Origin of the sequence: Mangrovitalea sediminis (genome assembly GCF_002514725.1) — a bacterium.
Lineage (GTDB): Bacteria > Pseudomonadota > Gammaproteobacteria > Pseudomonadales > Oleiphilaceae > Mangrovitalea > Mangrovitalea sediminis.
Genome location: NZ_NTLB01000007.1, coordinates 115343 through 230685 on the forward strand (window position 1 = coordinate 115343; position 115343 = coordinate 230685).

Annotated in this window: 86 protein-coding genes, 1 tRNA gene and 1 pseudogene (2 of these 88 running past the window's edge); 38 read left to right on the forward strand and 50 right to left on the reverse strand. The window is 57.7% G+C overall.

The features are described 5' to 3' along the window. Positions 1–107: the final stretch of an AraC family transcriptional regulator gene (locus tag CLR77_RS17645; RefSeq protein ID WP_097462031.1), read on the forward strand. 940 nt of this gene lie to the left of the window's left edge; the window shows 107 of its 1047 coding nt (coding positions 941–1047); the start codon falls outside the window, past its left edge; it ends in the stop codon at positions 105–107. Position 108: 1 nt separating this feature from the next. On the opposite strand, the gene CLR77_RS17650 is transcribed toward CLR77_RS17645, so the two are convergent. Together CLR77_RS17650 and CLR77_RS17655 are read right to left on the reverse strand one after the other, a co-directional pair. Next, positions 109–894, reverse strand: coding sequence for a lysophospholipid acyltransferase family protein (locus CLR77_RS17650; protein ID WP_097462032.1), 786 nt, complete (start codon positions 892–894; stop codon positions 109–111). Positions 895–910: 16 nt separating this feature from the next. After that, positions 911–1564, reverse strand: a complete 654-nt coding sequence (locus CLR77_RS17655) for a class I SAM-dependent methyltransferase (RefSeq protein WP_097462033.1) — start codon at positions 1562–1564, stop codon at positions 911–913. Positions 1565–1674: 110 nt separating this feature from the next. Between CLR77_RS17655 and cls the strand changes: the two genes are divergently transcribed. The 3 genes from cls to CLR77_RS20050 all read left to right on the forward strand — a co-directional run bounded on the left by cls (position 1675) and on the right by CLR77_RS20050 (position 4453). After that, positions 1675–3102, forward strand: a complete 1428-nt coding sequence (gene cls / locus CLR77_RS17660; RefSeq protein ID WP_097462034.1) for a cardiolipin synthase — start codon at positions 1675–1677, stop codon at positions 3100–3102. 180 nt (positions 3103–3282) lie between these two features. After that, entirely contained in the window at positions 3283–3966 is a 684-nt protein-coding gene (locus tag CLR77_RS17665; protein ID WP_097462035.1) for a GntR family transcriptional regulator, read from the forward strand. A 196-nt stretch (positions 3967–4162) separates the two neighbouring features. Next, entirely contained in the window at positions 4163–4453 is a 291-nt protein-coding gene (locus CLR77_RS20050; protein ID WP_143269440.1) for a hypothetical protein, read from the forward strand. A gap of 1 nt (position 4454) precedes the next feature. On the opposite strand, the gene CLR77_RS17675 is transcribed toward CLR77_RS20050, so the two are convergent. Then, on the reverse strand, positions 4455–5048 hold the full coding sequence (locus CLR77_RS17675) for a hypothetical protein (RefSeq protein WP_097462037.1): 594 nt from the start codon (positions 5046–5048) through the stop codon (positions 4455–4457). A gap of 111 nt (positions 5049–5159) precedes the next feature. Between CLR77_RS17675 and CLR77_RS17680 the strand changes: the two genes are divergently transcribed. Continuing rightward, the gene (locus CLR77_RS17680) at positions 5160–6050 is read left to right on the forward strand and encodes a translation initiation factor eIF-2B (RefSeq protein ID WP_158227234.1); all 891 of its coding nucleotides are present in this window, start codon (positions 5160–5162) and stop codon (positions 6048–6050) included. Positions 6051–6259: 209 nt separating this feature from the next. Further along, on the forward strand, positions 6260–6622 hold the full coding sequence (locus tag CLR77_RS17685; protein WP_227519991.1) for a hypothetical protein: 363 nt from the start codon (positions 6260–6262) through the stop codon (positions 6620–6622). Between the two features lie 18 nt (positions 6623–6640). Here the strand turns inward: CLR77_RS17685 and CLR77_RS17690 are convergent, their stop codons facing one another. Continuing rightward, a complete protein-coding gene (locus tag CLR77_RS17690; protein ID WP_097462039.1) occupies positions 6641–10021 on the reverse strand; it encodes a transporter substrate-binding domain-containing protein in 3381 nt (1126 codons plus the stop codon). 105 nt (positions 10022–10126) lie between these two features. On the opposite strand from CLR77_RS17690, the gene CLR77_RS17695 reads away from it, so the two are divergent. Then, a complete protein-coding gene (locus CLR77_RS17695) occupies positions 10127–10360 on the forward strand; it encodes a DUF2789 domain-containing protein (protein ID WP_097462040.1) in 234 nt (77 codons plus the stop codon). A 56-nt stretch (positions 10361–10416) separates the two neighbouring features. Here the strand turns inward: CLR77_RS17695 and CLR77_RS17700 are convergent, their stop codons facing one another. From CLR77_RS17700 to CLR77_RS17730, 7 genes and pseudogenes are all read right to left on the reverse strand, one after another. Beyond that, positions 10417–12123, reverse strand: coding sequence for a GGDEF domain-containing protein (locus CLR77_RS17700; protein ID WP_097462041.1), 1707 nt, complete (start codon positions 12121–12123; stop codon positions 10417–10419). A gap of 40 nt (positions 12124–12163) precedes the next feature. Beyond that, positions 12164–13135, reverse strand: coding sequence for a tyrosine recombinase XerC (gene xerC / locus CLR77_RS17705; RefSeq protein WP_097462042.1), 972 nt, complete (start codon positions 13133–13135; stop codon positions 12164–12166). A 21-nt stretch (positions 13136–13156) separates the two neighbouring features. Then, a complete protein-coding gene (locus tag CLR77_RS17710) occupies positions 13157–13897 on the reverse strand; it encodes a DUF484 family protein (protein WP_097462043.1) in 741 nt (246 codons plus the stop codon). A 111-nt stretch (positions 13898–14008) separates the two neighbouring features. Then, on the reverse strand, positions 14009–14932 hold the full coding sequence (gene dapF, locus CLR77_RS17715) for a diaminopimelate epimerase (protein WP_097462044.1): 924 nt from the start codon (positions 14930–14932) through the stop codon (positions 14009–14011). Positions 14933–14942: 10 nt separating this feature from the next. Then, the gene (gene lysA / locus CLR77_RS17720) at positions 14943–16193 is read right to left on the reverse strand and encodes a diaminopimelate decarboxylase (RefSeq protein ID WP_097462045.1); all 1251 of its coding nucleotides are present in this window, start codon (positions 16191–16193) and stop codon (positions 14943–14945) included. A gap of 179 nt (positions 16194–16372) precedes the next feature. Continuing rightward, positions 16373–16459: pseudogene (gene lptM / locus CLR77_RS20595) on the reverse strand (LPS translocon maturation chaperone LptM); the annotation flags it as partial. A gap of 118 nt (positions 16460–16577) precedes the next feature. Continuing rightward, a complete protein-coding gene (locus CLR77_RS17730; protein ID WP_097462047.1) occupies positions 16578–19439 on the reverse strand; it encodes a class I adenylate cyclase in 2862 nt (953 codons plus the stop codon). Between the two features lie 298 nt (positions 19440–19737). On the opposite strand from CLR77_RS17730, the gene CLR77_RS17735 reads away from it, so the two are divergent. Further along, positions 19738–22179: an EAL domain-containing protein gene (locus tag CLR77_RS17735; protein ID WP_097462234.1), complete on the forward strand. Its 2442-nt coding sequence runs from the start codon at positions 19738–19740 to the stop codon at positions 22177–22179. 54 nt (positions 22180–22233) lie between these two features. On the opposite strand, the gene argH is transcribed toward CLR77_RS17735, so the two are convergent. Then, positions 22234–23628 (reverse strand): argininosuccinate lyase, encoded by a 1395-nt coding sequence (argH, locus tag CLR77_RS17740; protein WP_097462048.1) that lies wholly within the window; start codon positions 23626–23628, stop codon positions 22234–22236. Between the two features lie 110 nt (positions 23629–23738). On the opposite strand from argH, the gene CLR77_RS17745 reads away from it, so the two are divergent. The 6 genes from CLR77_RS17745 to CLR77_RS17770 all read left to right on the forward strand — a co-directional run bounded on the left by CLR77_RS17745 (position 23739) and on the right by CLR77_RS17770 (position 29867). Continuing rightward, positions 23739–24797, forward strand: a complete 1059-nt coding sequence (locus CLR77_RS17745) for a sensor histidine kinase (protein WP_097462049.1) — start codon at positions 23739–23741, stop codon at positions 24795–24797. Positions 24798–24822: 25 nt separating this feature from the next. Beyond that, positions 24823–25587 carry a LytR/AlgR family response regulator transcription factor gene (locus tag CLR77_RS17750; RefSeq protein ID WP_097462050.1) on the forward strand — a complete coding sequence of 255 codons (765 nt, stop codon included), beginning with the start codon at positions 24823–24825 and terminating at the stop codon, positions 25585–25587. Between the two features lie 73 nt (positions 25588–25660). Then, positions 25661–26605 carry a hydroxymethylbilane synthase gene (gene hemC / locus CLR77_RS17755; RefSeq protein WP_097462051.1) on the forward strand — a complete coding sequence of 315 codons (945 nt, stop codon included), beginning with the start codon at positions 25661–25663 and terminating at the stop codon, positions 26603–26605. Next, positions 26586–27371, forward strand: a complete 786-nt coding sequence (locus tag CLR77_RS17760) for a uroporphyrinogen-III synthase (RefSeq protein WP_097462052.1) — start codon at positions 26586–26588, stop codon at positions 27369–27371. The genes hemC and CLR77_RS17760 overlap by 20 nt, the downstream gene beginning before the upstream one ends. A 91-nt stretch (positions 27372–27462) precedes the next feature. Then, complete coding sequence (locus tag CLR77_RS17765) at positions 27463–28623, forward strand: uroporphyrinogen-III C-methyltransferase (protein ID WP_097462053.1); 1161 nt, start codon at positions 27463–27465, stop codon at positions 28621–28623. Next, positions 28620–29867 carry a heme biosynthesis HemY N-terminal domain-containing protein gene (locus CLR77_RS17770; RefSeq protein WP_097462054.1) on the forward strand — a complete coding sequence of 416 codons (1248 nt, stop codon included), beginning with the start codon at positions 28620–28622 and terminating at the stop codon, positions 29865–29867. The genes CLR77_RS17765 and CLR77_RS17770 overlap by 4 nt, the downstream gene beginning before the upstream one ends. Positions 29868–29945: 78 nt before the next feature. Here CLR77_RS17770 and CLR77_RS17775 read toward each other — a convergent pair whose 3' ends face one another. The 3 genes from CLR77_RS17775 to rho form a co-directional block, all read right to left on the reverse strand. After that, positions 29946–30947 carry a 2Fe-2S iron-sulfur cluster-binding protein gene (locus CLR77_RS17775; protein ID WP_097462055.1) on the reverse strand — a complete coding sequence of 334 codons (1002 nt, stop codon included), beginning with the start codon at positions 30945–30947 and terminating at the stop codon, positions 29946–29948. A 6-nt stretch (positions 30948–30953) separates the two neighbouring features. Continuing rightward, entirely contained in the window at positions 30954–32420 is a 1467-nt protein-coding gene (gene ubiD, locus CLR77_RS17780) for a 4-hydroxy-3-polyprenylbenzoate decarboxylase (RefSeq protein ID WP_097462056.1), read from the reverse strand. A gap of 159 nt (positions 32421–32579) precedes the next feature. Beyond that, positions 32580–33842, reverse strand: coding sequence for a transcription termination factor Rho (gene rho, locus CLR77_RS17785; protein WP_097462057.1), 1263 nt, complete (start codon positions 33840–33842; stop codon positions 32580–32582). 354 nt (positions 33843–34196) lie between these two features. On the opposite strand from rho, the gene moaB reads away from it, so the two are divergent. The 4 genes from moaB to CLR77_RS17805 are packed head-to-tail and all read left to right on the forward strand — an operon-like array spanning position 34197 to position 36719. Then, positions 34197–34766, forward strand: a complete 570-nt coding sequence (gene moaB / locus CLR77_RS17790) for a molybdenum cofactor biosynthesis protein B (RefSeq protein ID WP_097462058.1) — start codon at positions 34197–34199, stop codon at positions 34764–34766. A gap of 15 nt (positions 34767–34781) precedes the next feature. Then, positions 34782–35993: a molybdopterin molybdotransferase MoeA gene (locus tag CLR77_RS17795; RefSeq protein ID WP_097462059.1), complete on the forward strand. Its 1212-nt coding sequence runs from the start codon at positions 34782–34784 to the stop codon at positions 35991–35993. A 2-nt stretch (positions 35994–35995) separates the two neighbouring features. Then, positions 35996–36247, forward strand: coding sequence for a molybdopterin converting factor subunit 1 (moaD, locus tag CLR77_RS17800; protein ID WP_097462060.1), 252 nt, complete (start codon positions 35996–35998; stop codon positions 36245–36247). A gap of 1 nt (position 36248) precedes the next feature. Continuing rightward, entirely contained in the window at positions 36249–36719 is a 471-nt protein-coding gene (locus tag CLR77_RS17805) for a molybdenum cofactor biosynthesis protein MoaE (RefSeq protein WP_097462061.1), read from the forward strand. A gap of 22 nt (positions 36720–36741) precedes the next feature. Here CLR77_RS17805 and CLR77_RS17810 read toward each other — a convergent pair whose 3' ends face one another. After that, complete coding sequence (locus CLR77_RS17810; protein ID WP_097462062.1) at positions 36742–37365, reverse strand: molybdenum cofactor guanylyltransferase; 624 nt, start codon at positions 37363–37365, stop codon at positions 36742–36744. Between the two features lie 128 nt (positions 37366–37493). Continuing rightward, positions 37494–37820 carry a thioredoxin TrxA gene (trxA, locus tag CLR77_RS17815; protein ID WP_097462063.1) on the reverse strand — a complete coding sequence of 109 codons (327 nt, stop codon included), beginning with the start codon at positions 37818–37820 and terminating at the stop codon, positions 37494–37496. Positions 37821–38146: 326 nt separating this feature from the next. Between trxA and ppx the strand changes: the two genes are divergently transcribed. After that, positions 38147–39661, forward strand: coding sequence for an exopolyphosphatase (gene ppx / locus CLR77_RS17820; protein ID WP_264754706.1), 1515 nt, complete (start codon positions 38147–38149; stop codon positions 39659–39661). A gap of 6 nt (positions 39662–39667) precedes the next feature. Here the strand turns inward: ppx and CLR77_RS17825 are convergent, their stop codons facing one another. Next, the gene (locus CLR77_RS17825; RefSeq protein ID WP_097462064.1) at positions 39668–41587 is read right to left on the reverse strand and encodes an ATP-binding cassette domain-containing protein; all 1920 of its coding nucleotides are present in this window, start codon (positions 41585–41587) and stop codon (positions 39668–39670) included. A 49-nt stretch (positions 41588–41636) separates the two neighbouring features. Here CLR77_RS17825 and CLR77_RS17830 point away from each other — a divergent pair, with 49 nt between their 5' ends. From CLR77_RS17830 to CLR77_RS17840, 3 genes are all read left to right on the forward strand, one after another. Further along, complete coding sequence (locus tag CLR77_RS17830) at positions 41637–42287, forward strand: TIGR02444 family protein (protein ID WP_158227235.1); 651 nt, start codon at positions 41637–41639, stop codon at positions 42285–42287. Next, positions 42284–42700 (forward strand): hypothetical protein, encoded by a 417-nt coding sequence (locus tag CLR77_RS17835; protein WP_097462066.1) that lies wholly within the window; start codon positions 42284–42286, stop codon positions 42698–42700. The genes CLR77_RS17830 and CLR77_RS17835 overlap by 4 nt, the downstream gene beginning before the upstream one ends. Positions 42701–42834: 134 nt before the next feature. Then, a complete protein-coding gene (locus tag CLR77_RS17840; protein WP_097462067.1) occupies positions 42835–43575 on the forward strand; it encodes an FKBP-type peptidyl-prolyl cis-trans isomerase in 741 nt (246 codons plus the stop codon). A 74-nt stretch (positions 43576–43649) separates the two neighbouring features. Here CLR77_RS17840 and rsd read toward each other — a convergent pair whose 3' ends face one another. Together rsd and CLR77_RS17850 are read right to left on the reverse strand one after the other, a co-directional pair. After that, on the reverse strand, positions 43650–44123 hold the full coding sequence (gene rsd / locus CLR77_RS17845) for a sigma D regulator (protein WP_097462068.1): 474 nt from the start codon (positions 44121–44123) through the stop codon (positions 43650–43652). Between the two features lie 144 nt (positions 44124–44267). After that, positions 44268–44777, reverse strand: coding sequence for a disulfide bond formation protein B (locus CLR77_RS17850; RefSeq protein ID WP_097462069.1), 510 nt, complete (start codon positions 44775–44777; stop codon positions 44268–44270). Between the two features lie 117 nt (positions 44778–44894). Between CLR77_RS17850 and CLR77_RS17855 the strand changes: the two genes are divergently transcribed. After that, positions 44895–45314 (forward strand): flagellar basal body-associated FliL family protein, encoded by a 420-nt coding sequence (locus CLR77_RS17855; protein ID WP_097462070.1) that lies wholly within the window; start codon positions 44895–44897, stop codon positions 45312–45314. A gap of 43 nt (positions 45315–45357) precedes the next feature. On the opposite strand, the gene rmf is transcribed toward CLR77_RS17855, so the two are convergent. The 4 genes from rmf to CLR77_RS17875 form a co-directional block, all read right to left on the reverse strand. Next, positions 45358–45561, reverse strand: a complete 204-nt coding sequence (rmf, locus tag CLR77_RS17860; protein ID WP_097462071.1) for a ribosome modulation factor — start codon at positions 45559–45561, stop codon at positions 45358–45360. A gap of 316 nt (positions 45562–45877) precedes the next feature. After that, complete coding sequence (gene gshA / locus CLR77_RS17865; RefSeq protein ID WP_097462072.1) at positions 45878–47431, reverse strand: glutamate--cysteine ligase; 1554 nt, start codon at positions 47429–47431, stop codon at positions 45878–45880. A 93-nt stretch (positions 47432–47524) separates the two neighbouring features. Next, positions 47525–49876: a Tex family protein gene (locus tag CLR77_RS17870; RefSeq protein ID WP_097462073.1), complete on the reverse strand. Its 2352-nt coding sequence runs from the start codon at positions 49874–49876 to the stop codon at positions 47525–47527. A 150-nt stretch (positions 49877–50026) separates the two neighbouring features. Beyond that, positions 50027–51772 carry a putative bifunctional diguanylate cyclase/phosphodiesterase gene (locus CLR77_RS17875; protein WP_227519992.1) on the reverse strand — a complete coding sequence of 582 codons (1746 nt, stop codon included), beginning with the start codon at positions 51770–51772 and terminating at the stop codon, positions 50027–50029. A gap of 297 nt (positions 51773–52069) precedes the next feature. Between CLR77_RS17875 and rep the strand changes: the two genes are divergently transcribed. Further along, positions 52070–54088 carry a DNA helicase Rep gene (rep, locus tag CLR77_RS17885; RefSeq protein ID WP_097462075.1) on the forward strand — a complete coding sequence of 673 codons (2019 nt, stop codon included), beginning with the start codon at positions 52070–52072 and terminating at the stop codon, positions 54086–54088. A 54-nt stretch (positions 54089–54142) separates the two neighbouring features. On the opposite strand, the gene CLR77_RS17890 is transcribed toward rep, so the two are convergent. Next, a complete protein-coding gene (locus tag CLR77_RS17890) occupies positions 54143–54577 on the reverse strand; it encodes a c-type cytochrome (protein ID WP_227519993.1) in 435 nt (144 codons plus the stop codon). A 332-nt stretch (positions 54578–54909) separates the two neighbouring features. Between CLR77_RS17890 and CLR77_RS17895 the strand changes: the two genes are divergently transcribed. From CLR77_RS17895 to pbpC, 7 genes are all read left to right on the forward strand, one after another. Beyond that, entirely contained in the window at positions 54910–55287 is a 378-nt protein-coding gene (locus CLR77_RS17895) for a hypothetical protein (RefSeq protein WP_097462076.1), read from the forward strand. Further along, a complete protein-coding gene (locus CLR77_RS17900; protein ID WP_227519994.1) occupies positions 55284–56363 on the forward strand; it encodes a phospholipase A in 1080 nt (359 codons plus the stop codon). Before CLR77_RS17895 ends, CLR77_RS17900 begins: the two co-directional genes overlap by 4 nt. A 238-nt stretch (positions 56364–56601) precedes the next feature. Beyond that, positions 56602–57600, forward strand: a complete 999-nt coding sequence (locus CLR77_RS17905) for an aldo/keto reductase (RefSeq protein ID WP_097462077.1) — start codon at positions 56602–56604, stop codon at positions 57598–57600. Positions 57601–57747: 147 nt separating this feature from the next. Then, positions 57748–59496 (forward strand): thiol reductant ABC exporter subunit CydD, encoded by a 1749-nt coding sequence (gene cydD / locus CLR77_RS17910; RefSeq protein ID WP_198962815.1) that lies wholly within the window; start codon positions 57748–57750, stop codon positions 59494–59496. A gap of 1 nt (position 59497) precedes the next feature. After that, positions 59498–61288, forward strand: a complete 1791-nt coding sequence (gene cydC / locus CLR77_RS17915; protein WP_198962816.1) for a thiol reductant ABC exporter subunit CydC — start codon at positions 59498–59500, stop codon at positions 61286–61288. A 123-nt stretch (positions 61289–61411) separates the two neighbouring features. Further along, positions 61412–66262 carry an alpha-2-macroglobulin family protein gene (locus tag CLR77_RS17920; protein ID WP_097462078.1) on the forward strand — a complete coding sequence of 1617 codons (4851 nt, stop codon included), beginning with the start codon at positions 61412–61414 and terminating at the stop codon, positions 66260–66262. Between the two features lies 1 nt (position 66263). Next, entirely contained in the window at positions 66264–68603 is a 2340-nt protein-coding gene (gene pbpC / locus CLR77_RS17925) for a penicillin-binding protein 1C (RefSeq protein WP_097462079.1), read from the forward strand. Positions 68604–68923: 320 nt separating this feature from the next. Here the strand turns inward: pbpC and CLR77_RS17930 are convergent, their stop codons facing one another. From CLR77_RS17930 to CLR77_RS17955, 6 genes are all read right to left on the reverse strand, one after another. After that, positions 68924–69133 (reverse strand): hypothetical protein, encoded by a 210-nt coding sequence (locus CLR77_RS17930; protein WP_097462080.1) that lies wholly within the window; start codon positions 69131–69133, stop codon positions 68924–68926. Positions 69134–69163: 30 nt separating this feature from the next. Continuing rightward, positions 69164–70297, reverse strand: coding sequence for a cytochrome d ubiquinol oxidase subunit II (gene cydB / locus CLR77_RS17935; protein ID WP_097462081.1), 1134 nt, complete (start codon positions 70295–70297; stop codon positions 69164–69166). A gap of 1 nt (position 70298) precedes the next feature. After that, a complete protein-coding gene (locus tag CLR77_RS17940; RefSeq protein WP_097462082.1) occupies positions 70299–71909 on the reverse strand; it encodes a cytochrome ubiquinol oxidase subunit I in 1611 nt (536 codons plus the stop codon). Between the two features lie 470 nt (positions 71910–72379). After that, positions 72380–73735, reverse strand: coding sequence for a phosphohexomutase domain-containing protein (locus tag CLR77_RS17945; protein ID WP_097462083.1), 1356 nt, complete (start codon positions 73733–73735; stop codon positions 72380–72382). A gap of 95 nt (positions 73736–73830) precedes the next feature. Beyond that, positions 73831–74307, reverse strand: a complete 477-nt coding sequence (bfr, locus tag CLR77_RS17950; RefSeq protein ID WP_097462084.1) for a bacterioferritin — start codon at positions 74305–74307, stop codon at positions 73831–73833. 144 nt (positions 74308–74451) lie between these two features. After that, complete coding sequence (locus CLR77_RS17955) at positions 74452–74658, reverse strand: bacterioferritin-associated ferredoxin (protein ID WP_097462085.1); 207 nt, start codon at positions 74656–74658, stop codon at positions 74452–74454. A 400-nt stretch (positions 74659–75058) separates the two neighbouring features. On the opposite strand from CLR77_RS17955, the gene CLR77_RS17960 reads away from it, so the two are divergent. Beyond that, positions 75059–75135: transfer RNA gene (locus CLR77_RS17960), tRNA-Arg, on the forward strand. Positions 75136–75294: 159 nt separating this feature from the next. On the opposite strand, the gene CLR77_RS17965 is transcribed toward CLR77_RS17960, so the two are convergent. From CLR77_RS17965 to CLR77_RS18040, 15 genes are all read right to left on the reverse strand, one after another. Then, the gene (locus CLR77_RS17965) at positions 75295–75993 is read right to left on the reverse strand and encodes a M48 family metallopeptidase (protein WP_097462086.1); all 699 of its coding nucleotides are present in this window, start codon (positions 75991–75993) and stop codon (positions 75295–75297) included. Continuing rightward, complete coding sequence (locus tag CLR77_RS17970; RefSeq protein WP_097462087.1) at positions 75990–79106, reverse strand: type I restriction endonuclease subunit R; 3117 nt, start codon at positions 79104–79106, stop codon at positions 75990–75992. Before CLR77_RS17970 ends, CLR77_RS17965 begins: the two co-directional genes overlap by 4 nt. Beyond that, on the reverse strand, positions 79099–81486 hold the full coding sequence (locus tag CLR77_RS17975; protein ID WP_158227236.1) for a DUF262 domain-containing protein: 2388 nt from the start codon (positions 81484–81486) through the stop codon (positions 79099–79101). The genes CLR77_RS17970 and CLR77_RS17975 overlap by 8 nt, the downstream gene beginning before the upstream one ends. After that, positions 81483–83267: a DUF262 domain-containing protein gene (locus CLR77_RS17980; RefSeq protein ID WP_097462089.1), complete on the reverse strand. Its 1785-nt coding sequence runs from the start codon at positions 83265–83267 to the stop codon at positions 81483–81485. Before CLR77_RS17980 ends, CLR77_RS17975 begins: the two co-directional genes overlap by 4 nt. Positions 83268–83434: 167 nt before the next feature. After that, entirely contained in the window at positions 83435–84316 is an 882-nt protein-coding gene (locus tag CLR77_RS17985) for a hypothetical protein (RefSeq protein ID WP_097462090.1), read from the reverse strand. Beyond that, positions 84309–84845: a hypothetical protein gene (locus CLR77_RS17990; RefSeq protein ID WP_097462091.1), complete on the reverse strand. Its 537-nt coding sequence runs from the start codon at positions 84843–84845 to the stop codon at positions 84309–84311. The genes CLR77_RS17985 and CLR77_RS17990 overlap by 8 nt, the downstream gene beginning before the upstream one ends. Then, a complete protein-coding gene (locus CLR77_RS20055; RefSeq protein ID WP_143269441.1) occupies positions 84839–86176 on the reverse strand; it encodes a restriction endonuclease subunit S in 1338 nt (445 codons plus the stop codon). The genes CLR77_RS17990 and CLR77_RS20055 overlap by 7 nt, the downstream gene beginning before the upstream one ends. Continuing rightward, on the reverse strand, positions 86167–88626 hold the full coding sequence (locus CLR77_RS18000) for a type I restriction-modification system subunit M (RefSeq protein WP_097462092.1): 2460 nt from the start codon (positions 88624–88626) through the stop codon (positions 86167–86169). Before CLR77_RS18000 ends, CLR77_RS20055 begins: the two co-directional genes overlap by 10 nt. Positions 88627–88798: 172 nt before the next feature. Further along, positions 88799–94285 carry a DUF4011 domain-containing anti-phage protein Hhe gene (gene hhe, locus CLR77_RS18005; RefSeq protein ID WP_097462093.1) on the reverse strand — a complete coding sequence of 1829 codons (5487 nt, stop codon included), beginning with the start codon at positions 94283–94285 and terminating at the stop codon, positions 88799–88801. A 37-nt stretch (positions 94286–94322) separates the two neighbouring features. Next, on the reverse strand, positions 94323–95231 hold the full coding sequence (locus tag CLR77_RS18010) for a hypothetical protein (RefSeq protein WP_097462094.1): 909 nt from the start codon (positions 95229–95231) through the stop codon (positions 94323–94325). Then, a complete protein-coding gene (locus tag CLR77_RS18015) occupies positions 95224–95955 on the reverse strand; it encodes a YaaW family protein (RefSeq protein WP_097462095.1) in 732 nt (243 codons plus the stop codon). The genes CLR77_RS18010 and CLR77_RS18015 overlap by 8 nt, the downstream gene beginning before the upstream one ends. Positions 95956–96093: 138 nt before the next feature. Beyond that, on the reverse strand, positions 96094–98742 hold the full coding sequence (locus CLR77_RS18020; RefSeq protein WP_097462096.1) for an AAA family ATPase: 2649 nt from the start codon (positions 98740–98742) through the stop codon (positions 96094–96096). After that, positions 98739–99872: a metallophosphoesterase family protein gene (locus tag CLR77_RS18025; RefSeq protein WP_097462097.1), complete on the reverse strand. Its 1134-nt coding sequence runs from the start codon at positions 99870–99872 to the stop codon at positions 98739–98741. The genes CLR77_RS18020 and CLR77_RS18025 overlap by 4 nt, the downstream gene beginning before the upstream one ends. A 363-nt stretch (positions 99873–100235) precedes the next feature. Beyond that, positions 100236–102263, reverse strand: coding sequence for a hypothetical protein (locus CLR77_RS18035; RefSeq protein WP_097462099.1), 2028 nt, complete (start codon positions 102261–102263; stop codon positions 100236–100238). Further along, entirely contained in the window at positions 102260–105844 is a 3585-nt protein-coding gene (locus CLR77_RS18040; protein ID WP_097462100.1) for a hypothetical protein, read from the reverse strand. Before CLR77_RS18040 ends, CLR77_RS18035 begins: the two co-directional genes overlap by 4 nt. Positions 105845–105956: 112 nt before the next feature. Here CLR77_RS18040 and CLR77_RS18045 point away from each other — a divergent pair, with 112 nt between their 5' ends. Beyond that, entirely contained in the window at positions 105957–106826 is an 870-nt protein-coding gene (locus tag CLR77_RS18045; protein WP_097462101.1) for a helix-turn-helix transcriptional regulator, read from the forward strand. A 94-nt stretch (positions 106827–106920) separates the two neighbouring features. On the opposite strand, the gene CLR77_RS18050 is transcribed toward CLR77_RS18045, so the two are convergent. Then, positions 106921–107148, reverse strand: coding sequence for a helix-turn-helix domain-containing protein (locus CLR77_RS18050; RefSeq protein ID WP_097462242.1), 228 nt, complete (start codon positions 107146–107148; stop codon positions 106921–106923). A 154-nt stretch (positions 107149–107302) separates the two neighbouring features. On the opposite strand from CLR77_RS18050, the gene CLR77_RS18055 reads away from it, so the two are divergent. The 4 genes from CLR77_RS18055 to CLR77_RS18070 are packed head-to-tail and all read left to right on the forward strand — an operon-like array spanning position 107303 to position 109286. Next, positions 107303–107539 (forward strand): hypothetical protein, encoded by a 237-nt coding sequence (locus tag CLR77_RS18055; RefSeq protein ID WP_097462102.1) that lies wholly within the window; start codon positions 107303–107305, stop codon positions 107537–107539. Further along, positions 107532–108731: an Arm DNA-binding domain-containing protein gene (locus CLR77_RS18060; protein WP_097462103.1), complete on the forward strand. Its 1200-nt coding sequence runs from the start codon at positions 107532–107534 to the stop codon at positions 108729–108731. The genes CLR77_RS18055 and CLR77_RS18060 overlap by 8 nt, the downstream gene beginning before the upstream one ends. Continuing rightward, complete coding sequence (locus CLR77_RS18065; RefSeq protein ID WP_097462104.1) at positions 108721–109014, forward strand: hypothetical protein; 294 nt, start codon at positions 108721–108723, stop codon at positions 109012–109014. The genes CLR77_RS18060 and CLR77_RS18065 overlap by 11 nt, the downstream gene beginning before the upstream one ends. Next, positions 109011–109286 carry a hypothetical protein gene (locus CLR77_RS18070; RefSeq protein WP_097462105.1) on the forward strand — a complete coding sequence of 92 codons (276 nt, stop codon included), beginning with the start codon at positions 109011–109013 and terminating at the stop codon, positions 109284–109286. The genes CLR77_RS18065 and CLR77_RS18070 overlap by 4 nt, the downstream gene beginning before the upstream one ends. Positions 109287–109323: 37 nt before the next feature. Here CLR77_RS18070 and CLR77_RS18075 read toward each other — a convergent pair whose 3' ends face one another. Beyond that, the gene (locus CLR77_RS18075) at positions 109324–111684 is read right to left on the reverse strand and encodes a site-specific integrase (protein ID WP_143269442.1); all 2361 of its coding nucleotides are present in this window, start codon (positions 111682–111684) and stop codon (positions 109324–109326) included. 423 nt (positions 111685–112107) lie between these two features. Between CLR77_RS18075 and CLR77_RS20160 the strand changes: the two genes are divergently transcribed. After that, on the forward strand, positions 112108–112257 hold the full coding sequence (locus CLR77_RS20160; protein WP_158227237.1) for a hypothetical protein: 150 nt from the start codon (positions 112108–112110) through the stop codon (positions 112255–112257). Between the two features lie 380 nt (positions 112258–112637). Here CLR77_RS20160 and CLR77_RS18080 read toward each other — a convergent pair whose 3' ends face one another. Together CLR77_RS18080 and CLR77_RS18085 are read right to left on the reverse strand one after the other, a co-directional pair. Beyond that, positions 112638–115019 (reverse strand): hypothetical protein, encoded by a 2382-nt coding sequence (locus CLR77_RS18080; RefSeq protein ID WP_097462107.1) that lies wholly within the window; start codon positions 115017–115019, stop codon positions 112638–112640. After that, positions 115019–115343, reverse strand: partial view of a hypothetical protein gene (locus tag CLR77_RS18085; protein WP_143269443.1) — the 3' portion only. It continues 236 nt past the right edge of the window; only the last 325 of its 561 coding nucleotides appear in the window; its start codon lies beyond the right edge, outside the window; the stop codon is at positions 115019–115021. The genes CLR77_RS18080 and CLR77_RS18085 overlap by 1 nt, the downstream gene beginning before the upstream one ends.

A 115343-nucleotide genomic window follows, 5' to 3' on the forward strand; every position in this document is an offset into this window, starting at 1 on the left:
TGCTCGGTTTTTCCGAGCTCAGCGCCTTCAGCCGGGCATTCAAGCGATGGACCGGCGAATCGCCCGGGCAGTACCGGGAACGACACCGACAAAACAGTGCCAGCTGACTCAGTCGCCCTCAGCGGCCAGAATCAGCCGATTCACCATCATCTGCAGGCGCGCCCGCAAGCGTCGAGCCTCGCCGTCGATGCGCTCCCCGGCGTCAGCCGCCTCAAGATCTTCCTGACCGACAGCCAGCTCGCACAGTTCGAAAGATAGCCACAGCCGTTTCACCCTCGGTTGCAGCAACCAGGGAATGCTGAGGGTTCTGGAACGTTGCAGGGCAGAAAACAGGTGGCCAGGCATCCAGCGGAACAATCCCAGTAACGCGGGATCGACCGGCAGGGGCCGCCCGAGCTGCCCGGCACCGTGATGCGCCACCAGCAACACCGGCACCCCTGCGCGAACCGCCACCTCGACAAATCGCGGACTCAGGAACGGCTGGACATCGACACCATTACCGACGTTGCACAACTCGCCCTCCGGCATGATGCAGCAGTCTGTAAAGCTCCCATCGGCCAGTAATTCAACCGCCTTGTCGACCGACACGGCAGCACCCACCTGGGTCAGCCACTGTATCAGGCGCCGGTACACCGGTATCTTATAAAAGCCCCGCCAGGTGATGCCAAAGGGACGTCGTTCCTCACCGCCAGCCTGCAACGCCTGATCGGCGACAGCCAGCAGAACCGGTACCGGTCCCAGCATCGGGCCATGATTGAGGATGATCAACAGTTGCGGGTGCTGACGAAATACCTGCTGAAGCGGAGGTTGCTCGTCGACCACGGTCACGTCCCGAACCAGCCAGGGCCGGAGCCGGTCGATCCAGACGCGATAGTCACTCAAACTACGGGGCATGAAATATTCCTGGGGATCAGGCGGATGCCGATGGCGACAAACCGGCTTCGCCCAGGATCACGGGCGCCACCAGCGGCAACAGGATCTTGGGGTGCCGATAGGAGGACAGCATCCGTATCTGGAAACCGGCGGCTTCGAAGGTGCGTCGCGTGTCACGATTCAGGTTGCAACCACAGGCCAGATGACGCCAGAGCGGGTTACAGCGCTGCTGCCAACGCGCCAGCGAGCGCGTGCCCGCCTGTACATGCTCAAAAAAGAGCAGGCGACCGCCGGGTCGCAATACACGCCGAACCTCCGCGGCCGCCCGGGCCGGGTCCGGCAAGGTACAGAACACCAGAAAGGCCACCACCGTATCAAAGCTGTCGTCGGCAAAGGGTAACTGTCCGGCATCGCCCTCGACCAACGTGACCCTTTCGGCCAAACGAACATCCAGCGCCTGCAAACGGGCCTGCGCCTGCTCGAGCAGTCCCTTGTGGGGTTCGATCCCGGTCAGGGACGTCATCTGCTGGCTGTAGTACTCAAGACTATTGCCAGTACCGATGCCGATTTCCAGGACATCGCCAGCCGCTTCACCCAACAGGTGAGCCCGCTCCCGCCGGAAGGCTCGATCAGCGACATTCAGCATGCGCGGAAAGATCCGATTCTCGTAAAATCCCTGCAGATCCAGCATATTTCCTCCTGGAAATGACCAAAGTCAGGCCTGACCACCAAGGACTTGGACCTGAAGGCGGCAAGCTGGCATCATCCTACCGTTAACCGATCTGGCAGGGAACCGTCCGCATGGGGAACATCAGCCTGTTAGCCTTACTGGTCGTGCTGCTTTACGGGTTGTCCTTCTATTGCATTTTCCGCATTCTCCTCAGCTACCGCACGACGCAGGGGGCGGTTGCCTGGATCATCGCACTGCTGACCTTCCCGTACATTGCACTCTTTTTGTATGCGTTGTTCGGCCGCAATCGTTTCTCAGGCTATGTCCGTGCCCGGCGCACCGGAGACCAGGAGGTCGCCCATCTCGTCGACGCACTGCAGTCGGCGATTGGCCAGTACCAAAGCGGGGCTCCCCAGACGTCTCCGGAACTGCGGGTTCTCACCAGCCTGGTCCGGCTCCCCTTCACCACCGGCAATCACTGCCGACTGCTGCACAATGGCAGCGAAACCTTCGACGCCCTGTTCGACGCACTGGATAAGGCACGCAGCTACGTGCTGCTCGAGTTCTACATCGTCCGCAACGACCACATCGGCCGCCGTGTTCAGGATGCGCTGCTGCGAAAACTGCACGAGGGCGTGGCGGTCTACTTCATCTATGACGATATCGGTAGCGCAGGCCTGCCTACGGACTACATCGAAAGTCTCAGCCAGGCGGGCGCCCAGATCCGCGCCTTCGACAGCGGCAACCGGCGTCGCCGGCGTTTTCAGATCAATTTCCGCAACCACCGCAAGCTGCTCATCTGTGACGGCCAGGTCGGTTTCGTCGGAGGAATTAACCTGGGGGACGAATATCTCGGCGCCGAACCAACGCTCAGCCCCTGGCGGGATACCCATTGCCAGGTGGAAGGCCCCGCTGTACGCGTGCTACAGCTCAGTTTCCTGGAAGACTGGTATTGGGTTGCCAACCGGGTGCCGCCACTCAACTGGAACGGCCACGAGCCCGAAGGCGGCAGCGATAACGTTCTTGTGCTCCCAAGCAGCCCGGCGGACGACTTCGAGACCTGCACCCTGTTTTTCCTCAACTGCATAAATTCAGCCCGTGAGCGGATCTGGATCGCCTCGCCGTATTTCGTGCCCGACCTGCAAATCGTCAACGCGCTGCAGCTTGCCAGCCTCCGGGGCGTCGATGTGCGCATCATCATTCCTGAAAACCCGGACCACAAGCTGATCAGGCTCGCCGCCTACTCCTATCTGGTGCAGGCGAGCAGGGCCGGCATCAACATCTACCGCTACCAGCCCGGCTTCATGCACCAGAAGGTCCTGCTGGTAGACGACCGTTATGCCGCGGTCGGAACGGCCAACCTGGATAACCGTTCGATGCGTCTGAACTTCGAGATGACCCTGCTGGTCACCTCCTCCAGCTTCGTCGAAGCCGTCACCCGCATGCTCGAACACGACCTCACCGAATGCATACAGCTCACGGCAAAGGACTATCAGGATCGTTCGTTGCTGTTTCGCCTGGCCTGTCGCGGCGTACGCCTTGCAGCGCCATTGCTGTAAAGCGGACCTTTTTGGCTAAAACCGGACCTTTTACGCGGTTTTGCAAGTTGCAATTTGCAAAGATTGTTTTCTGTGCGAGGATTAATCTGTGGGTATCTGTCTCCGGATACGTCTACCCACTGCCTGACAGAGGCCTGAAAAGGCTCCATCCGGAAGCGGAGCTGTAACGCGAGTCGTGGAATGCTGACCTTCAAACCCCGGGAAACCCTGACCGAACAGGTGGCCCAGCACATCGAAAACCTGATTGCATTTGGCCGTCTGGAATCCGGTCAGCGCATTTATGAAAGTGCGATGGCAAAGGAACTGGAAGTCAGTCACGGCTCTGTGCGAGAGGCCCTGCTGTTGCTGGAAAAGCGCCATCTGGTGCGTAATATTCCCCGTCGCGGCGCCTTTGTCACCGAACTGGACGAGCCATTCGTCCGTTCGCTCTATGAAGTCATGAAGCTCTACCTTCATTACAGCGGCAGCAAGTTCATCTACCTCTGGTCGCCACCCGACATGGAACGGCTGGAATCGCTGTATGCCCGGATGAGCGAGTGTTTTCGCAAAGGTCAGCTGATGCAGTTCCTCGATCTGGGCATCGAATATACCCAGACCTCCCTGGCCTATGCCGACAACTACTTTATTACTGCGGCCATCCGCGACCTCTGGCCATCCGCAAAACGCTGTGCTTTTGTTGCATTACGTCAGGGGACGGGTATGCTGGAGGACAGCCTGCACCATATGCGAGACTCCATTGAAGCCATCAAGGTGCGGGACGAAGAGTGGATGCTGCGGATCTTCGACGAATATGTCGACCGCCAGTGCCAGCAAGTATTGAACAGCCTGCCAAAGCGCGAACCCTCGGATCGGGCGGCTCGCTGAACGGCTGCCACCGGCATCCCTGTCTCAGTGTCTACATCGGCAATAAACGCATCGGGATCGACCTGCGCGAGGCATGAACAGGATTTGGTATCGCATTACCCGCCGACGCCCTGCTGGCGGGACGCTAAGAATAGAACCCGCGTGGGGATTACTGGCCCCCTTGCTTCTCGCCGGCTGCGCGACCCAACCTCCCCCCATGCCAGCTCCACCGCCACCGGCAGTTTCACAGAGCCAGACTCATCACCCAAAGGCTCCCCGCAAACAGCACGTTTCCTGCGCCTGGAGTCAGGTCCACGGGATCGCCGAGTTGGTGGCCGTCAGGGATCACCACGCCACTTATCGTTTCTATCCGGGGAATACGCTCTTCCGGAAATCCCACCCCCCCCACAACGCCAGTCCGGGTAATGAATACAAGGCTATTGTGCGCCGCCCGATGAACGGGCCTTGCGATGCCCCCGAACTGGTCGTGGTGGATCCGCTGGAGTAGATCAGCCGGATTTTTTCTCCTCATCTGCCAAAGAGAGATGCGACACATCCGGCACGATGGGAGGTGGAGCATCCCGCTGCTCACCGAGATCGGATCCAGCTGGCGCCAGACTCCAATCATCGAGATGTTCGAAAACCGGAGCCTCGACGTCTGCTGGCGCCTCCATTCGAACGCCAACCGGATCCAGCTTGAGCGACGAGTGGGACAGGATGTCATCCACCTTCTCGCCGGCTACCGGCAATCGATCGCCTGGCTCCACCTCGACCGTCCCCTCGGACGCAGGCGCGGATGCCGCCGGCACGGCAGGCTCCGGACGGCTGGCGGGCGGTGGGGTCTCGGCAGGAGCGGCAGCCGGTGTCGGCGCTTCGACACCCGCCATCGGCTCGATGTAACAGATCATCCCATGCTTGCGCAGCACCGCCTGATATTTGGTGGCCGTCTCTTCATCCAGTTTATTGCGGATAACCACAGCCTGGCCGCTGAACATCCGGTCCACCTGCGCAATGGTCGCCTTAAAGAGCGCCATGGCATTACCCCTGGCCGTATTTTCATCGACCCCCGGCACCCGCTCGCCTTTGAAAACCAACTGATACATAGGCTCTCCACGAAATTCCGTCATTCAGTCCTTTTTTGATATCTTACCAGTGTAGCGCTTCGTCCTGCTGACCGCCGCTCCCTTCGCCAAGGGATGGAAAGGAGAACCGCCATGACTGCGCCGCCCACGGTGCCCACTTTGGAGTCGCTGATCGACCGAGTAAGCAACGATCATGTGCGAGGTGCAAGCGAATTGGCGCGCCTGGCTCTCGACGGGTTGAGAACCTGCGCATTGGAAACGCCCTCCCCGTCCCGCCAAGTCCTCGAGGCCACCGGCCAGGCCCTGCGCGACTGTCGGCCCGCCATGGCGCCGATCCGCAATCTCATGCAGCAATGGCTGGACCGAATATCAGCCGATCCTGCCACAGATGAGGCATGGTTACTGGCTGCCGCCGCACATGCCGAGAACCTCTGTCTCTCGTCCAAAACAGCAGTCCGGCGCATTGCCCTGCTGGCCTGCCGCCTCCTGCCCTCCGGCTGGACCCTGATGACCCACAGCCTGAGTTCCACCGTACTGGCGCTGGCCAACGCCCGCCATAAACGCAAAACCCGGCAGCAATGGCTGGTCAGTCGGTCAGAACCTGAACAGGAGGGGCTGGAACTGGCGCGCCGTCTTGCTGCACTGGAACAATCGGTGCTGGTCTTCACCGAAGCCCAGGGCGGCCTGATTATGCGCGATGCGAATGTGCTGGTGGTGGGAGCGGACGCCATCCTGGCCAATGGCGACCTGATCAACAAGTCAGGAACCTATCTGCTAGCCCTCGCGGCTGCCGACCAGGGCGTACCGGTGTTATGCCTGTGTGAAACCTTCAAATACAGCGACAGTAACGATTTCGACCCTGAACCCCATGCCCTGGATCACCTGTCCCTGCCTGCATCCCAATGGATCAGCGGTTACAACTTCACCTTTGACCGTACCCCCGCAAAACTGATCAGCGCCGTCCTCAGTGAAGATGGCTTATCGATCAATCGCTGTGCGCAGGTCCCCTGGCAAACGGCCTGAGCCCCTCAAACCAAAGCCACCAAAAGCACCGTCAAAAGCGTCATGTCAGCAGTTACATTCTGCAAACAATTGAAAAACGATACATCCATACAGGTTACAATTCAGTAATACATGCAATAATGATGTTCAATGACGTCCTGTCTTGAATACGGACAGACCAAACCTGTTTTCTACTGCCATACGATGGATCAAGATCAGCGGTGAACGCCATGACAGCAAACCTGCGCCGAACCTTTTGTCACTTGGTCGGAGTCATTCTCTGCATCGTCGCGACAGCCTCCCTGGCCGACCCGCTGGACCAGCACCTTGCCAAAAGCTTCCCGACGCAGTCACCGATCTATATCGGTTATGAAAGCGTGTCTGGCGCTAATACCGCGCACGATCAGAAAAAATACCTGATTCTCGACTTCCGCTTCGTCACCCAGCCAAAGCAGCCCAACCTGCAAGCCAGCATTTCGAAAATCTGCCACACGCTGCTACACGACAGAGGGTTGTTAAAACAGTTGGACAGCCAGGGTTACGACATGATTTCCGTCGCCTTTGACCGTCACTACCAGTACGACTGCCTCTGAGACACCGATAGACGCGACTCAGCTCAATCCAAACAGATTGGGGAAGTCATCCAGCAGACGGTTCACCCTGTCCAGCTCGAACGCATCGATACCTTCACAGAGCGCCGCGCCGTAATGGCGAAGAGGACCCGATCCGGTTTCGTCCGCCAGCTGCTGCAAGTCCTCGCCAAAGGCGCGAATGCCCTCCGGATCGCCACTATCCTTGATTTTCTGCCAGCGCTCCGCAAACGCGACTTCCAATGTTTGCCGTAACTGCCGAAGCTGCTCTTCAGAGATGGGGGCCTCGTCGCCGGGAGCCACATCTTCAGAGGCATCCTGTAAGGCCTGATGGGGCAGAAAGCGCGACAAGGCCTCCAGGATTTCGGCCCGGCTGACCGGCTTCCGCAGGAAACCGTCAAAATGGGCATCGCGGATACGGTGCGAATCCTCAGCCATGACCGAAGCCGTCAACGCTATCACCGGAATGTGCGCGGACTCCGGGTCGTCGTGCAGCGCAGCCCGGCATTCATAACCGTCCATCAGGGGCATACGGATATCCAGCAGCACCAGATCCGGCTTGTCCTGTCGCGCACGCTCCACCGCCTGATAACCGTTCTCCGCTTCGATAATACGCAGGCCATATGGCGTCAGCATATCCCTTACCAAGCGACGGTTGGTCTCATTGTCATCGGCCACCAGAATCAACGCGGGACTGAAACGATAGTCCAGGGCGCCGTGGTCCGGCCCGGCAGCGGAAAGATCGGTCACCGAAGTCTCGACATGACTGAGGCGGATCGTAAATAGGGAACCCCGGCCGGGCTCGCTCTTGACCTGCAGCTCGCCGCCCATCATTTCAACCAGCTTGCGACTGATCGCCAATCCCAGACCGGTGCCCCCGTATTGTCGGTTACTCTGCCCTTCCTGCTGTTCAAAGGCCTCGAAAATCCGGATCTGCTGGTCGACAGGTATGCCAATACCGGTATCCTCTACCTCGATGACCAGTACACAGCTCGAGCTCGGTTCAGCCACAATATCAGGGGCGCTCCGGGCGCGGATGATGACACTCCCCTGGTGGGTAAACTTGATGGCATTGCCCACCAAGTTAAACAACACCTGCCGTAAGCGGGTCTCATCCAGCAACATAACCGGCGGCAATTCGCCCTCGATATCGACCCGAAGCGTTAACCCTCGGGACTCCGCCCGCATGGCGAAAATGCGGCGCACATCCTCCAACAGACGCTCGACATCCATCGGGCCGACTTCCAGTCGCATCTTGCCGGCCTCGATGCGCGAAAGGTCGAGAATGTCGTTGATCAGGGTCAGCAGGCTGCGGCTGCCGGATTTGATGGAATCCAGGTAGGTCCGCTGACGCGGTTCCGTGATACTGCTTTCCAGCAGCTCCGCATAGCCCATGACGGCATTCATCGGCGTTCGGATTTCGTGTGACATATTGGCCAGAAACTCGCTCTTGGCGCGGTTCGCTGCCTCGGCCTCGCGGGCCAGCTGCTCTGCCTCCTGCATGGACTGGCGCAGCTTCTCCTCGCTCAGCCGCAAGGCATCCTCCGAGCGGATCCGTTCCTCCACCTCCCGCGACAGCTTACGGTTCCAGTACAGGAAGACGGCGATGACCACCAGCGCCACCATGACCACTCGGCGCACCACGGTATAGTCGATATCCCGCTGCACATCCAGATGGATCCAGCGGTTGTAGATGCTGTCGTACTCATGCTTGCTGATACTGGCCAGCGCCTTGTTGAGGATACGTTGCAACTCCGGCATATCGGGCCGGATTCCCAGGCGCAGCTCGTACTGGTACGGCGTGATACTGGTGATTCTCAGGTTCGACAGCCCCAGCTTGGCCACCGTGTAGCTGACACTGGGAATCTGGGTGACCATCACATCCAGGTCACCGTTGGATAGCGCCAACAGCCCCTGTTCAACCGACTCTACGGGATAGATATTCAAATCGGGATGGTTGATCAGCAGGTATTCCTGGCTGGCGTAATTGCGCACCACCCCCACCCGCTGTTTTTTCAGCTCACGCAGATCGCCGACGAAATGGCTGTCGTCGCGGATAACCAGCACAATGGGCAGGCTCAGATAACTGCGCGAAAAGAGGAAGCGGTTCTGCCGGCTGGGTGTACGGGTGAGTCCTGGAATGACATCGACCTTACCGTGCTCCAGGTTGTCCTCGACATTCGACCAGTCAGGCACCTGGACGATCTTGAACTGGTAGTCGAGACGATCCTCGATCTTCTTCACCAGATCGAGCACCAGGCCGCGCGGTTTGCCGTTTTCATCGAACTCGAACGGCGGCCAGTTCTCGCGCACCGCGATCTTCAGTCCCGCATGCTGCTTCAGCCAGGCCTTCTCGGCATCCGTCAGCAGCGGCTGGTCGCTCTGGTTATGTTCAGGCAGCACCTGATTGAGCCAGGTGGCCTGGATCAGGCGTTTTTCCGCTGGTGTAATGGCATCGATACCGGCGTCGAGCAACGACTGCAGCATATCGTCGTTATGACGTACCGCGTAGGACAGCTTCAACGGATGATCCGACAGCAGCTGAACCGCCGAAATCTGGGTGATCAGGTGATCCTGGAGGTAGGCTGCCACCCTTGGCACCGGTGCCACGTAGGCATCGGCCCGCCCGGTCATCAGCGCTGAGACGGCATCTCCAACCGACCGCACCGGTACCGGCGTGATATTTTCGACATTCTCCAATAGATCATATTGATAGTGATCGCCGTCCAACAACGCGACCCGCTTCTCTTCCAGGCTGTGTAGATCCGTAATCGAAGCATCCGAGCTGTCGGTGAAGATCGCGTAGGTCAGTTGCATATAAGGCTTGGTGAACGCGAACTCCTTTTCGTTAAGCGTCTGCGAGCTCTGCATGGACAGCGCATCGATCTTGCCACGGCGCAGGTCACGTTCCAGATCGTTCTCGGTACCGCCCACCAGCTTGACGCGAACACCGAGCTTGCGGGACAGCAGCGTCGCATAGGCGCTCTCACTGCCGCTGATCGTGCCACTGTCGTCCTTGAATGCCAGGGGTTTACGTTCCAGCGGCACACCGATCCGCACGACATGGTGCTTCTGCAACCAAAGAACCTGATCCGCCCCCAGCAGCGGCAACCGAGTCGGTACGGGCGGGTCGGCTTGTGCTGTGCGAAGCAGTGTAAACAGCATCAGCAGACCGTAGGCCAGCGCGTGAAATACCCGGAAAAATGCGGTTGAATGCCTCCCGCAACGACGCGAACGGCTGGTCCAGCTATACATCGACTCTGCCACGATACCCAACCATTCCTCTCGGGTCTGTTGGCGCCTGCCGAGCAGCCGCGCCGTCACCATTATTGAGCCAGAAAAGGCGGCGCGATCGCCGACACCGCAAATGCGCGACAATCCCACCGGCCCTTGATTGGCCATCCCATGCGTGTATCCTACTGGTGAAGCCGTGCTGCGGGCGAACAGAAATTCACCCCCATACCGCAGCGACGGAATGTCATCTTGCCACCATTGGGAGGGTTCAGGATGGACACGTCACCGCACACCCTGCAAACGCTTTTCGCCCAGTTGGGACTACCCAGCGACGCTGGCGCCATCACCGACTTTATCGCGCGACATGCCCCACTAGATCCGGATGTGACACTGCCCGATGCCAAGTTCTGGACAGCCGCCCAGGCGCGGTTTCTGCGTGAAGGCGTCAGCAACGATGCCGACTGGGCAGAGGCCATCGATAGTCTTGACGCCCAGTTACGGCATTGATATCCGTATCTTGGGCATTCTGGCAACGGTTGGCCATGCGGATTATCCGTAAAACGCTAACCGTTGTTCTCAACCGAAGCGTCTGCCCGTACGACGCGATTACGCCCCTGCTGTTTGGCGCTGTATAGCGCCTTGTCTGCCATTTCGAACAGCTGGTCGGCACCCGCATCGCCGGCAAAGCCGACCAGCCCGGCGGAGAGCGTAATGCTGACATGCTGCTTACGGAAATGGAATGGCAGTGCCCCAATGTGCTCACGTAGCGCCTCGATGACCTTAAACGCGGTATCGACGTCCGTTTCCGGCAAAAGAATGACAAACTCCTCGCCACCAAAGCGTGCCACGAAATCCGCAGTACGCAAGCGGTCGCGCAACGCCCGGCCAATCAGCCGGATGGCTTTGTCACCGGCCAAATGCCCGTACTCGTCATTGATTCGCTTGAAGTGGTCGATATCTATAACTGCCATACTCACGGGCTGACGATATCGGCGCCAACGCTCGTACTCCAGCACCAGACGCTCCTGCCACGCCTCCCGATTGGGCAGGCCGGTCAGGATGTCGGTCAAGGCACGGGAGCGCTCCTCCTGTAACTGGCGCCGCATATGTTCCGTCTGCGCCTCCAGCGCCGCCAGCTTTTCTTCCAGCGCCGACACGTGTTCATGGGCCAACACTTCCCGTTTCGCCTGGTCTTCGCGAAAGCGCGACAGGCTCTGGCCAATCCGCTCCACATGGGCACCGATCGACATTTTCAGCGAACCCAGGTCGCCGGCCTCACTCACAGCCCTGCCGATCGCCTGCAATTCGCCCTGCACTTCCAGGTCGAGTGCAGCCGATGCACTCCGACTGTCCTCTTGCGAATCGCGCTGGGCCTGAATATGCGACTGGATTGTCGAGAGCCTTTCATCCAGGCGCTGCAGGAAGGTTTCGAACTCCCGCTGCTCATAGCTGACTGCCGCGATAATCAGGCCGGCTATGGTATCCAGCGCTTGCTGGATATCGGCCCAGTTATGACTCTCGGACAGTGAAGACTGCAATCGACGAGCTTCGGCCTCTGCCTCTGCCGGCAACGTCACTTGCGCCAGCAGTTGCTGCACCAACTGGTTCACCTGACGGGCAAAACGAGCCACCTCCGCCTCGGACAGCGGCGTGGTATCCAGCGACGTTGCTTCGGAAAACGCTGCCGCGTCCATCGCCGACGGTACCGCACCCGGCAATTCGGATTCCGTCGGCCCGGACGTTGAGGGACTTTCGTGTCGCCCGAACCAGCGCCGCCAACTGTTCGCCGCAGTTTCACGCTCAGGACCAGCCTGCAGTACCGCCGCCTGTATCGCCGAGAGCCGCGCCAGCCACTCAGGCAAGAGCGTCACACTTGGCTCGGTATGCGCAATCTCCCGGGATAAGGCTTTCAGGTCGCGGCGATGCTGACGCTCCTGAGTCTGCGCTTCCAACGTTCCCAGTAAACGCTGGAGGATGCCCGTCAACCGTTCCAATCGCTGATGACGCTGCTCGTCCAGTTGAACGACCATATCGTCGATGTGTCCCTGCAACGCCTTGAGACGCTCCACATCCAGGTGCTCGTCCCGCAGGAACGCACGCAACTCCGCAAGCGCCTTATCGAGTGCGGGCGCCATCCCATCCGCGGCCAGGCTTGTCCGCACCAGTAGACGTTGCAGCGTATTGCGCTCTTCACGCCAGGCCTTTTCCCGCAGCTCACTTTCCTCCAACTGCCGGAGGTACTTGGCCTTCCACTCTTCCGGACTGTTCATGGTTTCGTCTCGTGACACGCAGCCATTGTGATCATCAGGCTCATTCGTTATTCGTTGTGTGTTCTGGCGCTATGCTCCCGGTATCCGCTTGCGCCCCTTGCCGACGCTGGGCTCTCGGGTGGGCCTGGTCGTATACCCGGGCTAAATGCTGGAAGTCGAGATGGGTATAGACTTGGGTGGTCGAAATATCCGCATGCCCCAACAGCTCCTGTACGGCGCGTAAATCGCCGCTCGATTCCAATAGATGGCTGGCGAAGGAATGTCGCATCAGGTGGGGGTGAAGGCGCCGGTCCGCACCGGTTTTCAGGCCCCACCGCTTTAGTCGGACCTGCACGGTTCGCGGATGGATTCGGCACCCACGGCTGCTGACGAACACCGCCGGTTCTTCGGCATTGGCATAGGCGCCTCGCTCCGACAACCAACCGCGCAGGGCTTCCCGGGCCTTGCGGCCCACCGGAAGCACCCGTTCCTTGCCACCTTTACCCAATACCCGCACCTGACCTTCCCGCAAATCCAGGGCGTCCAGATCGAGCCCAACCAGCTCCGCCAGACGCAAACCGGAAGAATAGAACAACTCGAACATCGCCAGGTCCCGCCCTTCGAGGCTATCTGTTGGCGACGAGTCCAGGAGTTGTTGCATTTGATCGACATCGACAACGGTCGGCAGGCGCTTTTCACGACGTGGCGCCTGGATACCTTGAGCGGGATTGTCCCGCGCCAGCCCCTCTCGTATGAGGTAGTCGAAAAAGCGACGGATCGCCGACAGATGGCGGGCGATGCTGCGGCCGCCCAGACCAGCCCGTGCCAGCGCGGCGACATGGCGGCGCATTACATGGTGGGTAATGTCGTTCCAGTCGGTCAGGGAGTCCGTATCGGCCAGATGGGCCAGGAAACGAGTGAGGTCTCGCTGGTAGTTGCTGACAGTGTGAGGCGAATTGCGACGCTCCGAGCGCAGATGCTCGATAAACCGCTCAAGATCGCACAGAGCCCGGTTGTCGAACGCCCCAGACATAGCGCCTCCCGGGAAACCCGACTAGCGGGTTTCCACCGCCGTGGCAGCCACCTCCGGCACCTGCTCACGCTGAAGCAGCGGCGGTAGCATACGGCAGAGACTGTCACTGATGTATGAAAGGAAGAGAGATCCCATACTGCTGTCGAAATACTGTGCCTGTCGACTACCCACAGCAAAGAGGCCGATAGGCTCGGCACGGCGAAGCGGGATAATCGCCACCGATTGAATATCTTCCTGCCCGGGGAACAAGTGCGCCAATTGCGCAGGACGCAAGGGTCCACACAAGGCTCGGGGAGCTTCCAGCAGGCTGCCGAAAACGTCCCGGGCATCTTCCAGCGTCATGCCTCGCAAGCCGCTCTGCCCCTGGAAAGCGTCAGGCGCGTCGGCAAACAGTACCAGGGAGGCGGCATCAAGACCGAAGTCATTACGAATGCTATCGTCAATCACCATAGCGATGTCCGATAGGGCTTCCGCTTCCAGCAACTGCATCAGCAGACGTTTGCTTTTCTCGAAAAGGCGGTCGTTTTGACGGGCGATGGCCACCAGATCCTTCAGTTCACGGCGCAGGGTATCCCGTTGCTCCCGAAAAAGATGGACCTGACGCTCCACCAGCGAGATCGCGGCACCACTGGCATGCGGTAAACGCAGGTCACGCAACAAATCCTCATGGCGGGTAAAAAAGTCGGGGTGCTGACGCAGATACGCCACCACGTTTTCATCACTCAGCGCCGAAGCCTGACCACCGGCCGCCTGATCCGTCATCTTCAATACCCTCCGCATCGGCCCGCCCCTGCACCGGCGGGGCCGTATTCCTATTCATGCCCAAACCGGGCCAAATATGTTTCGCTTCATCGAATCCGGCCAACGACGGATTCAGTGCTCCTGACAAGCCGCTCCCTGCTCGCGACCGCGCTCACGGCGGCCCTTACGCGCCTCTCCGGGAACCCGGACCTGCCCTTCGAAAACCCGTGACGCAGGGCCTTCCATCATAACAGGGGCCCCTTCACCCCGCCATTCGATCCAGAGGCTGCCACCGGGCAACTGTACCTCGACACGGCCCTCCAGCAGACCTCTCAGACAACCGGCGACCACCGCGGCACAAGCGCCAGTGCCGCATGCCAACGTTTCGCCAACACCCCGCTCGAACACCCGCAGACGCACTTTCTGGGGTGAGAGAACTTGCATAAAGCCAATATTGGCCCTTTCGGGAAATCGCGAATGATGCTCCAACCGAGGCCCCACCGTTTGCACCGGCGCCGTGTCGACATCGTCGACCAGCAGCACGCCATGGGGATTGCCCATCGAGATGGCGCTCAGTTCGAAGGTCTCACCAGCGTCCTCTACACAGTAGGTGACGGCACGGCGATCCGCCACAAAAGGCACCTCGGCTGGCTCCAGGCGAGGAACGCCCATATCGACAATAACGCGACCTTCCCGCGTCACCTTCAGCTCGATAACGCCGCTGCGGGTTTCAACACGCAGGACACGCTTGTTCGTCAGGTGCTGGTCGCGAACGAAGCGGGCAAAACAACGCGCACCGTTGCCACACTGCTCCACTTCGCCACCGTCAGCATTGAAGATACGATAGCGAAAATCCACGTCCGGAAGACCGGGCGGCTCAACGACCAGAAGCTGGTCGAACCCGATACCGAAATGACGGTCTCCGAGCTGACGAATTTGCTCCGGCTGTAACCTGAAAGGCTGGGTTACGCCGTCGATCACAATGAAATCGTTACCCAACCCATGCATTTTGGTGAAACGCAGCATCTGCGACTGCTGCCATTTACGATCGCTCATGGTTCGCCTCCTACAGCGGCAGCCGTGTTTCCAGAACCAGTTGATCGTCAAGCGTCTCACGACGACGCACCACATGGACATGGTTGCCATCGACCAGGATTTCCGGCGGCCGGTTGCGACTGTTGTAATTGGAACTCATCACAAAACCATAAGCGCCCGAGGAGCGCACTACAAGCAGGTCTCCCGGTTCGATGATCAATGAGCGGTCCTTGCCCAGGAAATCCCCGGTTTCGCAAACCGGTCCGACCAGATCATATTGTCGCTGTGTGCCTTCGGTACGTGGCGCCACCGGTTCGATAGCCTGCCAGGCACCGTACAGGGAAGGCCTCAGCAGATCGTTCATGGCAGCATCGACGATGGCGAAATTTCGGTGCGCGGTGCACTTGAGAAATTCCACCTTGGTCAGCAGGATGCCCGCATTGGCGACGATGGAGCGGCCGGGTTCCATGACCAGCTCCAGCGGCCGGCCCCCCAGTTTTTCGAGCAGCGCCGCCACATAGGACTGCGGCGATGGCGGCAGTTCCTCCTGATAGGTGACGCCCAGACCACCACCGATATCCAGGTGGTGAATCTGGATACCGCGCTTGGCCAGCCGGTCGATCAGGGACAGCACCCGATCGAAGGCATCGAGGAAGGGCTGAAGCTGCGTCAACTGGGAGCCGATATGGCAGTCGACTCCGACAACATCGATATGCGCCATCTTTGCCGCGCGGCTGTAGACCTCCTCGGCATAAGCGATATCGATGCCGAACTTGTTCTCTTTCAGGCCGGTCGAAATGTAGGGATGGGTCTTGGCATCCACGTCCGGATTGACCCGCAGGGAAATCGCGGCCCGCTTACCCAGATCACCGGCCACCGCGTCGATGCGTTCCAGTTCCGCTTCGGACTCAACGTTGAAACAGCGGATACCGACTTCCAGTGCCCGACGGATTTCATGGGTCTGTTTGCCGACACCGGAGAACACGATTCGTGCAGGATTGCCGCCGGCCCTCAGTACACGTTCCAACTCGCCGATAGAAACAATATCGAAGCCGGCGCCCAAACGGGCCAGCACGTCCAGGACCGCCAGATTGGAATTCGCCTTGACCGCGTAGCACACCAGGTGCGGATGCTCGCCCAACGCATCGTCATAAGCCCGATAGCGTTCTTCCAGTGCGGCCCGCGAATAGATATACGCCGGCGTACCGTATTGCTTGGCGATGGTTGCAATGGCAACCTCCTCGACGTAAAGCTCGTTATTCCGATAACTGAAATGATCCATGCCTGAAATCCGTAAAGAAAAGAGATGCTGTAATGATGGTCCGAGGGGGCCGGTGAATGCATTCCCGTCCCAACGACCTACCGCTGCTGTCAGGGTTTCACGCCGGAGGTCGTCACCTGTGTGTCCTGGGTTTTATCGGTCACCGCCGGCGCCTGGGCATGCCCCTGTACGGCCTGCGGTTTGTCCGCCGGAAGATACAAAGGCCCTTTTTGGCCGCAGCCGGACAGCAGGGCGAAGAGACAAACGAGAAGCAAAGAACGCGTCATGAGTACCTGCAGTGGATATTAAGGACCGGACCCAAGGAGGCCCGCAGCTGTGATCCGGCGAGGCCATTTTGCGACCAGTATACCTGCTGCCCGTATGGGCTGCGAGCCTCCGGGCCAGTCAAGGCAAGCGTTCAAGGGCCCTGTTCAACGCCTGTTCGAGACTCAATTTCTGTTGCAGATACTGCACGGTGGAAAGATCCCGCTGATAGCGTTGCGGATCCAGATCGTGGGGCAGACTCATGTCCGTGATATAGACCGGATAGTCTGCGCCATTCCGTCGGCGTGAACGGACATAATGCGCCACTGCAGCGAGGAGGCGGTCCCCATGCTCAAGATGACTGAACTCCTGGTGATCGCAGAACAAATCGAAGTGTAAGGGCGCCTCCGCTTCCTGCATCCCCACCGCCTGAATCTCGAAACAGCTTTCAGGGAAACCATCGTCCAGCCCCCTTCGTCCTTCCAGCAGGTAGTCGCTCCCCCGCTTCACCAGCTCGGTCACCTTGACCTCGAGCGGCGGACTACCGTCATGCAGTGCCCGGCGCAGCTGGCGGCGCTCGTTGATATTCGCGAAGAAGCGCAGGATCGGCGAAAGCAGATAACGCACAGACTGGAAGCCCGCCTGCCAGAACCATAGCGCCCCCATCTCGTCGACCATCCAGAGATCCGCCTGATCGCCCTTGATCTCGTAGAACAACTGAATATTGCCTGGCTCACTGGCACCGCACACCACCCGCAGTGCCAGCGCGCCCGACAACGCATGACGATCGATCACCAGAGGAGAGTAGCGGGTCTGCGGCAGCGCCATCAGGCCGAGCAGCTCCCCATAACCGCTCGCTGCCAAGAAACGGGGCTGGCCATCCAGAAACTGCAGCATGAACCAGCGCCGATCCATCTCAATCAGGTAGCGCAGAGCGCGGGGTTCGGATGCCTCGGCGAAATAGGCCTGGGCAACGTCGACGAAAAGTTCCTCGACACGGCGGGCGATGGCCGTCGCCCTCCCCGCACAGTGACAATGTACGCTCAAGGCCGGACGCGCCGCCGGCGACAGCGTCAGGTTCGCCAGGTAATGTTTCAGACACTGGATCAGGGTGTCCCCGGCCTCGTAACGCTGTACGCTAACCTCATGCCAGCTGTTCAGGCTGACTTGGTCTACGGTCACCACCAGGTTGTCTCGCAGCCCACTGAAGCCCAAAGCATCGCTGCGTTCGCTCAGTTTCTGCAATCCCCTTTCACTGAGCGACTCCAAGGGATCGACACCAACGTTGATGAACAGGATCGCCACCAGGGGGCGAGGGTCCTCGAGCAATGCCGTCCGCTCCGGCGAGGCAATCGGCGTACGCAGGTCCTGTTGCAGGCCATGAATCAACGACCGGAGCTCCGATACACTGAGGCGCGTGCGCCCGGCCTGAACATTCAAACGCGTGGCGCTGGTCAAAAGGCCGTTGCAGTGGCACCAGACCAGCAGTTCGATGAGACTGGCGCTGTGTTTGATAACGGGCTGGAAAGCGGCATCGGCCGGCGTATCGAGGTCACGATAAAGCAGCCACCCATCGCCGGAGCCGCCCTCCGGGGAGGCTGAACGGTGATGAAAGGCCAGGTTCTCTTCCGCCAGCGAAGGCGCGATACCCGGATTGATAACCTCGATCTTGCCGGCCTTGCGCTGAAACGCCGCGTACAGCTTGCGCCCCAGCAATGCCAAATCTTCAGGCCGGATACTGGCTGTCACCCCCTGCTCCCGTGCCAGCCGCGAAAGGAAGCGATAGCTGTGGGTCAGCGCATTGACGATGGTCCTGCGTTCGCGCAGCACTTCGCCGACACGCCAGGAGGCCCGACGATCGAGGCGGCGAATCTGAGCCTCATCCCAGCCCCACTGGGTGACGAGGCTCAACAGCAGGCTGGCTCGCCAATCCTGACGGGGATTCTCCAGCCTCGACAGGGGAAGTGCGGACTTCAGGTAGAAGCTGCGGCGCAGCAGTTCGAGGCGTTCTTCCGCATCCCCTGCCAGCAACCAGCCCTCGAGATAGCGGTAAAGCATGATATACGGATCAAGCTCATCCACATCCAACCGGCCCCCGAAGACGGCTTCCTTGAAGGCCAGCGCCAGCGGACGCTGTCCTTCACCGACGTAACTCTCAATGAGGAGCAACTTGAGAATGGCCTTCCAGGGCGAGTCGATGCCCTTATAGAGTTGCCAGATACCGGCCCCGATAAACTCCGCCGGAGGGATGGCCGGAATAGGCCCGAAATCCAGGTACTCCTCATCCTTGATGAAGCGACAGTCGACCAGTTGGCGAACCAGGGCAGCATAGTCGGACTCCCGCTCCACCGGGATCAGCCACCAGAGCGGATACTTGCCGCCAAGATGAATGGCCGTGCGATAGAACTCGTCCAGCAACAAGTAGTGCTGTGCACTGCCGCAGTTCTCCTCATCGACACGTTGGTCCAGGCGCCCACCGCGGAAACCGTCGGCCGACAGCACAAAGATATGCAACTCCACACCAAAATCCGCCGCCCAGCGCTCGAGCGCCTCAGCCTTGCGCGACAGCAGGGCGATTCCGGGCGCAGCCAGATCCTGGCGATGACACAGCCAGACATCGAGATCGCTGCGGCCAGTCTGGGCAATGGTGCCTGGGCTGCCCATGACGAAAAGACTGTCCAGATCCGGCCTTTGGGTGCCCTGGGAACGCCAATGGAAGGAACGGCTGAAGCGCTGGGCCGCATCCAGCACCGCGCGATCCGGCGAATAGAGCGCCAGACCGTGAGGGCAGCGGCTGTCGAGATACCCGGGCAAGGCCGGATGATTGAGATGGAAGATCAACGGCAGCAGTTCCAGCACCAGACTCTGCCGGGGCCCCAACCCCTGTAGGGCTCGCAGCAGGCGCGCCTGATTCACCTGCTCGAAACGGCCGCGCAGTTTCTTCAGCGTCTTTCGGTCTATCCCCTCATCGAAATCGAGGGCAATGGCAGGAACAGCGTTCACAGTGACTCCGATTTAACCCTGTCCGGAAACCCCGGTCCCTAACAGTGTTTACTCTCACGGGAACCGGGTATGATTGGGCCTCGGGTGTCATCTCGCGGCCATCACCATCCGGTTTGCGCCCTGTCGATCCGCTCTTCCGCCCACCGGCGCTGCGGGTATCGAAAAGGGCATGCGCTTTCAACAAGTGTATACGCGATGCGTGAGGCTGTATAACAAGGAACCCGCCAGACGATCCGGTGGCCAACAAACGGCGCGGCTCAATGGGGAGGTTTCCGGCAATGCGCAGAGGCTCGAACGCGTGAAAGAATTCCTGATTAGCCGCGTCCGTCCGGACCAGACGGAAGAACGTCGCCATGCCCGGATTCGCATCGACGACAACGGCTCGATCACTTACGCCGACGCGGCGGCCGAGCAGCTGTTCGGTTACGATCAGCACGTCCTGCCAGGCATGCTCCTCAAGCAACTGGTCGCCACCCGCCAGGACAACCCGCTCATGCCCCCCCACGACGAAAAGCTGCGGGAAGGGCTGCCGGTTATCATCACCTTACGTCATCGTGACGGCATCTTCTTTACCGGTGAGATCAAGATGCGGGTCCAGGTCAGCGATGCCGACCAGGCCGCCGAAGCCGCCATCGACCTGCGCCGGGAAGCGCCACTGGATCCCCGTGTTCTCCAGGTTGTCGAAGAAGCCGGCAAGCTCGGTATCTGGGAGCTGGATGTCCGCCATAATCACCTGACCTGGTCGGAAGGCGTGTACCGACTGTTCGAACTCCGCCCAGGGCAGGATATCAGCCCGGAACATGCGCTCTATTATTTCCACGACCACCAGCAGCGGGTTCGCGCCTCCTTCCGACGCTGCCTGCGTAGCGGCCGCCCCTTCTGTATGGACCTGACACTGCTGACCGCCCGCCAGCACAAACGTTGGGTCCGTCTTAGCGGCAAAGCCCTGAATAAGGGCGAGCAGGTCACCCTCCTGGCCGGCACCATCGTCGACGTTTCCGACGAATACCGCCGGGCGGCCGAGAAACAGCACTGGCAGGGCCTGTTACGAAGCCTGATGGCCGCGACAGATGACCTGGTCGTCGCCGTCAACACGGACCTGTGCATTCTTGCCATGAATCGCGCCTATGCCGACCAGTTCGAGCGCACCTTCCAGCAACGACCGAAGGAAGGCGATCAGTTGACACATCTCCTCCAGGAATATCCCAACGAGCGCCGCCTCTACCAACGGCTTTGGGAGCGCGCCTTCGAAAGAGACACCTTCTGCGTGGAGATGCCCCTAGCCCAACAGGAACGGGAACTGCCGGTCTACGAGATCCACTATCATCGCCTGCTCAATGCCGACGGCGAAACTGTCGGGGCCGCCCATATGGCCCGCAATATCAGTTCACGCATGCGCGCCGGTGAGAACCTGAATTACCTGAGCAGTCACGACCCCATGACCGGGCTGCTGAACCGGCGGGAGCTACTGAACCGCATCCAGCGCGCCATAGATGTGGGTATGAATCGCGGCACCCCATACAGCCTGCTCTATCTCGACCTGGACCATTTCGCCGAATTCAATACGCTCTCGGGCCCCGGCGCAGGCGATCGTTACCTGCGTGAACTGGCCAATATGCTGACCGCCAAGCTGCGTCAGCGCGATGCCCTTGCCCGCGTTGCGGGCGACAAGTTCGCCATCCTGCTCGACAACTGCGGCGAAACCGAAGCCCGCAAGGTTGCCGAAAACCTGCGCATCACCATCGAAAGTTTCTCCTTCGAATGGCGCGGGCACCCCCTGCAAACCACCGTCAGCGCCGGACTGATCCCCATCCCCAGCGCGGAACCCGGAACATCGGAAGACTTACTGGCACTGGCCGCCGATCTCTGCCAGACAGCACGCAATGCCGGCCGCAACAGAGTCCATGTGCATCGTGACCAGACCATTGCGATGGCCGAGCACGAGGCAAGAGAGCTGTTGCAACACCTACAGGACTGCGTGCAACGCGGAGAAGGCATCGTGCTGGAGTTCCAGTCCATGCGACCGGTCAGTAGCGTCACCTGGGGGGATTATGTCGAGATTCTGGCCCGTCTGGCCGACGCTACGCCAGGCTCACCCCACTGGCAGCCGGATGCCTTTCTGCCGGTCGCCGAACGATTTGACCTGGCACAGCAGCTGGACCGCCAGGTGATTGAGCGCACCCTCGCCTGGCTCTCAAAACATCCGCTGCTCGAGCCGCGCCTGAAACTGTGCAGCTTCAACCTGTCCCTGGCCAGCGTCCTGGACCATACCCTTGCCGATTTCGTAGGCACCCTGCTGGAAAGCTGCCGCTTCCCCGCCGATACCTTCTGCTTTGAAATCCGCGAGCGTGATGCCAGCCAGCACCCAGAAGCAATTCAGCGCTGCTGCGATGATCTGCACGACCTTGGCTGCAAGGTCGCGCTCGATGGCGCAGGCGCTTCGGTACAAGGCTATGCGCTCGCTGCACGGCTGCCGGTCGACATCATCAAGCTGGACCAGGCTCTCATACAGAATCTGGCCGATGACCCGGTTCAGCAGGTTATGGTGGAGGCACTGCATAAGATTGCGGAAGTGTCGGGCAAGATTACGGTTGCACCCTTCATCGAAAGCGATGAAGCGCTACGGGAGGTGCGGCGCTTAGGCATTCACTTCGCCCAGGGCTTCCGCCTGGCGCCGCCGCGGCCGCTGGATGAGCTGGCGCCGCCGGTGGTGGACTGGCCTCACCGCAGCGCGCCATGACGCCTCAAGGATAACCGCCACCGCGGTCATCCTCGAAACGGCTAACCTTTGAGGTTACGCCAAACGCGTACGGGCCCGGGAAACAGCAGCCCGCACCTGATCCGGCGCGGTGCCACCAATATGGTTACGCGCCTGCACCGACCCATCCAGGGTCAGCACCTCGAACACGTCTGCCTCGATCACGGTGGAGAAGCGCTGAAGCTCTTCGAGTGTCATTTCCGACAGATCCCGCTTTTCCGCCACACCAAAGGCAACGGCCTTACCCACAATCTCGTGGGCATCGCGGAAAGGCACCCCCCGCTTGACCAGATAGTCGGCCAGATCGGTAGCCGTGGAGAAACCACGACGTGCCGCCGTGCGGGTCTGCTCACGCTTCACCTGCAGGGCCGGCACCATGTCGCCATAAGCCTTGAGGCAGCCTTTGACCGTATCCACGGTATCGAACAAGGGCTCCTTGTCTTCCTGATTATCCTTGTTGTAGGCCAGCGGCTGGCCTTTCATCAGGGTCAGCAGGGATACCAGGTGGCCATTGACGCGGCCGGTTTTGCCGCGCACCAGTTCGGGCACATCCGGATTCTTCTTCTGCGGCATGATCGAAGACCCCGTACAGAAACGGTCGGGCAAATCAATGAAATCGAATTGGGAGGAGGTCCACAGCACCAGCTCCTCACTGAAACGGGACAGGTGCGTCATCAACAGCGAAGCGAAAGCACAGAATTCGATGGCGAAATCGCGATCGCTGACCGAATCCAGCGAGTTTTCGGTCGGCGCATCGAAGCCCAGCAGTTCGGCGGTATAGGCACGGTCGATCGGGTAGGTGGTACCAGCCAGGGCCGCAGCGCCCAGGGGCATAATGTTGACCCGTTTACGACAGTCCAGCAGCCGCTGATGGTCCCGCTCCAACATTTCGAACCAGGCCATCATATGATGACCGAAGGTCACCGGCTGGGCCGTCTGCAGGTGGGTAAAGCCCGGCATGACGGTGTCCGCCTCGCGTTCGGCCAGGTCCAGCAGGCCAAATTGCAGCCGGCGGATCTCTTCGCCAATCACGTCGATTTCATCGCGCAGGTAGAGACGGATATCAGTCGCCACCTGGTCATTGCGCGAGCGCCCGGTGTGAAGTTTCTTGCCAGTAATGCCGATGCGATCAGTCAGGCGTGCCTCGATGTTCATGTGCACGTCTTCCAGGCTCACCGACCAACCGAAACTGCCCGCCTCGATTTCCGCCTTGATTGCCTGCAACCCTTCGATGATCTGGTCCCGCTCCTCGTCGGTCAACACCCCTACCCGGGCCAACATGGTCGCATGGGCGATAGAACCCGTAATATCATGGTGATAGAGGCGCTGGTCGAAGCCTACCGAGGCTGTGAAGCGCTCCACAAAAGCGTCCGTGGGTTCGCTAAAACGGCCGCCCCAGGGTTTTTCGGACGTCTTGTTCTGGTCAGTCATGGTCTATCTTCCTATCTTGACGATGCGCCACATCATGAGGGGAGCGCTGCAGGGCGCCGATTATAACATTCATACAGGGCAACGCATGTGCCTCCGAAAAGACCGAGCGAATGATTTCCCAGGACACCGATAACCCCAAGGCGCCCGACCTCTATATACCCGACCTATGTCGGGTGCGCGCCGTTTTCCTGCTGCTGGTGACAACGGAACTGGTCGTCCTGCTGTTCGCACTGATTCGCGGCGACAATCGCTGGATCGACTGGGACTTTTTCGGGCTTGCGTCGCTGTTTTCCCAATGGGCGGTACTGACCTGTGCGGCCCTGATCTGCAGCCTGCGGAGCTGGCTCGCCCGTCTGTCAGTGCCTCAAGTAACCCTGACAGTGATGTTCATCATCCAACTGGATGTTCTGCTTTTCAGCCTGTTCGCCAACGGCCTGCTGCAATGGAGTGCCTGGCACTTTGCCTGGAACTGGCGGGCCATCGGCCACAACCTCCTGATTGCCCTGATCGTCAGCGGTATCGTGTTACGTTACTTTTTCCTGCAATTTCAGTGGCGTCGCCAGAAGCAGGCCGAACTCAGCGCGCGACTGACCGCCCTGCAGGCACGCATCCACCCGCACTTCCTGTTCAACAGCATGAATACCATCGCCAGCCTGATCGCCACGCGGCCGGCATTGGCCGAAGACGTCGTGCTGGACCTGTCCGAACTCTTCCGTGCCAGCTTACGCACTCAGGAACGGCTGATCCCCCTCGATGAGGAAATCGCCCTTTGCCGACGCTATCTGCACATCGAACAATTGCGCCTGGCCGAAAGGCTGACCGTGGAGTGGTCGCTGGCACCGGGAATCGGGCATCAGGCCATCCCGCCACTGACCTTGCAGCCGCTGTTGGAGAATGCCATCTACCACGGCATTCAACCCCGCCCCGATGGTGGACGGATACACATAGAGACCCAGCATCAGGGCAATGCCGTCTACATCCTGGTGCATAATCCATTGCCGGCAGCCGGGCAACGCAGCAGCAGCGGCAACCGCATAGCCCTGGACAATATCCGGGCCCGCCTGGCAACGTTGTTTGGGGAACAGGCAGTCCTCAAGACCAGCCGCCCCAACGACGAATTCACGGTTACAATACGATTGCCCTGGCGCCCCCTGAATAAAACCGCCTGACACCGGAAGTACGGACGAGAACGCCATGCCACACCGCATACTTATCGCCGATGACGAACCCCTGGCCCGCGAACGTCTGCGCCGACTGGTGCAGGATCTTGCCGATTGCGAAGTCTGCGGAGAAGCGGCTGACGGGCAGCAGGTCCTTCACGAGGTGGCCAAATGCGGGCCGGACATCGTGCTCCTGGACATCCGCATGCCGGGCATGGACGGCATGGAAACCGCCGAACAACTGACCCGGCTGGAGAATCCTCCCGCCATCATTTTCTGCACAGCCTATGATCAATATGCGATCGAGGCGTTCCGGGTACAGGCCGTCGACTACCTGTTAAAACCGGTGCGCCGGGAAGCACTTGCAGAAGCCCTGGAGCGTGCCCGCAAGCTTAACCGGGTACAGGTCGAGGCCCTTCGGGAAAAGACATCAACCGACGATTCGGAAACCTGCCTGGCCATTCGCAATCACCGCGGTACCGAGCTGATCGACCTCGCCCACATCCTTTACTGCCAGGCGGACCAGAAATACGTCACCATCTTTCATGACGCAGGCGAAGCCGTCACCGATTTCACCCTCAAGGAACTGGAATCGAACCACCCGGATACCTTCCTGCGCATTCACCGCCAGACCCTGGTGGCGCGCCAGCGAATAAGCGGCCTGCAACGCGATGCGCAGGGCCAGTATCGGGTCAGGCTGCGAGGCACGACCGCGCGGCCGGACGTCAGCCGGCGCCATGCTTCGGATATCCGCCAGTGGCTGACGGGGCGGGGTCTGACGGAAGACAGCGACGACTGAAAGCGTTAACCTATAACCCCTCAGGCAGCATCACCGCTGCATTCGCGACCCAACTGGACGACGCCACAGCCCCATGACCCGACGTACCCTGCGCATCGCCACCCGTAAGAGTGCCCTGGCCCTCTGGCAGGCCGAGCACATCAAAGCCGAACTCGAGCGCCTGCATCCCCATATCGACGTTGAACTCCTGGGCATCAAAACCCAGGGCGACAAGATCCTCGACGTGCCGCTGGCCAAAATCGGTGGCAAGGGACTTTTCGTCAAGGAACTGGAACAGGCCATGCTCGCAGGCGAGGCCGATCTGGCGGTGCACTCGATGAAGGATGTGCCGATGCTGTTCCCGGAGGGGCTTGGTCTGGCGGCGATCTGCGAACGGGAAGATCCCACAGACGCCTTCGTCAGCAACCGTTTCGCCAGTCTCGACGAACTGCCACAGGGTGCTGTCGTCGGCACGTCCAGTCTGCGCAGGCAATGCCAACTCCGGGCCCATCGCCCAGACTTGCAGATCCGAACCCTGCGCGGCAACGTCAATACCCGACTGGCCAAGCTCGATGCAGGGGAATTTGATGCGATCGTTCTGGCCAGCTCCGGCCTGAAGCGGCTGGAATTCTCCGACCGGATACGCGCTACCCTGCCGGAAACCATCTGCCTGCCTGCCGTTGGGCAGGGGGCTCTGGGCATAGAATGCCGAGAAGACGATGCCGACCTGCAAGCCTTACTCGCCCCCCTGAACCATGCTAAGAGCGCTCTTTGCGTGCGCGCCGAACGCGCCATGAACCGGCGCCTGGAAGGGGGCTGCCAGGTACCGATTGCCGGCTTCGCGGTGCTGGAAGGTGACAGGGTCTGGTTACGTGCACGAGTCGGTGCGCCGGACGGAACCCTCATCTACCGCAGCGAAGGCTATGCCGAGGCGACTCTCGAGGCTGCTGAGGCGCTGGGCATCTCCCTCGCCGAGGAGTTGCTGTCTCAAGGTGCCGACCGGATCCTGTCGGAAATCTATGGCCACGACTTCCAATAAGGGACCTTTAGATGGCCTGAGGGTGCTCCTCTGCCGTCCGCAAGGCCAGAACCAGCCGCTACAGGAAACGCTTGAATCGGCCGGTGCGAAAACCCGCACTCTGCCCCTGCTGGGTATCGAACCGCTGCCGGAAACCCCGGAACAGCGTGCATTGATCCAGCAACTCGATGCTTACAGCCGGATTGTGGTGGTCAGCCCCAATGCCGCCAGACTGCTCCTGGAGCTGGCAGATGCCTGGTGGCCGCAGTGGCCGACAGGCATAGAATGGTTTGCCGTCGGTCAGGCAACAGCAGAGTTACTGGAGGCGGCCGGCCTACACTGCCACCGCCCCGACAACGGCCACACCAGCGAGGACCTGCTTCAGCAGCCGCTGCTGCAACGGCTCGAGGAACAACGTTGCCTGGTCTGCAAAGGCGAAGGCGGCCGCCCCCTGTTGAGCGACACCCTGCGCCAGCGGGGTGCCAGAGTCGACGAGCTGATCCTCTACCGGCGCCAGGCCATCCACTGGCCGGAAAGCCGCCTCCGCGAGGATCTGGTTGCCTTTGACCCACAGGTCATCCTCGCGCTGTCGGTGGAAACATTGAATAATCTGATCGCCCTGGGTCAAAATACCGACCATACTTTGTGTCGGCGGGCCCTGCTGGTGCCGGCCGAGAGGGTTGCGGCGAAAGCCCGGGACATCGGATTTTCAACCGTACTAGTGCCGGCACACATGACCCCTGAAGCCATGCTGGATACGCTGGCGGACTGGCATGCCCGGCATTGAAAGGCTCGGGCAACAAAGCCCCGGTTTCACCGGCTGCCTTGGCGAAACGCACCCAACGCACCCGCATACGACCCGATAAGAAAGGACGCCTGTGACCGAATCCAAGAACACGTTGCCCGCTCCTTCACCAACACTCCCCACGGCGCGCCGGATTCGCCTCTGGCCTCTCTGGCTGATCTGCGTGATCGCGCTGGTCACGGCCCTGGTCCTGGCGGGATTTGCGTGGCGACAATGGCAAATCAACCAGAACCTCAGCACCGATATCCAGCGGCTCAACCAGCAGTCCCGAGACGTCACACAGCAACTCTCCCAAGGCAGTCAGCAGCTCGATCAGCGCTTGCAGCAACTCCAGCAGCAGCAGACTGATCAGGCTAACACGCTGAGCCGCCATACCCGCGAGATCGACCACAACGCCAACGCCCTGCTGCAAGCCGGCCACCGTTCGCGCACCGACTGGCTGCTGGCCGAAGCGGAATACCTGCTGCGTATCGCCAACCAGCGCCTGCAGATCGAAAGTGACTATCGCGGGGCATTGAAAATCCTGCAGACAGCGGATCAAGTGCTGAAAGAGTCCGACGACGCTGGCGTATTCCCCGTCCGCAAAGCCCTGGCCCAGGAAATCATGGCCCTCAAGGGCGTGCAGGACGTGGATCGCACCGGCCTTTACCTGCAGCTCGAAGCAGCCATTGAAACCGTCGACGGTCTGACCGACCAGGCTCTACTCAAACCCTCCGCCACCAGCAACCAGCCAAGGACTCAAAAGACAACTGACGATTCAACGCCTCCCAACGCCACTGGCAAGCTGGAGAAACTCTGGCAGGAGACCCGCCAGGCACTGGCCCGCGTCATCGTCATCCGGCGCCTGGACAAGCCGGTCAAGCCACTGCCCTCGCCGGAAGTCAGCGCCTATGCCCGCCTGAATCTACGGCTATTGCTGGAACAGACGGAAATGGCCTTGTTCCGGGGCAACACCCCGCTCTACCAGAAGACGCTCAACGATGCGCTGCACGCGCTCAACACCTGGTATGACGACAGCGAAGCACCGGTGCAGGCGCTGAAATCGACATTGAGCGACCTGGCCAAACGCAACATCAATCCGCCGCTGCCGGATATCAGCGAATCCCTGAGACTTCTTAAAGCCCGCCTGGATGGCCGTAACACGACGGCAACCCCAAGCTCGAATAGCGACGCAGCAAACAGCGGCGATAGCACATCGGCCACCTCCACCCCGGATCAAGGAACCGCGCAATGAGGCGGCTCTTCATACTACTGCTGGCGGGCCTGGTGATTGGAGGCCTCCTCAGTCTTGGCATCAACTACGATACCGGCTATATCCGCATCAGCCTGGGTCACTACCTCATCGAGACCAATTTCTGGGTCGGCCTGTGCCTCCTGATCCTCATCATGATGCTGTGCAGTTTCGCTCTGGCAGTCATTCGCCGCTTGCGCTCAGGCACGTCCATCTTCGGCAACTGGCTGTCACGCAGTGGCGAACGGCGGGCCCGACGCCGCACCACGCAGGGATTATTGGCCCTCGCCGAAGGGAAGTGGCCGCGGGCGCGCAAGTTGCTGGAATCCTCAGCCCCAAATGCCGATACGCCGCTGATCAATTACCTGGCGGCCGCCCAGGCCGCTTTTGAGGAAGGCGCCGGCGAGGATGTCGACGACCTGTTGAGGCGCGCCTACGAAAGTACTCCCGGCTCCGATCTTGCCGTGGGAATCACCCAGGCACAGCTGCAGCTGGCCGGCAATCGCCTGGAGCAGTCGCTGGCGACACTGATTCGTCTGCGCAAACAATCGCCCCGGCACCCATTCGTACTCAAACTGCTGAAGAACGTATACGAACGCCTCGAGGACTGGCGCGAGCTGAGCCAATTGCTGCCCGAGCTGCGCAAGCACCATATCCTCCCGGAAGAGGAACTACACCGGCTGGAGCGCCAGACGTGGCTAAGCCTGATGCAGAAGGCTGTTGACGACGTTCGCCGCCAGACCGGCAGCAGCCGCAACCTGGATCAGTTGAAGCGGATCTGGGATGAGGTTCCCACACCGCTCCGCAAGGACGAACAGATCGTGCTCGCCTATGCCCAGCACCTGTCCGAACTCGGTTCCGACGCCGACGCTGAAGTCCTGCTGCGCAAGGTTCTCCGTGGTCACTGGTGCGATCCGCTGATCAACCTGTACGGTCGTCTCGCCGGAGCAAAACCGGACGAGCAGCTCCTCACGGCAGAACAATGGCTGAAGGAGCGCCCCAACAACGCTGAACTGTTGCTGGCCTTGGGACGTCTGAGCCTAAGAAATGAACTCTGGGGTAAAGCACGGGAGTACCTGGAAGCCAGCCTGAAACAGAAACGTGCACCGGAAACCCTGGCAGAACTGGCCCGACTGAACGCCCATCTGGGGAATCACGAACAGAGCGTGGAGTATTTGTTACAAGGACTGTTGAAGGACAGTGGGCTCCCGGACCTGCCAATGCCGAAAGCTAGAGAGCAACTCTGAAGAACGCCTGCGCAGGGGCCGAACGACACCCCTGCTTACGCACTACATACAAAATTGGGAGAACCAACGGCCTCCGCGTTAATCACGCGGCGCATATTCCAGCACATCAGACAGGAAATGCTCCGCTGGCATCCCCGCAGCCAGCAGGGCATCCATCAACGTATAGACCATGGCGGGAGACCCGCTGACCATCGCCAGCGTGTTCGACCAGTCATGACCGGCAGCAAGCACCGCCTTCACCAACTGCTCGTGGTGACCGCGCCAGTCGTTATCTTCATCATCCTTGACCACCGGCACAAAGGTAAACGACGCCCAGTCGGACTGCCACTGCTCAGGCATGGCCCGCAGGTACATATCCTCGAGACGCCGGACACCCCAGTAGAGCACGACCGGCTGTACCGTTTCGTTGGCGCGAAGATATTCGACAACGCTTTTCATCTGCGCAAACCCGGTGCCCGCCGCGATCAGGACAACCGGCTGCGCGGGCACTTGTCCCAGGCAAGCCTTGCCGTACGGCAACGTGACCGGCACGGCTCCATGGCGACGCAAATAGTCGAGAATATTCTGGGCGGTATCCCAATCTTCCCCGGCCTGAATATGTAATTCCAGCTCCCGGGCAGCCGGCGCACTGGCAATGGAGAAATAGGCCGGCTCGGCGCCGGGCAATTCGATAGCCAGATACTGTCCGGCGTGAAAACGGACGACCGGGTGAGCGGGCAGCTCCAACCGGACACGCGACACGTCATCGCTGATCGGCGTAACGTCCAGCACCCGACAGCGCACGTTCAACGTCGGCAGTTGTCCTGCACCCATAATCTCCTCGGCTTTGATGTCCAGGTCGCTCAAGGCTTCCACTCTACATAGATTGAAGGTTGCCGGCGGCGTCCGCACCTCATCGGCACGGCTATCCCACAAGGTACCGGCAATCAGGGATGCCTGGCAAAGGTCACACACACCGTTGCGGCAACCGAAACGCACGGCAAGTCCGTGGCGGCGAGCCGCATTCAGCAGGTTTTCGCCAGTCTCTGCTGTAATGTTGATGCCAGCGGGCTGGAAGGTTATCCGTTTTTTGCTGGCCATGCGATGTCAATCGATGCCCAATTCGCTCCAAAGACGATCGACCCTGTCGCGCACGTCCTGGGACATAGTGATGGCCCGCCCCCATTCCCGGTCCGTCTCGCCGGGCCATTTGTGCGTCGCGTCGAGCCCCATCTTCGAACCCAATCCAGCAACCGGCGAGGCAAAGTCCAGGTAATCTATCGGCGTGTTTTCGACCATCACCGTATCCCGTTTGGGGTCCATCCGGGTGGTCAATGCCCAGATCACATCATTCCAGTCGCGCGCATTGATATCGTCATCGGTCACGATCACGTATTTGGTGTACATAAACTGGCGCAAGAACGACCATACGCCCATCATGACACGCTTGGCATGGCCGGGATACTGCTTGCGCATCGTCACCACGGCGAGCCGATAGGAGCAACCTTCCGGGGGCAGATAGAAATCGACGATCTCGGGAAACTGCTTTTGCAGAATCGGAATAAAAACCTCGTTGAGCGCCAGCCCCAAGACGGCAGGCTCGTCGGGCGGACGTCCAGTGTAGGTACTGTGATAGATCGGCTTGCGCCGGTGGGTAATCTTCTCGACGGTAAAGACCGGAAAACGCTCCACCTCGTTGTAATAGCCGGTGTGGTCGCCGAAAGGCCCTTCATCCGCCATATCATCGGGATAAAGGTGTCCCTCCAGGACGAATTCGGCGCTGGCCGGCACCTGCAAATCACTCAGTTGTGCCTTGACCAATTCCGTTCGCGAACCCCGTAAAAGACCGGCGAACGCATATTCAGACAGGGCATCTGGTACCGGCGTCACCGCTCCCAGGATGGTTGCCGGATCGGCGCCCAGAGCCACCGCTACCGGAAAGGGCTTACCGGGATGACGCTGTTGCCACTCCCGGAAGTCCAAGGCCCCGCCGCGATGGGACAGCCAGCGCATAATCAGGCGGTTACGACCGATCAGCTGCTGCCGATATATTCCCAGATTCTGCCGCTCCTTCTCGGGGCCACGCGTAATCACCAGTGGCCAGGTGACCAGGGGCCCGGCATCGCCCGGCCAGCATGTCTGGATCGGCAGGCGGTAAAGGTCGACATCGTCGGCTTCGATCACCACGTCCTGGCAAGGTGCGGACCGCAACACCTTGGGTCCCATTTTCATAACCTGACGAAAGATGGGCAACTTCTCGAAGGCGTCACGAAACCCCTTTGGCGGTTCGGGTTCTTTAAGGAACGCCAACAGCTGACCAATTTCCCGCAGGCTGGCGACATCCGCACGCCCCATCCCCATTGCCACACGTTTGGGCGTCCCAAACAGATTGCCAAGGACCGGGATGTCGAAACCCTTGGGGTTTTCGAACAACAACGCTGGACCGCCACGCCGTAGCGTGCGATCACAGATTTCGGTCATTTCCAGAACCGGATCGACCGGCACGCTGATCCGCTTCAGCTCACCAGCTTTCTCCAACTGATCGATAAAGTCTCGCAGGTCTTTGTAGGTCATGCGCAGCGCTATACCTGTGTCGAACCGGAATGGGAGGGATGCCTACTATACCAGACAGCAGTATTGCACCCGAGAAGGCGCGGCCTGGCACACAAGAACGCTGCCGCGCGACAAAAAAAAGGCACAGCAAGCTGTGCCTTTCCTACAGAGTTACCAGACTTACCGCTTTTTCATCGCCTGGAAGAACTCATCGTTGGTCTTGGTGTCCTTCAGCTTATCGAGCAGGAACTCGATCGCTGCCACATCGTCGTCCATCGAGTGCAGCAGCTTACGCAGAATCCAGACACGCTGCAGCTCGTCTTCAGCCATCAGCAGGTCTTCGCGACGCGTGCCGGAACGACGGATATTGATCGCCGGATAGGTACGTTTTTCGGCCACCTTACGGTCCAAATGAACCTCCAGGTTACCCGTGCCCTTGAACTCCTCGTAGATAACTTCATCCATCTTGGAGCCGGTGTCGATCAACGCCGTCGCGATAATCGTCAGGCTGCCGCCTTCCTCGACGTTACGCGCTGCACCAAAGAACCGTTTCGGTTTTTCCAGGGCGTGAGCATCGACACCACCGGTCAGAACCTTGCCGGAGGACGGAATCACCGTGTTATAGGCACGAGCAAGACGCGTGATCGAGTCAAGCAGGATAACGACGTCTTTCTTGTGCTCGACCAGGCGCTTGGCCTTCTCGATAACCATCTCGGCCACTTGCACGTGACGGGCCGGCGGCTCATCGAATGTCGACGCCACTACTTCGCCGCGTACCGTGCGCTGCATATCCGTCACCTCTTCCGGACGCTCGTCGATGAGCAGCACCATCAGGTGACATTCCGGGTTGTTGCGGGTGATGGACTGGGCAATATTCTGCATCAACAGTGTCTTACCAGCCTTGGGCGGCGACACGATCAAACCCCGTTGCCCCTTACCGATCGGTGCCACCAGGTCGAGAATACGTGCCGAAAGATCTTCGGTACTACCGTTACCGGCTTCGAGACGGAGGCGTTCCTGGGGGAAGAGGGGGGTAAGGTTTTCGAAGAGGATCTTGTTGCGGGCGTTTTCCGGTTTATCGAAGTTGATCTCATTGACCTTCAGAAGAGCAAAGTAACGCTCCCCTTCCTTCGGTGGCCGGATCTTGCCGGAAATAGTATCGCCCGTGCGCAGGTTGAAGCGTCGAATCTGGCTAGGCGAGACATAGATATCGTCCGGGCCGGCCAAATAGGATGCATCAGCGGAACGCAGGAAGCCGAAGCCATCCTGCAGGATTTCCAGCACGCCATCACCATAGATATCCTCGCCGCTTTTCGCGTGCTTCTTGAGGATACTGAAAATGACGTCCTGCTTGCGCGAACGCGCCAAATTTTCGAGTCCCATCTGCTGGGCAATATCCAGCAGTTCGGGCACAGTCTTTTGCTTGAGTTCAGTAAGATTCATAGGTTGTCGATGACGTAGACTGGAGAAGCCAATACAGGTTGTGGAAAAGGAAAGGTCGAAACTGTCGGATTATGAACTAATTTCGGATCAAGAATTCTTTTGGGACAGATAACGGGTGGTGGGCACCACCCCAGCGTGACGTAAGGATGCGCTGGATGTCTGGGGCATTATAGCAATAAAAAGTCGCAATGCCACCCTTTCCGACGACTTACCCTCAACCAAGGTCTTTGACATCTCAGGGCACTACCGTCGTCGTCAGGCCGTTACCAGTGATAAGATATAAGCCTAAGTGCGCCCGGACGCAAGTTTCCCGTCGCAAAATTTTATTGCCCGGCAATGATTTTGGACCCCAGCATGAGCGCAAACGCCGAATTCATCCCCCTGAACATCGCTGTCCTGACAGTATCGGACAGCCGTACGGAAGCCACTGACAGCTCCGGCCAATACCTGACCGCAAGCGCCAGGGAAGCCGGTCACCGCATCCTGGAAAGGCGACTCATGCCGGACGACGTCTACCTGCTGCGAGCGCAGATTTCCCATTGGATCGCCAACCCCGAGATCCAGGTCATCCTGATCACCGGCGGCACAGGCTTCCATGAACGGGACAGCACGCCAGAGGCGCTGATACCACTGTTCGACAAAGAGATCGACGGATTTGGAGAGCGTTTCCGGGCGCTGTCCGCTGACGATATCGGGTCCTCCACGATCCAGTCTCGCGCCATCGGCGGCCTGTCAAACCACACCGTCATATTCTGCCTGCCCGGTTCTACCGGCGCCTGCCGAACCGGCTGGGAAGCCCTGATCCGCGACCAGCTCGACAGCCGTCACCGCCCCTGCAACTTCGTCGCGCTGCTGCAACGCAAACCGCAGCGCTCGCTCGACCCCCTGCAGACACGACTGGCAACCGACTGCCCGCTGCCCTAGAAAGGAAACACTCTGATGCCCGCAACGCTGACGCCGCTGGACGAGGCTCTGAGTCGAATTCTCGAGCTGGCGCCACCACCACCGGACGCTGAGAGGATTTCCCTGGGCGACGCCCTTGGCCGTGTCCTGGCGGAATCCCCTTGTGCGCCCATGGCGATACCTCCCGACGACAACAGTGCCGTCGACGGCTATGCCGTGCGCATTGCCGACGTGGGAGATGCTCCGCTACCGATCAGCCAGCGCATTGCCGCCGGCCACGCGCCCACAGCCCTGACACCGGGCACCGCAGCTCGCATTTTTACCGGCGCAGTAATCCCCGAGGGAGCTGACGCGGTGATCATGCAGGAAGACGTCCAATTCAACGGTGACTGCGTTCAGCTACCCCGAGACCTTCGCACCGGACAAAACATCCGCCTGCGCGGCCACGATATCCCCCAAGGCGAAACGCTCCTGTCCCACGGGCAACGCCTGCGGCCGCAGGAGCTGGGACTTCTTGCATCCGCAGGCTTGAGCGACATACAGGTCTATCGACGCCTACGGGTCGGCATTCTCACCACCGGCGATGAACTCGTCGAACCCGGCCGACCGCTGGCGCCCGGCCAGATTTACAACACCAACATCTTTACATTGAAGGGGCTGCTCCAGCGCCTGGGGTTCGAAACGGTCGATCAGGGCATCGTTCAGGACACCGCCGACGCCACTTCAAAGGCACTGGAAACCCTGGCGCAACGCAGCGACATTATCATTAGCAGTGGCGGCGTTTCGGTCGGCGAAGAAGACCACGTCCGTCAAGCCATAGCGCAACATGGCGAACTGGCGCTCTGGCGCATTGCCATGAAACCCGGCAAACCCCTTGCTTTCGGCCATGCCTGGAACCGTCCACTGCTCGGCTTGCCCGGCAACCCGTCAGCCGTTCTGCTGACCTTCCTGCTAATCGCCCGGCCCTTCCTCTTGCGTGCCCAGGGGGTTACGGGGCCGGTCACCCCAATGTGCCACAGACTACCGGCCAATTTCGGTATCGAGCGCCCGGGTCTGCGCCGGGACTTTTTGAGGGCCCGGCTGGTGCAGGGCGAAGACGGCCTCCGTGTCGACATACATCCCAATCAAAGTTCGGGCGCACTGCGCGCAGCAAGTTGGGCAGAAGGCCTCGCAGTGATACCCGAAGGCAAAATCCTTCAGCGGGGAGACCTCGTCGACTACCTCGCCTTCAGCGAACTTCTGGACTGACCATGATACGCATCCTGTTTTTTGCCGGCCTGCGCGAACGCCTGCATACCGCCGAGCTCGAACTGCCTGCCGACCACATCGCGACGGCGGGAGACATCATTACCGACTTGAGCCAACGGGGCCCCGCCTGGGCCGAGGCATTTTCGGGTGGCGCGCCCGTGATGGTCGCCATCAACCAGACGATGGCACGTCCGGCAAGCAAGGTGGTGGACGGCGACGAAGTCGCCTTTTTCCCGCCAGTGACCGGAGGTTGAGATGATTCGCATCCAGCATGAAGATTTTGATCCCGGCGCCGAGCAGCAGGCACTGGAAGCGGAGGCCAGTGGACTAGGCGCTGTTTGCACCTTCACCGGACTGGTCAGGAATCATGGCGACAGACAAGACGTCGAAGGGCTGTTTCTGGAACACTACCCCGGTATGACCGAACGCGCCCTGGAAGCCGTTGTTGCCGACGCCTTTGGCCGCTGGGACTTATTGAGCTGCCGCATCATCCATCGGGTCGGACTGCTGCAACTGGGAGAGAGAATTGTCTTTGTGGGTGTTGCCAGCGCGCACAGACAGGATGCTTTCGCCGCCTGCGAGTTCGTGATGGATGCCCTCAAGGTCAGCGCCCCATTCTGGAAGAAGGAACTCAGTGCCGAAGGCGATCACTGGGTGACACAAAAGGATGGCGACCGGGACCGCGCCCAGCGCTGGTCTCCCAAAATAGACGCCGGCACACCCTAGGCGCAGTTGAGTCCTGACTGAGTCAGCCGCCCAAGCTTTCCCGTCGAGCCAGCACCGCCGCCATCCGTGACTGGTCGAAGGCCCGATTGACATTGAGGAAGTCGTTCGCCAGATCGTCGCAGTCGACATGCACAGGGTGTAGCGACTGCACGAAGCCCCGGGCATCCCGGTGCTCTTTTTCCAGCCACTCACTCAGTCGGCTCAGGATGGCCACGGGGAAGATGCCGTGCAGCGGCTGCACCCGCCCGCCGAGTGTCGCCACGACCACTCGTCCCGGATGATCGTTTGCCACACCTACAAGCCGCTCGAAGAACGACCTGGACAACGCCGGCGTATCGCAGGGAACCACCAGAACATGATGCCACCCCAGGGACGCGGCCTTGTGCAGGCCGGTATAGAGGCCAGCCAAAGGTCCTTCCCCACGGTATTTCTCGTCGGCAAAGACGCGATCCGCCCAGCCCGCATACTCGGATGCGTGCCGGTTGGCGCTGATAAAGAGTTCGTCGGTCCAGTAACCCAGCGCCCTCGCTAAACGGGCAACATAGGTTTCGCCGCCTGCGCTCAGCAGCCCCTTGTCGGCACCACCGAGACGGCGACCGGCTCCGCCGGCCAACACCAGACCCACACACGGCATACGATGGGACATAGGCCTTTCCTGGAACGGTCAGTTACACCGGGCCGCTTTGCAGCGGACACGGAAGGAACATAGGTTATCGCTTTGCCGCACCCCTCTGTCGCCGCTGAAGCGGGCCGTGGAGTGCGGCTGGGGCAGGATCAGAGATTACTGTCGAGGAATGCCGTCAGTTGCGACTTGGACAGTGCTCCTACCTTGGTGGCGTCCACATTGCCGTTCTTGAACAGCATCAGGGTCGGAATACCGCGAATATTGAATTTGGGCGGCGTCTGCTCGTTCTCGTCGATGTTGAGCTTGCAGATCTTCAACTTGCCTTCGTATTCATCGGCAATCTCTTCAAGAACCGGCGCAATCATCTTGCAGGGGCCACACCACTCAGCCCAGTAATCAACCAGTACAGGGCCGTCGGCTTGAAGCACTTCTTGCTCGAAGCTTGAATCACTGACGTTGATAATCTTTCCGCTCATTGCCATTTCCCGATAATACATGACTGTAAAGGGCGTCAAATGACAGCCCAGTTAGCGACGGCAGCCGGTCATCACGCTAACGACCAGTCTGTCGCCCCCGACTCATTACACACGCAATTTAACCCGTTAGGGCCGTTAAACACTACCCCAACTTTTCACGTAGCAGCTGGTGATTACCATTATGACACCGCCACCCCCGTTACTGACAGCCCCGAGGGCTTTGGCTTATAGTTACCGGCAGTGCCGACCGCCGCCCGGCGCAAAAATGGTCAAGGGCGTGACAGGCTTTTCCCACTATAGGGTCAGCAAAGAGGATTTCAAGAGACGTGACGGGGCCTCAATCCGCCAGTAACAGCCCCGAGCTGCTGGCAGCCATCGACATGGGATCCAATAGTTTCCACATGGTGATCGCCCGCCTGGTTCAGGGTGAGATCCGGACCTTGGAGAAAATGGGCGAGAAAGTGCAGCTGGCGGCGGGCCTGAACCCCGGCAACAGACTGACCGAAGAGGCACAGCTACGCGCACTGGAATGTCTCAGCCGCTTTGCACAGCGACTGGGTGGCATGCCACCGGAGGCGGTGCAGGTCGTTGGAACCAATGCCTTGCGGGTTGCCCGCAACACCCGAGAATTCCTGCATCGGGCAGAGCAGGCACTGGGTTATCCGGTATCCGTTATCGCTGGCCGCGAGGAGGCGCGACTGATCTACCTTGGTGTCTCCCATACACTGGCAGATGATGCGGGGCGGCGACTGGTCATCGATATCGGCGGCGGCAGCACGGAATTCATCATTGGCGAACGCTTCGAGGCCCAGGAACTGGAAAGCCTCCACATGGGCTGCATTTCCTTCCGCGACCGCTATTTCAGCGACGGCAAGATTACCCGCAAACAACTGGACCAGGCGATCACCCACGCGGCGCAGGAGCTGCTGAACATCCAACGCCGTTATCAACGAATCGGCTGGAACAGCTGCGTCGGTTCGTCCGGCTCGATCAAGGCGCTGAGTGTGGTGCTCAACAACCTCAAGCTGGGCAACGACATCACGCTTGCCGGACTCAAGGAACTCCGTCAGCGCCTGCTGGACCTGGGGCATGTCGACAAACTGAGCGAGCTTGGCGTTCGCGCAGACCGCCAGAATATTTTCCCCGCGGGCTTTGCGATTCTCTTTGCGGCGTTCGAATCCCTGCAAATCGAACGCCTTGCCTATGCCGACGGCGCACTGCGCGAAGGGTTGCTTTACGACATGGTGGGACGAATCCAGCACGAGGATGTCCGTGAGCGGTCCATCCAGGCACTTCAGGAGCGCTATCACATCGATACCGCCCAGGCCGCGGCGGTCGAACAAACCGCCATCCACGCCTATCAGCAGGTGGCCCACATCTGGGGGCTGGATTCACCGGACGACGAAAACCTGTTGCGCTGGGCCTCGCGCGTCCATGAGATCGGCCTGGCCATTTCCCACTCCCAGTACCACAAGCATGGAGCCTACCTGGTCCGTTTCTCCGACATGGCCGGTTTTTCCCAGGAGTTACAGCAGGCCTTGGCGACACTGGTCCGCGGGCATCGCCGCAAATATGCCCCGGCCATTTTCGAAGGAATGGAACAGGAAACCGTTGAGAAACTGATGCGCCAGGGCATCCTGCTACGTTTGGCCGTCCTGCTCCAGCATGCACGCAACCAGGAACCGCCACCCCCCATGACGCTGAAGGCGGGAAAACGGAACCTGGAACTCCAGATTCCGGCCCGATGGCTGGAAGATCGCCCCCTGACCCGCGCCGATCTCAATAACGAACGGGATTACCTGTCCAAGATCGACTTCACACTGAGCATAAAGCCGACCTGATCGCCCTCAGGCGCTCAGGCCTTCGGCCTGCATCTGTTCGTACCGCTCACCGACTTCGAGCCAACGCTGCTCTGCTTCCGCCACGGCACGCCGGCAATCCGTCTGCTCTTGCAGCAACGCCTGCAAGCGAGACTTTTGCTCCACCTCGTATAAGCCACTGTCCCCTAACGCTTCTTCGATATCGGCCAGACGCGACTGCAGGCCTTCCAACGTGTTCTCCAACTGATCCAGCTCGCGCTTGAGCGGACTCAACCGCTGACGCAGTTCAGCCTCCAGCTTGCGTTGTAGCTTACGATCTTCCTTGCGCTCGCTGTTGTCGGCCAACGACTCCGTTCGATTCCGATCTCCAGCCGACTGGCGCTGTTCCGCCAGCCAACGCTCGTAATCGTCGAGGTCACCATCAAAGGGTGCCACGGCGCCGTCGCTGACACGCCAGAACTCATCGACAGTGTTGCGCAGCAAATGGCGATCGTGAGACACAACCACCATCGCGCCCTCAAAGTCCTGCAAGGCCACGGTCAAGGCCTGACGCATCTCGAGGTCCAGGTGGTTGGTCGGCTCGTCCAGCAACAACAGGTTGGGCTTCTGCCAAGCGACGATAGCGAGAGCCAACCGCGCTTTTTCTCCTCCGGAAAAATGCCGGATGCCGCCCAAGGCCACTTCCCCGGGGAAACCGAAGCCACCCAGGAAATTACGCATCGACTGTTCGCTGGCGTCAGGCGTTAGACGTTGCAAGTGCAGGACCGGACTGGCGTCCAGATCCAGCGCCTCCAACTGATGCTGGGCAAAGTGCCCGCAGGACAGGTGCTCGCCGGCCACCCGCTGGCCATGGCGCAACGGCAGGGCTCCCCGCAGCACATCGATCAATGTCGATTTACCCGCACCATTGGGCCCGAGAAGACCAATACGACTACCCGGCAACAAGGTCAACTTCAAATGCTGCAGAATCGCCGTCTCGCCGTAGCCGACCTCACCGTCACGGATACTCAGCAGGGGATTGGAAATCTTTGGCGACACCGGAAAGCGGAAACGAAACGGCGAATCGATATGAGCCGGGGCAATTTCTTCCATCCGCGCCAGGGCTTTAAGGCGGCTTTGTGCCTGACGCGCCTTCGTGGCCTTGGCCTTGAACCGGGCGACGAACCGCTGAATTTCCGCTATTCGTTCCTGCTGCTGCTCATACTGGGCCTGCTGCTGCGCCATTCGCTCTCTGCGCTGGCGCTCGAAGGATGAGTAATTACCCGTATAGAGATCGAGGCGGCGCTGGTCAAAATGCAGCACATGGGTCGCCACACGATCCATGAAATCCCGGTCGTGGGAGATGAAAAGGAGGGTTCCGGGATAGCTCCGCAACCAGCCTTCGAGCCAGAAGCAGGCATCCAGATCCAAGTGGTTGGTAGGCTCGTCCAGTAACAGGAGATCGGATGGCATCATCAGTGCCTGCGCCAGATTGAGACGAATACGCCAGCCCCCGGAAAACGCCTGTACCGGCCGCGACATCTGCTCGTCACTGAATCCCAGCCCACGCAACAGAGATTCCGCGCGCCGCGCGGCATCCCAGGCCTGGAGCGTTTCCAGCTCCCCGTGAACGCGCGCGACCGCATGGTCGTCGGAGCGTGCTTCCGCCGCGGCGAGCTCGGCCTCCAACCGGCGCAAAACATGATGCCCATCGAGCACAAAATCCCTTGCACTGCGATCTGAGGCGGCGACTTCCTGCGCCATATGCGCAATCCGGCAGCCCCCCGGCAGGGATACCTCTCCTTTATCCAGCGGCAGATGACCGAGAACGACCTGGAACAGGCTCGACTTCCCGGCACCATTGGCGCCAACCACTGCCACGCGTTGGCCCGGCTGGATAACGGCAGAGCCGCTCTCTAGCAACCACTGTCCGCCACGTTGTAAACTAATGTCATTGAATGTCAGCATGGCGGCATTCTACCGGATTTGCCCGCCTCACCGAGAGCCCCCCGACAGCATGAATAACCCAGGCCGGCAACCGACAAAATCCTCGCCCCAGGATCTAACCGATCAACTCCCGTCACTGGTATTGGAGAATCCGCTTTGGCGGTTTGCGGTCGACCTGTGGCGATCAGAAGCCCTACAGAACGCCTGCCTCGCCCTGCAGGATAACGGCTGGGTGGTATCGCACCTTATCGTCGCATTATGGCGGGCGGATAGTGGGCATCACTGGGACGCTGCCGAACCGGCCGCAATCACGCACTGGAGGCACATCTATACCGCACCCCTGCGCCAGATGCGGCGAGAGCTGGCGTCGAAGGACACGACCCTCGGCTTGCGACGCAAGGTAGCAGAGGCGGAGCTGGAAGCAGAGCGGATCGAACTGGCACTTTGGCATCGCCATTTCGACGAATCCTGGATACGCCAAAGCACGGATGACGGACCTAACACTTCGATGAAAACAGGCGAAAGCTCACATCAAGTCAGCCAGGACCCGGCCAGACTGGCGGCAATGAACCTGACGACCCTGGCTAAAACCCGACATTTCAGCCACCACACCGCCCTGCTGCAAGCCCTAATGCTGGCATACCACCCTTCGCTGCGTCTCGACGAGGTGGTGTCATTACTCGACGTGAGCAGCGCTACGCAGGAGGAGTCTGCATCGTGAACAAGTGGCTTTTACGACTGCTCTTTATCCTGGCGGTGGCACTGCTGGCCTACATGCCTGCACTGTTTCAGAAAAAGAAGAATGAGTCTACGGCCACACCGCTGCCGTCCTTCGAATCCGTGGTTCCGCCGCCGATCAGGGACGGCGGCCCACATGTCGTCTATAAGTGGCAGGAAAATGGAGTTTGGCATTACGCTGACAAGCCGCCCGCCAATCATGACTGGGAACCACTGACGGTCAACCCGGACACCAACCTGATACCATCCCCGAAAGACGCCGGAAAGAACCCTGGAACGCCTGCGCCCATGTCTGATACTTCTTCCGATGGGCGCACACCCGGCGGCCGGGTCGAGGAGCGCCACGCGCTGCTATCCGGCACAAGACCCCCCGGCTCCAGCATAGAATTCGACTGATTTTGCCCTCAAAGAGTGAGTACCCGCCAAATCTGAGCGCTTATCCCTTGGCATGTGAGGACGAAAACAGCTACCTTATGTTCCCGCAAGAGTCCCATTACTGGGTCACATCCACCCGCGCGAAAGGATACGACATGAAACGTACCCTGCTTCCGGCGTCCCTGATTGCGAGCCTGCTCGTCTCAACCGCCTGGATCGGCACTGCACAAGCCGCTACTGATCTGAAGAACAAGGACGACAAAGTTAGCTACAGCATGGGTCTGGTTTTTGGCCAGCGTATGCAGGCCAACCTTCCTGAACTGAAAATGGACGCTTTCGTTGAAGGTATGCGGGATGGCTACGATAAGACAGCCAAGCCCAAGATGACCGAAGATGAAGTCCGCACGACTCTGCAGGAATTCCAGCAGGCCGAGCGTAAGAAGCAAATGGAACAGTTCAAGAAACTGGCTGACGAAAACAAGAAGAAAAGCGAGGCATTCCTCAAAGCCAACGCGAAAAAAGCTGGCGTAAAAACCACTGACAGCGGCCTTCAATACGAAGTACTGAAGAAAGGTACCGGCCCTGCACCGAAGCCCGGCGACAAAGTTACCGTCAACTACACTGGCACGCTGATCGACGGCAAGGTTTTCGACAGCTCACGCGAGCGCGGCAAGCCGGTGACCTTCGAATTGACCGATGTCATTCCTGGCTGGACCGAAGGTCTGCAACTGATGCATCAGGGTGGTCACTACAAGCTGTTCATTCCGTCAGATCTGGCTTACGGCCCGGGCGGAAACCGCTCTATCGGCCCTAATGAGGCACTGATCTTCGATATCGACCTGATCAAGGTCGAAGCGGGCAGCAGCAAGAAAGGCGACGCGGGCAAGAAAGAGTAAGCATCCACGCGGAAACCTGATACACAAAAAGGCCGGCATTAAGCCGGCCTTTTTTTCTTTTTCAAAATAGCGACTCAGGCAACCTTATCCGCATGAGCGGTATGCAAGGCTTCGATCAGCACGTCCTCCAACTCAAAGCGCTCTTCCAGGGTTTCCCCCAACTGCGACACATGCTGATAAAGATCCTGTAACCCCACACCAGTCCCATCACAACCGTCAAAGCGGTCGTTGAATTCCAGCGCAGCCTCCGTTGTCGCTTCGATTCGGGGAAAAATACGACTGACCAACTCCAGGCCGCCGTCATCGTACTCACAAGCTTCCTGAATCAGTTGCTCATAGATTTCAAAATGTCCTGCGGAAACATAATCCACCAGCAGCTCACAGAATACCAACAGGGCGGCACGCAGTTTCTCTGGTGAGTCAAAATCATCTGCCCGACTCAACTGACAGTAGTTCACGATCAGTTGCTGACGTTCCTTCAGCCAGCGATCGATCATGACGTTTACACCACCCCAGCGCTCCTTTGCGCTGCTGACGTTTTCCAACATGGGCCCCTCACTCTCTGAATGTCGTTATTGTTATCGACCAACTTTGTGACCAATCAAACCGCACGCGAAACCCGGTATCGGCGGGTTAAAGCAGCGCGTCAGCATTAATCGACAAAACCTTGCCATAAAATCAAATTACCCGATTCAGATGCGGCCAGCAAGCGCGGATGCCTTGGGGCGAAGAACGACATACAGCGCCAGAAGCGCCATACCGACAAAGGCGACCAATGTCCAACCCGGCATACTTAGCCCGAGAAAGCGCCAGGTAACCTGGGCGCAGTCTCCACTCCCCCGCAGGGCCAGCGAGAGCGCCTTAACCAGGGGGAAAGCCTGGATCATATAATCGAAACTCGGCAGGCAGGCAGGGACCTGATCAGCGGGCAGGTGCTGTAACCAGAGCTGGCGAATGGCCAACCCCGCCCCAGTACCGGCAAACAGCAGGAGGAAAATGCCGTAAAGACGACCGCCCCATCCTCGCGGATTGTGCAGCGCCGCCACCAACCCCACGACACCCACCGCAATCACCGCGCCCCGCTGCAACATACACAGCGGGCAGGGTTCGAGCCCCATGCCATACTGAAAATACAGGGCAATGCCCATCAGGGCGGCACAGCCCAAAAAATACAGTACAAACAATCGTCGATTGGTTGGCATAGCGTGTCCCGTATTAAAGTCATTGAACCGGTGGAGTTCCATCGCCGGCCTGCTATTCTATCCAGGTGCCGCGATGCGTATCCGATAAAACCGGATTAAAAGGAAAACTGCAAGCCCATGTCCCGTCCGATTCGACTGTTTTTCTCCTTCATGCTTGCCCTGATGTTATCCAGCCAGGCCATTGCCTCCGAAGGTGGCGGTGAAGCCAAACCAAGCGCGACCTATGTCGACCTGAAGCCCTCGTTCGTCACCAACGTGGGCGAACCGTCGCAACGCATGAGTTATCTCAAGGTGGATGTCACACTGCGGGTGGCGTCATCGGAAATCGCGAAACAGGTTGAGCAACAGCAACCTGCGATCCGCAATGCGCTGGTGTTCCTTTTCAGCGATGCAAAAATGGACGAAGTGACCACGCCAAAAGGACAGGAAGCCTTGCGCAGCGAGGCGCTGAAGGCCGTCAACGAAGTGATGAAAAAAGAGGAAGGCAAACCCCTGGTGGAAAACGTACTGTTCACCACCTTTGTCGTGCAGCGCTAGTCGGGGTAAGGCAAGGCCGGCGAGCAGCAACGCTCACCGGCGCTCAGGCAATACGAATTCCAGATTTACGCTCTTCCACGACTGCCGCCGCGCCATCTTCCCAGCCGGCCTCCCAGGCAGCAGCCACAACATCGCTGCGATACGGACAGCGATCATGCTCCATACCCATCAAGCCCGCCATATAGCCCTGACGGTATGCTTTATTCAGTGATTCAAGATCCCAACCCAGACTGATGTCTCTGGCCATAACGGCCTCCTCCGCATCTTACCTTCGCCCGGTTTATACACGCAGCAATAAAAGATTCCCCGCTCCGGCAGAAGGCACCGTTGCTTGGCGTTGCTTTATAGTTTCTTTTTATTACGCCGCACAGAGACTGGATTCTCACCAAGATAAGCGAACTGCCGCCTATCACCCCATGTAAGCGTCGTTACAGACAGTAACACCTGATTACATTATGAACAACTGAGTTTGGCCCTTTTTGCCAGCCAACATTGCGGGATGTGACGGAGTCAAAATTCTGGGAACATCACCCTCCCGACCTTAGTCTAAGAAGGGTGCCCGTTCAGATCATCTGATAGCGCGCCAGGAATTCACTGAACTCCTGGGTGTCTGCCGCCTCCATCGCCTTTTGGTCCGCGATGGACTGGCGAGCGCTCTGCTCGAAGCGTTTCAAGGTATCCGCAGCCAGCCCCTGCTCCCGCAACCTGCGTTGATGCTCTGCCGATAGCGACAGCGTCCAGTCGACATGCCCCTGCCCCGCCTGGCGCATCTCGGCCAGCACTCTGGCGGCCGGCGTATGGGAGATATCCGACAGTTTCGCCCGCTGGACACCCAGCGCATCACGGTAACGCCGCCCACCGTCCTGGCCATCGAGTGTTTCCGCCAGGGATTCCATCCCATCCAGCAGTTGCATACCGAGATCCTGCAAACGCACTGCACCATCCGGCGTATACAGGGTAATACGGGGATCGCGCCCCCGAGCGACCACATCCTTGTAATTGAGATCGACGTGATAGCACTCTTCATCATCGATAACCGGACTGTCATGCATAAGGCAGTCGAGCAGGAACAGGTCGAGGAAATCGATCTGGGCCGCGTTGACGCCGACGGCGTCGAAGGGGTCCAAGTCCAGACAGCGAACCTCGATGTACTCGACACCGCGCGAGCGCAAGGCGTGTACGGGCTTCTCGCCGACCCGAGTGGTCCTCTTCGGGCGCACAGGGCTGTAGTACTCATTTTCGATCTGCAGGACATTGGTATTGATCTGGATGAACTCGCCATCACGCTGCAAACCGATGTGTTCGTATTCCGGCCAGGGGGTATGAATGGCTCGATCCAGTGTCCGGATATAGTTGTCGAGGCGGTTGAAACAGATGTCCAACGAGGACTGGGCATTATTGTGATATCCCAGATCCCCCATACGCAGAGAGGTTGCCGAGGGACCGAACCAGGTTTGGTCGTCCCAGTGCATCAGGTGATGCTTGCGGCCTGCCACGAAGGATGCGTCCAACGCCGGCGAACTGCCGAACAGGTACATCAATAGCCAGCTACGGCGGCGGAAATTGCGGATCATCCAGAAGTACTGTTCGGACTTGAATTCCTGCGTTTCCCGAATGTCCTTATGCGTTTCCTGCCAGCCGTTCCAGAAGGTCTCCGGCAGGGAGAAGTTGTAATGGGCACCGGCAATGCTCTGCATCACCCGGCCATAACGCACTGCCAGCCCCTGCCGATAGACATGTTTGAGGCGACCGATATTGGAAGTGCCGTAGTCCGCAATGGGGATACTCGCATCACCGTCCAAGCGGCAAGGCATGCTCGCGGCCCACAACACCTCGTCCCCCAGGTTCATCTGGACGAAGGTGTGAATGTCGGTCAAACACTGCAACAACTCTTCCGTAGTGCTGCAAACCGGCGTGATCAGCTCCAGCAACGATTCCGAGTAATCGGTGGTGATCTGGGGGTGAGTCAGGGTCGACCCGAGCGACTCGGGATGCGGTGTCTGCGCGATAAACCCATTGGTATCGACGCGCAAGCCTTCCTTCTCAACGCCCTTGCGAAAACCGTCCCAGTGGCTCCCGGCCAATTGCTCGAACCACTGCCTGCGTTGGTCGCTCATAGACTTGCTCCTGTGAAACCCTGTGCCGCACCCGAAGCCGGCCATTCGGCCGGATCTGGACGCTCAGATGTACGTTGTCGATCGAGCGGCCGACTAACGGCGGTCGCCTTTCCGGGCTGCGGCAAAGGCCTGCGCCAACGCACCCGCCATTGCGCCACCATTGGCGGGCGATGACGAGCGCTTATCGGAAGCCGGCGAGCGGCGACCGCCAGTGCGCGACTCTGTCGACTTGGCACCGCCGGACTTCGCGCCGCCCGCTTTCGCACTCCCCGGCTCATCATCCATCCGCATGGATAGGGAAATCCGCTTTCTCGGCACGTCCACATCCAGGACTTTCACTTTGACGATATCACCAGCTTTGACAACATCGCGCGGATCCTTGACGAAGGTATGGGACAACGCCGAAATGTGGACCAGCCCGTCCTGGTGGACGCCGATATCGACAAATGCCCCGAAGTTCGTGACATTGGTAACGCTCCCCTCCAGCGTCATGCCTGGCTTGAGGTCGCTCAGGGTTTCCACGCCTTCCTGGAAGGTCGCAAAGCGGAACTCGGGGCGAGGGTCGCGGCCCGGCTTCTCCAATTCTGCCAGGATGTCCCGCACCGTCGGTAGACCAAAACTTTCGCTGACAAACGCCTTGGGATCCAGCTTCCGTAAAAACTGGGCATCGCCAATCAGCGAGCGCAGCTCCCGCCCACTTTGCTTCGCAATGGTTTCAACCAGGCCATAGGCCTCGGGATGCACGGACGAACTGTCCAACGGGTCATCGCCATTGACGATGCGGAGGAAGCCCGCTGCCTGCTCGAAGGTCTTTTCGCCCAAACGGGAAACTTTAAGGAAGTCCTTACGACGGCGGAAGGCACCGTTTTGATTACGGTAATCAACAACATTCTGGGCAATAACCTGATTCAGGCCAGAGACCCTTGCCAGCAGCGGTGCTGAAGCCGTATTGACATCGACACCGACCGCGTTGACGCAATCCTCCACCACGGCATCCAGGCTCCGCGCAAGCCGCACCTGGGAGACGTCGTGCTGATACTGGCCGACGCCGATGGACTTCGGCTCGATCTTCACCAGCTCGGCAAGCGGGTCCTGCAGACGGCGCGCAATAGAGACCGCACCACGAATGGTGACATCCAGCTCCGGCAGTTCACGGGAGGCATATTCGGACGCTGAATAGATCGACGCCCCTGCCTCGTTGACCAGCACGCGCGTCAGTTTGAGTTCCGGGTGCAGGCTGATCAATTCGGCCGCCAGTTTCTCGGTTTCCCTGGAGGCCGTGCCATTACCGATAGCAATCAGTTCGATAGCGTGCTGCCGGCACCATTTCGCCAATTGCTCAAGGGATTCGCGCCAGCGGTTTTGCGGTGCATGAGGGAAAATGGCGCCGTAGTCGATGACCTTACCGGTCGCATCGATCACTGCCACCTTGACGCCGGTACGCAGACCGGGGTCCAACCCCAACGTGGCGCGAGGCCCTGCCGGCGCTGCCAGAAGCAGGTCCTTCAGGTTGTTGGCAAAGACGTGAATGGCTTCATCTTCGGCACTGTCCCGCACCTGACCAACCAGTTCCGTTTCCAGGTGGGGGCTGAGTTTGACCCGCCAGGTCCAGCGCACCACCTCGGCCAGCCAACGATCGGCCGGACGACCGCGGTCGGCGATATTCCAGTGTGCAGCGATCCGCTGTTCACAGGGATGCACCACCGAGCGATCGCCATCGGCATCGCCTATCGTGATGGCAAAATTCAGAACCCCTTCATTACGACCGCGCAAAATCGCCAGCGCCCGATGGGACGGTACCTTACGCAGGGGCTCCCGGTGTTCGAAATAATCGCGGAACTTGGCACCTTCGTTTTCCTTGCCCTCTATGACAGAAACCGTCAGATCGCCTTCATTCCAGAGGTAATCGCGCAACTGGCCCAGCAGCTCCGCATCCTCAGCAAAACGTTCCATCAGTATGTGACGCGCACCTTCCAATGCTGCCCTGGCATCTTCGACGCCTTTATCGGCATCCACATAGGCGACAGCTTCGGTTTCCGGATCACGGGACGGTTCACCGAACAGCAGATCGGCCAGCGGCTCGAGACCCGCCTCCCGCGCAATTTGGGCCTTGGTCCGGCGTTTTGGCTTGTAGGGCAGATAGAGATCTTCCAGGCGGTTCTTGGTATCCGCCTCAGAAATCGCCCTGGCCAACTCGTCGGTCAGCTTGCCCTGTTCGCGGATGCTGTCGAGGATGGTCCCCCGCCGGTCTTCAAGCTCACGCAGGTAACGCAGGCGCTCTTCCAATGTCCGCAGTTGCGTATCGTCCAGCGAACCGGTCACCTCCTTTCGGTAACGCGCGATAAAAGGCACCGTGGCGCCGTCGTCGAGCAGGTTGACCGTGGCGCGGACCTGTTCGGTCCGAACCTGAAGTTCTTCGGCAATACGCTGAAAGATAATATCCATGACACCTCGGAAAGCTGACTGCAAATGGCGAAAACGCGGCACGACCACCCTTGCGGGAGCGCCGGAGAAATAGGCCGGAGGGGCATTATAGCGTTTCGAACCCGCTTGCACAGTGAGGGTACGACTTCCGGCGAAGATACCGGAAGATGATCAGCCCGGCTCGCAGGAAGAGGCCGCCTGACGGCGTTGCTCGAGGAAGGCCAGCAGATCGTCCCAGGGCATGGGTTTCGCGTAATAGAAACCCTGCACCTCATCGCAATGACAACCGCGAAGGAACTCTGCCTGCGCGGCCGTTTCCACACCTTCCGCAACCACACTCATCTGCAGGCTGTGGGACAGGCTGATTATGGCGCGCACGATATGCTCGGCATCCTGGCTTTCGCCCACCCGCTGGACGAAGGATTTGTCGATTTTGACCAGTGAAATAGGCAAGTGCTGTAGATTGCTAAGCGAGGAAAAGCCGGTACCAAAATCGTCCAGCGCGAAACTGATGCCCAACTGGTTCAGCTCACGCAGGCAACGCTGGGCATAGACAGGATCGTGCATCATGGCACTTTCCGTCAGTTCCAGTTCCAGCAGACGGGTATCGATATTGGCGTTGTAGATGATACGGAAGATGGTTTCCGTCATTTTGCGGTCATGAAACTGGCGAAACGACAGGTTTACGGCGAATACCAGTTCCCGATATCCCAGTGCATTGGCCTGACGCAGATAATTGCAGGCCTGTTCAATCACCCAATAGCCGATCGGCACAATCAACCCGCTACGCTCGGCAGCCGGGATGAATTCATCCGGCGGGATCACACCCCGTTCAGGGTGATACCAGCGTAGCAGGCATTCGACCCCCTTCGCCTGCTCGGTCTCCAGGTCGATACGTGGCTGAAAGTGCAGCGCCAGCTGGTTGCTGCGCAAGGCATGGCGCAGATCCGCCTCCAGCTCCAACTGCCGGCCGACGGTAAGATGCAACTGGCGATTGTAAAAGCGGTAGCTGTTACCGGTATCGCGCTTGGCCTCGAACATGGCGCGGTTGGCCTGACGCAACAGCGTTTCCGGCACATCGCCGGCATCCGGGAACAACGCCACCCCGATGCTCACCGTCACCACCAGCGACTGACCGTCGACCGTAATCGGCGCATTGAAACTCTCAATGATCTTTTGCAGGGCCAGGGTGACTTCCATGGAGTCTTCGATGCGCTCAAGGACCACAGCGAACTCATCGCCGCCGATCCGCATCAGCGAATCACTCCCGCGCAGGGCATCCCGCAATCGTTCCGCGACCCGCAGGATCAACAGATCACCGACCTTGTACCCGTAGGTGTCGTTGACCGACTTGAAGTCATCGAGATTGAGGTGAAGAAGCGCGAGCCTTTGATGATTACGTTCGGCTCGCCTCAGGGACTGCTGCAACCGTTCGAAAAAGAGTTCGCGATTGACGAATCCATTGGCGACATTCCGGGAAAGAACACCCTTTGAGAACACGCTGGCCTGCTGCCGGTACCAGGCACCGCGCACCGCGCGACAGAGGTTCCAGTGATCCAGCGAACGTCGCTCGAGATAATCTGCCGCACCGGCCGCAAGCATCGCCGGTGCCAGATCATCCTCACTGAAACCGCCCAAGGCGATCACCGGACGGTCACCCGTAGAGGCAATCAGAAACTGCAGAAAGGCATCGGCGGAACCATGATGAAAACCGATATCCCAGAGAATGGCATCGAAACTCGCATTCAGGATCAGGTCTTCACAAGACGCCAACTCAGGACACCAGGTCACCTGGGCGCTGAAGTCCGGTGCGCTGGTCAGTAGATCCCGATACCACAAGAACAACGCCAACTCGTCAACAAGGACAAGCAGCGGGATCCTACTCTGGCTGGGCGGATCGGCCTCATTATCCAACACCGGTAAAGCGCTCCCTCTGGTACCTGCTCATTCCCTTCTGGAACCGGTTTACTGGAACCCCTGAACGGACGTGCTCGAAATTTCGCATATCGCTCGGCATACATTTCCTAGCATAGCCGAATTCCAGGCGAAGCGAGATAACGAGCCGGTTTGACATTGGTATAACCCCACGCAAATAAAAGCACACAACCTCATGATTCACAAATATAAAGCGGAAAACCCCCAACAAATAGCCGGGCAGCACCACTGCTTTTTGGGGTAACATGATCGCCGTTCCGTGGTTCTGTGGAAGCATCCGTGTCTCAGCTCAACCCCCGCCAGCGGGAAGCCGTCCGTTATCTTGAAGGTCCCCTGTTGGTGCTGGCCGGCGCCGGCAGCGGCAAGACCAGCGTTATTACGCGCAAGATCGCCCACCTGATCGAGCACGCCGGCATCCCGGGCCGACATATCGCCGCCGTCACCTTTACCAACAAAGCCGCCCGCGAAATGAAAGAACGCGTGAGCCGGCTGGTCAGTAAGGCTGAAGCCCGTGGCTTGATGGTCTCGACGTTCCACAATCTCGGCCTGAATATCATCCGCGAGGAACACGAAGCCGCGGGATACCACCCAGGCTTCTCCATTTTCGACGCCGAGGACGCCAAGGCTCTACTTCGCGACCTGCTGATGAAGGACTCGCCAGACAGCGGCGACGAAGTCAACGAGATCCAGACGGTCATCTCAAACTGGAAGAACGATCTGCGCGATCCGGCTTACGCGCTCAGTCACGCCCGCGACGAGCGAGAGCAACGCTTCGCCGTGATCTACGAGCACTACAATACCTATCTCAAAGCCTATAACGCCCTCGACTTCGACGATCTGATCAGAATCCCCGTTCAGTTGTTCCAGCAATACTCTGTAATTCGGGACAAATGGCAACGGCGCATCCGCTACCTGCTGGTCGACGAGTATCAGGACACCAACCTGAGCCAGTACGAACTGGTGAAGCTGCTGGTCGGACAACGCGCGGCCTTTACCGTCGTCGGCGACGATGACCAGTCGATCTATGCCTGGCGCGGCGCCCGGCCGGAGAATCTGGTACAGCTGAAAACCGACTACCCAAGCCTGCGCATCATCAAGCTGGAACAGAACTACCGCTCCACCAGCCGCATCCTGCGGGCAGCGAACGTGCTGATCGCCAACAACCCTCACGTTTTCGAGAAGTCCCTGTGGAGCGAGCACGGCATCGGTGATGAAATCCGTATCCTGCGTACCCGCAGCGAAGACGCCGAGGCAGAGCGGATCGCCACCGAAATCCTCGACATGAAACTCAAGCGAGGATTGGAATTCCGGGATTTCGCCGTGCTCTACCGGGGCAACCATCAGTCCCGTCTTCTGGAAATGAAACTGCAGGCCTATCAGTTGCCCTACCGGATTTCCGGTGGCCAGTCCTTCTTCTCCCGAAGCGAGGTCAAGGACGCCATGGGCTATCTGCGCCTGCTGATCAACCCGGATGACGATGCAGCCTTCCTGAGGGTCGTCAATGTACCGCGCCGGGAGATTGGCCCCACCACACTGGAACAGCTGGGACATTATGCCCGCCAGCGGAAGATCAGCCTGTTTCGTGCGCTGCACGATATCGGCGTTACCGAACATGTCACTGAGCGTGGACTGGACAAGCTACGCCGCTTTGCCCACTGGCTGGACGCCACCTGCCGCCGCGTGCATAGCGAAGATCCGATCCCGGTGATCAAGCAACTGTTTACGGATATTGAATACGAGGAATGGCTGCACCAGAACAGCAATACGCCAAAGCAGGCGGAGCGTCGCATGGAGAATGTCTGGTTCCTGATGGATGGCTTGCGCAAAACCCTGGAGTCCGACCGCGGCACGGCCGACGAACTTGGCATCGAAGACGCCATTACCCGCCTGATATTGCGGGATATGCTCGAACAACGCGAAGAAGAGGACGATAGCGACAAGGTGCAGCTGCTAACCCTTCACGCATCCAAGGGACTCGAGTTCCCCCATGTGTTTATCATGGGACTCGAGGAAGAAATACTGCCCCACCGCACCAGCATCGAGGAAGGCACCATCGAGGAAGAACGCCGCCTGATGTACGTCGGCATCACGCGGGCGCGGCAGACGCTGACCCTCACCTTCGCCGCACAGCGCAAACAGTATGGCGAGAAGATCGAGACCATTCCCAGCCGCTTCCTCGACGAAATGCCACCGGACGACCTGGTCTGGGAAGGTATCGGTGACCTCAACCGGGAAGAGAACCAACGCAAGGGGAAAGCCACGCTGTCAGCACTGCTGGGCAATCTGCGCGACGACTGAAGTGCCGAAGGGCATCGGACGATTCGGCCCGATGCCTCAGGGCAGGACCAATGGTTATTTGCTGTGGCTCGTCATGTAATCGACGGCTTCCTTGATTTCCTGTTCGGAACAGTTGGTGCAGGTACCGTGTGGCGGCATGGCGTTAAAGCCGTTGAGTGCGTGCTGATAAAGCGTATCCATCCCCTTGGCGATACGCGGCGCCCAGTCGGCCTTGTTGCCAAACTTGGGAGCACCCAGCGCACCCGGTGTGTGGCAGGCGGTACAAACCTGTTCGAAGATCTCCTTACCGGTACGCGGTTTGCCACTTGAACCCGCAGAAGCCTGGGCCGGCGCCGCGCTACCACAACTCTGCCCCTGCTCACAGACTTCACCGATTGGTGCGATACGAGCCTTGATCTCTTCATCAGCGGACTTCGCCGACGCCATCGCATACCCGGTCACGGCAAAACCAAAAACGACCGAAGCCAGCGCAACCATCAGTTTTTTCACGGATCACCTCGTTATTTGAGTGGTATTCGGTGCATCGCAACTGGGTAATTCCGGAACCTCGAGGGACGCCTGCGATCCATTTGTCGCCGCATTTCCTCAACAGCCGCCTTTTTTCATCTGTGTCATTTCTTCAACAACAGTGCTGGCATTATAGCGGGTGGTCAAGGCAGCGAAAACAGAACCGGCCGATCTATGGACCCGCGTCAAGAGTCGATAGTGCAGACACTGGTTGCCCCGAAGGCAAACGGGTAGACTGGCCGGGCCATTTTGGCACCGTCGACCTTCCGGCAGGCAGATGGTCATTCGCAGGCACCGAGGAGACATATAACCCCATGGCAGACATGAGCCGCTGGCGCAGGAGATTGCTGACACTGGAGTTCACCGCGCTTGCTGTTCTCGTCGGTAGCATGACGATTTTTCGCCAGCACTCTGCCGCGAACCCGCTGCATCCCGCCTGGTTACTGATTCCTGCCCTGGCCAGCCTGCTCCTGTTCCTGAGTTTCCTGGGCCTGATGTACCTGCGCTGGGTTGCAGCCGCTACGGACGCTCCCCGCCAGGGCGTGCAACGACTGATATTGATCATCCTGACGATTACCTTACTTGCCTTATGGGCCTACGGGATTGGCAAAACCTGGCAAAGCATCCAGCAAAGCCGCAGTGGAACCGCCGTATCCATTGTGCCCGCAGTACCCACGGGAGCCCTCTCTTGAAAACCTGGACAGTTTTGCCATTCATGCTGGCGACCCTATCCACCCCATTGCTCGCGGCAGAGCAAGCCGCCACGACCGACGGATCGGCCGGTGGCGAACCACCGCCAGTGATGCTTCAGGATTGCTCCCTGATCACCGACGGAGTTTCACGACTGGCCTGCTACGACACCTATTTCCCGCCTCAACAGGCGCAGCAGTCAGCCTCGGCGGCAAAAAAGGCCGAGGTCCAGAAGGCTGTCAGCAGTGAAACCGACGGCACCGACAACGAGTCCCTGCTGGACAATTACATGAAAAAGGAGAAGGCCCTGTTCTCGTACTCCGGTAGTTTTCTGCCTTACCGGCCGATGTACGTGCTGCCCTTCTCCTATGTGTCCAATCCGAACCAGGCGCCCTTTAGCCCGCAATACGGTTCATCACCCTACGGCAGCGAACTGGACAAGCAGGAAGTCAAATTCCAGATCAGTTTCCGCATGCCGTTGTTGACCGGCTATTTCAACGACCGCACAACCCTCTGGCTCGCCTACACCCAACGTTCTTTCTGGCAGGCGTATAACCACAACTACTCGTCGCCTTTTCGTGAAACCAATTACGAGCCCGAATTTTTCGTGCGTTATGCCACCAATTACCATATCGGCCCGGGCAGCCTGGATGCGGTAACACTCGGCATCGACCACCAATCCAACGGCCGCAGTGACCCATTCTCGCGGAGCTGGAACCGTATCACTGCCTCAGCGGCCTATAGCACCAGCCGCTGGTTCTTTGCGATACGCCCCTGGTACCGGATACCGGAAAACCCTTCAAACGACGACAACCCGGACATCCAGGATTATCTGGGCTACGCCGACTATATTGCCGAATGGAAAATGCGGGGTAATCAACGTCTCAGCATTGAGCTACACAACAATCTCAAGCGAGAGAACAACCTGACTTCGTTCGAACTGGGCTACAGCTATCCACTGTCCGATTCCTTCCGGGTTTTCGTGCAGTATGTCAACGCTTACGGCGAAAGCCTGATCGATTACAACCACCGGATCCATCGATTCGGTATTGGCTTCATGCTCAACGATTGGATTTAGGTACGCCCCACAGACCAACCAGCCCCAAACGACAGGCTCAGACGGAAAACCCAATCGCATCCTCTCGCCGGGGGTGTTAACGTAGCAGTGTTTATTTCCCACGGGTCCGCACCCGCACCGTCCTGCTGGACGCAAGCCGATATCCGGTCGTTCGTACCGTCCCTTTTTATCGATACCCCAGGAACGGTCGGGCAGCGGCCTCGCCCAATACAGCCACCCTTTTGTCAAGGAGACGGTCATGGACACGATACGTTTGGGAACCACTGACATTCTCGTCCCCCGCATCGGTTTGGGGACATGGGCCATCGGCGGCTGGATGTGGGGCGGCACCGATGAACGGCAATCCATCGAAACCCTGCATTCGGCCATCGACCGTGGCATCACCCTGATCGACACGGCCCCCGTCTACGGCTTCGGTCGCTCGGAAGAGATCGTCGGCAAGGCACTGGCCGAAGGCGGCCGCCGCGAGAAGGTCGTCCTGGCCACAAAGGTGGCACTGGAATGGGATGCCGATGCCAACAAGGTTTGGCGCAACGCTTCCGCCCCCCGCATCGAGCAGGAGATCGAGGATTCATTGCGGCGCCTGAAGACCGACTATATCGACATCTATCAGGTTCACTGGCCAGACCCGCGCGTCTCCATCGAAGAAACCGCCAGAGCCATGGAGCGGCTTTACACCGCCGGGAAGATCCGCGCAATCGGGGTCAGCAATTTCTCGCCGGAGCAGATGGACGAGTTCCAGAAATACGCGCCCCTGCACAGCAACCAGCCCCCTTACAACCTGTTCGAACGCCAGGCGGACGACCTGATCCTGCCCTATTGCCGGCGCCGCAATATCGCCACCATTACCTACGGCGCACTATGCCGAGGTCTGCTCAGCGGCAAGATGGACAAAGCCCGGCATTTCGACGGCGACGACTTGCGCCAGAACGACCCCAAGTTCCAGGGTGCCCGTTTCGACCAATACCTGGCGGCCGTCAAGGCACTGGACCAACTGGCTCGGGACCGTTACGGTCGCAGTGTGCTGGCCCTGGCCCTGCGCTGGCTGATCGATCAGTCCGGCGTCACCGTGGCACTCTGGGGAGCGCGGCGCCCCGACCAGTTGGATCCCATCGACGAGATCCAGGGCTGGCATCTGGACGCATCGGCCATGAAGGATATCGACGGCATCCTCGATCATTGCATCAAGGACCCGGTCGGGCCTGAATTTATGGCACCGCCGGCACGTCCTCTCTGAGGCTGGGGGAATTGCCCGGGGGACCGCGGAAAAGACCTGTCGCAGCTCAAGGTTTTTGCAGAAAGCGGTCACCCCACGATTCCGCGAGGGCCTGAATAAGATACACTGGCGCCCTGTCGTTTCCGCTGTTTGAAGTGATCCTTCGCCTTGAATACAAGCCGTTCCCAGCAAAAAACCATCGAGCGCTGGCTCGCCCGGATGTCACCACTGGTACGTCGCCCCCTGGCCTGGACGGTAGGCTTTGGGTTGACGGCCGGGTTACTCATCGTGATCCAGTCTGCCCTGCTGGCCTGGGTGATCAACCGGGTGGTTATGGACAGCGCCGGGCTGGCGCAGGTCTGGCCGGTACTGGCGGCACTCCTGCCGCTGTTCCTGCTGCGTTTCGCACTGGCCCGGGCCAGTGAGCGTACCGCGTTTAACGCCGGAGCCGAGATTCGCCGAACCCTGCGGGCGAAACTGTTGCGGCATATCCAGGCGCTGGGTCCGGCCTGGCTCAAGAATCAATCCAGCGGCGACCTGGCCAACAGCGTCGTTGACGGCGTCGATGCCCTGGAAGGCTTTTTTGCCCGCTGGCTGCCCAATCGCGCCCTGACCACCTTCCTGCCGCTGGCGATCCTGGTCGTCGTGTTTCCCACCGATTGGGTTTCGGGCCTCGTTCTGGTAATTACCGCGCCGCTGATTCCGGTGTTCATGATCCTGATCGGCCTGGGCGCCGAAGAACTGAACCAGAAACAGTGGCATCAACTCGCCCGTCTCAGTGCCCGTTTCCTCGACACCCTGCAGGGCCTGACCACGATTCGCCTGTTCAATGCCGGCGCACGGGAGGCGGCCGTCGTCGCCCGGCTGTCGGAAAGCTACCGCCAGAGCACCATGAAGGTCCTGCGGGTGGCCTTCCTCTCCTCGGTGGTGCTCGAATTCCTGTCCACAATCAGCATCGCGGTCGTGGCTGTATTGATCGGCTTCCGCCTGCTTTACGGCCAGATGCATTTCCAGCCGGGCTTTTTCGTGCTGCTCCTCGCGCCGGAGTTCTACCTGCCGTTGCGCACGCTCGGCACCCATTATCATGCCCGCATGGAAGCCATCGGCGCGGCCGAGCGGATCATGCAGGTGCTGGAAACGCCGTTGCCGGATGACAGCACTGCGACCGAACCCCTGCATCCGGCGACGACTTACAACCTGCGTTTTAGCGCAGTCCGGTGCCGTTACGACAACGAGACTCCGGCGCTCGACGGTCTCGATCTCGACGTACCCGGCGGCGCTATTACGGCACTGGTGGGCAGCAGCGGCGCCGGCAAGAGCACCCTGATCAATCTCCTTCTCGGCTTCGTACACGCCGAGAGCGGCCAGATCCGGGTCAACGATCAGGACCTCACAAGCATCAATGCCGGAGACTGGCTGCGCCACGTCGCCTGGGTGCCCCAGCGAGCCCATGTGTTCGCCGGCTCAGTGCTCGACAATATCCGCCTGGGAATGCAGGACGCGCCCCCCGAAGCCGTACGCGAAGCTGCGCGACAAGCCGGCGCAGACGACTTCATCGAAGCGCTCCCCGATGGCTATGACACCCAGCTTGGCGAACGGGGAGCGGGTCTCTCCGGGGGGCAGATACAGCGCATTGCCCTGGCCCGCGCCTTCCTCAAGGACGCGCCCATCGTTCTGCTGGACGAGCCCACGGCCAATCTGGACGGTCAAAGCCAGGCTCTGATTCACGACGCCATCCTCAGGCTGGCTGAAGGGCGCACCATTCTTTTGGTCGCCCACCGTCTGGGCACGGTCCGCCTGGCACAGCAGATCGCCGTACTCGAACAGGGACGCGTCGCCGAAGTGGGCCGGCATGGCGACCTGCTCGCCCGGAACGGCCGTTACGCGCAGTTGCTGCAAGCCGAAGTGGAGGCCTGAGATGAAGCGCGACGAAGACACCATGGCGCCGGAAAACCCGCAACAGGCCAAGGACGATCTGCGCCGCCTGCTGGCGCTCTATCGTCCTTACTGGCGCTGGATGGCAGCAGGTATTCTGCTCTCACTGACCACGGTCCTCGCCAATATCGGCCTGATGGCCGTCGCCGGCTGGTTTATCGCCGCCATGGCCATCGCCGGTGCCGCCGGCGCCACGCTCAACTATTTCACGCCTGCAGCGCTGATCCGCGCCTTCGCGATCGTCCGAACCGGCGGCCGCTACCTGGAGAGACTGGTCACCCACGAAGCGACCTTCCGGCTACTGGCCGAACTGCGGGTCTGGTTCTTTACGCGAATAGAACCCCTGGCCCCGGCGCGACTGGGCACCCTGCGCGGCAGCGACCTGCTCAATCGCATCCAGGCCGATATCGACAGCCTCAATCACATTTACCTCCGTGTACTGGTTCCCGTTATCGTGGGAGCCATTGGCGTAGTGCTTATCGTTGGCGTGATGGGCTTTTTCAGTCTGCCAGTCGCGTTCACTACCTTCATGTTCCTGCTCTGCGCGGGCGTCGGCCTGCCATGGTTGTTGTTACGCCGAGGCCGCGAACCGGGCCGGCAAAGCATCACGCAACGTGCCGCGCTGCGCGACACCCTGGTCGATGGTTTTCAAGGACTCGCGGAACTGCGGGTTTACGGCGCCGACGCGTCCCACGCCGACAGGGCCGACGCCAACGCCGAACGTCTGATCGCCGCGCAGGCCGATCTCAGCAGGTTGACCGGGTGGTCCCAAGGCGTCCAAATCCTCTGTGCCACCCTGGCCATGTGGGCGGCGCTGATCCTGGCGATTCCCGCCGTCCGCAGCGGCACCCTGCATGCGCCCGATATCGCCATGCTGGCCCTGTTCGTGCTGGCCAGCTTCGAAGCGGTCATGCCCCTGCCGCTGGCCATGCAGATGCTCGGCGAGAGTCTCGCTGCAGCCCGCCGCATCTTTACCCTGGTCGATTGTCAGCCGGCCGTCATCGAGCCGGAAGTACCCGCAGCACCATCCACGCAACCCGACCTGAGACTCGAAGACGTCTACTTCCGCTATGGCGAAGATCGCCCCTGGGCGCTTGAAGCGCTGAACCTGGACCTGCCTTTCGGTCATCGACTCGCGGTGGTCGGGGCCAGCGGTGCGGGTAAGAGCAGCCTGCTCAACCTGCTGGTGCGCTTCTGGGACTGCCAGGAAGGCAGCATCCGCCTGGGAGGCAGGGAACTGCGCGACTATGCGGCCGATACGATACGCAGTCAGTTCGCGGTGCTTTCCCAGGACCCGTACCTGTTCAACGCGACGATACGCGAGAACCTGCTACTGGCCCGTCCCGATGCCGATCAGGCCACGCTTGAGGCAGCCTGCCGCACGGCCCAGCTCCATGATTTCCTGACGACACTGCCCCAAGGCTACGACACACCCATCGGCGAAGCCGGGGCCCGCCTCTCCGGCGGCCAGGCCCGCCGGCTGGCCATTGCCCGCGCCCTGCTGCTGGACGCCCCGATCCTCATCCTCGATGAACCCACCGAGGGGCTCGACACCCTCACCGAGCGGGACCTGCTGCAGGCCATTGGCGAGTTGATGCGGGGTCGCAGCGTATTACTGATCACGCACCGGCTTGGCGGGCTGGCCAATCTGGTCGACGATGTCGTCGTGCTGGAGAACGGGAAACAGGTACAGCAGGGCAAACCCGCAGAACTCGCACAGTCCCCCGGCGCCTACAAAACGCTGCACGACGCCCTGGCAGGGCTCTCGGCTTGATCCCTGCCTGCCAACTGTCCACAATTTGCCACTTTGTGGCGATGAGATTGCCACAATCATGATCTAGTCTAGGGAATGATCCGTCGGCTCCAGGGCCGGCGCCGCTGACAGGGAGTTGTGCTTGTGAACCGCGTTCGCTATTCCGCGCCGTTAATCTGCCTCATTTCGTGCATGCTGTTACTGCTTCAAGGGTGCAGCGATGACAAACGGCATCAGGCCAAAACGGCACCTCCCGGTTCGCCGACGGTTCCGTTCACCGTCATCAAAGCGTCCGAACAGAGCTATCAATCAGCCCCCGCCCTGAGCCTGCTCTTTTCCCAACCGCTCACGGCCGGTACCAGCTACGACGATCACCTGCACGTCAGCACCGATCAGGGCCCGGTCAAAGGAGCCTGGGTGCTTTCGAAAGACCAACACAGCCTGTTTTTCCCCAATGTCACGCCGGAAACCACCTACCGGATCAGTGTCGATGCCGGCCTGCGGAGCGCTTTTGACAAGCCGCTGCCCCAGGCGGGCCAGTGGCAGGTCAAGACCCGCGCCGTGATGCCTGTGGCCAGCTTCGCCAGCAACGGACTGCTGCTCCCCAAGGACCTGAGTCAGGGACTACCGGTGGTGACGGTCAACGTCCCCTCGGTGAATATCGAATTCTTCCGCATACGTGACGACCAGATTGCCAAGACCGCCTACTCGCTGACGCAAAGCGGCGATGCCAGCCTTTGGCAACTCAACGATGCGATCCAGAACCGGGCCGATCTGGTCTTCTCCGGCCGCTATGACCTCAATTCCCCGGCCAACAAACGACAAACCGTTCACATACCCATCCGCGACAACGACAAGCTCAACAAACCGGGTCTGTATTTCGCGGTCATGCGCCAACCCGGCGATTACAGTCATATCCAGAGCACCTATTTCTTCGTCAGCGATATCGGCCTCCAGATGCGGCTATACGACCACGCTACCGTGATTGTCGCTTCATCGCTGAAAACCGGCCAGGGTCTTGCGGGCGTCAAGGTGGCGGTCGACGATAACCATGGCAATGAGCTGGCGAGCGGGAACACCGGCGCCGATGGCCTGTTCAAGCTCGATTACCGACTGAACAAATTCACCCTGTTACGCGCCCAGAAGGATCAGGACGTCACCTTCCTGCCCCTGACGGGCCCGGCGCTGGACCTCTCCAGCTTCCAGTTGGGCTCGCGCCGTGAAACCGCCTCCACGGTGTTCCTCGACAGCCCCCGCGATCTCTACCGTGCCGGTGAGAAGGTCACCGTATCGGGCCTGCTTCGGGACCAGGATGGCAGCCCGTTGCTAAGCCGCCCGCTTTATGCCCGACTGCTCAATGCCGATCAGCAGGCCGTCAAAGTCTTCACCTGGCAGCCGGACGATGCGACCGGCATCGTCAATTACTACCAGACACAATTCACCCTGGGCGACGATGCCCCCAGCGGCCAGTGGCACCTGGAAGTACGCACCAATCCGGGAAGCCGGGCTCCGCTGGCAAGTTTCGACTTTCAGGTGCAGGACTTTATGCCGGAGCGGATGAAGCTGGCGCTGAAGGCCACCCCCGGCATCATGAGCCCCGCCCAGGAGATGCAGGTTCAGGTCGCAGGCAGCTATCTCTACGGCGCCCCCGCCTCGGGCAATCGACTCAGTGCCACACTCACCGTCACCGCCGATCGCCAACCGATCGACACGCGCCCCGATTTCGAATTCGGCGATCTCGCCGACGCGCACTACCAGGACAACATTCCGCTGGACGATCAAACCCTCGACGACAAGGGAGACACCACCCTCGCGGTCAGCTCCCACTGGCAGAACATCCACTCGCCGCTGCAGCTGCACCTGATCGCCAACCTGTTCGAATCCGGCGGCAGGCCGGTCACCCGGGATCTGACGCGGCAGGTGTGGCCGGCAGACGCCCTGATCGGTGTAAAACTGTTGCGCGGGGACGACGGCTATATCGCGCCCGGCAATGTCCGGCTGCAACTGATCAAGGCACACCCGGATGGCAGTCTGGTGGCCGACAGGCAGGTGCAGGTCAAACTGTTCAAGATCGACCGTTCCTACTACTGGGCCTATTCCGCCAACCAGGGATGGCACTATCAATACAGCGAGAATACCTATCCGCTGGATCAGCAGGACGCAAGCCTTGGTACCCAAGAGCCGACGACCCTGACCTTTCCGCTGCAATGGGGTGAATACCGGCTGGAGGCCACCGATCCGCAAACCGGGCTGATCACCAGCACCCGCTTCCGCGTCGGTTGGTGGTCCTGGAATCAGCAGGCAGCCAGCGCTCAGCCCGACAAGGTGACCCTGCGGCTCGACAAGCCGGGTTACAAGGGCGGCGATAAGGCGAAGCTCACGATCAAACCGCCCCATGCGGGCAATGCGCTAGTCATGGTGGAAGACAGCGACGGGCTGCTCTGGTCCAAACGGCTCGACGTGCCGGCCAAGGGAACCGATATCGTGATTCCGGTCGACCCGACCTGGAAGCGGCATGACCTCTATATCAGTACCGTGGTATTCCGCCCCGGCACCGCCCAGGATAAAGTCACACCCAACCGCGCTATAGGCCTGATTCCGCTACCTCTGGATCGCCGCGACCGCACCCTGAACGTGCACCTGGATGCCCCGGACGTCACCAAACCGCTGCAGCAGGTCGGCATCAAGGTCCATGTGGACAATGCCGGCGACCAACCCACCTATGTCACGCTATCCGCTGTTGATGTGGGCATCCTCAGCCTGACCGATTTCAAGACGCCGGACCCGGCCAAGACGTTCTTCGGGCAGCGTCGGTATGTGACCGACACCTATGACATCTATGGCAAGGTCATCGAGCTGGTCGACGGCCCCATGGCAAAACTCCGTTACGGCGGCGACGCCGACGTGACCCGCGGAGGCCAGCGCGCCCGCGCCCACCTTAAGTTCCTGACGCTGTTCTCCGGCCCGGTAAAACTCGACGCCCAGGGCAATGCGACGGTCCCCCTCGACCTGCCCGACTTCAACGGTCAGGTTCGCCTGATGGCCATGGCCTTCAGCACCGACCGTTTCGGCAGCAGCGACCGCAAGATGACAATACGGGCACCGTTGGTTGTACAGCTCTCCAAGCCCCGCTTCCTGGCCGGAGGCGATCATTCGACCCTGGCGCTGGACCTGGCCAACCTGAGCGGGAAGCCGCAAAACCTCCATGTCCACCTGAGCGTCACGCCCCCCTTGCACCTGCAAGACGGTGAGCGGGAGCTGACACTGGCCGATGGCGACCGCAAAGTGCTCCGTTTCCCCGTCAGCGCCGACTCCGTGCTGGCCACAGCCGACATCCGGATGCAGGTGGACTCCGCCACCGAACACCTGGACAAGCAGTGGAAGCTGGATGTGCGCCCTCCGTACCCCGGCATTACGCGGCACTGGCTCAAGATCGAGGAACCCGGCACGCCCTTGAACCTGGGCCCGGAACTGGTCAAGGGGCTGGTGCCCGCGACGGTGGAATCCTTCCTGACCGTATCGGCGCAACCACCACTGAATATTGCGCAATACCTGCACGGGCTGCTGACCTATCCCTACGGCTGCCTGGAGCAAACGACCAGCGCCGCCTACCCTTTGCTGTTCGCCGACAGCAGTGTTCAGCAACGCTTCGGCCTTACGCCGATGACCGACAAGGCGCGTTTTTCCCGTATCGACAATGCCATTGCCCGCATCGCCAAGATGCAGAAACCCACCGGCGGTTTCGGTCTCTGGGATGCCAACAGTCCGGAAGAACCCTGGCTCACACCGTATGCCACGGACTTCCTGCTCGACGCTCGCGATCAGGGTGTGAACGTACCCGATGCCATGCTCAGTCAGGCGCTCGACCGCTTGCAGCAGTATCTGCAGCGGGACGCAAATCGCAACCTGCTGCAAGCTTACCGCCGTTACGCGGATTACCTGGACTTCGCCAGCGATGCCTACGCGGCCTATGTATTGGCTCGGGTCAACCGGGTTCCGCTGGGGATGTTACGTACCCTGTATCAGCACCGGGATGAAATGCATAGTGGGCTGCCGCTACTGCAACTGGGCATTGCGCTGCACCTGCAGGGTGACGACCAACTGGCCGGGGACGCCTTCAAGAAAGCGCTGACACAGCTCCGCAAACCACGCACCGACGGTTACTACGGCGACTACGGTTCGGTGATTCGCGACCGAGCCCAGGCGCTCTACCTGATCCACCGCTATAAACTGGAGATTCCCCACAGCGACGACCTGATCGCCGGGCTCTTCGATGCGCTACATGACGACCGCTGGCTAAGCACACAGGAACGCAACGCCCTGTTCATGGCCGGCCTGTCGCTGACCGATACCCAGACCTTTTCCGCCGATCTCCGTCTGGGCGAGCAAAGCAAGGTCCTGGACGACAGTCCGCGATACGTGGCGCACCCGACAGCCGATGACCTGGCCAAGGGGCTCTCGCTGATCTCACGGAGCAAAAAGCGGATCTACCTGTCCCTCGCGGTCGGTGGGTACCCCGCCACGCCGCCGAAAGCCGACTTCGCGCCGCTGAAGATCCGCCGTACCTTCTATACCCTCGACGGCCGGCCTCTTGGCGACCGAACCGTGAAGTCGGGCGACCTGTTGCTCGCTCACATCACCATCGACAGCGACCGCTACATTCCCGACGCCTTGGTCGTGGACCTGCTGCCGGCAGGCCTCGAACCCGAGAATCAGGCGCTGGCACATACGGTGAAGCTGGACCAGCTGTCGATCAATGGCACCTCCCTGAGTTCGCTGATCGAGAACAGCCAGCCCAGCCACGAAGAATACCGGGACGATCGCTATGTCGCCGCCGTCAGCCTGGACAAGTATGGCACCACGCACCTGATCTACCTGGTACGTGCCGTCACGCCGGGCACTTACAAGGTTCCGCCGCCCCAGGTCGAATCCATGTACCGTCCAGCGCTCAGGGGCCGTGGCGACATTCGTTCCGATCTGGTCGTGGAACCCTGACATGAGACGATGGCAACGCCGGCTGGGTGGCGGTCTCGCTGTCGCCCTGCTTGCCTTTGCCCTGTTCCTTGCGCTGGATCGCTGTTTTCCGCTGACGTTACCGAAGGCCCGCAGCAACTTCGCCGTAGTCGTCACCGCCAGTGACGGAACTCCCTTGAGGGCCTTTGCCGATGCGCAGGGTGTCTGGCGCTACCCGGTGACACTGGATCAGGTGTCGCCGCTCTACCTGCAGGCCCTGCTGAACTATGAGGATCGCTGGTACTGGCATCACCCGGGCATCAATCCGGTTGCCATGGTCCGCGCACTGGGACAGGACCTCCTGGCCAGACGGATTGTCTCCGGAGGCTCCACCCTGACCATGCAGGTCGCGCGCATCATCGCGCCCAGCCCGCACACCATGACAGGAAAGCTGAAGCAGATATTCCATGCGCTGCAGCTGGAATGGCATCTGTCCAAAAAGCAGATTCTGGCGCTCTACCTCAATTACGCGCCCTTCGGCGGGACCCTGGAAGGCGTCCAGGCTGCCAGCTTCGCCTACCTTGGCAAACCCGCCAAAGACCTGACCCCGGCCGAAGCCGCCCTGCTCGCCGTATTGCCCCAGGCGCCCAGCCGCCTGCGCCCGGATCGCGCCCCCAAACTGGCCGAAGCCGCCCGCAACAAAGTGCTTGACCGCCTGCAGAGCTATGGCGTCTGGTCCGTCACACGGGTTCGCCGGGCCAAACAGGAACATGTCGCCGCCTGGCCGTTACAACGCCCCATGCTGTCGCCACTGCTGGCCCGCCGGCTGGCCGACGACGCACATCCCGGTCACCCGCTGAAAACCACCATCGACGCCGACGTCCAGGCCCGCCTGCAAAACCTGGCCCGAGATTACAGCAGCCAACTCCCTCCGGGCACCTCGACCGCAATACTGGTGGTCGATAACCGTAACCTGGCCGTGAAAGCCTATGTCGGCTCGGCGGATTTACTCGATCGCAGTCGTTTCGGCTATGTCGATATGACCCAGGCGGTCCGCTCCCCCGGCTCAACGCTGAAACCTTTCCTCTATGGCATGGCCATCCAGAACGGACTGATCGACTCCGCCAGCCTGCTGCTGGATGCCCCGCGCAGTTTTGACGACTACCGGCCTTCGGACTTCTCCGGGGGCTTCGAAGGACCGGTAACGGCAGAGCAGGCGCTGCAGCGCTCCCTCAATGTTCCCGCCGTCGACCTGCTTAACCGTGTCGGTCCTGCCTATTTCGACGCCCGCCTGCGAGAGGGCGGTTTGAACCTGACCTTTCCTGCCGGTGCCAAGCCGAACCTGTCGATGATTCTCGGTGGTGTCGGGGCCCGGTTGGAGGATCTGGTGGCTGCCTACACCGCATTGGCACGCGGTGGGAAGTCCGGCGATCTTCGCTACCGGACGGATGCTCCTGTACACGAGCACCCCATGCTCAGTGCCGGCGCAGCCTGGATTGTCCGCCGTATGCTGACGACACCCCCACCAAACGAGGCCGCCCCCTGGGCGACCGTGCAATCGGCTGATCCCGTCGCCTGGAAAACCGGCACCAGTTACGGCTTTCGCGATGCCTGGTCCATCGGCGTCAATCGCCGCTATACGGTAGGTGTCTGGGTGGGACGCCCGGACGGCACCCCCGTCCCGGGCCACTATGGCGCCGTCACAGCGGCACCGCTGATGTTTCATGCCTTTGCGGTGCTGCCGCCGGGGCAAACCCTGCCGACGCAGCCCCCGGCCTCGGTGACCCGGACCACCGTCTGCTGGCCCTTGGGCACAGCACCACGCAGCCCAAAGGATCCGGACTGCCAACGTCGCTTTCAGGCCTGGACCTATGAGGGCATGATCCCCCGGACTTTTCCCGACCCGGACGACAGCAAGTGGCTGGGCAACCCGGTTCAGGTTCGCGTCAACGACGCCAACGGGAAACGCCTCAGTGCCGGCTGTGATGTACCGGAAAGTCACATCCGCCATATTGCCCTCTGGCCGCGGGCAGCATTGCCCTGGCTGCCGCCCAGGCTGCGCGAAACCGGCCGTCTGCCCGCCGTCGACCCGACCTGCAGCGCTTCAGCGCCGCCCCTCACCAGCCTTCACATTACCAGCCTGCAACCCAACAGCATCGTCCGCCCGGCCGGTGCAGCGGGCCAGGCGCCGACCGTTACGCTGAGCGCCGAGGGAGGCAGCGGCAAGCTTTACTGGTTGCTGAACACCCGGCAGATTGCGCATACCCGATCAGGCCAAGCACTTTCCTACCAATTTTCGCAACCTGGGCACTATCGGTTGACGGTGCTCGACGAACACGGCGATTTCGACAGTCTCATGATGACGGTAGTGCCTTCCAGATAGGCAGATGCGCCACCAGGAAGCGACCTAACGGTGTCCATGCACACCATTTTAGAATCGGTAGGATGTTTGGTGTCGACTGCCAGGAAATGTTAGTACACGGCCCACTCGTTGCTGGCTGATTTTTCGTCCGCTAAAGGAGTGGCCCCGATGTCGTTTCGGTTGTCCCCGTCGGTCCTATCGTTCTCTGCACCCTTTTGACGGCCCGTGGTGGTGGCGGTAGTGGCAGCGATACCAACGGAGTCACGCCGTACTGATCGCTGGAGGAACGGAACAAAAAGAAAGCCGGCATCTAGCCGGCTTTCTTGTCTTCCAAACGGGGTTCAGTGGCGATGGACGCCACCGTTGCCGTTCGTTTCTTCCTCTTCCTGACTATCGAACAACGCCGCACCTGCCGCGGCGATAAGGACAATCATGCCGGTACCGACCAGCCAGGCGAAGTACCAGGAACCGTAGTCACCGATAATAACGCCCAGGACGATCGCGGCGATGGCGAGAAAGGTATACAACACGAAGTACAGAAATGTTTTCATCACCTTTTCCTCTCAGTTTCCATGCCGCCGTCAGTAGCTGTGGCTGTCGGCTTCAACCTCTTCACCCTTGACCTTGCCACGCATGACGTAGAAGGCCCAACTGGTGTACCAGAGGATCAGCGGGACGAAGACGATGGTGAAGCCGGTCATCCACAGCAGCGTGCGCTGGCTTGAACCCGAGTTCCACAGCGTCAGACTCTGAGACGGGTCGGTGATCGACGGCATCATGAACGGGAACATGCTCAAGCCTGCCGTTCCGATCACGCCAATCCAGGCTATCGCACCCAGCCACCAGGCCAGGGTCGACTTTCCGCCACGAACCGAGAAGAAACCCAGCAGCATGCCGGCAAAACCCAGCACCGGAACAATCCACATGACCGGATAGGTCTTGAAGTTGTTCAACCAGGCACCCGAGGCCACCTGGACCACCTGATGCATCGGTGTTTGCGCCACACCCGGAGCCGGGCTTTGCGTCAGGACGAAGCCGTTCATGGTGCTGACCCAGATGCCACCGATAGCGAACAGGACGATGGCCACCAGCGCTGCACCCGATGCGGCCTTCTGCGAGCGACTATAGAGATCGTCTTCCGTGCGCCCCATCAGCATCACGCCGCCCATATAGATGGACAGGGAGAGCGACAGCAGGCCGCACATGACCGCGAAGGGATTCAGCAGCGACAGGAAGCTGCCGGTGTAGTAGGACGTCAGGTCCCAGCCGAAGTGGAAAGGCACACCCTTGAGCATGTTGCCCACACCTGCGCCATAGACGATCATCGGCACCGCACCGCTGACCAGTAACGCCCAGTCCCACATATTGCGCCACTTGGCCGAAGGCAGCTTGCTCCGGTACTCGAACCCGAGCGGGCGCACGATCATGGTCCAGAGCAGCAACATCATGACGATGTAGAGTCCGGAAAACGCGGTGGCGTAGATCAGGGGGAAGGCCGCGAAGATCGCGCCGCCACCGAGGATGAACCAGACCTGGTTACCGTCCCAGTGGGGACCGATACTGTTCAGGGCAATACGGCGTTCGGTATCGGTACGTCCGACGAAGCGCAGCAACGTACCCACGCCCATGTCCATACCCACCATCACTGCCAGGCCGATCAACAGCACGCCCAGCAGAACCCACCAGAGTACTTTGAGAAAGAGATACAGCTCCATATCAATTCTCCTTGCGCGGCATCATGACGCCGGCAGTCGCAACACCGCCACCGGAAACCGGAGCATAGTCGGGAGCCGAAGAGGATTCGCTCTCATCGGGTCCTTTGCGGATAAACTTGACCATCAGGTACATTTCGATCGCGATAAAGATCGAGTACAGCAGTACGAAACCGGCCAGCGAGAATGCCATATAGCCGACACTGTGGCTCGAGGCGGACATCCAGGTCGGCAGCACGCCATAGACGGTCCAGGGTTGACGCCCGATTTCCGCTGTCAGCCAGCCCATTTCACAGGCGATAAAGGGCACCGGAATCATCCAGGGCGCAATGCGCAGGAACCAGCGCTGACGATGGATATCGCGTCGCAGCGAGAAGATTACCGCCAGGACGAAGTAGGCCAGCATCAACAGGCCGAAGGCCACCATCAGACGGAACGTCCAGAACATCGTAAAGACGTTGGGAATGGAATCCTTCGCCGCCTTGGCGATCGTTTCGTTCGTCGCCTTGGACACATCCTGGTCCGGCGAATACCGCTTCGCCAGGAAGCCATAGCCCAGATCCTTCTTGTGCGCCGAGAACTGCGCCAACGCATTGGCATCGGTCGGATCGGCACTCAGGACCTTCAACGCTTCCACCGCCGGAATCCCGTTGCGAACACGCTCTGCAGCCTGTGCTTCAAGCTCTTTCACGCCCGGGACTTCCTGGGACATGGTATGCGTCAGCAAGGGGGTGAGCACATAAGGGATCTGGATCGACCACTTGTTGGTCTGGGATTCCTGATCCGGCCAAGCCGCCACGTTGAAAGGCGCCGGTGCCGGCTCGGTTTCCCACATGGCTTCCATCGCTGCCAACTTGGTCGGCTGTGCATTAGCGCCAACGAAACCGAGAGCGTCGCCCAAGGTGATTACCGCGGCGGTAGCCAGGACACCGAACAGCGAAGCCATCCGGAAAGACCGGCGAGCCAATTCCTTGTGACGCCCGCGCAGCATGTAAAAGGCACTGATGCCAGAGACGAAGATGGCCGCCGTCACGTAACCGGCGATGCTGGTGTGTACGAACTTGGCCTGAGCATCCGGGCTGAAGATCAGATCGGCAAAGTTGGTCAGTTCCATCCGCATGGTGACCGGATTGAAGGCGGCACCCTGCGGGTCCTGCATGAAGCCGTTAGCGACCAGAATCCACAGCGCGGACAGGTTGGAGCCCAAGGCGACCAGATAGGTGACCAGCAGGTGCTGCCCCTTGGAGAGCCGCTTCCAGCCGAACACCATCAGACCGATAAAGGTCGACTCCATAAAGAAGGCCATTAGACCCTCGATCGCCAGTGGTGCACCGAAGATATCGCCCACGAAGCTCGAGTAGAAAGACCAGTTGGTCCCGAACTCGAATTCCATGGTCAGACCTGTCGCCACACCCAGCGCGAAGTTGATCAGGAACAGCTTGCCCCAGAAATGCGCCATTTCCCGGTAGATCTGTTTACCGGTGGTGACGTAGACAGTTTCCATTGCCGCCAACATGAAACTCATGCCCAGCGTCAGCGGCACGAACAGGAAGTGATACAGTGCTGTGGCGGCGAACTGCCACCGCGACAACTCGACCACGGTATCGTTAATCATTGGACACTCCTGCCATTACAGCCCCAGTCCCCGCAGCAGCCCCAACACAGGCCGCCACCTCCTTGCCCACCACAGGTCCCGGCCGGGACTGTGAGCAATTAATGCCGGTTTCGCAGCGACCGGCCCCGGGTGATTCACGCTCATGCATGGACGAACTCCTCTCCGATTGAAATAAGGCATCATGCAGCGCTTTGCCTGCAAGAGACGGCTATGAAGGTATGACAGCTCCGCCTTCATAACGCCTCCCGGACAAGCCGCCGGCACCATTCGAAAGGAATAAGGCCCGACTGACCGCCTGTCTGGCGACAGGCACAACGCCACTGAAAGGGTTTTTATGGAGGGTATATTGGATCGGGGCGCGGCGGGACACAACGAGGAACCTTGAGTAGTTAAAGGTTCCTTGATGAAGATCAGTTTTAGGGGGGCGGGGCACCCGACAAGTCATTGTCTGGCCCCCAAAAAGAGGGATTTCAGGTCTGATCGAAGCGTTCGATCGCCTCCAGGATCTCATCGGTTTTACGCCACATCAGATCGGCGTCACCCCGACTTTCCACGTTAAGACGAACCACCGGTTCCGTATTCGACATCCGCAGGTTGAAACGCCACTGCTCAAATTCCAGACTAAGGCCATCGATATGCTGTTTAGCCAGCGCATCGGTACCATAGACCGCCTCGATCCGCTGTAACACCCTGGCCGGATCACGCAGCGTCCGATTGATTTCCCCGCTGGCCGGGAAGCGCACCAGGCGCTCGTCGATCAGGCTGGACAGCGACTGTCCGGACTGGGACAGGCGCTCCGCCACCAACAGCCAGGGGATCATACCGCTGTCGCAGTAGGCGAAATCGCGGAAGTAATGGTGCGCGCTCATTTCGCCACCATACACTGCATTCTCGTCACGCATACGCTGCTTGATGAACGCGTGACCGGTCTTGCTTTCAACGGCGACACCACCAGCCCCGCTGACCAGCTCCCGGGTATTCCAGACCAGACGCGGGTCATGGATGATGTTGGCGCCGGCATGCTTGTGCAGGAACTGCTCCGCCAGCAACCCGACAATGTAATAGCCCTCGATGAAACGACCGGTCTCGTCGAAGAAGAAGCAGCGGTCGTAGTCACCATCCCAGGCGATCCCCAGGTCCGCGCCCACACTTTTGACCGTCTCGGCCGTCGCTGCACGATTCTCCGGCAACAGTGGGTTGGGCACGCCATGGGGGAAGTGGCCATCGGGCTCATGCTGAACCTTGATGAACTCAAAAGGCAGGTAAGGCTCCAGCGCATCGATCACCAGCCCTGCCCCACCGTTTCCGGCGTTAACCACCAATTTCAGCGGTTTGAGCGTCGAACGGTCTATATAGCCCAGCAAATGGGAAATATAGGCATTCATGATAGACAGGGGGTGCACGGTGCCGGCTTTTTCAGCATCCTCAAACACGTCGTCGAGACGGTCGCGAATCGCGTAAAGACCGGAATCCCCACTGATGGGCCGCGACTGGCCGGCCACCAGTTTCATCCCGTTGTAATCCATGGGGTTATGGCTGGCCGTCACCATGATGCCGCCATCCATGCCATAGTGGCTGGTGGCAAAATAGACCTGCTCCGTGCCGCACAGGCCGATGTCGTAGACATCAGCACCCGCCGCGGTCAGTCCGCGCCGCAACGCAGCGGAAAGGTCCGGGCTGGATAGCCGCACGTCATAGCCGACGACGACTTTGCGAGCCCCCATTACGGCCACATAGGCCCTGCCGATGCGCTCGGCCAGCTCTGGGTTCAACTGCTCCGGCACGCGGCCGCGGATATCGTAAGCCTTGAAACATGCGTAATTCATTGTGATCGCCTGGCTTTCTGTCGGTTCATCAGAGTGTCTAGCACCCCATTCTACCCTTATCACCGAGGGACGACAGTGTTACCAGGCGATCCCAATCAGGACGCAGCGGAGGATTGCAGTTGCACGTAATTCTGCTGCCCCATGTGCTGAAGCAGCTCCAACTGGGTTTCCAGCCAGTCGATATGCTCCTCCTCACTGGCCATAATCTTGCTGAGCAGATCGCGGGACGGATAATCCTGCACGGATTCGCAGTAGGCAATGGCTTCCTTGAGCAGCTTGTGGGCGATCTGCTCCTGCTGAAGATCGCACTCCAGCATCTCCTGAACGTTCTCCCCGATCAGCAGCTTCTGTAGATCCTGCAGATTGGGCAGCCCCTCGAGGAACAGAATACGCTCGATCAGCAGATCCGCGTGCTTCATCTCGTCAATGGACTCTTCATATTCCTTCTCGCCCAGATGCGTCAGGCCCCAGTTGCGATACATCCGTGCGTGCAGGAAATACTGGTTGATCGCCGTCAGTTCATTGGCGAGCACCTGATTAAGATAACGAATGACCTGAGCGTCCCCTTGCATGGCAAGTCTCCTTGACGGTGATAGGCAGACTTACCGTACCACAGGCCGCCTTACTCAGCCTACCAGGACGAAAGACACTAAAATGAGGGAGGTAAACAAGGCAGGGATAACATCAAAGGCGCGACCACCCGCGCCCAAATCACGTCAAGCGGGTTGCGCCAGAAGCGTGGCAAGGGCTTGGTGAGAATCACTTTTGCATTCCCGCAAAATATCACGCGCCATACGCGTACAGCGCCCACACTGCGTACCCACACCCAGCTTACGCCCCAACTGCCGCATACTCTCACAGCCCGCACGGGCGGCGGCGCGCACCTGACGATCGGTCACTCCATGGCATAGACACACATACATAACAGACACCTTCGAGAACCAAAACCTTTTGTTAATTATTCTCATTTGATAAAAATATTCAAGTGCATTGCTAACCAGTTACCCTCAGCGATAACCGAGATACAAAGGAAGCACCCAAATGTTGGACATTACCCCATGACGGCCTTATCATAGGCGCCCTGATTTTGGGGCATATCCCGCCGTTCACGGCTATCGCCGAACGCCCCCGAAATCCCGATAAAGCGCCCGTAGCTCAGCTGGGTGAGACGAGCGCAGTACACGAAGCACAGCTTCGTGCGAGTCGAACGCCCGAAAATCTGCGATTTTTGGGCCGGAGAAGCGGCGACAGCCGCGTGAGCGTTGCCCGACCGGAGGGCAACTCTCAGGCAAATCCCAGATCCGGTAGATAGAACAGGTTTAAGCGCCCGTAGCTCAGCTGGATAGAGCGCTGCCCTCCGGAGGCAGAGGTCAGAGGTTCGAATCCTCTCGGGCGCGCCATATTTATCAAGGGCTTGCGAGAGATCGCGAGCCCTTTTTTATTTTCTGTGCCCAGATTGTGCCCAGTCAGCGCCCGCACGCATTCAGGCTCAAAAGCACCCCAAGTGAACTTGACCTTTGCCCTTGATAAGCCAGAGTAACTCTGGACATGCGGTCCATCTACCCCAGCGGCAACGCATTCAATTCATCCTTGGCTTCACGCCAACCGGGATAATGTTTGTTCAGTATTGCCAGGAAGCGTTCGCTGTGAGTCGGCTCAATCAAATGGGCCATCTCATGAAGGATGATGTAATCCAGGTGATCTTTGGGTTTCTTCACCAGTTCAGTATTCAATCGAATATTGCCAGCCCGGTAATTACAGCTCCCCCACTTCGTCTTCATCCGCTGTAAGTAATACCCTGATACCTGCACACCCAATTTCTTTTCCCATTTGGCGATGATCGAGGGTATTGCCCCATGGAGGATTTTTTTGTGCCACTCATGGATGATCTCGGCGCGCTTAATACGATCACTCCCCGGCCGAACACTCAGGAGAACCCGCTTGTGATCGAGCTTGACCGAGGGCTTTTCGTCCTTTTCGACAACTTCCAGAAGGTATCGACGGCCCCACAAATAGTGGCTCTCTCTCGTTACAAATTGCCGAGGTGATTCTCTTTCTTGCGCCAGCAGCTTTTCCTGTTGCCTTCGTATCCACGGCAACTTTGAGATGGCATAGGCGCGAACAACATCGAGGCGGGTGCTGGAGGGTGCAACCAGGGTGATGTGACCTTCTGGTGGGTGCACAGACAAATGAACATTCTTGACGGCTTTACGGGTCACCTGAATGTCGATATCGCCTAACTGGATGGTCTCAGTCACTGGTAGCCCACCTGATTTTTTATCAGCTCAAATACCGCTTTGGTGGCTTCGCGATCTCGTCCCATTATGGGGAACAGCGCGTTGAGGACCTGGCTTTCGCGCGCGGCGTCGCCCTTCCAGCCGGCCGGAGCTTCTTCACGCATGGCGCGGTCAATAGCCAACGCCATTTGCAGGCGAGTGTCGCCGTAATCCGGCGCCGATTCCGCAATTGAGGGAGTGCTTGCACAGGACGCCAAAATATCTGGCAGATTGTTGTAGATGACCAGAGCTTCGCGCCGGTCTACGAGTTCAGGCGGAATATTATCGGTTCCATGACCTTCGGCCATCTGTTTCACCAACGATTCCGCTTTTCTCAGAAAGTCCTCATAGGAAGCGGTATTGCTGCGCCACTGGGCGATGAGATCATCCAACAGGCTGGACATCTGTTCGTAGAAGCGCGGGTCGGTGAGCTGTTCACGGATGATGGTCTTACGTACGTTATTGATAATGCCCTCGGCCACCGCATTCTTCGACAGTTTGCCCTTGGCATTAAGCTTCCGGGCGATAGCGTCGTGAATCCCAGTTTCGACGATCAACTCCAATAACGAGTAGTTGTCCATAGAGCCGAGCCCGTCCGCCGGATCGGCCTGGATATACGTGTTAATGAGGTGCCGCATGTCTGCCTCGTAGGGCTTAATGTCCAGCTCCTCACCCGAATAATGCTTGATCGCCGCGCGCACTTCGCTGAAAAAAGCCACCTCATTATTCAAATCAGCGATCTCAGTAGCGCTATACCCTGCCTCCTCCAAGTTTTGGGCGATGGCCGCAAAAGCCCTTACAAAGGTTGCGACTTGCTTATAGAAGGCAATACGCAGCGCCTCGGTATCATTGAGCGCATTGGGGTCGTCGGCACTGCCACAGAAAGTGGCTAGGTATTGCTCCATTTCGCGAGGCGGAGGCACTGGCTCGCACAGGTACTTGAGTGCTTCACGTGCCAGCTCCAGCTTTTCGCGGCCCTCTTCCAGCCAGTTTTTAAGCTGGACATTGTTATCAGCCTCGCCACCGTCTTCCAGATCGAGCTCGTCGGAGCTGTAAACGGCAATGGCGTGCTGCACGTCGCCGAACATCTGCTTGAAGTCGACAATATAACCGTAGTCCTTGTCTTCGCCATCCAACCGGTTCGTTCGGCAGATGGCCTGGAATAGGTTGTGATCACGCAGCTCGTTGTCCAAATAGATATAGGTGCAGGAGGGAGCATCGAAGCCCGTCAGCAGCTTGCTGACCACAATCAGGAGTTTGCAGTTGACCGGCTCTTCGATGAAGCGGCGCTTCATCTCGTCCTCGTATTGCTTGGTGGTCTGGCTATCTTTCAAAACAAACTGAGTATAGGTATCGAACTTGTAGCGTTCGTCGCTGTTGGCCGGCTCGCGAGAAATCGAATTGTGGTTCGGCTCGTAGGACGTTATGACGCCGCAATAGGCGCCGAACGCCGTATTCTGAAACAGGCGGAAGTAATGACAGGCATCGTAGATAGACGCCGCCACCAGGATGGCGGTTCCTCGGTTATTGTTCAGACGGGGCTTAGCGTCAAAGTCTTCGATAATGTCGGCAATGATGCGCTGCTTGCGTTCAGCGGCGCTCATCAGCTCTTCCAGCGTCGCCCAACGCTTGCGCAACACCGCCTTCTGGAAATTGTTGAGGTTTTTTGTCTTACGCTCGAACCAGGCATCGATTTTGTCAGACGAGGTCAACCGCTGGGGCACGTCACGGGCTTCGTACTTGAGGTCCAACACTACCTTGTCCCTGACCGCCTGGGGGAACTTGTAAGTGTGAATATAAGTGCCAAACACCGCACGGGTGGTCTGCTTGTCCTTGCGCAACAGCGGCGTACCGGTGAAGCCTACGAAGATGGCATCCGCCAGCCAGCGCTTCATCTGCCGGTTCATGGCGCCACCTTGCGTACGATGGCACTCGTCCACGAAAACATAGAAGCGCCCGCGTACTGGCGGTGGATCGCCTTTCAGGTCGCCGGGATCAAATTTATGCACCAGAGCGCAGAGTAATCGGGGCGTAGTTGCACCGAGCTTTTCAACAAACTGCGCCCGCGAGGTAATCCGCGGCGAGGGACCATCTTCGCCCACCACCCCGGCGTTACGCATCACGCCCAGGATCTGCTTATCCAGCTCGTCGCGGTCGGTGACCACGAGGACGCGCGCTTCCGGGTCGTGCTCCATCAGCCACTTGGCCAACAGCACCATCAGGATGCTCTTGCCGCTCCCCTGGGTGTGCCAAATTACGCCGCCCTCGCGCTGCGCGATCCGGGCCTGAGCGGCCTTGATCCCGAAATATTGGTGCGGACGCGGTACCTTCTTCTGGCCAGCATCGAAGATGATAAAGTTTCGGATCAGGTCCAACAGCCGCTCCTTGCGGCACATTTGGGCCAGGGGCTTATCCAATAATGTACCCGGCTCCAGATCGCCACTTCCCTCCTCGTCCTTCCACTGCACGAAGAACTGCTCCGGGGTGCCGGTGGTGCCGTAGCGCAGTCCCTGGGAATCACTGCCGGCAATTACCAGTTGCGCGGTACTGAAGAATCCCTCGTTGAAAATGGCTTCCTGGTTGGTAATAAGCTGGCGCACGCCATCGGCTACCTCTACTGAGCTACGCTTGAGCTCAATGACCCCCACGGCGATGCCGTTGATGTAGAGCACTAGATCCGGTCGGCGCTCATGGCCGCCCTTGAGTGTCACTTCTTCGGCCAGGGCGAAGTCATTGTGCTCCGGGTGTGCCCAGTCAATGAGTTTCACGTCCTCGTGCGGCTGTCCTGGGGAGAGCAGTACCTTCACCGGGTAACGCAGTAGGTTGTAGGTGCGTAGATTGGCCTGGTAGAGGGTGACGCCGGTGACATCGACGGCAGCTTGCAGCTTCTGCAGTGCTGCAGCTATGTGGGTGTCGGAGTAGCCGCGTTCATGCAGATTGGCGCGCAGTAGGGCCGGCTCAATGGCGCGATTGTCGTCGCGCTGGTGCCAGTCACCCAGGTAACGATAGCCCAGTCCGCCCTCCTCCACCGATCGCGTAAACAGGCTGACCACACGGTTCTGGGTCAGGCGCTCAGGGCGAACTTGTTCAGGCATCGTCAACCCCACCGAGATATGTCTTGATGCTTGCATCCAATTTTTGAAGGAAGCCCTCCACTTGCGAACTCTCCACTATGATTTGAAGGCAGCCTTCGTTCTTGTCAAACCCCTCTGCCGAGAATAGGTCTGCAAGAGCAGTGTCGTCGTCCGGCAATGATGCTTTGACCAGGAATTTATCTGCCTGATTCTCTATTTCAATTCCCAAACCTACGCCTGACCGATTGCAGCGCAGCGAAATGTAGGGTTCTGAATGCGTATCAGTGACCGATTCGTAGTCTGCGAGAAAACACGAGAGACGGACTTGTCCGCGTTGCAATTTATCGCAAAGACAGAAAGTAAAGAGCTCTGCATGGGAACCGTTCATCTGGGAACGTTTGAGTAAGTAGATACGGCCACGCTCATCGACACGAATCAAGTTGCGGTTACAGTAACCCAGCACAGAAGGACAATGGACAATTGCCTCACGCCAGGGATCAAGTTTCTCAGCCCCAGCAATAATCGCATCAAGCTGCCCGGCGATATCCATTTCCGGAGAGAGGTCGTTGAACAAACGATTGAGGATGTTGCGCGCAGCAGATCCTCGAATTCCAGAGCCACTAAGGAGTCGCTTCCAGCTCGCTTCTTCCGTCACGGAATTCACCAGGAAGGATCGATTACGGCCGCTCGGTAGGAGATAGTCGCCGACGCAGAGTAAAGCCCTTTGCCAGCGGTACTCGCCAGGGTCAGCAAGTCCGTTGGCTGAGAACATCGCTTCCGCTAGATCGAGGTGCCGGGAAAAAGCTTCCTGGAAAGCAACGTGGACCGTGGCGTCCCAACTTTCTGGATCCGACTCAAAACTCCTGGCGACGATTCCCGCGAAGTCCAATAAGAACCCGATCTGCCCGCGAAAATACTCATGGCCTTCAGCACGGTCTAATAGTTCCCGCCATCCCTCATGTACCAGGATCAGCTGTGCTTTCAGCTTCTCTTCGGCAATCTGCGGTTCGCTGAATCCAACAGCGGCTTTCTCTGTCTCAGCGAAATACCTCAACACGTCACCGGAATGCTCAAGCAGCCCCACCAGTCCGCGAACGCTGCGCCTGAAATCGTCGGGTCGGTTGTAACCTGTATTTACGGCCAGATTTAGGATGACCCGCATCCATTCTTGAAAAGCTACCTGGTCAATACTGCTCTGGTGAGCCTCAATAAATTGGGCATAGGCCAGAAACTGGATTAGATCGGTGTACGAGAGGTTTGCCCCATTGGCCACGATTTTAGCGAACAGGGCCATCTCATCGAGATAGCAGACATCAGGAAGAAGTTGACCTGGGGTGCCGCCATCACCACACCATGAATCAAGTAAGCAAATCAGGGTGCGAGTAAATTGTTCATCGAGCCAGCTGTGCGAATGGAAGTCAGTATATGAAGGCGGATTGACTGCTGTGCGAAGCCTGGTGAAGTCTCGCACATACTCCGTCGCCTCATGACTTCGGGTAATCAGCGCCACAGCCCGGAACACATTCATGAACGCCTCATCGTAAAGGTCGCTTCCCTTGCTGCGGTGCTTCCAAAAGAGGTCCGCCCATGTCGTGTCCATGCGCCGGGCAATGTACTCGGCTGCACCGAATGCCTGCCCACCGATCGAGAAAGTTTCTCCCTGGAGCTGGTTGACCAACTCCTGTTCGTAACGCGCTTTGAATGTCTCAAACGGAGTCAAAGGCTTCCCACGCGCGTTCATCTTGATATACAGATCGTCGGAAAGTCCGAAATTCTCTAGGTCGAGAAGCTGGAAGGTGATAGCAGGTTTGGCCGTATCCAACAGCCGGGTAAACAGGCCGTCCGAATCGCCAAACTTGTCATGGATAGCATCCAGCATATTGAGAACGGCCTGGATCGTTGGATCAAGCCGCCAGCTGCGAAAATACCAGGATTGATCGGCGATCATGGCCGCCAAGTCCGTCACGTCCTCAGGGCCTAGATCGGGGCGATAGCTCACCAGTTGATCGAAGAATTCGTTGCTGCTAGGACGTACGCTGTAGGCGAACCGAGAGTGTCCTTCCGACAAGAAAAGCTGCTCAAAGGCTGTCCACTGGTGATCCTTCCACGCCAAGTACCAATGTAAAAGGAAGAGAGTCGTTAGGCGTTGCTGACCGTCGAGTGGCAGGAAGCGGGTCTGCTCGTCACCTTCGACACTGCCATAGACGAAATCGAGATTCAGCGGCAGGCCCGGGGCATCCGCAGGCTTATCCAGCGTATCCTTAAGCGTTTTGAGAAACGCCTCACGCACTTCTATTTCCGCCGGGCGTCCCTGAGCGTAATCGCGCTGGATCATCGGGATCCGTATATGCCCGTGCTGTTCCAAAAGCTGCTTGTAGTTAATCTGGCTACCAAAGCTCATGGGCATCCCTCCTTGTTGCCACAGAAGAAGTCCGTCAGGGCATCAGCAATGGCCGCGTTGTAGCCGTCCCGGTCATCCTCCCCCCAGAACATCACGTTATCCACCTGCGGGCTGTAGCACTTCAGAAACACGTTGCGGGTACACAGGGGGACGAAGATCCCCGCCTGATCCAGTTCCAGCAGGCGTTGTCGCTTCACGGCAAAGACGGCGTTCTTGTAACTTCGATTCGTGGATTCATCAAGCAGCGCCAGGTTCGATATCCCGTGCTGGACTTCACCGTCGTTGGTTTCGTGGAAATAAGCCAGTACACGCTCGTAGAGGGGGTCAAAAACCTCGTTCGACGCCTCAGCCTGTGGAAGCTGAAGGAACGCCTTAATGTCAGCCTGCAATTCCGTCGCAGCCTGTTTAGATTTCAGATAGCCCAGAGAGTTCTCCATCCATCTTCTTCGTTCGTGATGTCGCTCCGGCCGATCATCGGTTACCGAGCGGATGTGCTCTATATCCCAGCGCTCGCTCTTAAAGCTATCGAATTGAAACCGAAGGTTCGACCGCCGGCTCTGCAAAAGCGTCGCTAGGTTGAAGAGCAGCAGCAGCGCTTTGATCGTCTCCCGGTGCGAGAGATAAGAGAGTTCCTCCAGACGGTTGCCGACGCACTCACGAACGGCTTCCCGTTCGGCTGGATTAGGCATCTCTTCACCGACGACACGTTCGAAGATCGTCTCGCGCAGATGCAGCTCGAAAGCGCTCTTGGTGCAGTCCGTCGATAGAGCTTTAATCTCGATAATGGGCATCCCCTGGCTCACAAGGAATCCGACCATGTGGTAGAGTACTCGATCCTCGAACCATTCTTCCAAGAGCAGATACAACTGCTTGACCTTCCGCCATTCACCCTCCGAGGTCGTACCAGGCATCTTCAGCTTCTGGTTGAAGGTGTAGAAGATGCCGTAGGCGTCGTGCTCTGCGCCAGGCGCCAGCCCTTCAGCTCGGGCCGCAAGCTCGAAGAGGAAACCAATGCGATTCTCGCTCTTCCCCGGCTCATTGCTCAGGAAATACCAGAATGCAGCAGACTGGAGCGCTTTCTCCAATTGATCCCATTCGTAGGCAATTTGCAGCTGCAAACTCGTCGCGTCCGTCTCGTTCGTGCTGGAACGTCGCAGAAACAGTGCTCGGATCAGCTCATCGTTGGTCAGGGGTATCTTGCCAACATTGAGACGAGTGAAAGCATCCACCGGATTGTCCAAAGCGGACAATTGAAACCATATAACTTTCGTCTGGTTAAGTAGCGCGGCCTTGATCGTCTCTACCTCGCTATCCCGCTCGGCGAACCATTTCTCGATAGTCGTGATGGCATGATAGAGGTGATAAAAATCCACATTGAAATTGGCGGCTTCTTCACTAGGGTCTTCGAGGAAGGCATCCAGGCTTGGGCGCGTTTGGTAATCCAACTTGAACAACGTCTGGCGGTACTTTTCCGCAAGACGCTCATTGAAGTGTCGCATGATCAGAAGCAAGGTGGTCAAACGCTGCTGACCATCCACCACCTCGAAGTCGCCAGCATTCGGGCGAGCCTTGATGACCAGAGGCTGAAGACAATAAAATTCTTCCGGTTGCGGGTTTTTGCGCTGAGTGAACTCCTGGATGTCGTCGAGGAGCTGTCTTACCTGCAGTGGCGACCATCGAAATCCCCTCTGGTAGTCGGGGATGAAGAAGCGCAGGCTGCTACCGCCTCCATCTGTGCGAAGCTCATTCACAGGCCGTAGGGCAATTTGCTGATCGTTCATGCCAGTCAATTCCTCTCCATCATGAGGTTGTGCGATGTGGCGCGCTCGTTTTTTATTAGTACCAATCGCCCAAATAGCGACGCCCTATTCCCTAGCTTTCCAGCGACCGAGCAAACGTATCGACAACACAGTTCTGAGTCAGAGGTTCTGAGGTCGCCTTTTAGGTATCAATCCGCCTCCCGCTTCGAATTCGTCTCGTAAAGTGTTTCCGTAATGGCGCCTCGAAACAGCTCCTCATTGAGAAACTGCAACAGTTTCTTCGCCGCAGCCTTTTCTGCTGGAAAAACGAGTTTGCCGTTAGCTACCTGAATATCGACATCGTAGCCCTGGGAGCGTGTGCTTATTTCTGCGGCGGAGTATGTATCCAAGACACCGAAGTCTCGCAGCATTGCAAAGCGCTTTCGGAACCACTGATTGGCGTTCATAGCTAAAGCGTCTTCGTCTTCAGGCGCCAACAAATCATGGTCTAACACCGCGCGAATCTCTTCTTCCGAGGCTTCTTCATAGAATTCAATGAGGGGTAGGAAGGAGTTGACCGTCCGAAAGTTATGAAACAGCAGCTTCGCTCGGTCAGGGATATAGACGGCGCTTAATTTTTGATCGAGTGTTAGACCAGCTCGCGTCGCGGTTTCATAAGTATCGTTTTGCAGAAAAAGAAACCGGCCCGGTTGGATGACATGGGAGCGGCTGAAGTTCTGAAAGAGTAACAACTCTTGCCCATCTTCCGTTCTGACGAATGCGACCAGTCCCTTGGCTGAATCGAGTAGTGCATCGTCCATTGAGATAGCATCAAGGTCTGGAACGCTTTGGCGGTTCTCGCCGGCCAGGAACTCCGGCAGCTCGTAATTCTCCAACAGGAAACGCTCATGAGCCTCTGGCTGATAGCCCGCATTGAAATCAATCTCGTCGATCTCGTTGACGAACGCCTCGTATTGCGCGAGCCAGCTCTCTGACAGCGTATCCTGAAGCCCTTGGTGAAGAGGTATCCTGAGCAGTCGTGTATTTCTGCCCTGTTTGATAACCGCCGCCAGTTGGAAATCCTCAAACATCCTTCTTCCCCGTATCCAGATATATTCCATGGGCGAGACGGACGGTTCGCAACTCCGTGCCTGGGCGCCTCAGTTCTCTCTTGCTGATCAGCAGATGGGAAACACCGTCGTCGTTTTTTACGCCGTAGAAGTGGTAGCCGAATAACCCCATGACTGGGTTGAAGTGGAAGGCCCCCGCGTGCGCAATCACCAGAAAAATAATCCCGAGGACGTAAGCACCGGTCAGCCACTCACCCGTAAACGCCATATTCTCTTTCGAGACAAATGGCAGCAAATAGGCGAGCAGAAACGCCAGCACTTCCTTGTCATTTTTCTCAAACTCCTTGATACGGAAAATCTGCTTTTGCGCATTCTTTGCGGCGTAACGCAGCATTGCCCAACACAGGAATACCAGCAGCAAGGCTACGACCAGCCAGCTTCCCCAAGATGACCAAGGTTTCTGGTGGGCGATTTGATTGACCGCTACTGCCCCCAAGACGGGCGCAAGCGACGTCGAGACCAACAGAAACTTGGCAAACATATTCAGCATGTTGCTGTCTCTGGCGTCACCAGTCGAGTGCGGCCGGTCAGCAGTTCCTGCATCATCGCCTGCTTGAGGGCGGCGGTTTTGGCGTGGCGTTGCTCCAGGGCTTCGAGTTCGGCGTCCATATCGGAGAGAACATTAGCGATTGCAGATTGCTCCTTTAGAGGCGGAAGAACAAACTCCATAGCCGCAAGCACACCTCCACTGAGAGATGGTAGCGCGGTCGTTGAGACCAAGTCCCCGAGCTTCTTGCGAAGCAAGGCGTAGTGCATGAAACGGACGTCTACGCGCGCAGCGTTGATCACATAGCCAGCCATATTGTTGTCAAGACAGCTTGGCCGAGTAAGTATTTTTTTTCTTTCCAGAAAAACAGCGGCACCGACTTTGGCGAAAACAATTGTCTCAGGAGGGAAAACGACAGCACCAATCTGTTTCTGAACCGACTCACTGATGTAGTTATTGGCCGCAACCATAAAAGTGTCATTGCCTTCGTTGTTCATGTCAGACACTTTAAAAAAAGGGTAAGCGCCGGAAACCTCACCTTGGAACCTATTTGGAAAACCACTTCCTCCTCTAAACCTCCCGATATCCCCAGCCTGGACCAACTCCCACCGTCCCTCAAACCCCGGCAGGCGGGTTTGGCCGGTGAGGAGTTGCTGCATGGCGGCCTGTTTGAGGTCGCGCTTTTTGGCGATCAGCCGGTCCAGCCCCTCCAGCAAGGCATCCACATCGCTCAGGGCCGTGGCGATGGCGCGTTGTTCTTTTGGATTTCTCGGGACCGGAATGGGAATAGGCCCGATGTCCTGCATGTTTATCTTCTTCGGAGTTGCGTTTGTCAGAGCACGTTTTTCAGTTTCTCTAACAAATGCTGTAGAGCGTGAGTACCTGTAAAGATACTCCGATTCAATTAGATTGTTTGGTTTTAGCAGAGCCAAGCTAACATAAATGCTCGCATTAACATCCCAGTCAATTAATCGCGTGTCCCCGACGATCCCCGCCGTGATACGCGTCATCAAGATATCACCACGCTCTGGTTTGCACCGCTTAATTAAGTTCGCATGCTCTGCTTCCGTTATGTATTTTGTATTTTCGAAATCGTTTGCCGTAACGTTCTCTACACTGTAAAAGGGAATACCTTGTGGAACATAACGTGGCGTGTAGTGAGTTCCATCGCATATGGAACGGCATACATCAGAAAGACTCATTACATCCCAATCCTCCGGAATCACCCCCACCTCAGTCTGCTTGTACCCGACCGGCACAGCCGGCGTAGCCGCCTGCAAATCGTACCCCGCCGAGGCTTCGCGCACTGCCATTGCATCCCGGTTCACGCCCATGTCGCCCCCATCTGCTTCAGGTGCTCGTCCACCCGCGCCGACAGGGCTTCCACGCGCTTGGTCAGTTCAGGCAGTGGCGTAGCGTAACGTTCCGCCAGTTGCCGCACGCGGCCGGTCAGGGTCTGGGAGACGCGCTCCAGTTCGCCCTGCACGGCGGCTTCCAGGGCGGTGAGCCATTTGTCGTCCACCACCAGAGTCTTGATCTCATCCACGCTCAGTTGCGGGTATTTGTCGTGGGCGAGTTGGTCGAGGGCGGCGTCGCGCTCCTTGATCTGCTTCTTGAGATCACTTTGCTTTTTGTCCAGTTGGCTCCACTGCTTGAGCAGCCGGGCCTCATCGGCGGTGTCAGCGTCGCCCTTGATTTCCTTGAGCCGTTTGCTCACTTCGCCCTTGTTGATCTTGTCCAGCTCGGCGAAGGCGCCGTCCTCGCCGCCGTGTTCTTCTTCCAGTTCGCTGATTTCAGCGACGCAGGCGTCCAACTCAGCCTGAAGGGCGTCCAGTTCGGCCTGCTTCTCTTTGAAGTAACGGGCGACAATGTAGGGCCTGGGGATCAGGTCGCAGGTCCAGCCGGTGTCTTTCATCTGGCCTTTTTTCTTGCCGGTCTTGATCTCTTCCAGCACCCGGCGGGTTTCCGCGACCCAGCCGTCGGAGGTGATCTCGTAGGCGTCGTCCTGCAGGGCATCAAACCAGTAGTCCATCAGGTGCTGATAGAGATCGTAGGGGTCGAGCAGCGGCGCGGCGCGGAAGCTCTCCAGCAGATCTTCGCCGATGGTGGTGATCAGGGCCTTGGGCTGGCCGCCCACATCAAAGCCCTTGAGCACCGGGGTGTTGCGCTCGCGCCATTGCTCGAACAGCGCCGTGACCCGGGCGCGGAAGGCGGCAAACTCGGCGTGGTTGAGGATAGTGGATTTGATATCCGAGGTTTCGACCGCCAGCCCGGCGTAGCCCGGCTGCCTGGCGCGGAACAGGGTCTGGCGCAGGGCGGGAAAGACCCGCCAGTAGGCACTCAGACCCGGCACCGGCGGAATCGCGGTTGCATCGCCGTCGATATCGCTCTCGGGGATGCCGCCATTCAGATGGGCGTGGATGTCTTGCAGGTCTTCCGGCTCGCTGGCATCGATATAGCGCGGCAAGTTGAGATTGTAGCCGTTCTTCTCATCGGCGATTTCGTCGAAGGGCACCATGCGCGCGAAGCGCGGGGTCGTAGCCTGTTTGTTGAAGGTATCGACGATGCGATGGATGTCCTGCTCGCGCAGGCGGTTTTTGTTGCCGTCCTTGATGAAGCCCTTGGAGGCGTCGATCATGAAGATGCCCTTGCGGGCCTGGGCGTTGTCCTTGTCCAGCACCAGGATGCAGGCGGGAATGCCAGTGCCGTAGAACAGGTTGGCGGGCAGGCCAATGATGCCCTTGAGGTAGCCGGAGCGCACCAGTTGCTTGCGGATAGGGGCCTCGGCGTTGCCGCGAAAGAGCACGCCGTGGGGCAGGATCACCGCGCCCTTGCCGGTGCTTTTCAGCGAGCGAATGATGTGCAGCAGGTAGGCATAGTCGCCCTGCTTGGCCGGCGGCACGCCCCAGGCGAAGCGCTGGTAGAGATCCTCGGCAGGCGTCAGGCCAGTGCTCCAGCTTTTGTCGGAAAACGGGGGATTGGCCACCACGTAGTCGTAGGTGCGCAGCCCCTCCCCATCTTTGAACTTGGGGTTGGACAGGGTATCTCCCTGCACGATGTTGGCGGTGGGGAAGTCGTGCAGGATCATGTTCATACGGGCGAGACCCGCGGTGGTCACGTCCTTTTCCTGCCCTTCCAGGGTAATGTGCTTGCCCGCCTCGGCGGCCACCTTAAGCAATAACGAACCCGAGCCACAGGTCGGATCGTAAGCCGTGGTGGAAGCCACGGCAGTCTCCGGCGAAATACCGATGACTTGGGCGATCACCCGGCTGACCTCGGAGGGGGTGTAGAACTGGCCCTTGCTCTTGCCACTCTCCGAAGCGAAGTGGCGCATCAGGTATTCGTAGGCATCACCGAGGATGTCATCGTGCTCGGCACGGTTTTTGGCGAAGTTCAGCTCCGGCTTCTGGAAGATGCTGATCAGGTTGGTCAGGCGATCCACCATCGCCTTGCCTTCCCCGAGCTTGTTCGGATCGTTGAAGTCAGGAAAGTCACTGCGCGCCAGACGTTCGTTGGCGTCGATCAGAGGCTGGATAATCTGGGTGTTGACCTTGTCCCCGATATCGCTCTTGCCCTTGAGCTGGACCATATCCTTGAAGCTGGCACCTTTGGGGATGACCACCGGTGGTTTGAAGCCCTCGTAATCAGCGTACTTATCGGAAATGTACTTGATGAACAGCATGAACAGGACATAGTCCTTGTACTGCGAGGCGTCCATACCCCCGCGGAGCTCATCACAGGAGGCCCAGAGGGAGGTATAGAGTTCGGATTTTTTGATGGCCATTAAGACTCTCTGGTTCGCTTGCTAATGATTATTGATATTTATAGGTCTGGCGTGACACAGTCAGGCTTTACACGCGGCGCAACGATAAAGGCGCCGGCGTTGCCTTGCACATTGGTCGCTGTACTTAGTCGCCAGCATTTAACCGAAAATATGCGATAAATTTCACCGGGCATTACCCTTCCACTTCGGATTCCAACTCCGCGCCAGCGACAACATCCAACACCAGGTCCAAATACTGGCGGGCTTCATCTTTGCTAGTGGCTTCTCGTAAGTATTCGGGGATAAATTCGACAAACTCACTGCGGTCGACAGGTTGATGCTCCACCAGTGCTTCGATCATGCCTGGGCGCAATAGACGGTTTTCCGCTGGCGTATCGGGGAATGTCCGTGCGATCACCTTGTCGCTAAGGTACTGCAAGCGCTCTCGCAAGGGCATCTCAGCATCAAATCCGGATAACTGCTGCAAGTCTTCCGCCGACTCTTCTAACAGAGCATCAAAGCTTAACGATGTTTCTTGTATTTCCAAACGGGCTGTTTCGGAAGTCGTCTTCAGTTGGTGCAGCTCCCGCAGGATCGGCTCCAGCTCGCCCTTGGGATTGCTGAACCAATCTGTTGACCAGATTCGCCGGATCCGCCATCCCAAACGTTCCAAAACCTCCTGCCGCAGACGATCCCGGTCTCGGGCGGTTTTCGCTGAGTGGTAGGTGGCACCATCACACTCGATGCCCATCAGGTAGCGCCCGCGGTTACCCGGATCTCTGACGGCGATATCGATATAGAAGCCGGCAACACCGACCTGCGCCTCACACTCGAAACCTTCTCGATAAAGCGCGTCGATCACCGCCACTTCAAAGTCGCTATCCGGCGCCTTGCCGGTGTGGGAAGCCACACCATCCATATTCCCCCGCTCGGCAAAATGGAGGAAATTTCGCAAGGCAATCACGCCGCGTTTCGTGTTTTCCGAGGTAAGGATGTCGTCCGCCCGCATCGAGCTGAAAACATGCATGCGCTTCTTGGAACGGGTAAACAACACATTCAATCGGCGCCAACCGACATCCGAATTAATCGGCCCAAAGCGTTGGTATACCCGGCCACCGACTTCGCCAGGCCCATAGGTGAAGGAGATGAATATCACGTCCCGCTCGTCACCCTGGACGTTTTCCAGGTTTTTGACGAACAATCCATCCTCCTGCGTCCTTAGCTTCTCAACTACGTCAGCCAGTGTCGGATCGGCTTTACAGGCCTCCTCAAGCGCCCGTTCAATCTGCTCCGCCTGTTTGGCGCTCATCGCCACGATACCCAGCGATTCATGAGGTCGTTCCAAGGCGTGCTTAACGGCCGCTTTGGCGACGACACCAGCCTCTTCTACGTTGTATTGGTTAACGAAGCGCCCGCCCCTGACGTGGTGGAACTTGATGCCAAATTCCTCGGACTGGGCATTGGGAGACGGGAAAATCACCAAATCGTTGTCGTAGAAATTGCGGTTACTGAAAGCGATCAAGCTCTCATGCTGAGAGCGATAGTGCCAACGCAGTCGGCGCATGCGAAACAACGGCAGGGAAGCATCCAAAATGCTGTCTGTTTGCGCCAAGGCCGCATCATCCTCTCCGTCTGTCATGTCCTGACGGTCGAAGAAGCTAGTGGGCGGCAACTGTTTGGGGTCTCCTACCACAACCAATTGCCGACCACGGGCAATCACACCCAGTGCATCTTCCGGTTTCACCTGTGACGCTTCATCCATAACCACCAGATCAAACTCGATATGGCCAGGCTTCAGGTAATGCGCCGCCGACATCGGCCCCATCATGAAACAGGGTTTGAGTTCCTGAATCGCACGGCTTGCCCGATTGATAAGCTGCCGAATGGGAATATGCCTGGACTTTTTGCCCAGTTCATTGCGCAGGAGGGATAGTTCCGTGTAATCCGACTTGCGTCCTCCGGAGACACCCTCCGGCGCATTGTGCTCGGCCACTTCGCTGGCAATACGTTCGCGTTGTAGCGTTTTCAGCTTCTGGTCATATTCGCGGAACGTGTTCTGCTTGGCCTCCTGGTTTTTGCCGGACACGCGAGCAAGGTGAGGACGTTCTCTCACTACTTCGCGGGACAGCTGATCAAAAATCGCCAGATTTAGCCCTGCCTCCACGTCCGCTATGGCCAACCGGCCGTCGCTGACCTGACGCCAAAGCCGCTCCAAACCGGCCTTGGCCATTTCATTGCGAATGCGGACATAGTTAACCCAATCGTTCAGCCACGCGGGGTTTGTCATGGCCAATTCATTTCGCGCTAGCACTGCGGACAGATCATCACCAGACGTTTTCAGCCATCCGTTGAGGTTGAGCTCAGTCGCGCCACGGAAAACATCAAGCGCTGCTTCCTGGGCTTCCCAGGCTGGGACCAATATTTCCCCACATTGTTTTACCCGAAGGTAATCTGAATGATTTTCGATATCGAGGATGACATCCCTTAACGGGTCAAAGCGCAGACGACGGTGAATGTAGTTGGCGAAATCCAATGTGTCGCGAATCGCCTCCAACGTCTCCTGATTGTCAGCCGAAGGTCCTAGAGAGAGCGATACGGCCCCCTCAAAGACACGGTCCAATAGCGCATTGTCCGACCATTCCCGCTGCGCTGAGCTCAATTCACGGAGCTCATCAATCCTTCTTTGCAGGGATTCCAGATCAAGCTCGGTATCGGAGAACCAAGACTGAATAGGTTCCAGCGCCAACTTCAGTTGGTCCCCTGCGTGAGCCAGGGAGCCATTCGGACCGGAGAGTGATTGGGCGTGAGTGATCGTCTCGGCGAGTTTGGGCAAGGACGATGACAACTGATCCAGATCACCGAGCAGATTGCGCAATTTATCAGCCACGCCGCTGTCCCGCAGCTGGTGCATCCCCTTGATCAAAGCTGGCGACAGCGATAGCAACTCGTCTCCCAGCGCCACTCTTGGCCCAAACCCTACACCGTAGACATTGCGTACCTGCTTGTACCAGTGCCGCAATTCGGTCAGTGACTGAACGTCGGTATTCAATCCCCTGAATTGATCGCCCAAGCCCGCTTCATAGGGGCGAGCCTGGAATTCGGCCAGACGGGAGGCATACTCAATGGCTTGCTCCAGTCTCTCGCGCAGGGCAGTAAGCTTTATGCCCGGCTTTGAGGCTTGGCCTTTCAAAGTCTTACGGGCGCGCCACCAGTCCCCGGAAAACCACTTGCCCATGCCGGGCCTTTCCAGTTGGGCTTTGACGCTGTCCAGTTCAGCCTCTGACAACAGGCGTTCCGTGCTGTAAGTGCCTTGAATCAGTTCGTGGAGCGGTAATAGAACCTCTAGGCGCTGGGACATGTCGGCCAGGAGCGCATCAACCCCATCGTCATCCAGCAGCGGGGTACGCATAGAAAGATGACGACCATCCAGCTTACCGACCAAGACCAGCAAACCCAGTGCTCGACGTAGCCCGGAGTAGTTATCGTCGATATCACCCGCCAAGCCAGAGGGAAGGGCCGCCTTGAGCTGGCTAATGACCTCATAAACTTCGTCTAATCCGCTCTTAATCTGTTCAACGCGAACGGCGTCGGCAACCACCTCTGTAAGAGGCAAGTCTCGGGCGGCCCCCGTCAAACGCATCAAATCGGCGAAGGCGGGTAACGGTTCACCCTTGGCAAGAGACTTCAAACACTCACTGTTCACGAAAGGCGCGAGCTCTTTATAGCGAGCTTGCAGGTCGCGATGATCCCGCAAATACTGCTCCACCTCCTCGATGGTGAGCGGATTTAGCGAAGACAGCGCCAACAATAACGCCCGCTCCGAAAGTATGGGTAAATCGGCCAAATCGAGAGCCAGAGCCTCTATCTGACTGAGTGTGCTGAGACTGCCTGGCGCAAGACCGAGTATCGCGCCGACTCGCTGACCCTCGCCCGCCAACGCGATCAACGACTGCTGCCAGTCGTTCACTACGTTGACAATGCGATCAGCATCAAAAATCGGGATGTCAGTGCGCTCTACTCCGAACCACGGGTGCGCCTCAATGGGTGCCTCATCCCCAATTTGCTCTCGCATGCGGGAATAGATGTCCTGAAACTCCCGGACCTGATCCCGCAGTTGCAGGCGGCGAACCGTATTGAGGTTTTCTCCATCCAAATCCTCGATGTGTAGATCTGCGGCTGGGACCGCGACCGATTCCCGATAGCGCGAGGCAGCACTGAAAACTTCGTGGATGCTCTTTCCTGTTTGCTTCCAGGTAGAATTGATTTCTTTGGCGTAGGCATTTAGCTCTTCCTTAAGCTGCTCATAGCGTGCGATTTCCGCGTCAATAGCTCGCGTGGAGCGCAGATGCTTCTGGTTGTGTAAGCGCGTCTGCAGGTCATCCAGTACCTTACGCTTTTGGGATTTGTGACTATGCAACTCTAGGCAAAAATCTCCCAATCCTGCCTTGTCGAGTCGATTTTTCACGACCTCCAGCGCCGCCATCTTTTCTGCGACAAACAATACTTTTTTACCGCGCAACATTGCGGCGGCAATCAGATTGGTAATGGTCTGGGACTTACCCGTTCCGGGCGGTCCTTCGACCACGAGATTTTCACCCTTAACCGCATCAATCAACGCGCTGTGTTGCGAGCTGTCAGCATCATCGATTAAAGGGAACTGCTCATGCACATCAGGCAGTTCATCAATCGGATGCTCAACGCTCGCACCGCCCGCAGAGCGTTCCGTCTCTTCGCTGGTGAAAAACCGGTTGATAATAGGGTGATGGACCAAGTTACGCTGATCGGTCGGCCACCGCTCCGGATCCAGGTCCAGATACATCAGCATCTTGCCGAAATTAAGCAGACACAATGCCCCGTAGCGGCGAACCGACCAACGAGGCTTTGTGCCATGAATCAATTCAGCCACTCGATCCAGGTAATGCTCGGGCAGTTCGTCGGTTTCGATATCGGGAAGCACAAGACCGAAATCTAGCGCCAGTTTCTCCCGCAATGACAGGTTCGAAAGGATATCTTCGCCGGTGTACTTCAAGGTATAGACGTAGGTACCCGTCGCGGAATCGATCTCACCTCGTGTAAGGGCTACCGGTAGCGTGAAGAGTGGAGCAAGTCGAGCCTTGTCGGACTCATCGCTCTCAAACCACTCCAGGAAACCCAGGGAGAGGTAGAGAATGCTGGCCCCCGTTTCCTCAATAGCCGTTTGCGCCTTATTGCGAATGGTACGCAGGCGAGCTTCCATTTCGGGTGGGTAGAGTAAAACCTGGATCGCATCATCCTGGTGTTTCTCCTCACCACTGCTGCTATCCGCTCTCGGGAGTTCAAACCCTGTGTCCAGCCCTAATACTTTCGCCCATTCTTTGGCATCCGGGGCAGGCTTCAGGCTTTTATCTTCACCGGTTTTGGGATCAATAGTCAGGTACCCTTCGTCTATCAGCTCTTCGCGAGTTGGAGGTGGCACCGGTTGGAAATGCAGTGTTTTGTCATCCATCAACTCCTGAAAGAGCTGGTCAGGTAGCTCATCGATAATCCGTAACGATGATCCTTTCTGGGTGATGGGGAAATTCAACAAGCGGTTGCGAGACGTGAGATCCAGAAGCTTTTTACGCATGGTTTCAAGTGCGTCCAGCGTAAAGGGATTCTGGCTTTTTAGGCTCTCTGTAATGCTCTGGCTTTGCTCAGTCATGCACTTTATCCCTGACCGTCAATTTTTCTACGTCGTTCTATGCTGCCCTAAGGACCGCAATTCCGTTAAACGTGGCAAGTTCAGCCGTTTGAGGAGCACTTAAAGAGTAACGATGAAGCCCACTTTCCAACAAATAACATTGCCCTCTAATAATTTCATGCGTCTCAACACATAGAGAGTAGATTTTGCCTAATGATTCGCGCGCCGCTACATTCTCCCCTAAATGGCGCTTAAAGTCTGATGTCACTAACTTTAACTGCTCACCAAAGACAGAGTGCTCATGGCGAAAAGAAATCAGTTGCTTTTGCGCCACATCATCCTCGTCCAAGCAACACAGAACTTGTGAGCGAATAGTACCAGCCGAGACCCAAGCTCTATAGGTTGCCATGAACTCGTCGAAGCGCTTTAAATCCATCCGTCTATCAATTATTAGCCTCAAAGACTGACCAAAAAATTCCTGCAACTCGGCCAAATCGCTAACTGCCTTTATCAGTACAGATTCTTTGACATTCTTACTTTTATAAATTTCGTATTCAGCAAGAACCTTAATCACGGAAACCACCCTTGCCACCTTAAAAGAAAGGTCCTTTACATGGAGCCACTCTAAAGACTCCGAAACATCCGCCAGGCCGAGTAAAACCTGATTAATTTGCTGCTCTATGGAGTTCAATTTTCGATACATTATTGCGAAGCCTGCTACACTCACCGCAAGGTTGACGACAGACATCGCGGATACAAACTGCGCATGGGCACCAAGCACATTCAACTGATTCAGAAGCTTTGCATTATCGCTATCCAAGGCAACGCTACCACCTTCGCGAAGCCAAGCGTATACCTGCTTTCCACCTGCCTCCCTAATCACGCCACCAACCCGCTCAAGTCGCCCACTTGACAAGCCGTCTAATATGTCTTGCGAAACATCAAAAATCACGTTGAGGTCAGCCATCAAAAAAATCTCCTTTTTGTTTGTTATGTCGATCGACAATTTCTGAATGCATATGCTTCTGGCGAAGTACCGCAATATAAATCACGCAAGGAATAGTTACTCGATATGCCGGACCTGCCAGATTAATCCCTGCCCACGCACCAGCAACACCCAACCCTATAGGTCCGGCTAAGGCAACAACGGGAGGCACAATGAAAGCCCGACCCGCTTGCACTAGAAACTGCTGAACTAACGTTTCCGTGATAACACGGCCAGCCGCATACAGCCCTGCAGCTCGCACAGCCCCATTGAGCGCACCATCATGTAGCAACAGATAAACATCCGCAAAGCTCGACCCAAACTTTTTAAGCTCTTCATCCAAGTCAGATTTTTGCTTGGCGGACAACTTTTTCTCAATTATTCTAATTACCGCAATAATTATCTGTTCTTCCAGCGCAATGAGGTCATATTTGTGTGGTTTCTTGACCTTAAGCTTTTTCGCAACATCCTTCGCAACCTCCTCATAGCTAGGAAGCCTATAACCGCTTATTAATGAGTTACCACCAAACTCTATGATTTCCTGCAATATAAGATCAGAATATTCTCGATGACTTGGACTATGCTCCTTGTAACGAGTTTTTCCAGACAAACGTTCAGTCCATCCGCCCCTTTCGATTATGTATTGAACTAGGGGTTCCAATTCTTCATTTGAACTTGTACTGAGCAAGTCTTCTGTACTGATCATTACGCCCTCGCATCACCAAGAATAGATTTGATATTTTGCTACTTTTCATATAGTTATGAAGCGATCTATAATCGTCACCTCAGCGCGGCTCGACAAACAGGCGATAAAACTTACCGTCATTCTTCGAAGCTATGCGATTTAATTCTGTGGCGTAGCCTTCAGTGCTAGCAAGTCCCTGGGTTCAACCCCAAGATCCCGCCAATGTTCCGGGTGGCAAGTAAATAAAAGAATCTGGTGACGATGAGCTGCGTCGAACAGGATTCGTTTCATTTGATCAAGACGCTGGCGATCGCTGTGAACTAGAGTGTCGTCAAGCAGAATCAGCGTGGGCCGTCCCGCCTCTCGCAGTAAATCGGCATACGCGAAGCGACTGATCAGGCCCATCTGCTCCCGAGCGCCAAAGCTAAGCGCTTCCAGCGGTCCAGTCTCCTGACCTTGCGATCCGCGGCGGCTCAGCGTCATGGGAATCAGGTCATCGTCGACACTAAGGCGGGCCTGAGGAAATAGTATGTTTAGATAATGGTCGAGATGGCGCTGCAGAGGTGCCTGAAGCCGTCGAGTCAGGGCCTGCTTCTTCTCCTGCAACAGGTTGAGCAACAGGTCCAGCGCTTCACTTCGGCGTTTGAGTTCCTCGTAGCGGCGTTGAGCTTGCTCATGCTGCACCAAACATTCGTCCCGCTGCTCCTCAAGACCCTCGGCGCCTTCGGCTTCCAAACGGCTTTGCAGGCCAGTGAGTTCGAGAGCCCTGTCCCGGAAAGCCTTCTCCTGTTGATCCGCACTCGCCTGATAGCGCTGCATATCTTGTTGCAGTAGGTCAGGTCTGGCTTGGTCAATGCGGGTTTGACGTTGTTCAACCTTTGCCTGCAACTCATCTCTGTCCCGGGCCGCGCCGGCAATATCATCTTTTAGCTTTTTCTGACGAGACCGATATGCATCGCTTTCAAGCTCCTCTCGAAGAAGTTGCCATTCCTGTTCAGCGTTTTCCTTCTGCACGTTGGCGGATGCGAGTGCGCTCTGGTGGTCACGGGCCGCCTTTTGCGCTTTACCAACACGCTTCTCGGCGACGTCCAAAGCGCCCTGGGCACTAGACAGGGAAGGTGTTTCCCCTGGGCATTCAGGTCGCTCGGCCAAGTCGTTTTGCAACTGCTCCTTCCGACGATTGCCAGACTCAAGCTCGCCGGTAAGCGCATCCAGTCCGTCTGGAGCCAGGTTAGCCAGCATGTCTTTGTGATATTTGATGTCATTCAGTCGCGTGGCCTGGCGCTCGGCTTTAGACTCAGCTTCCGCCAAAGAAGCGACCTGCAGGGTAGCCAGTTGGCGCTGATGTTCCTCGGAAAGACGGGAGAGCTGGAGGCGCAGCTCAGAGAGATCCTCACCCCCCGGGGTAATGTGCAGTCGCCCGACGCCAGGGATTGCCAGCTCCGCCTCCTGCAGCAATTGCTGATGACCTTGACCAGTCAACGGCTCACCGTCCAGATGGAACTCCTGACCCGGTTCAAGGGTGTAATCAATAAGGGTGGCGACTGACTCGGAGCGGATCCTGGCCTCATTGAGCGACTGCTCCGCCTTTCGAAGATTCTTTAGTGCCTCGAAATCAATGCCTTCTCGCTGCTGCGTATCTTGAAGGTCTTTCAACTGTTGCTGGAATGTCCGTGCTTGACCAAGTCTGTCCTTCAGTGTCTGGAGATTGTCGCTAAGCTGATTCAGGTCTCGTTGAAGCCCCCGACGTTCTTCCTGTTGCCGTGCGAGCTTTAACATATCGCGCGCGCGCTCGTAGGCGTCCCGAGCTCGAACCTCTTCATCCTGAACGCCAGCACCTTGGTTTGCAGCCCGGTTTAATGCGTTACTGGCCTCGTGATAGCGTCGCTCCCGTTCCTTTAGCTGTGCTTGTTGGCCCTCCGCTTGCCGCAGATGCTCTTGCAACAGCTCGAGTTTTTGGTGACAGCTATCCAACGCTTGCTGTTCCCGTCGCTGGTCTTGACGCCACCGCTCAACTTCCTGGAAATCCTGCTCAGCTTTACGATATTGCTGGCGAGCCTCCTCCCACGGACGTTCCTGCTCGTCTAGCCTTTGTTGCTGGCGTAATTGCCCCAGGCGATCCACTTGTGTCTGATAGTCGGCGATGCGGGCATTCAAGGCATCCAACTGCGACTTCAGGGCTTCTTCACGCTCTGAGAATTTTTGTAAGTCACCGCGGGGCCTGCCCGTGCTGGTGAGCAGAGCATCTCGTTGCTGCCTGACGGTTTGAATAATGTCATCGCCACCGGTGCTAGCAACTTCCCCCAGCAAACTGTTGAGCGCGGACTTGAGGTGGTCGCCCGCAAAGTTAACAGCTTCCGCCAATACTTGACCGGTGCCCTGCTCTACCCAAAGCAGCCCTGGAATACCCCAATGTTTCGGCTGGCTGGCCCCTCGCCCGGAGAATTGATAACCAAGCAGATCCGCTAGCCGATCTTCAGCGTCCTCTCCCGATAATGAACGGGCACCGATGGACAGATCACAGCGTTTGCGATGCAGGAAGCTTTTAACGAGATGCCAGCGCTCTCCTCCCCATTCAAAATCCAGTGTCACAGTCGGCGTGGCTGCAGAGTCTCCCCAGGGACGAAGATCATCGACGCTACTAGAACGATGTCTCTCAAAAAATGCGGCACGAATGGCGCGCACCAAGGTGCTTTTGCCGGATTCATTGGGGCCATGGATAAGGTTGATGCCTGGCTCCAAGCCCTCTAAAACAAGAGGTTGTTGGAATTGTCTGAGTTGTTCAACCTGAATGCGATCGAGTTTCACGGGTTGCCCTCCCCATTAACTCCCCTGCTTTGCCGATCGCGCAACAGCCCAGCAAGGATCACAAGAGCTTCTCTTGCAGCCCCAGTGTCATCCATGGCCTTTTCACGCAGAGCAGCAACCACCTCCCCCAAGTAACCATCGGCATGGAGTGCCGCAATATCTTCTTCAGTGGGTAGAAGCCGCAAACGGGAGCGATCACACTCAACACTGCGGTGCACCCCCTGGGCGACCGAAAGCGCCTGATCGAGCTTGGCTTCGCCACCTAAGTCAAGAGTACCCTCCAGTTGAATATCGACAACGGCAGGTTCCTCCAATGCTTCCAGACGGGCTAGAACGGCGTCCAGATCCGTTGGCACCTGAAGCGTTTCATGCCATTGGTGCCACTGATACTGGCCCGTCCGATGTGACGTTACCTTGGGCTCAGCGCCCGGCCCCTCAATCTCTACCACCAAGGCGAAGCCTGCCTCATTGTTGCGGAATCGTTCCGGCTCGGGCGTACCGCTATACCAAGTACTAGGGGCAATTTGCTTGGCACCATGCCAATCGCCCAAAGCGAGATAATCTAGCCGTGCACGGTCAGCGCGGTCTGGAGCAATGGGGTTCGGCGAATCGACAGACTCTGACAAAACGCCCTGAATGCTGCCGTGGGCCAACCCAATGCGCAACAGCCCGTCCGGCGTTTGTAAGCTATCAAATACCGCCGTCAGATCCTCATAAGTGTGACGCTGGGTGAGTGGCGCAGCCAAGACCATAATCCCCTGCGGGGACAGATCGACAACACTTGGCTCAAGAGCCAGATGAACATTCGCGGGCACCGTCTCAAGACGCAGAGCCCGAGTCCACACGCTTTCCGCCAGCGCGGCATCATGATTTCCAGGGAGCAACACCCAAGGGCCCGAAAAAGCGCTCATGGCGTTGAAGGCCCTGCGTAGCGTGCGGTCGGATACGGTCTGGGCGTCGAACACATCCCCGGCGACCAACACCGCCTCACACTGCTCGTCGACAGCCAATTGGGCCAGACGCTCTATCATCGTAAAACGCGCCTCGGCCAGCGCGGCCGCATCGTCAGGTGCGAAGCGGCTGTAGGTTCTGCCGATTTGCCAGTCAGCAGTGTGGAGAAATCGCGGCATCTCAGTCGGCTCCTTCCGTTTCTAGTCCCAAAAAGGCAGGAATCAGTTGAGGCAGGCTCTCGCACATGCGGAGGTAGCCACTGCAAAAGCGGCCGTCGACGCTTTTTATAAAACGTCTCTCACCACGAATTTCGTCCAGTAATCCGTAAACATACCGAGCGGTGTTAGCGTTCATGCCGTCCTCTTTTGCGGACACGGACAGCATTGCTGAGGCTAAAGCAGCGTGCCGTCCATGACAGTAGTTTTGGTCAGTTTGGCTAGTGCATTGAGAAGTGCAGCCCGATAACCAAATAATGTCGCCAAAACTTCATAAGATTAGATGTCCATAGGTAAATAACCAGTACAGATGCGACATATCACCTTTTATCGGGCGCGAACCACGCTCATCGGTTCAGAATCAGCAAAAGTCTGGCGTGCTGCATATTCCTTGAGGTGTTTAAAGATATAGGGCAAAACGGTCGGCCCTTTATGACGTACGTGCCAGACTTTTAAAGAGTCCCAAAACCAATCCGGCACAGACTCATCACCAGCATTGACCCGATAGACATGGCAGAAATTGCCTTGTTTTCGGGAAGGGGATCCTTTGGGACCAGCCATATAAAAGCCCGTTAAGCGATTTATCCAGATACCTGTCGTCGCTTGAAGCGCACCGGCGTCCCAAGATGCAAAAGGTGCCTTCAGGCGAGCCCCGTTTTCAGAAAGGAAGTCGTGAAAGTGCTGGTCTGATTTTCGCTTATAGCCAATATCTTTTAGGCTTTCTGCCTCAATCACCGATTCACAGCCAGCCATAATGGTTCGCAGACGAGAAGTGATAGGACTATCCGGATGGCGAAGACAATATTGTTCAAGCAGTGATGCCGGGATACCTTGGCTCAACGTCCGATCAATCTCCGCCACCCACTGATGAATACGTTTTTCATCTGGCAAGCTCACCGCTCCGGTATCTCCAGCCACTATGGCATGACCAGAGTCTGGCCAATAGATAAGGTCAGCGCGATCGTAACCTTCAAAAACCTGTCTCTTGATTTCAGAATTCAGATCAACCTGCAGGCTTTCAAACATCTCATCGGTCAACGCACCAAACTCCAATTGTTTCCCGCGCTTTTGACAGAAATACATGGGCCAACGCGCCTTAGGACGTAGATTCTCATGCTTGGGCCTCATCGACATGATAAACCAGGCATCCTCTGGCAAAGCCGGATATTCCACCATCAGTTCTCGGCGCTTAACCTCCCATTTGATCAGCAACTCCTTTACCAAGACTTCGGCCACATGGGATTTACCCTCCTTGCGCAGCCTCTCTGGATAGCATGACTGTATAACCGCGTCTTGGTATGTTTTGCGGGCTATTTGGTAAGGGTCGACGTCCTTGCTTTCGTAGCTGTCTTTTTCATCTACCAACAAAATATTCAACTCATTGGGCGAGATGTCATCTGCGATCTTGACGTCAAAACCTAGACGTTTAATCTCCGTCTCAAGTCTGGCTGCTGCATCTTCATCGGAGCTGGCATTGATGATCCAAATGGGATTTTCCCGCAATGTCCGGTGCAAGGATTCATAACCCGCGGACACCTCTGCATCACGGACGAGGCGGTGTTCCTCCGGAGTGATAGCCTCCAGTTCAATGCTGACCGCATCCCCATACGCTCGTTTGAGGTCCTCGAAAAAAATCGACAGAACACCAAGGCGTGTGGAGTAGTACGCCTCTAGTGTCGTTCTTGTTAGGTCTACCGCCGGCACTCGGGCTTTGTGCTTTTTTGATAGGGCTTTTCTTACGTATTCACCAGTCCTTGCACGTTTTAGTTCCTGTCCAACAATATCCAGTTCATACCTTGGCAACTTCGCGACGTTGGGGGGAATACGGCCATCTCTTTCATGAATTTTTGTCGGTGTAAACGTGTGCGTTTGAACGGCCAAATACCATTTTCTAGCGGTACGACTCCACGTCGGATCGATACGGACCGCGGTGATGATGTTTCCTCGTCCTGAAAGCTCTCGGTCGCCGGTTACGTAGAAGAGCCCATCCGCCTCAAACCGACCCGGACCATAGCCTGGTTCCAGTAACCGCGGCAGAGCTCTAATCAACAGACTCCTCAAAACCCACCCGTCGACTTGTTCAAAAGGCTCACATCTAACGGCCAGCGATTCGTCCTTCAATTGAATGGACTGGCTGAACGGCAGCAAGAGCCAGTACTTAGACTCTTTGCGATCCTGCACAAGAGAAAGGACTCGGCCTGAATGGTAGATTTTTCCAGGAAGCGTCGGCAGCTGAGTATTACGTTCATCTGTGCTCAATTCGCTGTATGAAACGCTGGCAACTACAAACTTTTCTGCCAAAGCGGCCCGATCAATTGCTTCCATTTGCACAAAGGAGGTCAAAACAGAACTCATTGGCGCTCTCCCATCCACTCCAACATCGACATAACATGCCCTTCGATCACTTCACCGGAACCTCGATCGACCAGGCCTGGAATTTCAATAACAGTACTCATCTGTCGACTAACCGGCGTCAGCTGATGATTTAGGAAGCGACAAATCGAATCTGAAGAACCAAAGAGATTGATGTAAGCGACGTAGCGAATGCCGAGGGACTGCTCCAAGGCCTCCGCTTTTTGTTGGTGATGCTCGACAGTGCCGTCAGCCCGCCAATGTTTGGCATCGATGGCAATTTTTTGAGGATATTCGCGGGTATGGCCGACGAAATCGAAGCATTCAAAAACCGACTGGGGCAAGGGAGAAAGTTCAAAACCAAAGCTCTCTAAAACAGCCCGAATGCCTTCCTCGCCAAGTGCACCTTTGTAAAGATTGAAATAAGCGGCGGGATTCATAAGATAAAAATGGCTTTGCCAAGTCGTGGCGAATCCATTGGTCTCAAAGTGATTGCGGACACAAGAATTCCGCATTAATTGGGGTAAGTCGCAATCTGCCTCACTCACCCAGCGCCCATTGATGGCTTGATCAAAGAACTTGAGCTGATCGTCCGACTCAAGCGCCTCTAAATCAGCATCCAGGTTTCCCGAAAAGAGATAGCCGCCTACCGTGGGCGCTTCCAAATACAGACGAGGATTCTCGCCTGACGGTGTTGCTCTGGTTGGTTCTGTCAGCAACTGACGACGCAAAGTCTCCCAACTTTGAATAGAGGATTGAGGATCAGCGCCCCGAAAGCCCGACATCAGTTCTTTGATTAAGGCCAGCGTATCTGCCGTATACAACGCGGCCCGGTTGTATCGTCGAAGCGTTTCTCGATCCTCAATCGGTGCGTTGATCACAGCTTTCGAACCATCAACTAACGCCAGATATTCATGGGAAAGGCTTTCGCCGGTACGAGGATCCGAAGCCAAAACTTCGCGTAGGTCGCCGTCCGCCAGGAGTTGAATTCTGGATCTTTTGAATGCCGTACGAGCTGTTCGTCCAACCGCCTGTTCGATGACCTTGCGAATCAACCAGGCATAGTCGCCCGTTCTGTAGTACTGCCCCAAATGGCGGTCCGATCGAATACCTATCAGGGCTTGCTTCACCCAGCCCCGGGCCTCTCGAGGCGAGATCCACCCTGCTTCCTGTAAAGCCATAATCTGATGGAAGAGCAACAACTGATTGACTTGATAATCTTCCGCATCTGATAGCAGTTGGTGCGTTGGTTTCTCCAGATATAGCGTATCGATATCAGTGCGTACTTCCACCGGTTCAGGTCCATCACCAACCCAGATCAGTGCCTGCCTGTCTTCGGGATGTTTTACGAGGTAGTCAGGATTCTTACCTTCGCCCATAGAGGCATAGGTGGACAATACAATTACTTTATCGTTTGTGGAGCTAAGGTGAGCCTGGACGGATTCAAAGTCCCCCAAACGCATAGACTGCGCATCCATGCCCGAAAACAGTTTGACTGCGCTCCCCGCATTCTTTCCTTTCGCCGACAGGAAGGTTTCTAAAAACACAACGAACTCTCTATGCCGCGTCGAATCAATAGTGCGATTCAGCAAAACCAGCATGTATCGACTATCTGCCGCGTCCATGAAATGCTGCAGGGCCTGTAGAAGCTTTGACACCCAAGTCAGTACAAAATCATTGCCCGATTCCTGTTGAAGCCAGTGGTTGAGCACTGTCGCAGGCTTACGCACGGCTCGTCCCTGCTGAGATTCCATCACAGCGATTGGCAACTCCCTACCCGCCGTCAAGAACTGCGTTTCAACCTTCACGCCACGTTCATCATATTGTCGACGAGATCGGTAATAACGACCAATCTCTGCCACCTGGAACTCGGAAAGCTCAACAAACCGTGATCCAAGCCGAGTCTTTAGGTAGTCAAAGTCAAAGTTCTTGATCACCGTTCGCGACGTCGCAGTCGCACTAACACCAACAATCTTGGCGCCACCCTCCACCATGCGCGCCAATAAACCCGAGGGTGTCACGGACAGCCCGGTGTAATGGCAGCTGACAGTGTCGAGCGCGCTTTCGTTGCGCCGAACGTCAGTCAGCTTCAATCCATTATCGTGGTAAGTGCGAGACGCCATACGACTGGATGAACCAGATGTTTTATCACGGCGGCCGGAAAAACTAACCTGAGCATCGAAGGCTGCAAACACAGCGTTGCTGAGCTCATGAAGGTTGAAGTGCCGAAGGATCGACATCACAGCGTCTTGATACGTCGCGCCCCGTCCGCTATTGCTGCCGTTGCTGATCTTTGCGGAATTATTTTGGTAGGACCAAACCGACTCACGCATGATCCAGATAAACCGACGAAACAACCAATCAGCCTCATTCACAAAGCGGCTCAAGCGATTGCGCTGTTTGTTGATTTCGGTACCCGATTCCTTCGGTTCGCTATGAATCAGGTTTTTCTGTCGCTTCGAATCCGTTCGGAGCTTAAGAAGGTGTTCAGCACTATGGACATGCGTTACCGAGCGGTCCGAGAAAAGGCGAACTTTCTCATCTTCCAAGCTGGCACCATCGGTGTTGAAGGCGAACTGAATATTCCAGCTTTCGGCAAACTCGGCCAAACCATCTTTCAGGGAGTCAAAATTCTCCTCGATACCTTCATAGAGTGCAGAACGCTCTAGTCGATGCTGCTGGAGATTGGCATGGAGGGTTCGCATGAGTTGAATTAGATCCATCGCCTGCTGGTCTGCCAAAACCTGCAGAATGACTTCATTTTGACGGTCCAGCTCATCAATGATGATGAGCGCCCCATTCAGCTCCCGAATCGGATGCACGCGATTTTTGAGTGTTTGGTATCCAGCAAGAAACTTGCGGGTTGTCATAAAGCAAACACGGGCTGCCTTTCGTCTCAGCTTGTCTCCTGGTATCAGATGATCGAGGTCTCGATAGTCCGACTCGCTCAATGCGACGGGATGATCACCACGCTGGCGAGCTTGTATGCGGCTTAGCATTAGCCGGTAGGTTTCCGAAGCCTTCTCATCAAGAGCCTCTCGGAACCCACCCGTCATATTTGGGTGGGATTCGATCGCTTGCCGCAGTTTTTTAACACCCTGCCAAGCACGACGAATTTGGGGGTCGGTGTTCAGCTCAAACAGATCAATAACACGTTCAACAGCGGCGTCACTCAACTTGAGTAACTGGGATCCTTGGCTGGGTAAATAGACAACTTGCGCGTTTAAAACCGCCTGCTGGCCTGCGGAGAATCGGCGGCAACCATCAACACATTGTGTTTCTATCAGTTCCAACAGCTCTTCATAGGTATGACGCACATTGTCGACAGAGTTCGTGATGTAATAGATCGTTCGAGCAACGTCAGGCTCGCCGCCACCCAGAGCTAACTGGCTGACCAGCTCTTCCAAAATAAGGCTCTTGGCGCTGTGTGTTTTGCCTATGCCCGTTGGGGCGAGAACAGGTACCAGGCAACCCTCATTTGCGGTCCGTCCAATTCTGTCGCTCAGATCTTGCTGCAAGACCTTATCGAGTGGTGATTGAAAAGGCCGCTTCTCCAGATCGAAATCTTTGAACTCTGCTATCATCGTTATCACCCTAACTAATGCAGGGTATTAGGATCGCAAAATTCTGAGGGGAAACTCGATACTGGATAGGTTTCCAATACGTCCAATTTTTGAACAGGTACGTCAAATAGCCATGTCAATCAAGGAAGACGCTTGGGACATACAAAGTAAGTTCCACTTAATCGAAGTAGTCGCCTATTGGGAAGGCCGGGTTACAAACAATCATTTAAAGCAAGCTTTCGGCATAAGCAGTCGAACAACTGGCTCTCAGATTTTTAAACAGTACAACGTTGATACCGGGAATAATCTAAATTATTCAGCACAGCTCAAAGGATATATCCCAAGCGCTACGTTCAGTTTTCGCTTCAGCCAGGGTGACTTGGGGGAATACCTCTCGCTGATGACTCAGCACAAGACATTGAATCCATCGTTTGCTGGGCTACACGATTTGCCGGCACCTACCGAAGCAGTATCAATTCCCCACAGAGCGGTATCCACCGACGTAGTCCGTCAAGTCGTTCAAGCGACACAATGCCATGGGCGACTTGAGATCGTTTATCGATCTCACTCAAATCCCGAAGGAGAAGATCGGATTATCGCGCCGCACACTTTGGTCTATTCCGGCTTGCGCTGGCATGCCCGCGCATGGTGTGAAAAACACAGAGATTTTCGTGATTTCGTTTTGACCCGGATCGCACCCGACGCCGAATTCGTGGACGACGCGCTGCCTGAGGCCAATCCAACTTTAGATGCTCGATGGCACCAATACGTTGATTTGATCCTCACCCCAAATCCCAAATTAACGCTCGGGCAACAGAAAATGGTCGCGCTCGATTATGGAATGGGCAGCACAAATACCCTTCGGATAAAGGTGAGACAAGCCTTGGCTCACTACCTGATGCTATCTATGAACATTTTTCTGGATGAAACACGGTTTAAGCCTGAAGAGCATCCGCTCATTGTGACGAATAAAGATGAGATTGCTCCCTTCATATTCGGATGAGCATTTATTGATTTAGTGCCGCTGCATGTGATTTGGGCGAACGCCTACTCTTAAACTCATTTTCTGCGAGTTCTCCTCCGGAGAACCGATGACGCTAATCGTCGACGTCAACATACTGTGCGATCTCATCTATCTGGACACGGAAGTATTGGCACAGCTTATCCAAAATCTCCGTCGTCGTGTTGTAGCCTCGCTGATTGGCGATCTTCGACAACGTCGTTCGATGTATCCCCGTGGCCTTGGAAACCTCATCAAAGGTGACCCGCCGATTCTCCTGAAATCCCTTCTCTGCCAACAGCTCTTTGAGTCGAAAACGAATCATGGTTTGTCCCACCTGAAAGTCTTCCCAGTGTAGCAAACCCGACGCCCTCCCTCATCTAACGTAGAAAATAATCTACAAACGCTCATTGACAACGACGATTATCATCTTATTATGTAGCTTGTACGCTACATTATGCCACTAGGAGCCACATCAGATGACAACGCACTACCTAACCACCGAAGAGCTAGCGGAACGCATCAAGTATGACCCTCGCACGATTCGTGAGCGCTTGAAGGATTCGGTGCTTCTCGAGGGTATTCACTACATTCGCCCCTTTGGTGGACGAAAAATCCTTTACCTCTGGGAGCCGATTGAACGTGATATGGGCATGCACTCCGAGAATGGCGCCTATGCGATTCCCATGGCCAATGGAGGGGTGATGAATGGGTAGCATTCGAGTTCGTGAATCCACTGAGAAGCTCTTCTTCGATTTTCGCTACGCCGGCAAACGTTGCCGAGAGCAAACAGCGCTGGACAACACACCGGTCAATCGCCGGAAGCTGGAGCAGATTCTCAAGAAGATCGAAGCCGAAATTACGCTCGGCACCTTTGAATATGGGCGCTATTTTCCGAACAGCCCCAACGCTGAGAAATTCAGCAAACGCGCATTGTCAGCCGCTCGTCAGTATCACGAAACACCGCTCTTCAATCAGTTCGCCTGGGACTGGTTTGAGGAGATGAAGATCCAGTGGCGCAAGTCGCATATCGCGACGGTGCGCTTGACCCTGAACAACTACCTGTTGCCCAGGTTTGGGGAAAAAGAGGTTGGCCGCATCACTAAGGCAGACATTCTCGAGTTTCGGGCCTCACTCGCCAAAGTTACGTCCCGGAGCGGAAAACATCTGTCAGCAACTCGCATTAACCACATCATGACGCCTTTGCGCATGATCCTGAGTGAAGCAGCCAACCGGTATGAGTTTAGCTCACCCTACCACGGCATTAAATCATTGAAAGTGCCTCGCACGGATGTGGAGCCCTTTTCGCTGGACGAGGTAAAGCTGATCCTCTCCAGCGTTCGGGCAGACTTTCGCAATTACTACACCGTTCGGTTCTTTACCGGGATGCGTACGGGGGAGATCGACGGTTTGCAGTGGGAGCATGTCGATTTCGGGCGACGACAGATTCTGGTCCGCCAGGCCTTGGTCAATGGCGAGCTGAACTATACGAAAAATGACGGCTCGTTTCGGGCGATCGAGATGTCACAACTTGTGGTCGACGCGCTGAAGGACCAACAGAAGGCAACGGGTAAAGAGAGCTTCGTGTTCTGCACGCGATCAGGGACGCCCCTGAGTCACAACAATGTGACAAAACGCGTGTGGTATCCCCTGCTCCGTTACCTGGGCTTGCGGCAACGCCGCCCCTATCAAACCCGACATACCGCTGCAACGCTTTGGCTCGCTGCAGGCGAAAGCCCGGAATGGATTGCGCGTCAGATGGGTCACACAACGACGGAAATGCTGTTCCGGGTGTATTCCCGGTATGTACCGAACCTCACCCGCCGAGATGGCTCCGCCTTTGAGCGACTGCTTCGATCGGAATTTGATCTGGCCAAGTCCCTGGAGGAGGCAAGCGATGAAGTCTAATGCCCAAATGATCAGCACCATTCCTCAAGGCCTGCTCACGCCAGCCGAACGGCGATTGATCCGAAATATGGCCGGCGCACTTTGTCAGGCGCTGGCCATCTCTCAGGGGAACGACCTCGTACCCGTCTTGGGATTGGGTGGAGAACGTACCAACCTGGAGGCGATGGCGTCCTGGATCCATGGCGTGATGGTGACTGAGGGTATTGTGCCGGCACGAGAAACGTTGTCGCTCTTTCTCGCAAAAGTGGAAAGGCACCTCTCGGCGTGGAGGGAACCCCTATGAAGGCTAACGAAGATCACGCTGTTCGCCTGGCCTTCTGGCGGGATTGCTTCACTATTCTCTCAGTGGATGCACTGGTTCACCCTCTTTTAGGGACACCGCTTTGGAAGCTGCTGCTTTACCGCCGTGGCCGATACGCGGTTGCCTACCTGCAAGAACATCGCATGCCAGCGCAATGGAAGCCTGCTGTCGGTCGACGCATTTTGGCCTCGCTGCGTATCAGTCAAAGACCGGGTAGTAAACAGTTGCATGTCCAGCAGATTGAACCTCTCTAAATCACCGCAGGGCGGCCAACACCGCCCTCTCGCACGTTCAGGGAACGGACGCCTCCTTTTGAGTCTCAGCGCTTACCAAATCTCCTGTGACCACCAAAGCCGACATGACGGCAAAGCGAAACGGCGACCAGAAACGATCCAATTTGCCATGGAACGCCTTCGGTGGGTCCACAAACACATGCGATTTTCCAAACGATCCGAGTCGCCTTTGGTCATCATCAAAGACCTTAACAGTGATCGCCTTTTCTCGGACGGCCAATGTCTTGGCCCAATGCTTCAGCGCGACATGCTGAGGAGTACTAGCGCTCAGATGCACGCGAACCCGAATGCTGGATTCCAACCCCACCCGTTGCAATAGCCGACAAAACATTTGATGGCTCTGGACACTGCGGGTTTTGATTCGCGCACGTGATCGCTGAGCATGTTCGAGCACGCTTGTCATACAGGCATTGGCTTCCTTCGGCGCCGAGCTATGCCACCCCAGCAATTTCTCGTACCACTTGGCGGCGCTCTGCCGCCCGATTTCACCACGGGGCGGCGCGATAAAAGTGGGGAGTTCCGGAAGACCCTTTTGGAAATCCTTTTCGTCCAGCGATCGCTTCACACCTGGCGCTCCTGTCGAAAGTCGAGCACGCTGTTCGATGACTTGTCCTTGCTCGTCGTAATAAAACCCCGAGGTCTGTCGCGTACTCTTCATCGACATCAGGTGAATGGCATTGCGGTGCCACCGCTGAGCGTCGTTCAAAGAGACATCCAGCATCTGCGCCGCCCCCTCCACACCTCGGGGGCGATAATTACCATCGAACCCTGGCACCTTCTCAAGGGCACGCCATGCCAGGTCGTAGGCACAACGGTAATGTCGCTCCGGTCTGTAACCTATCACGGTAACCGGATCCGGAACGCTGGGTTCGCTCCAACGACCCGCCGGCAGCGGCTTGATCGCCGTCTTTGGCCACTGATGGACCACCAGATCACATAACTGCTGAGCCGAAATTGTTCTGTCGTTGAGACCTTGTCGGTAACGAAATTGCTCAATCGCCGCCTGGGATTTGTCCAACAAGACACATTGTTCTGATCGCGATAAATCATGCCCGCGTGCTGGACGCCAAAGGTAGCTACGCGTCAGCCAATCCAGCAAATGGCTGTAGGAAAGCATCGCCTCCCCAGGCGAGGCATGCCCAGCCCACTGCCCCAGCAACCAGGCAGACCGTCGCGTATCCGACAGCCCCGCACTCTGCCATAAAGGCGCCTGCATGGAAGGCAATAACGCTGCGCCACCCCGACCTTGACGCCAGTCCTGGGGTACATGTTCGCCAGGATAGGTTTCCATCAAACGGAGAAAGGTCAGAGAGACGAATGAGTGGCGCAGATGATGAAACCGAAAGGCCGGGTCACCCGTTACCTTCCGCAGGCAAGCGGTAATGGTGTCGAATACGAGCTTTTGATCGGCCGGCAAGCCACTCAAGCCATCGACGGAGAAAAGCGCCTGGTTTCCAGCACGCTCCACGAGTTCAGCCTTTCGCTTACGATAAAAGGCCGTTAAGACTTCCAGTTCATCCTCTTGCAACAGGAGCGAGAGAGGTAACCTGCGGGTGCCCGCCCAGCTCTTGATCCCGCTGATTTTGTTGGGCCGCACGAGAAGTTCTTTGCGCTGCACCCGCGGATGATCAAGTCCAGGAAAGTCCGCCAAAAGGCGGCTCCAAACTTCACCACGCCTCAAGCCACAGCGATATCCCAGTATCAGCACCAATTCTTGAATGTCCGTAAGAACCGTATCGCCGCTCTTGCGAATCAGTTGACGCACCCTGAGATATTCTCGGGGTGTCAGCAGACGGGCGTCGACTTGTCGTTTGCCGCCATGCGCACCAAGGTCGACGGGCGGCACACCGTAGTGTGCCTCCAGAAACCGATGGAACTCCGCCAGCCTCGCGGTAACATTCCCCGAAGAGGACTTCGACTTGGCGATACAAACTTCATAGATGGCTTGCCACTCGTCGGCATCCAGTGTTTCAGGTGCCATCAGATCCGGGGAATGGATGATCAGCTCCCTGCCAACCCAATGTAAATAACGCACAACAGAACTGGGCGCGAGCCTGCTCTTGACCATTCCCCCATCCCGCACCAAATGAATGGCCCAGGCTGTCAGCAATTGCAGAATAGGACTCAAATCCGTCCGGCTGACAAACTTCTTCAGATCCGATAGCAACTCGGCCGGGGTTTTGGTGACCGAGCCCCCCTGCTCCTTCCGATAAATAACGCGGCACAGCTCTTTGAAGGCTTGGAGCTGATCACCCAAGATCGGATGACACTTAACGGGTGGAGGCGTCAGATAATCCACGTTCCCCGTTTCATCCTCGCCCACCTCCGGCGTCACCTGCTTACCGGAAACCAACCGCATCCAGTTAGCCTGGAGTAATGGAGTCCCCAGGTGCTTTGTTCGCAGGTAATGGCTGACAATGCCCGGTAGTTCGACAACGGTTTGAGCGCTGGACAACGCGGCTATTTGGCTGAAGGTCAATCGCTTTGCGTCATCCTTCGAACACAATGATTTCGCGTAGCGCAGTATCAACTCCTGGGCAGACGCGGCGGTCTGACTATTGCGTTGTTGGGGCCAGGACCGTCCATAACGCTTATACCAACGCTGCAGCAGTAATTGGGTAACCGGCGAAGGAAAGATTCGGCGACGCAAATCATCACTGTCCGCGCTCATACGACTATGTTCGAGCCCCAGGTCCAACCAAACCACCTGTTTATGTTTGCTGATACCACCGGTAATACCGCCAGGCAATTGGTCAAACCAGTGCTTTGAAAAACAGTACGAGTGCATGAGAAAGCTGAACAACAACTGTCCCGCATCGCGGGCTTGATCCAGTTTGGCGTCGACGGAACGTTCCGATCGCAGATCGTGCCAAAAGGCCGCCAGCAATCGCTGGGCCTGCTGAAGCAGGACAAAGTTATCGGGCGTCGCTGACGAAATTTCTGTCGGGTTCACGGACAACGGTAATGGTATGGGCATCCGCCAATCCAACTCTTTGCTCCCTCTGTGAAGACCCGCCACCAAAAATCGTTGCCGTTCGGCAAGTCCATATCCCGAGGCGCCTTCACAGACCTGTTGAAAGAGTTGATCGACGTGCTGATCATCAAGTCGAACGGCTGGCTGACCGCTGAAAATGTCCGGTTGTAGCTTCGCCAATCGCTCTATCACGATGGAGTGCTGCCTCACTCGACGGCGAAGTCGGTCGCTCGCTCGCCGCCGCTCGCCGTGTGGGTTGTCTCCCTCAGCCGCCTGAAGTTGGCGTTGGAGCTTTTCAATCGGTTCGCACCACCCTTTCCAAGCCGTTGCTGTAGAGCTCATACCGCACCGACCTCACACTCAAATCCAAGATCGTGAAGAAGGCCATCCAAAACAGCACTCAACTGATAACCGAAATGCATCGGATCAATACCAGAGTATTTCGACCAAGGTTCCTGACCCGCACTCCAGTGCCCCATAAACTGATCGACCGTAGACCCGGGAACCCCTCTCGCTCTCAGCGCTCCTCGCAACCAATGGCGGCTGAGGTTCAAAGGAAGAGATTCGGGGTAGGACCAACTGAGCCGGGTGTTCATGGAACGAGGACGAACGCGAAGGGACTTTAGATCTGATTCGAGATAAAACAGGAACGGCGTATCCTCGGCAGGACTCCCCGACCATGCCAAGTGCTGAGTAAGCCAATGAACATGACTTTGATATGCACTGATCTGTGCACTCAGCAAGGCACATAGCGGTACCATTCGAGCATGGCCGAAACCGTCTCCGGTTTTGTCGGCAATGGTGATAAAGCCGGCTTGAATATTGACGTCCGATTCTCGCGCTACAGGCTCGCCTACCGCGCGATAACCCGTTGCGAAGAACAACATCACCAAGCAATAGTTGGTATAAGCATTATGAAAACGTTGCAGCCCTTCCGGGGATCCCAACAGTTTTCGGTCCACCTTAAGCTGTGCCCGCAAATCAGCCACCAAGAGTCGCCCGGCAGCGTCATCCAGGACGAGATCAGAGCCGACGGAGCCGCCGATCATATCGCGCTGTATCAGCTTCCATTGATCATCGTCGGTCAATAGATGAGCCCACGCATTGGCAACCTTCGTATAGCAATCTACCAACGTTTCTCGGTCGCAACTGTGGTAGTAAAGGGCAGCGGATTCGCCATAGGGCGCCTGTTTACCAGTGATCAGCGCGGCTTCTGTCACATCCGTGGACTGTTGCATCACTTCGGCAAACAATTGGTGTTCGATCCGGTGCAACGTCAGACGTGCCTGCCGGCCCGAATTCAGCCTGGAGAGCGCGTCTCGAATCTGCTCTTCAATTTGCAGATCCCGATCGGCGTGAAATAACCTTGCAGAACGTTCCCGCGAGCGGGTGGCAGCTGTTTTGATGAGGGGAGCTAAAAGACACCAAAGCGGCGATGGTACGGGTAACATCAGTACATCTTGATGGTGACGGAGATAATCCTGCCAGCGTGATTCCCGCTTGCGTCGCGCGGCGGGTTTTAGTGCACCTGTTCCCCAAGCCTGCTTCTCATATACGAGATAGACCGCTGAAGGGCTCGGGTCTAACGGCAACTGAGCAACACCGTTCACGACCCTCGCGGCACGAACATCCTCAAATGATCTCCCGGTCAGAAGCATGAGCAGTAATGTCGATGTTAACTCCGACTCGATAGAGTAGTGGTCGTAGGCAAACTGCAACAACGTAGAGACTTCATGCTGGTTCAGCTCATCCCAACGGCCGGGCAAAACTTGCGCACTCCTCCGGCGATGCAGTAACTGTCCTCGACGGCGCAAGACAGATTGCACGGGCGTTTCACCCTTTGCGGTCTCAAGCACCCCTACGCTTTGAACGAGAGTGGGCCCATCTTCGATTTCCTGAATGGCATTACCCGCTCGGAAATGGTCCGTCTTGCGTCTTTCCTGAAGACTGCGACGGTTTTGGTAAACCCGGAGTTCAGGACGATGGATTTCGCCGTCAGCATCGACGATGGATAGCTCTTCTTCCACCTGGAGCTCAGCCTCAGCATCGTTACCGGCGAAACGAACAACGCCGGAACCCCCTGTTTGGGATCGCCCTAGAACCGCAGAAAAGTAGCGATTCAAATATCCCAGGTAGCGACGGTTGTCCTCGTCGACGGTTCGCACGTCGTAGTCTAGTAAGGTGCCTTCGGCGGAAAGAATGAAATCCAGAGGAGATGGCCCGTGAGCCTCTAAGAGCCCTATCACGCCGCCTCGCAAGAGGCGCACTGCCATCCAAGCCTCAACAAGACGCCGATCAAGAAGTGCCTGCTGCGATTGCTTTTTCGGGTCGTCGTTAGGTAACGCATGTAGCCGCCGCTGCCAGTCAGCCGTCCAAATAACTAGCATCGCGGCGACGTAACGTCGTGCTGGCTCTATCTCTTTTCGTTTACCCAGTTCGTGAAGTCCCGCATGTTGGGGGAAATCCGTCTTGAGCCCGCTAATACCCTGGGGGGCTTCAGTCACCTTGAGCCATTCGTATACCGATGTACCGCGAACCAGTTGCTCACAGATTTCCGTGAGCTTGCCAGAGTCAAACGAGACCGGCGCGCACCATTCAAGCTCTGGCAGCACCCTTAAGACACCGCTAGCTACGTGAGAGACCCCATACCAGTCCCCTCTAGGTCGAACAATCAACTCAAGTTGCTGCTCCGCCGAGAGCATATCGAACGTCTCGAACATCAGGACTGCTCCTCAAACAAACCTATTTGCCTGAAACGAGAGGGCAGTTCCTTTGGCGTTGGCAGTTCCGTGCGCCGGTTGATACCCGTTAGAGCAGCAAACCCCTGTCGAGAAGATAGCTGCGCTGAAACTGGCGCCCACCCTGCGCCATCTAATTCCATCCACAACGTAAGCAGGCTGTGCCGCGCAAACACAGCGTCCAGCCCATAGGCCAGATTCCCCAATAACGCGGTGTAAAGTAGCCACGTTCTTTTCATGTGCACCGGCATCTTGGGCAGGACAATCACCGGTATACGCGCGTCCGATGGCAGTGCCTGCAAACAT

Bases quoted from the DNA above. Each gene is read 5' to 3' on its own strand.
- CLR77_RS17650 (WP_097462032.1), bottom strand. From the start codon at position 894: ATGCCCCGTAGTTTGAGTGACTATCGCGTCTGGATCGACCGGCTCCGG.
- CLR77_RS17655 (WP_097462033.1), bottom strand. From the start codon at position 1,564: ATGCTGGATCTGCAGGGATTTTACGAGAATCGGATCTTTCCGCGCATG.
- cls (WP_097462034.1), top strand. From the start codon at position 1,675: ATGGGGAACATCAGCCTGTTAGCCTTACTGGTCGTGCTGCTTTACGGG.
- CLR77_RS17665 (WP_097462035.1), top strand. From the start codon at position 3,283: ATGCTGACCTTCAAACCCCGGGAAACCCTGACCGAACAGGTGGCCCAG.
- CLR77_RS20050 (WP_143269440.1), top strand. From the start codon at position 4,163: ATGCCAGCTCCACCGCCACCGGCAGTTTCACAGAGCCAGACTCATCAC.
- CLR77_RS17675 (WP_097462037.1), bottom strand. From the start codon at position 5,048: ATGTATCAGTTGGTTTTCAAAGGCGAGCGGGTGCCGGGGGTCGATGAA.
- CLR77_RS17680 (WP_158227234.1), top strand. From the start codon at position 5,160: ATGACTGCGCCGCCCACGGTGCCCACTTTGGAGTCGCTGATCGACCGA.
- CLR77_RS17685 (WP_227519991.1), top strand. From the start codon at position 6,260: ATGACAGCAAACCTGCGCCGAACCTTTTGTCACTTGGTCGGAGTCATT.
- CLR77_RS17690 (WP_097462039.1), bottom strand. From the start codon at position 10,021: ATGGCCAATCAAGGGCCGGTGGGATTGTCGCGCATTTGCGGTGTCGGC.
- CLR77_RS17695 (WP_097462040.1), top strand. From the start codon at position 10,127: ATGGACACGTCACCGCACACCCTGCAAACGCTTTTCGCCCAGTTGGGA.
- CLR77_RS17700 (WP_097462041.1), bottom strand. From the start codon at position 12,123: ATGAACAGTCCGGAAGAGTGGAAGGCCAAGTACCTCCGGCAGTTGGAG.
- xerC (WP_097462042.1), bottom strand. From the start codon at position 13,135: ATGTCTGGGGCGTTCGACAACCGGGCTCTGTGCGATCTTGAGCGGTTT.
- CLR77_RS17710 (WP_097462043.1), bottom strand. From the start codon at position 13,897: ATGACGGATCAGGCGGCCGGTGGTCAGGCTTCGGCGCTGAGTGATGAA.
- dapF (WP_097462044.1), bottom strand. From the start codon at position 14,932: ATGAGCGATCGTAAATGGCAGCAGTCGCAGATGCTGCGTTTCACCAAA.
- lysA (WP_097462045.1), bottom strand. From the start codon at position 16,193: ATGGATCATTTCAGTTATCGGAATAACGAGCTTTACGTCGAGGAGGTT.
- argH (WP_097462048.1), bottom strand. From the start codon at position 23,628: ATGACTGACCAGAACAAGACGTCCGAAAAACCCTGGGGCGGCCGTTTT.
- CLR77_RS17745 (WP_097462049.1), top strand. From the start codon at position 23,739: ATGATTTCCCAGGACACCGATAACCCCAAGGCGCCCGACCTCTATATA.
- CLR77_RS17750 (WP_097462050.1), top strand. From the start codon at position 24,823: ATGCCACACCGCATACTTATCGCCGATGACGAACCCCTGGCCCGCGAA.
- hemC (WP_097462051.1), top strand. From the start codon at position 25,661: ATGACCCGACGTACCCTGCGCATCGCCACCCGTAAGAGTGCCCTGGCC.
- CLR77_RS17760 (WP_097462052.1), top strand. From the start codon at position 26,586: ATGGCCACGACTTCCAATAAGGGACCTTTAGATGGCCTGAGGGTGCTC.
- CLR77_RS17770 (WP_097462054.1), top strand. From the start codon at position 28,620: ATGAGGCGGCTCTTCATACTACTGCTGGCGGGCCTGGTGATTGGAGGC.
- CLR77_RS17775 (WP_097462055.1), bottom strand. From the start codon at position 30,947: ATGGCCAGCAAAAAACGGATAACCTTCCAGCCCGCTGGCATCAACATT.
- ubiD (WP_097462056.1), bottom strand. From the start codon at position 32,420: ATGACCTACAAAGACCTGCGAGACTTTATCGATCAGTTGGAGAAAGCT.
- rho (WP_097462057.1), bottom strand. From the start codon at position 33,842: ATGAATCTTACTGAACTCAAGCAAAAGACTGTGCCCGAACTGCTGGAT.
- moaB (WP_097462058.1), top strand. From the start codon at position 34,197: ATGAGCGCAAACGCCGAATTCATCCCCCTGAACATCGCTGTCCTGACA.
- CLR77_RS17795 (WP_097462059.1), top strand. From the start codon at position 34,782: ATGCCCGCAACGCTGACGCCGCTGGACGAGGCTCTGAGTCGAATTCTC.
- moaD (WP_097462060.1), top strand. From the start codon at position 35,996: ATGATACGCATCCTGTTTTTTGCCGGCCTGCGCGAACGCCTGCATACC.
- CLR77_RS17805 (WP_097462061.1), top strand. From the start codon at position 36,249: ATGATTCGCATCCAGCATGAAGATTTTGATCCCGGCGCCGAGCAGCAG.
- CLR77_RS17810 (WP_097462062.1), bottom strand. From the start codon at position 37,365: ATGTCCCATCGTATGCCGTGTGTGGGTCTGGTGTTGGCCGGCGGAGCC.
- trxA (WP_097462063.1), bottom strand. From the start codon at position 37,820: ATGAGCGGAAAGATTATCAACGTCAGTGATTCAAGCTTCGAGCAAGAA.
- CLR77_RS17825 (WP_097462064.1), bottom strand. From the start codon at position 41,587: ATGCTGACATTCAATGACATTAGTTTACAACGTGGCGGACAGTGGTTG.
- CLR77_RS17830 (WP_158227235.1), top strand. From the start codon at position 41,637: ATGAATAACCCAGGCCGGCAACCGACAAAATCCTCGCCCCAGGATCTA.
- CLR77_RS17840 (WP_097462067.1), top strand. From the start codon at position 42,835: ATGAAACGTACCCTGCTTCCGGCGTCCCTGATTGCGAGCCTGCTCGTC.
- rsd (WP_097462068.1), bottom strand. From the start codon at position 44,123: ATGTTGGAAAACGTCAGCAGCGCAAAGGAGCGCTGGGGTGGTGTAAAC.
- CLR77_RS17850 (WP_097462069.1), bottom strand. From the start codon at position 44,777: ATGCCAACCAATCGACGATTGTTTGTACTGTATTTTTTGGGCTGTGCC.
- CLR77_RS17855 (WP_097462070.1), top strand. From the start codon at position 44,895: ATGTCCCGTCCGATTCGACTGTTTTTCTCCTTCATGCTTGCCCTGATG.
- rmf (WP_097462071.1), bottom strand. From the start codon at position 45,561: ATGGCCAGAGACATCAGTCTGGGTTGGGATCTTGAATCACTGAATAAA.
- gshA (WP_097462072.1), bottom strand. From the start codon at position 47,431: ATGAGCGACCAACGCAGGCAGTGGTTCGAGCAATTGGCCGGGAGCCAC.
- CLR77_RS17870 (WP_097462073.1), bottom strand. From the start codon at position 49,876: ATGGATATTATCTTTCAGCGTATTGCCGAAGAACTTCAGGTTCGGACC.
- CLR77_RS17895 (WP_097462076.1), top strand. From the start codon at position 54,910: ATGGCAGACATGAGCCGCTGGCGCAGGAGATTGCTGACACTGGAGTTC.
- CLR77_RS17905 (WP_097462077.1), top strand. From the start codon at position 56,602: ATGGACACGATACGTTTGGGAACCACTGACATTCTCGTCCCCCGCATC.
- cydC (WP_198962816.1), top strand. From the start codon at position 59,498: ATGAAGCGCGACGAAGACACCATGGCGCCGGAAAACCCGCAACAGGCC.
- pbpC (WP_097462079.1), top strand. From the start codon at position 66,264: ATGAGACGATGGCAACGCCGGCTGGGTGGCGGTCTCGCTGTCGCCCTG.
- CLR77_RS17930 (WP_097462080.1), bottom strand. From the start codon at position 69,133: ATGAAAACATTTCTGTACTTCGTGTTGTATACCTTTCTCGCCATCGCC.
- cydB (WP_097462081.1), bottom strand. From the start codon at position 70,297: ATGGAGCTGTATCTCTTTCTCAAAGTACTCTGGTGGGTTCTGCTGGGC.
- CLR77_RS17940 (WP_097462082.1), bottom strand. From the start codon at position 71,909: ATGATTAACGATACCGTGGTCGAGTTGTCGCGGTGGCAGTTCGCCGCC.
- CLR77_RS17945 (WP_097462083.1), bottom strand. From the start codon at position 73,735: ATGAATTACGCATGTTTCAAGGCTTACGATATCCGCGGCCGCGTGCCG.
- bfr (WP_097462084.1), bottom strand. From the start codon at position 74,307: ATGCAAGGGGACGCTCAGGTCATTCGTTATCTTAATCAGGTGCTCGCC.
- CLR77_RS17955 (WP_097462085.1), bottom strand. From the start codon at position 74,658: ATGTATGTGTGTCTATGCCATGGAGTGACCGATCGTCAGGTGCGCGCC.
- CLR77_RS17970 (WP_097462087.1), bottom strand. From the start codon at position 79,106: ATGCCTGAACAAGTTCGCCCTGAGCGCCTGACCCAGAACCGTGTGGTC.
- CLR77_RS17975 (WP_158227236.1), bottom strand. From the start codon at position 81,486: ATGAGCTTTGGTAGCCAGATTAACTACAAGCAGCTTTTGGAACAGCAC.
- CLR77_RS17980 (WP_097462089.1), bottom strand. From the start codon at position 83,267: ATGAACGATCAGCAAATTGCCCTACGGCCTGTGAATGAGCTTCGCACA.
- CLR77_RS17985 (WP_097462090.1), bottom strand. From the start codon at position 84,316: ATGTTTGAGGATTTCCAACTGGCGGCGGTTATCAAACAGGGCAGAAAT.
- CLR77_RS17990 (WP_097462091.1), bottom strand. From the start codon at position 84,845: ATGCTGAATATGTTTGCCAAGTTTCTGTTGGTCTCGACGTCGCTTGCG.
- CLR77_RS20055 (WP_143269441.1), bottom strand. From the start codon at position 86,176: ATGGGCGTGAACCGGGATGCAATGGCAGTGCGCGAAGCCTCGGCGGGG.
- CLR77_RS18000 (WP_097462092.1), bottom strand. From the start codon at position 88,626: ATGGCCATCAAAAAATCCGAACTCTATACCTCCCTCTGGGCCTCCTGT.
- hhe (WP_097462093.1), bottom strand. From the start codon at position 94,285: ATGACTGAGCAAAGCCAGAGCATTACAGAGAGCCTAAAAAGCCAGAAT.
- CLR77_RS18010 (WP_097462094.1), bottom strand. From the start codon at position 95,231: ATGGCTGACCTCAACGTGATTTTTGATGTTTCGCAAGACATATTAGAC.
- CLR77_RS18015 (WP_097462095.1), bottom strand. From the start codon at position 95,955: ATGATCAGTACAGAAGACTTGCTCAGTACAAGTTCAAATGAAGAATTG.
- CLR77_RS18025 (WP_097462097.1), bottom strand. From the start codon at position 99,872: ATGCCGCGATTTCTCCACACTGCTGACTGGCAAATCGGCAGAACCTAC.
- CLR77_RS18035 (WP_097462099.1), bottom strand. From the start codon at position 102,263: ATGAGTTCTGTTTTGACCTCCTTTGTGCAAATGGAAGCAATTGATCGG.
- CLR77_RS18040 (WP_097462100.1), bottom strand. From the start codon at position 105,844: ATGATAGCAGAGTTCAAAGATTTCGATCTGGAGAAGCGGCCTTTTCAA.
- CLR77_RS18045 (WP_097462101.1), top strand. From the start codon at position 105,957: ATGTCAATCAAGGAAGACGCTTGGGACATACAAAGTAAGTTCCACTTA.
- CLR77_RS18050 (WP_097462242.1), bottom strand. From the start codon at position 107,148: ATGATTCGTTTTCGACTCAAAGAGCTGTTGGCAGAGAAGGGATTTCAG.
- CLR77_RS18055 (WP_097462102.1), top strand. From the start codon at position 107,303: ATGACAACGCACTACCTAACCACCGAAGAGCTAGCGGAACGCATCAAG.
- CLR77_RS18060 (WP_097462103.1), top strand. From the start codon at position 107,532: ATGGGTAGCATTCGAGTTCGTGAATCCACTGAGAAGCTCTTCTTCGAT.
- CLR77_RS18065 (WP_097462104.1), top strand. From the start codon at position 108,721: ATGAAGTCTAATGCCCAAATGATCAGCACCATTCCTCAAGGCCTGCTC.
- CLR77_RS18070 (WP_097462105.1), top strand. From the start codon at position 109,011: ATGAAGGCTAACGAAGATCACGCTGTTCGCCTGGCCTTCTGGCGGGAT.
- CLR77_RS18075 (WP_143269442.1), bottom strand. From the start codon at position 111,684: ATGCGGTTGGTTTCCGGTAAGCAGGTGACGCCGGAGGTGGGCGAGGAT.
- CLR77_RS18080 (WP_097462107.1), bottom strand. From the start codon at position 115,019: ATGTTCGAGACGTTCGATATGCTCTCGGCGGAGCAGCAACTTGAGTTG.